Below are 115343 nucleotides of genomic sequence, written 5' to 3'. Positions count from 1 at the left end.
TAAACTGCTTTATAATCCCAAAGGTATATTCCTTTGGGATTCTTTTATAATTCTTGAGAGCTTCCGCTTGTATCGGAAATCAGCGGTAATAATTAGATTTTATTTACTGTGTCTAATAGTTTTATTCAAAAAAAAAAACCGCCCTTTCGTCTAAAGTGACTAGTGAGGCCGTTCATTTTTATGATTCGCTTGAGATGAAATTTCCTAAAGCTTCTACTGCTTCCTCCGCATCGGAACCATCCGCACTTAAACTTACAGTTGTTCCTCTGCCTATTGCCAAGCTCATAATTCCCATAATGCTCTTTGCATTTACTTTTTTAGTATCTTTTTCTAAATAGACGTCTGCAATATAACGATTTGCTTCTTGTACAAAAAGTGCAGCCTGTCTTGCTTGAAGTCCCGAAGATAATTTTACTTCCACCTGCTGTTCTGCCATTGTCTACTCCCCATTTCTTTAAATTGTCTCTCCATTGCGAAGCGCATCTGCTATTTCATCTATTTTTCGTAATCGGTGATTAACACCTGATTTACTCACATTGCCTGTAGAAACCATTTCGCCTAGTTCTTTTAGTGTAACATCTTGATACTCTACTCGTAACCTAGCTATTTCACGAAGTTTTTCTGGTAACTGGTCTAAGCCGATAGAATTCTCGATAAACCGAATATTATCCACTTGACGAATGGCTGCACTGATTGTTTTATTCAGGTTGGCCGTTTCACAATTGACAAGGCGGTTTACGCTATTTCGCATATCTCGTATGATTCGAACATCTTCAAATTTCAGTAAAGCTCTATGTGCTCCTGCAATACTTAAAAAGTCGGAAATCTTTTCTGCTTCTTTCAAATATGCCACAAACCCTTTTTTTCGTTCAATTGTTTTCGCATTTAGTTCATATTCATTCATCAAGTCTACTAGTGCATCACTATGTGTTTTATAAGAAGAATAGATTTCTAAGTGATAAGACGAGGTTTCCGGATTATTAACCGATCCTCCTGCTAAAAAGGCTCCTCTTAAATAAGCACGTTTACAGCAACTTTTTTGAACAAGCTCTTTGGAAATGGAATATTCAAATTGAAAGCCATCCTTTAAAATTTGAAGATCCTCTAACAGGTTTTTTGCCCCTTCTCGAATACGACAAATATAAATATTATTCTTTTTCAATCTCATTTTCTTTCGAACAAGTAATTCAACTTGATATGGATATAATGATTTTATCAACGTATATAGTCTTCTAGCAATAGCCGCATTCTCTGTTTGAACGTCTAAGCTTAACATTTTGTTGCTAAATGAAAGTGAACCATTCATGCGTATAAGTGCAGAAAGCTCTGCACGGGCACAACAAGGTTCCGACTCTTCCTGAGTCATCTCTTTTTTTGTTTCAGAAGCAAACGACATATTCCGTTTCCCCCTTTCTCCTCGACGGTTAAACTTTTAACCCGTCTGCGTATTCTACAAGCCATTTCGCTACTTCTGTGGCATCATGACGAACAGCACCGTCATGAACGACTGAAATGTCTTTTTTTACTATGTCGATATTCAATTTTTCTAATTGGTCAATATCTATTTTAACAGGGGATGCCTGCTCTTGTTTATATAAATATCTCACATTTTCAGGAATTTCTTCCTTACTTATTAACACGGCATCCAAGAAGTTCTCTCCAACATGATCGATTAATGCATTTACATGATCATATGCAGAATAATTCCCTGTCTCACCGGCCTGTGTCATTAAATTACAAATATATACTTTCTTCGCTTTGGATTGTCTAATTGCTTTTTGTATATCTTGCACTAATAGATTTGGCAAAATACTCGTATATAAACTTCCTGGACCAATAACGATAACATCAGCCTGTCGAATGACATTAATAGCTTCTGGCAACGGTTTTACGTCTGGAGGAGTAATAAACACTTTTTCGATTTTTTTGCCATAGCACGGGATTTTAGATTCTCCCTTAATGGTTGTTTGATCTTCAAATATTGCGTGTAATGTTACTATTTGATTGGCTGCAGGTAACACTTTCCCCCGAATATTCAATACTCGACTCATTTCAGTTATAGCATGCGCAAAATCACCTGTTATGGATGTTAATGCGGCTAACATCAAATTACCTAATGAATGCCCTTCCAATTCAGCTGATTGAGAAAATCTATACTGAAACATTTCCTCCACTAAGGGCTCTACTTCTGAAAGGGCCGCTAGCACATTTCGCACATCTCCTGGAGGTGGTATGTCATATTCGTCACGTAGTCTTCCTGAGCTTCCTCCGTCATCTGCGACTGTTACGATTGCCGTAATATCTAGTGGAAACTTCTTTAAGCCACGAAGTAACGTAGACAGACCCGTACCTCCACCGAGTATAACTAGTTTTTTACGGTGTTTTGTAGGTTCCATTCCTTCATTCCTTTCTAATGACAACATCGCGATGCGTAATAATGGTTTTGTCGTCTGCTTTCAATGACTTCCCAAAGTATTCTGCTAACGTAACAGAGCGATGCTGCCCTCCGGTACATCCAAATGCAATTACTAGTTGGGTTTTGCCTTCTCTTTTATATTGAGGAATCATGAAATGGAACAAATCCGTTAGCTTCTCGATTAATGTTTTAGTGTCTCCCCATTTTAAAACATAGCTGGATACCTCTTCGTTTAGCCCTGATTTCAAACGTAGCTCTTCTATATAATATGGATTAGGAAGAAAGCGCACATCAAATACTAAATCAGCATCTATCGGTATACCATGTTTAAATCCGAAGGACATGACGTTTACAGTAAATACTTGACTGCCTTTAGAAGAAAACTCTTCTTGTATTTTCTCTCTTAGCTCTCGAGGTTTCATCTTAGAAGTATTATAAATATATTGTGCTCTCCCCTTTAAATCAGAAAGCATTTGTCTTTCTTTTTTTATACCTTCGAGAGGCAAACCAGAGTTAGCGAGTGGATGGGAACGACGTGTTTCCTTGTACCGTCTTACTAATACCTCGTCGCCAGCATCCAAAAATAGTAATTTTGGCGTAACAGTAGTTGCCGCTTCTAAGTCATTAACTGAATCCGCTAAGCAGTTGAACATTTCCCCACCGCGTAAATCCATCACAACCGCAATATTTCGAGGTTGTTTATTCGAATCTATCATTAGTTTGATGAACGTACTGAGTAGCTCTGGCGGTAGATTATCAATGCAATAATAGCCAAGGTCCTCAAAACTTTGGATAGCCACAGTCTTTCCAGCACCCGACATTCCTGTAATAATTACAACTTCCGTTTCGTGCTTTTGAAGACTATCCATTGCTCATTCTCCCTCCGTTGATTGTTGAATCGTTTCCTTTATAAGTGAAAAATCAGGTGTATATACAAATGTTCCATATTGCATTCCTTTTTCTTGAACTGCAAATAACAGATTTGTTCGGTCACCTTCTGCCATAGGGAGATGATGTAAGGCCTCAACTGAATGCCATTCTAATATACCTTCCGTTGTTTCCTCGTAAGGTATTCCTTCTATGTCTTTAGCGACAAAGGTGAATAACATCCATTCATCTATACGCTCACCATCTTCCTCAATGACCATTGTATAGATCCCTTTTAAATGTGGTTGTATAGGAACTGAATTCGTTTCTTCTGTAAATTCTCTTACTGCAGAAACTAAAATAGATTCGCCTATCTCCATTTTACCGCCTGGTGCCACATACCAATTTCTTCTTGGCTTTTTTAATAGTAGTACTTTGTCGTCTTTACATACGAGTAGGTTTGCTATTCTTTGCACAAATCTTCACTCCACATCTATCATGTGTTAATAAACTATATTATACATTAATTTTCACAAAAAGAGGCTGCTCCACGATTAAAATCGCGAAACAGCCTGTCCAAATGTTTCTTATATAAAAAGGGGGTCAATTTATATTCTTTACTATACACTTTATTTATTTCAAGACTATTACAATCCGATTAAGATAAAATTAAATTAAGCGTTTGAAATTGTTTTGTCTTTCAAATTTTCAATATAGTGTTGCGCAGCTTGTGCAGCAATACTTCCGTCTCCTGTAGCTGTGACAATTTGACGAAGCATTTTCTCACGAACGTCACCTGCGCCGAATATCCCAGGTACAGTTGTTTCCATTTTCTCGTTTGTGACAATGTATCCATTGTCATTTAAAATCCCTAAATTCCCGAAAGGTTTTGTTAAAGGAAGCATCCCTACATATACAAATACACCGTCTGTTTCAAATTCTCTTTCGGTTCCGTCCACGGTAGACACTAAAGTAACACTTGCTACTTTACCATCCTTTCCATGAATCTCTTTTAATGTTGTACTCCAAATAAAATCAATTTTTTCATTTGCAAACGCACGATCTTGAAGAATTTTTTGTGCACGTAGCTCATCACGACGATGTACAATAGTTACTTTGTTTGCAAATTTAGTTAAGAACGCACCTTCTTCAACAGCAGAGTCTCCCCCACCTACAACTACAAGGTTTTTCTGTTTAAAGAATGCTCCATCACAGACTGCACAGTAACTAACTCCGCGTCCTCCAAGCTCTGTTTCGCCCGGAATACCCATTTTTTTATACTCTGCGCCAGAAGAAATAATAACAGCTAATGCTTTATATTCTTTCCCACTAACTTTAACTGTTTTGTAATCTTCACCATCTACAATTTCTGAAACATCGCCATATGCGTATTCAGCACCGAACTTTTTGGCATGCTCGAACATTTTAGTCGAAAGCTCTGGTCCTAAGATCATTTCAAATCCAGGATAGTTTTCCACTTCCTCCGTGTTCGCCATTTGCCCACCTGGAATTCCGCGTTCAATCATTAATGTGGATAGGTTTGCACGTGATGTATATACTGCAGCTGTCATGCCTGCAGGTCCAGCACCAATTATTATTACATCATAAATTTTATCTTCAGTCATTTTAAATTCCTCCTACGTTGCTACTATCCTCAATCTATAGGATTTTTTGAAACGCTTCAACTTTTTTGCCTAGGCATCGAAAAGAGGCAAAAATTGCATAAGTTCGTTTATATACTTAGTCAATGTATTCGTTGTAATGCCATATTGCTCAGCATAATATTTTTTTGTTACATTTTTAGAACGGGACGATTCATACATATACTCCGTTGCTGCTGCTAAGGCACGTGGATTTTTGAAACCATAGGCTTTCTCTAATGCGCGTTCCACTAATACAAACCACATTTGAAATAGAAACGTATCTTCATGCTCTAACGGCTTATACTTATCATATAATAGATCTGTCGCTGCAATTGCACGTAAAAAAGCTTTCTCAGCGGGAGATTTCTCATCAAAATCATGACCTAAAGAATTAGCTAGGAATAATTTCTCCATCGTTGTTAAATCGTCCACTACTATCCATTTTGGATGTGAGATTATTTCTTGACGATGCTTAGATTTTCCTAACAAATAAAACCCATAAATACGTTCACTCACATGCTTATGCTCTAGCTTTTCCAAAATATATTCCTTTTGAATTTTAGATGCGGCATCATCATTTTCGCTTTTTACAGGTAACCAAGGTTCAAATCCAGCTTTTTCAGGATCCAGTTTCAATAATGCCTTCCAAGCATTTTTGGCAACCTCTTCATGTCCAGAAAAATAAGCTGAATGTGACAGCCAGAAATAAAATCCTGGATCTCCTTCAAAACCTTTTCGCTGTAAACTTCTTAGCCACTTAAATGCTTGTTCATATTTGCCTATTAACGCAAATGTCGCACCTAACTTATAGCGATGTTCTACAAAGTAAGGGTTTATCTTAGCTAGTAATTCTACGATTTCTTCCAGCTCTTCTTCATTTTTTTCATAATAATGAATCACAGCTAAATTACATAGCGCGTGGATATTACCTCTATTTTCATTGAGTACATCATGTAGTAACGCCTTTGCTTGTTCCTCTTCGCCAATATAAAAATAAGCAAGCGCCAGATTATTAAATGCTGCCCAAAAATCTGGATGATCCACCACGATGGATTCTAATAACTCTACTGCCTCTGCAAACTTACCTTGCTCCATCAAACGTCTCGATTTTTCTTGTAAAAAGAGCGCTTCACCAGATGGCGTATCTACCTGAAGTGACACTACATCCTCTTGCTCCGTGAAGTCTACAATCTCCATTGCCTCTTCCGTGTATTCCCCTTGAATATCCATTTCCAAATACATCTGAGCGAATTTATTGGCCTCTACAAAGTTACCAAGATGGGCATTTACCTCCGCCAAAAAGAAAACAATTTCTGATTCGTTTTGGTCAATTGCATGGGCACTTCTCAAAAGCTCATGGGCTAGTTCAAAATTATCTATCTCCATTTGTAATATCGCATATTGTAGTAATATCATGGGATCATTGGGACTTAGTTCTGCTGCTCGTTTTAAATATTTATGTGCTTTTTCATATTGATCTTTTTGTAGTTCATCTAATGCTTTTTTATAGTAGTATTCACCCGTAGGTAAAAACGAAATGATATTTTCTCTTAGAACTTTTTTACTTTTTTTATTCAACATAATCCTCCGAAAAATAATAAGGAACGTTAAATAAACGTCCCTTATTAGTATATCCTTCAGTATATCACATATATTTAATTTTTATCTGCTTTGGCTTCATGTCTTTTCTGTAATACTTGTAGTAAGTCATAGAAACTAACCTGTTGGTTTTGCAGAAGAACTAACAAATGATATAGAAGATCTGCTGCTTCCCATTTCAGCTCTTCCCCATCATTGTTTTTGGAAGCGATAATAACTTCGGATGCTTCTTCTCCTACTTTTTTACAAATTTTATCGACACCTTTTTCAAATAAATACGTCGTATACGCACCTTCAGGCATAGATTGTTGTCTTTCTTCAATAACATTGATAAGAGAGGTAATCGTATTGTAGCCTACCGTATCATCCATTTTTTCTAATGTATTATGGAAGCATGTATCTTCTCCCGTGTGGCATGCCGGTCCATTTGGTAGTACTTCTACTACTAATGCATCCGAATCGCAGTCTGCCTTAATAGAAACTACTTTTTGAGTATTCCCTGAAGTTTCTCCCTTATGCCAAAGTTCCTGTCTGCTACGACTAAAAAACCAAGTTTCTTCTGTTTCTACTGTTTTTGCATAAGCTTCCTCGTTCATGTATGCAAGTGTTAACACTTCTCTTGTAATTGCATGTTGTACGATTACAGGTATTAAGCCTTTTTCATCATATGTTAAATTAGACATGATAGTTCCACTCCTTTTTCATTCTATATAACCGAATGTTTGTTTACTTATTTTGCCGCTTCTTGTAGCGCTTCAGTTAGTGTAAACCGTTCATTGTACAATGCTTTACCTGTAATAACGCCAGCAACTGACGTAGTTTGTGCTAATTTTGCTACTGCTGCAATATCTTCTAGGGAACTAATTCCACCTGATACAATAATCGATAGTCCAGTTTTTTCTGCAAGTTCTTTATTTGCCACTAAATTTGGTCCTTGAAGCGTTCCATCTGTTGCAATATCCGTAAAGATAATGTGCTTAGCGCCTTTAGAAGCAAAATATTGTCCTACTTCAACAGCAGATTGCGTGGAGGTTTCTATCCAGCCATGTGTAGCCACCATTCCATCCTTTGCATCTAGTCCGATGACAATTCTATCACCGCCGAATTCTTCCAATAACTCTACTACTAAGTCAGGTTGTGAAATAGCAAGACTTCCTATAATTACACGATTTACACCGTTATTTAGATAATATTGAACGTCATCCTTTGTTCGAATTCCCCCACCAATTTGCACACTAACCGGAAGCTCTTTTGAAATTCGTATAACTTCATCTGCATGAATTTTCTCGCCATCTTTTGCCCCATCTAAATCTACTAGATGAATCCAGTTCGCGCCTTCATCTGCAAATTTTTTTGCCATAGCGAAGGGAGAATCCCCATAAACGGTTTCTTGCTCATAATCCCCTTGATATAGGCGTACACATTTCCCGCTTTTCATATCAATTGCAGGGTAAACTTGAATCGAAGTCATATTATTCTCTCCTTGTTATGTAAGTAGACCTTTTGTAGAAGGAACACCCTTCACGCGATCGTCTTTTGTAATAGCATCATCAATTGCACGAGCTAGCGCTTTGAAAATCGCTTCAATCATATGATGTGTATTTGCGCCATAATGAACGATTACGTGGACATTCATACGTGCCTCCAATGCGAATTTCCATAGAAACTCATGTACAAGCTCTGTATCAAAATTACCGACTTTTTGGGTCGGAAACTGTGCACGAAATTCTAAATGCGGACGATTGGAAATATCAATGACTACTTGTGCTAATGCATCATCCATTGGAACAAATGCATTTCCGTAGCGCTTAATACCTTTCTTGTCTCCCAATGCTTCTTTCACAGCCTGCCCAAGGACGATACCGATATCCTCTGTCGTATGATGATCATCGATATATGTATCTCCTTTAGCTTTAATAGAAGCATCAAATAAACCATGCTTTGTAAATAGATCGAGCATATGATCCATAAATGGGACACCTGTATCTATTTCCGCTTTTCCTTCTCCATCTAAATCAATTTCAACCCATACCTTTGTTTCGTTCGTCATTCTTTCTATTTTCGCCACTCTTTTACTTATCATTTTGAATCCTCCTTATTCCAGCTTCTTGACTCCACAGATCTAGCATGTCCTTCTAATTTCTCTAATCTAGCTAAGCGGGCAATTTTAGGATATTGCTCCTCCCACATTTCTTCTGAATAGAATACAACGCTTGTTTTCTTCACGAAATCGTCAATACATAATCCACTTGAGAATCTTGCTGTACTATTTGTCGGCAGCACATGATTCGTACCAGCAAAATAATCGCCTATTGGTTCACTACTGAATCTCCCTAAGAAAATAGCTCCTGCATGCTTTATCTTTTTACTCAACTCATCTGGCTGCTCCGTAATAATTTCCAAATGTTCCGGTGCTAGCTCATTCACTGCTGCTACTGCTTGTTCCATAGATTCAGCTATGTAAATACATCCAAAGTTCTCAATAGAAGCGCGAGCAATTTCTTCTCTAGGAAGAAGCTTTAATTGTTTTTCTACTTCTATTGACACTTGTTCGGCAAGGGATGTGCTTGTTGTGATTAACACAGAACTTGCAAATCGGTCATGCTCTGCTTGAGCTAAAAGATCTGCTGCTACTTCATCAGCATAGGCAGTATCATCTGCAATAATTGCTATTTCACTAGGACCAGCAATCATATCGATAGCGACCTTACCAAACACCTCTCTTTTAGCTAGTGCTACAAAACTATTCCCCGGACCAGTAATCTTATCTACCGCCTTGATCGTTTCAGTACCGTAAGCAAGAGCCGCTATAGCTTGAGCTCCACCAACCTTATATATTTCCGTAACACCGGCTATTCGTGCTGCTACTAATACAGAATCAGGTAGCTTTCCATCCACAGATGGAGGTGATACGATGACCACTCTCTCTACTCCAGCTACTATTGCAGGTATTGCATTCATTAACACCGAAGAAGGATAAGCTGCAGTTCCACCTGGAACGTATAAGCCTACTGCATCTAAGGGTGAAATTTTATATTGAATATAAGAGTTTTTAGCTAATGGAAAGTCGATTTGACCGCGAACTTGCGCCGTATGAAACGCTCGAATATTAGCTGCCGCCTCTTCCAAGTCATCTACCAATTGTCTATCAAAATTAGCGTATGCTTCATCCATTTCTTCTTTGGATACTTTGAGTGAAGCAAGTTTTGCACCATCCCATTTTTCTGTATAACGAAAAATGGCTTGATCGCCGTTCTGCCGTACATCATCTATTACCTCACGTACAGTCGTTAAATAATCTGCATTTGCTTGTTCAACTGAACGCATTAATGAAATTGTATCTGTAAGCTTTTCTATTCTCATAGGATTCCCTACCTTTTGTTCAATTCATTTTTTAATTGGGCAACAAAAACATTGATCCGTTCACTTTTCACTCGATAGCTTACAGGATTGACGATCAATCGAGAGGAGATAGAAACGATTTTTTCAAATTCAACTAAGCCATTTTCCTTAAGCGTCTGTCCAGTGGAAACAATATCGACAATGCGATCAGCAAGACCAATCATTGGTGCTAGCTCAATTGAACCATTCAACTCAATGATTTCTACTTGCTCTCCTTTTTCCTTATAGAAGTTTGTTGCAATTCTCGGATACTTTGTTGCGACACGGGGAGCAATCTCATTCATCGTCGTGTTCGGAAGACCGGCAGTTGCTATATAACAATTACTAATATGTAAATCCAATAGCTCATGGACATCTCGCTGCTGCTCCAATAAAACATCCTTCCCCGCAATACCGATGTCTGCTACGCCATGTTCAACATATACAGGTACATCCATCGGTTTCGCCAATATGAATTGTATGCGTTCATCAGGAGCTTCGACGATTAACTTTCTCGAATCACTAATCTCTTTAGGCAAGTTAAATCCTGCTTCTACAAATAGTTTATATGCTTCTTCAAATATCCGCCCTTTTGGCATTGCAATTGTTAACTCATTCACGGAAAAAACCACCTTCGGACACGATAATCACTTCATCGAAAATTTGTTTAAACGCTTCAATATCATTTACACTCTCCGCGTATTGTAGCGTCACATATTCGGATGCATTTCTTCTAGCTTCCGCTAATACATTTGCTTTAGAAAAAGACCCTTTATCAAATAAAAGAAGTGTATGCTTCTCTTTCATTATTCGCTTCGGTAAAACCTCCAGCAGGCGATCTACACGGATACCAAATCCTGTAGCTCCAACCTTTTCATCGAACTGTTTGAACAACTCATCATATCGGCCACCATTTCCAATGGAGAAACCACTTCCAGCGGCGTGAATTTCAAATAGCATGCCTGTGTAATAGCTCATATGACTCGCTAAAGAAAAATCAAACGATACAATTGAAAAGTCATTCAATTGGAATTCTAGTAATTCTTGAAGTTCCTCAACCTGATCGATCAAATATTGCTGATCGTCATTAAGAAACTGACGGAAATCCGTAAATACATTGGAGTCTATTGTATAATCTATTATTTTCATAAGATTTTCTTTTTGTTCTTTGAGTAAATTCATGCTTTCTAACTTTTGTGAGAAACCTACTAAATTTTTCTCTACTAATAGTTGTCTCAGCATTTCAACTTGATCTGTGCTATTTGTGTAGTTTCCTAAAAAAGCAGTTAAGATTTCGGCATGTCCTATAGTAATTCGGAAGTTTTCTACCCCTAAAGCCTTCAGTAGTTCTATCGCAGTATAGATTATTTCACTGTCTGCATATGGACTAAAATCTCCAACAAGTTCCAGTCCTAGCTGCTCAAACTCTGCTGGTCTTCCTCCCTCTCGCTGTTGTGCACGAAATACATCTGCATAGTACGCTAAACGTAATGGATTTTTTTCCTTTAATAGCTTGGAAGCTGCTATTCTAGCAATCGGTGTCGTCATATCAGGACGTAAAACAAGCATTTCACCTTGATTGTCTACTAGTTTAAACAACGAAGACTCATCAATAGCAGAAGCCTTTCCGATTGTTTCAAAATACTCCACGGAAGGTGTTTTTATAAAGTCGTACCCTTTTCTTCGTATAAAGTCTCTTGCTGTCGATCGTATATATTCTTTTTGTTCGTTTACTTCTGGAAAAGAGTCTCTCATTCCTAGAGGCTTTTCGAACATCTGAATTTTGCTCATTTGAACACCCCTCACATTACTTTAACACACTAGAGAACTAATAAGATGAATTAATAGAATTTTATACTATTTTATCCTTTTCGTCAACTTATCTTTCAGTTCCTATAAGATTTTTCCGAATCGCAAGTTAGTCGCCCCAAATCGCAAGGTCAACTTCACTAATCGCAATATAAATCGTGTAAATCGCAAGGTCACTACTGGGATTTGCTGAATCGCAAGATAGTCTCCCCGAATCGCAAGGTCGATGCCTCAAATGCAAGATAAATCGTGTAAATCGCAAGATCACTACCGAATTTTTACGAATCGCAAGTTAGTCGCCCCAAATCACAAGTTCAGCTTTACTAATCGCAATATGAATTGTGCTATCGCAAGGTCGACTATTGATCGCGTTTCAGTTGGACGATTTCTATAATCATTAATTCATCAAAAAAGCTATCCTTCTTAGTTCAACACTAAGTAGAATAGCTTTTCATTAGTTTTTATTTCGTTCTAGCATTTGTTCCTTCGTATAAATAATGCGCATTGGGTTTCCGCCAACGAAGCATCCTTCGGGAACGTCTGCATTGACGAGTGTTGCCGCAGAAACAATGGCGTCATCACCAATCGTAATACCTGGCAAGATAGTCGTATTTGCTCCGATCAATACTCGATTGCCAATAATCACATCACCAATTCTATATTCATCGATCAAATATTCATGCGCAAGAATCGTCGTGTTGTATCCAATAATGGAATTATCGCCAACTTTAATGCGCTCTGGGAACATAACATCAACCATTACCATTAAGGCAAAAGACGTTTCTTTTCCAACTTCCATTTTCAGAAAGACACGATAGAAAAAGTTCTTCCAGCTTAAAAAAGGGGAATATCTAGCGGCTTGAATAAAGATAAAGTTCTTCATAACTTTCCAAAATGGAACAGTATCATACACATGCCAAAGCGAGTTTGCCCCTTTTACAGGATATCGTTCTGTTCTCCTCATACACGCTGCTCTTTTGCTATATCAAGTAAGTCACTCATTTGATGTAGCATATAAGTAGGATTATAAGTCGCTAAAAATGCTTCTCCTTTGATGGACCACGCTACAGCAGCTGTATCAACTCCAGCTCTTTGCCCACCTACGATATCATGAAAATTGTCGCCAATCATAAGCGCCTCTTCCTTATTAGCCCCAATTCTTTGTAATGCTATTTGAATAGGCTCAGGATTAGGCTTTGTATATGTAACATCGTCAAAACCAACAATTGTATCAAATAACGTTTCACATTCCATTATTTGTAGACCTCTATCGATCATTTCCCGCCTTTTAGTAGAAACAATCGCCAGTTTATAGCCTTCTTTTTTTAGTTGTCGTAATGTTTCTACGACTCCATCAAATGGAGCTACCATTTGGTCATGTCGTTCCAGATTCCATTTATGATAGGTAGCAATTAAAGTCTCTGTTAAAGTTGGGTCTATCGCATCAAATGTTTCAAATAATGGTGGTCCTAAAAACGGTAAGACAGTCTCCCGACTATATTTCCCCGGAAATGTTTCGCCTAACACATGTAAAAAAGATTCAATAATTAGTTCGTTCGTATCTAATAATGTTCCATCTAGATCAAAGAGTAATGCTTTATAGTTTTTCACGGGATTACCACTTCCTTATGTTTACTTTGCTCTGCTTTCCTCCAAACATAAGCAACTACTATCGTTAATACGAAAGCAGTTAGCAATCGGATTAATAATAATGGCCAGATTGGGATTCCTAATGGTATAAAGATTAATGTATCTTCGACTACTGCATGACATGCCACTAAGAATATAAAGGCTAGCGTCGCATCCTTTTTACTTACTCCATCCTCTTGCACCGCTTGAATCATTACCCCTGCTCCATATGCAAGTCCAATCACAAGCCCAGCCACAAGAGTTAGGGAAGCATTTGGTTGTATTCCAATAACTCTCGTAAAGGGAGCTAGCTTTTCTGAAAACTTTTGTAAATAATTCCGATCCTTTAAAAACTGGATAATAACCATCAATGGTATGACGATTAGCGCTAATTGTCCAACGCCAAACGTCGCCTTTTGTAAGCCAAACAATATAATTTCTCCCCATCCATCTGGGACTTGTTGACTTACTTGTAGTGCACCATATTTCGCTATCTCTCCGCCGCCTTGCCACACTAGGTTAATAACGACCGCGGACAGAATAGCCAAACCAAAGCGAACAACCAATACAATCCACAATTTCACACCAACTCGAAGGGCCACTCCAGTTTCAATGAAAATATTATGTGAAAAGGATAGCATCGTCGCTAATATAAAGACTTCCTTCACAGTCAATTCCAAAGATAGTATTCCTGCTATCCCTGCATATAAATTTAATGCATTTCCCAACACTAAAGGAATTGCCGCCTCCCCGCGAAGACCTAATAGCCCCATAAACGGTGATATGAGGTCAATAATCCAAGGCAAAACAGGCGTATGCTGCAAAATTACTACGATTAATGTAATTGGGAAAATTACTTTACTTAATGTCCATGTTGTTTTAAGACCAGCAAGCAGCCCATTTTTCAACGTTCCCATCTTATCCCAGCTTTCTTACTTATCCTGATAGTGAACGACAGGTTTTACTGTCTTTCTTCTATATACAAATAAAATAATTGCAACTATAACTGTCACAATCGATACGACTTGTGCAGTTCTCAATTCACCTATTAAATAGAGGCTGTCTGTACGCATTCCTTCGATGAAAAATCGTCCAATAGAATACCATGCCGCGTAAAATAACACCATTTCCCCTCGACGTAAATTCACTTTGCGAAGGAGTATTAATATAACAACTCCCATTAGGTTCCAAACAGATTCATATAAAAATGTTGGGTGATAATACTTTCCATCTATATACATTTGTTCGATAATCCAATTTGGAAGCATCAAATTTTCTAAGAAAGATCTAGCTACTTCTCCACCATGCGCTTCTTGGTTGATGAAATTTCCCCATCGCCCAATAGTCTGTCCTATTAAAATACTCGGTGCTACTATATCAGCAACTTTCCAGAAAGAGGAGCCACGTTTTTTAGTGAAAATATAAGCCGTTATAAACGACCCAATCAATGCCCCATGAATTGCTATTCCGCCATTCCAAATTTCAATAATTTTGCCTGGGTTTTGACTATAAAAATCCCATTTAAAAATAACATAGTAAATACGAGCACTAATAATAGCGATCGGAACTGCCCAAATAAGTAAATCCGTCAAATAATCTGGATGAAATCCTCGCTTCACCATTTCTTTTTGCGCAACGAAAAATGCTAATACTATTCCGAGGGCAATTATTACTCCATACCAACGTACCTCTAACGGTCCTAGAGAAAATGCTACCGGATCAATAATTTGTAATAAACTCATATGTAACTCCCTTCAGACATCTATTAATAATCTACTTCTGTATTTTGTTCTATAACATCATTTAAACGTTTAGCGAAATCTTCCGCAGCATTTACACCCATTTTTTTTAATCGATGATTCATTGCAGCCACTTCAATAATTACCGCTATATTTCGACCTGGTCGAACCGGAACAGTCAGTTTCGTAATTGCTGTATTAATAATTTCCATTTTCTCTTCTTCGAGACCTAGACGGTCATAAGTCTTTTTCTCATCCCAAATCTCTAATTCGATTACAAGCGTTATACGTTTATAGCTTCGAATGGCACTTGCCCCAAACAGTGTCATTATATCGATAATACCTAACCCACGAATTTCTAAGAGATGCTCGATTAGCTGTGGCGCACTACCTACCAACGTATCCTCGCCCTCTTGCCTAATTTCTACACAATCATCCGCTACTAAACGATGACCTCGTTTCACTAGCTCTAATGCAGTCTCACTTTTCCCGACTCCGCTTTTCCCAGTGATCAGCACACCAACCCCATAAATATCTACAAGTACGCCATGTACAGCAGTAGAGGGTGCTAGCCTACTTTCTAAAAAGTTTGTAAGCATACTTGAAAATCTGGTAGTAGGCAAGCTAGTCGTTAATACAGGAACTGAGTTTTCATTGGAGGCAGTGATTAATTCTTTCGGTACTTCCATTCCGTGTGAAACAATTATGACAGGTGTATCCTGTGCACAAAGCTTTCTCATACGTTCACTTTTTTCTTTCGGCTGTAATAAATCAAAAAAAGAAATTTCCGTCTTACCTAAAAGCTGTATCCGGTTTGAAGGATAATGTGTAAAATATCCTGCGATTTCAATTCCTGGTCTAGAAATATCACTCACGGAAATATGACGCCCAATGCCTTCTTCCCCACTTACTAGTGTAAGATTCAAATGTTCTTTTATGTCCTTCGTCGTGACATGTGACATACCCCTAAACTCCCTTCGTCCTACATTTGTAAACCTAGTACTTATATTATCATGATTGTCTACTTAAATTGTATCCATTTATCTTTTCTTCTTCTATTTAAAAGAAGAAAGGAGGTTTTTCCGATGAAAATTATGCTTGATGCAGGCCATGGACCTAATACTAGTGGTAAAAGAACACCAGATGGGAAAATGAAAGAATTTGAATTTAATGAGGCGGTCGCGCAATTTGTAAAAAAGGAACTGACTGCTTTTGGAGTAATCGTTATGAATAGTCATGACAGAGAGAGGGATGTTCCTCTTAAAGAAAGAACAACTTTAGCTAACAAAATGGGAGTTGACGCACTTATCTCTATCCATGCCAATGCTTTTGGTACAACGTGGAATAGTGCTAGCGGAATCGAAACTTTTACTTATACAAAACCTTCCGATCTATCAATTATTCTCGCAACACTTATCCAAAACTCTCTATGCTCTATTACAGGAAGATCGAGTCGAGGAGTGAAGAAAGCTGATTTTGCAGTTGTTAGAGACACTAGGATGCCAGCTGTGCTAGTGGAATGTGGATTTATGACGAACAAATATGAAGCAATTTTATTGCAATCAACAGAGTACAGAATGCGCTGCGCAAAAGCCATCGCCTTTGCAATTCTATGTTGGATAGACCAGAAGCGTTAAACTTGCTAAGAAAACCCGGAAAAAGATGTCTAGTCCTTTTAAGACCCAAACCTATTTCTATCGTTTTCGAAGGGCTTTGGACAAACGTTTTGCCATAAGATTACCAATACTCACTTTTTTCGGTAATCTTATGGCATTTATCTGTCCGTCGCCCTCCTACTACTATTAGAAACAGGTTAGTGCATTTTTTGGATAACTAGAGAAAAGATAATATCCTATTCAATGAGCAAGCTCTCGAAGATACAATTTCGTTCGCTATTTCGCTTCTTTATTTGGTAAACACTACTATTTCTCTATACTTCCACTAGTATAAAAGAAAATCTACTTCCTTCATCCTTATTTACAGAATAGTGCCCATATTTAACAGACCGTTTTATAACTATATTAACTTTGACAACTTTTATCATCTAAGCGATAGGCTATGCTATATCTTATAGTTGAATGCTACACATTATATTGATTGGAGTGAACGGTGGCGACTCCAGTGGAAATAGCACGTGCTGAAAGCCCCGCAGGAAAGACATTGGCCAAACTTTGTTTGACCGATGTCTTTGCGACGAGTAACCGCAGGAGCATATGTTTTCGTAGTGACGAGGAGATTGAAGTCGTGCCCGCGGAACGCGTCCACCTGAAACGGAAATCAGTAGTATCGATTTTTTATATAACTTATTCTTCAAAATAAAAAAATGGAGGGGAATAATATCCCGCTCCATTCTTTATTTATTCTCCTTCTACTGTATAACGGACAACAACAGATCCTGTTTTTGCATCACCGTGTACACGTAAAGGTGCAGCTTCTGAATCCACTATTTTCGTGAACCCTACTTTTTTGTTTAGCAGTTGCTCAGATTGGTTTAGGTGAGTAACATCAGCCAATTGAACATCTATTTTACCAATTTGGGAAGTAGCCTCCCCTTTTATCGATACATCCTTTGGAATATACAGTTCAACCGTTCCAGCCACCGCTGTGCCTTCTATTTTACGAGCGTTTTTATCTTTTGTTGTTAAAATAACATGTCCACTCACCGATGAACCTTCTATTTCTTTGAGCTTACCATCTACATAAATACGACCATTCATCGTTTCTACTTCAATCGTTTCTCCTTCAACACGCTGAACTTGAACCGATCCATTAACCGTTTCTATATCAGCTCTTTCAAACTTCAATTCATCTAATTCTACTTTTCCATTAGTTGTTTTGATTTTAAATGAGTTTGCCTCTACATTTTTAGCTGAGAACTCACCATTGAACAAACGTGCAGAAATATTATTATATTCTTTGTTTGGTACATATAACGTTACTTGAACAGAAGTAGTTTTCATATCGCTATACACACGTAATTTGTTTCCTTCTGTTGTGAAAATAAACTCTTCATGGAAACGTTTCTTCGCTTCCTCTTCTGTTGAATTTTTAAAGGATTTCACTTTAACAGTAGCACGTGCATGCTGTTCTTCCGTGGGTTGAATTTCAACTTTACCATTCGCAATATTAATAGAGATATCTGTAAAATTTGCATCCTCTTTGACGAATTGTTCTTCAAAAACAACTGGATCTCCAAATGGCATATCGAAATCCTTCATTTTGTCCACAGTTCCTTGCATAAACTGCATAAATCGTTCACCCATTACGGTGAAATCGCGCTTCAAATCTTCCACAAAATCGGTATTTTTGTTTTGTGACTTTGTATATTCTTTCTCCTCAGGGATAAACGGTGTGGCAGGTGTTGTTTGTTTTCCAAGTTCTTCAAGTAATGCCAATGCTTCTTGTGCAGTAATCGTGCCATTTTCAACCATATCTAAAATACGTTTTCGTTCCTCTTGCATAGTGAAAGGCCTCCTCATGAATTTAGAATATAAATCATTTTACTTACACTACTTTATACGAATGAAAAATCAAAAAGTTTCATGACGAAGTCGATACAGGACTTTTTTTCTTTTTAGACGCTTTCGTTACAACTTCATCCATGCGTTGTCGATCTCTTTCTAAAATATTTTTCAAGTACTTCCCTGTATACGAGTCTTTCGATGCAGCAATTTTCTCAGGTGTACCTACCGCAAGAATTGTTCCACCTTTGTCTCCACCTTCTAGCCCCAGATCAATCATGTAATCCGCTGTTTTAATGACATCTAAATTATGCTCAATTACTAATACGCTATCTCCGTTATCTACTAAACGCTGAAGGACTACTAGCAATCTTGCGATATCGTCTACATGTAGACCTGTAGTCGGTTCATCCAAAATATAAAATGACTTCCCATTAGAACGCTTGTGTAATTCAGAAGCCAGCTTTACACGCTGTGCTTCCCCACCAGAGAGGGTAGTTGCTGGTTGTCCTAATTCCATATATCCAAGTCCTACATCTACAATTGTTTGTAGTTTACGGCTGATTTTCGGATGATTTTCGAAAAAGGCAAGCCCATCCTCTGCAGTCATTTTAAGTATATCAGCAATATTTTTACCTTTGTATTGCACTTCTAACGTTTCACGGTTGTAACGTTTGCCATGACAGATTTCACATGGAACATATACATCTGGAAGGAAATGCATTTCAATTTTTATAATGCCATCTCCACGACAAGCCTCACAACGACCGCCTTTAACATTAAAGCTAAATCTTCCTTTTTTATATCCTCTTACCTTCGCTTCATTCGTTGATGCAAAAAGATCACGCATATCATCAAAAACTCCCGTATAAGTAGCTGGGTTGGACCTTGGCGTACGGCCAATTGGAGACTGGTCTATATCAATGACTTTTTCCAGCATGTCGATACCTTCCATGCTTTTATGTGCCCCGGGCTTCACTTTGGAACGATTTAGTTTTTGTGCTAGAGATTTATATAGTATTTCATTTACTAATGTACTTTTACCAGATCCCGAAACTCCTGTAACAGCTGTAAATACTCCTAACGGAACATCTACATTTACATTTTTCAAGTTGTTTTCTGAAGCTCCCTTTATTTTGATAAAGCGTCCATCTGGCTTTCTTCTTTCTACTGGAAGAGGAATAAACTTCTGACCACTTAAATATTGACCAGTTAAAGACTTTTTGTTTTTCATCACTTGCTCAGGAGTTCCTGCAGCGATTATCTCTCCGCCATGCACCCCTGCACCAGGACCCACGTCTATTAAATAATCCGCTGCCATCATTGTGTCCTCATCATGCTCTACAACTATTAAGGTGTTTCCAATATCTCGCATGTTTTTTAATGTTTCGATTAGTCGATCATTATCTCGCTGATGTAAACCGATAGACGGTTCATCCAAAATGTATAACACACCTGTCAATCTTGATCCAATTTGGGTTGCCAAGCGAATACGTTGCGCTTCCCCACCTGATAACGTTCCTGACGCACGGTTTAATGTTAAATAATCTAAACCAACATTCTCCAGAAACCCTAGACGTTCATTGATCTCTCTCAGTACAAGCCGGGCTATTTGCATATCTTTTTCAGATAAGGTCAATTCGTTGAAAAACTTATATGCTTCTTCAATGGAATACTTTGTAATTTCCCCAATATGAAGGGAGTTTATCTTCACTGCAAGTGTTTCTTCTTTTAGACGATAGCCATTACATGTAGGACAATCATGCTGCTCCATATACTTTTCCATTTGCTCACGAATATAATCAGAGGAAGTATCTTTATATCTACGCTCAATATTAGCAAGAACACCTTCAAATGAAATTAGGCTATCTCGAACTTGTCCAAATTCATTTTCATAGCGGAAACGAAGTTTATCATTTCCTGAGCCATACATAATTTTGTTCCACTGATCAATCGGTAATTTCTCAACTGGAACATTCATTTTTATTTTGTAATGCTTACATACTGCCTCTAAAAGCTTTGGATAATACTGGGAGCTTGTTGGTTGCCATGCGACAATAGCTCCGTCTGCGAGTGTGACACTTTTGTCGGGAACAACTAAGTCGGGATCGACCTCTAACTTCGTGCCAAGTCCATCACAATCTGTACAAGCACCAAATGGACTATTGAAAGAAAACATTCGTGGCTCTAATTCTCCGATTGAAAATCCACATATTGGACATGCATGATGCTCACTAAATAGAACTTCTTCATGTTCCATCACATCTATTAAAACTCTACCATCTGCAAGTCTTAGAGCAGACTCTATAGAATCACTAAGCCTTGCAGCAACTCCTTCTTTCATTATAATTCGGTCGATTACAACCTCAATATTATGTTTTTTATTTTTATCTAGATTGATATCATCATCTAAGTCTATTAACTCTCCATCGATGCGCACACGAACGAAGCCCTCTTTTTTCATCTCTTCTAAAAGCTTTACATGGGTTCCTTTACGTCCTGAAACAATAGGTGCTAGCACTTGCATCTTTGTTTTTTCTGGGTATTCACTTAAGCGATCTACCATTTGTTCAATTGTTTGAGATGAAATTTCAATACCATGGTTTGGACAGATCGGTTTTCCGACTCTCGCATACAAAAGTCGCATATAGTCATAAATTTCGGTCACAGTCGCTACTGTAGATCGTGGGTTTTTACTAGTCGTTTTTTGATCAATGGAAATAGCTGGTGATAGTCCCTCAATGACATCGACATCTGGCTTATCCATTTGCCCTAAAAATTGTCGTGCATAGGCTGATAATGACTCTACATATCTTCGTTGTCCTTCAGCGTAAATTGTGTCAAAGGCTAAAGAAGACTTACCTGATCCAGAAAGTCCAGTCATGACCACTAGCTTATCTCTTGGTATTTTCAAGCTTACATTTTTTAAATTATGTGCACGTGCACCTTGAATCACGATTTCTTGATTTTTCAACACCTATCACCCTTCCAGCTTCAGTTCCAAAATTGCGTCGCGTAATTCTGCAGCTCGTTCAAAATTAAGCGCTTTGGCTGCATCTTTCATTTCTTTTTCTAAATTTTCTAGAAGTGTTGCTTTTTCTTGTTTCGTTAATGGTTTTCCACTTATTAAACGTTGTGCATACGTTTCTTCCTCTTCCGCAACCTGTGAAGCACGTATAACTTCTCTTATTTTCTTTTGAATTGTTTTTGGTGTTATACCATGTTTCTCGTTGTATTCCATTTGAATTGACCGACGACGCTTCGTTTCATCTATAGCTTTTCTCATGGAGTCTGTCATCTTATCCGCATACATAATAACTTCTCCATTAGAGTTACGAGCAGCACGACCAATAGTCTGAATCAAAGAACGCTCAGAACGTAAAAATCCTTCTTTATCAGCATCTAAAATAGCTACTAGAGAAACCTCTGGTATATCTATACCCTCTCGTAATAAGTTAATTCCTATTAATACATCGTAGGTACCTAAACGGAGCTCACGAATAATTTCAGTACGTTCCAAGGTTTTTACTTCTGAATGTAAATACTGTACCTTTATACCGATTTCTTTTAAGTAATCCGTTAAATCCTCCGACATTTTTTTCGTTAGTGTCGTAATTAAAACCCGTTCATTTTTGAAAGATCTTTCATGTATTTCATTGATCAAATCATCTATTTGTCCTTCAATTGGTTTCACTGTAATGACTGGATCCAATAGACCAGTTGGACGAATAATTTGCTCCACCATTTCAGGTGTATGCTCTAGCTCATAAGGACCAGGTGTTGCTGAAACAAATATAGCTTGGTTTATATGTTTTTCATACTCATTGAATGTTAGAGGGCGATTATCTAGTGCTGAGGGCAATCGGAAACCATAATTTACAAGCACTGATTTTCTAGCTTGGTCACCATTATACATCCCTCTTACTTGAGGTAATGAAACGTGACTTTCATCCACTACGAGTAAAAAGTCCTCCGGAAAATAATCCAGTAATGTATAAGGGACTGCTCCAGCTTCTCTTAATGTTAAATGACGAGAGTAGTTTTCGATCCCTGAACAAAAGCCCATCTCTTCCATCATTTCTAAATCATATCTCGTACGTTGCTCCAAACGTTGAGCTTCTAATAATTTATCCTCACTTCTTAAATAGGCAAGCTGCTCTTCTAATTCTTTTTCAATATTTGCTAAGGCTATTTTCAACTTTTCCTCACGAGTAACGAAGTGGGAAGCTGGAAATATAGCGACATGATCACGTTCACCTAAAATTTCTCCAGTAAGTGCATTAACCTCACGAATACGATCAATTTCATCTCCGAAAAATTCTACTCGCAGACATTTTTCATCACGTGAAGCAGGAAAAATTTCTACTACATCACCACGAACACGGAACTTTCCACGTACGAAGTTCAAATCGTTTCGTTCATATTGAATGTCAACGAGTTTTCTTAATAGCTGATTCCGTTCAATTTCCATTCCCGTTCTTAGTGATACGACCATCTCTTTGTATTCTTCTGGATTCCCTAACCCATAGATACAGGATACTGAAGCGATAATAATGACGTCTTTTCTTTCGAATAAAGAGGATGTAGCAGAATGTCGTAACTTGTCTATTTCCTCGTTGATACTTGAATCCTTTTCTATAAATGTATCGGTTTGTGGAACGTATGCTTCCGGTTGAAAATAATCATAATAACTAACGAAATACTCCACAGCATTATTTGGGAAGAATTCTTTAAACTCGCTATATAATTGTCCAGCAAGTGTTTTGTTATGTGCCATTACTAGCGTCGGTTTGTTTGTTTGCTGAATCACGTTTGAAATCGTATATGTTTTACCTGTACCTGTTGCACCAAGTAAGGTTTGATATCTTTTTCCTTCATTAACGCCTTCTACTAGTTCTTTTATTGCTTCTATTTGATCTCCCGCTGGCTCATACGGAGCTTGTAAATCAAAAATTTGTTCCATACAAAAGCCTCCCATTTTTTGAATAATTTCAGTTTAACACACTCTTTTTTTGATTCCTACTAAAACGAACATACGTTTTTTATATAGTACAAAAAGCCACTGATACCAGTGACTTTGAATTATCCACATAAAAAAATCACTCCATTTAGAAGTGATTTTTTTAATCATTGGTTGGTTATTTTGGACAGTTTAGTTGATGAAGTGCATTTGTATACTCCATAAATGCCGCCATATCTTTCTGATCTAGTGCCTCGTCTATCAATACTAAGAGACGTTTACTACTTTGTTCCCGGTGGATAATGTTCAAAAACATATCAAGATATATTTCGTTTAACAAATTTTCGGCAGAACTTTCTTTCCCCGTTTGACCCATTGCTTTCAAGAAATCTGCATATGAATATTGTTTGTCCATCTCCATCACCCCGATGTCTTTTTTCTATTATATAAAAGCAAAGAGATACTTGCAATCATTTTAAGAAAATTACAACTACATAGTAAAATGTGAATATTTTAAAGATTCATTATATATACTTGATTTTTTTCCAAAATTAACTATAATTGAGGTGCATAATACAAAGGAGTGGATTTTTATGTCGAATAAAGTAGAAGAACAATCTTTTTTTATTTCATTTGAAACCGCTGTACTTCAACCTATTGTAGTGAATAATACGATATTTACAAAAGTGACTAACTTTTCAGGTGAGTCAAATATAATAGGTAAAAAGCCTTTTGATATTGTTCGTCACTCTTGTTCTTTCTATGGCTCTTCTTTCCAGCACACTGTTCGATTATCGAGGGATGCGATTGGAAATTATTTGAAGCTACCGATTCTTATAGCTCATGACTTCGGAAATCCGTGTATATTGATACCAATACTCTCTCCTAAATCAGATTTGAATGTGTGGTTCTCTTTTAGGGCAATAGAATCATTTTATCCTTCCGAAGATGGTTGTGTGGTCGTTTTAACAAATGGTCAAAAAATAACCGTGCCTTCATCTCCTCAGACAATAAGTCGACAGGTTGGATTTGCTAATATCCTAAATATGCATTTGCTAAAACGGATGAGTTATCTGATGAATACTGGTTACATTACTAGAATTCCACAATTTCAAAAAGATTCACAGTACTAATGAAGTTTTTCTATTACCGCCAAATATATAGAGAGTAGTTCTTCAACTCTATTGCGGAGACGAACGTTTAGATAACGACGATGTTCTTCATAACCTCCATGAAAAAATACATACTCTGTGAACATATCATCTCCTTCTCCACGAAGAACTTTCATACTGTGACGCTTCATATACATATGCGTCTGTTTTAATTCTTTCTGAACTTGCTTTCCTGCTTCTTCCACTAAAACGATATACGGACGCTTCAGTTTAAATGGAGCCTTTTCAAAAATAGTTCGATCTTTTTCTAAAATAGTCAAGACCATTGGAAGATAGATCATGTTTTCAAAATATGGGATTGCCTCTTCCGGTATTAATGGCATAACTACTCCTCCTTTTATAGAACGCCTGTTCTATTTTTATTGTACTACTTTTATCGGGAAATGCAATAATCGAGGCTTTGGAAAATAGAGGAATTGACTAGACTGACAAAAGTAAGCTTTGTTGAAGTATGAAATACCAGCTTTTAGTCTTAAGAAACCAGGAAAAACAGATGCCCATTCCTTTAAATTCAAACCTGTTTCTACCATTTTCAGAAGGCTTTGGACAGGCTTTGGACAGGCTTTGGACAGACTTATTACCGATTGATTAAAGAGGAAGCGCCAGAAGATATTTACTTAATGATGGAAGTGTAGGGCGGCGAGTGAAATGAATGACGCAGATAAGTCGTCACAGCTAACGCGTGAGCTTTCGGTGATGGCTCATCTCACCCGCTCAAAAGCATCCATCTGAAACGGCTTCAAGTTATCTGGTTCACTGAGTTCAAGCACAAAATTTTATACTTTCTTAAAAAAAAGAACAACTGCCATTCTAAAAAAATGGCAGTCGTTCTTAACTTACTATATCCATAGCCCAACTACGGGCTTCTAAATAACATTTATTTAACGTAGCGTGATCGATACCAATAGCCTCTGCCCCCGCAATTATGTCATCCCACCTCACTTCATCACAAGCTACGGAAAGGTCTAGATAAGGAGTCATATCGGTACGTTTCCCCGAAAGCGTGTCTACTATTTCATCCGAAAGTGGAAGTTCTTGAAGTAAATGATTCATCTTCTGATGCAGCAATGTGTCGATTAAAGAAAACATTCCTACTAAAAAATATTCAGAGGAGTTACGCAAAAATCGTTTTTTAGCCAATAACTCACAAAGCTTTGCCCGGAATAAGGATGCTTCAATAAGAGCCATTCCATCTCCATTAGAATTTGTTTTCGACTCTCTTAACATTAATACATATAACCAATGTTTCAATTCTTCTAATCCCAACATCACTACCGCTTGTTTAATGGAACGAATTTTAGATTTTTTTCTAGCGGCTGGTGAGTTAATAATTTTCAAAACTTTGAAGGAGAGTGACACATCGCGCTCGATTTCCTCAGCTATTTGTTCAATAGAAGAAAATCGGTTACTCAGCAAGCTAATAATTCGAAAATATTGTGCCATATTAGCAGGGATGTCAGTCCCTTTAATAATTTCAGGTTTGGCAAAAAAGTATCCCTGAAATAATCCGTATCCAGCCTCTTTTGCATCATAAAATTCTTCTCGAGTCTCTACTTTTTCAGCTAAAAGTACAATATGAGGATAATTTTTCTTCACAATTTTTTCAATAACTTGTCTCTCAGAAGGTTTGCTCAAAATAAAATCAACCTTGATAAAATTAACTAAACTAAATAACTCATCATACAACTTTATATTTTTATGTAAAATAAAATCATCTAAAGCAAGTAAAAAACCTAACTTTTTAATATATTTAAGCTTCTGAATTAAAGATGGTGTTATTGGAATATCCTCTAAAACTTCCACAACTATGCGTTTAGGAGGAATCTTATCAAATACTGTATTGTCTAATAAATTTTCAGTAAAATTAATAAAACACAATTTTTCTCCCACGAGGTTATTTATGCCTATAGTCAAAAATGAATGAGTTAATACCTCTAAAGTCGCTAAATCCCCATCTACAACCGGAAATGCATTAGTGTCACTATCACGATATAATAATTCGAAGGCAAAAATATGCTCATTTTTTGTAAAGATAGGCTGTCTCGCCACGAAAATATCCATCCAAACTCCTCAAATCCATAAATATTCAATAGATCTATTGTAGCAAATCTTTCCAAGAATATCGATATATTTTCTATTAATTTCCTATGGATGACAGATAACTTAGAACATGATATGTTTGATAATGGGGAGAGAATAGTTGAAAGGGGAGAAATATTAATGGAATCCATCCGTTATATACAACAGGGTAATTTAGCATATGTCACTCTAAATAGACCAGAAGCATTAAATGCATTTAACTATGAGATGCTTCGTAAACTTGGAGATATTGTAGAATCTATCCGCATTAATCCAGATATCCGTGTAGTTATTTTCACAGGCGCAGGAGAAAAATCATTTAGTGTTGGCGCAGACTTAAAGGAACGAAAAACATTAACTGATCAACAAGTGAAACGTAATATATATAAAATTGGTGAAGTATTTACTGCAATTGAAAACCTTCCACAACCAACAATAGCTATGCTAAATGGCTATGCTTTTGGGGGCGGAACAGAATTAGCACTTGCCTGTGATTTTAGAATTGCCTCAGATGATATTCAACTTGGTTTAACTGAGACAAGTTTGGCAATAATTCCAGGTGCCGGTGGAACACAACGTCTCCCAAGACTTATCGGAGAATCGAAAGCATTAGAACTAATTTTAACTGCTAAAAGACTAAAAGCCGAAGAAGCAATATCCTATGGACTAGTAACAAAGGTAACAACAAGGGAAACGCTGTTGGAAGAAACAGAAGCATTTGCAGCACTGATGCTTGCAAATGGACCGATTGCATTACAACAAGCTAAGTTTGCGGTGAAGCACGGGATGAATGTAGATCTACAAACTGGTCTAAGTATTGAAAGAAAAGCCTATGAAGTCACTATACCTACAGAGGATCGATTAGAAGCACTACAGGCCTTTGGAGAAAAAAGAAAGCCTGTTTTTAAAGGAAATTAAATTTATCCAAGAATAATTAGCAGCAACACACTACTAAAGAAATCAATTTTATCAGTTAGTACTTTGAAGTATTATGAACACTGAGATTCATGGTCAGAGAACCAGATAAGTTGGTGTCAATAATTTGCAAAGGTAGGTTAAGATTTTTTTGATTTCTTTGATACTCGGACTAAAACTTGGTATACTGAAGGCATAAAATAGATACAATATAAAAACCGCTTAGATGTGCAACCATCTAAGCGGCAAAATAGAATGATTCCCTGCAAGGGGAATGGCACGACAGACAAAAGTAATCCAACCGAGCGCTAACTCATAGGTGGATTACTTTTTCCGTGTCATTGAAAAGCTAAGCGTAATAAGAGCTACTAGTAGCGAAGAAAAACTAATCATTATTACAAGCGATTCGAAAACAGTCAAAAGCAACACCCCCTTTCTGTCTATAATTCAGTGACAGAAAGAATAAAACAAGTGCCAACCACCCATGAGTTTATCAATCTATTTCCTCTATTATACCACACACACGTTCTATAACATCAGAATTAACAGACATATTAGTAATTAAAATCCACCATTATCAGCTAGCTTATCCTTTAAATACATTCTTATAAAAAAGGATAGATAAACTGCAACAAATTCGCAGTTATCCATCCTTTTTTAGTTATTTTTTCAGCTCATTCTCTTTCGAAGTGACTTCGTTTATATCTTTGAAATCAGGTTCTTCACCGAATTCAGTTCCATATTGAAGATTTCGAGAACTTTGCCTGCTGGTGCCAAACTCTTCTTCACCCTCAGTTCTAAATAAAAGCGGAATGCAGATTAAGCCACTTATGCCAACCAATGCATAGATCACTTTAGAAAAAAGTGCAGTCTGCCCGCCGAAAATAGAAGCAACTAAATCGAATTCGAAAAAGCCGATCAATCCCCAGTTAATTGCACCAATTATAACGAGGGCTAAAGCAAGCCGATGTATAAATCCCATTGATTAACTCCTCCTTCATTAGTTGTATGAATGATAGCGACGATATGGGATAACATATCGTAAACAACTAAGATTCGCTCTTATCTTTTACCATAAGTAACGAATCATACATGAAGAGAAATTCCATTATTATTTTGTCCTAGAAGAACTGCAAAATTAGGCGACTGTTTTCATTTTATCCTTTTTCATAAATTCCATTTTCGTTTCAGAAATAAGAATAGCTAAAAGGATAAGCAATGCACCGATAACCATTCTGCTCGTCATGATCTCACTCAGGATGATAACGGAAAAAACCATTCCCCAAAAAGATTCAGTAGCTAAAATAATTGCCGCCTTTGTTTCAGTTATGTATTTTTGAGCCACTGTTTGCATTAGAAAAGCAATGGTTGTGGAGAAAATTCCTAAGTACAACAGATTCATCATACCCTCAGTTTCCATAGAAAAGCTTGTCTCTCCTCTAAATAACACGACTATACAACCAATTACTGCCGCCGTAACCATTTGTACAATAGTTAGCACAACAGGATCTTCCGTCTTAACAAACTTAGCAGTATAAAAAATATGAAAAGCAAAACCTACCGCACAGCCTAAGGTCAATAAATCCCCAACATTCACGTTAGATGATAATTTTAACGATAGTACAGCAATACCAACAATAGCGAGAATTGCACCAGTTAGTTCGTACATATCAATTTTTCTTTTATATAGAAGAAATCCTATAAAAGGGACGATAACCACGTTCACAGCCGTTAAAAATGCATTTTTTGATGGTGTTGTGAATTGCAAACCCACTGTTTGAAGAGCAAAAGCTATATATAAAAATATCCCTAACACTGCTCCTTTAATCAGCGTGCTTTTCTTTAGTTTATTTAGCTTCTTGAAAAATATAAGACTTAATATAACCGCTCCGATTAAAAACCTACCTGCTAAAATCTGATACGGCGTATAGTGTTCCAAAGCCACCGCACTGGCCACAAACCCACTACCCCAAATAATCGCCGTAAGAACTAGCAATATTTCTCCGATGTATTTAAACATTATTTCCACCAACCTTTTTTCACTAAAACTAGTATATCGCAAAAATTCAAAAAAAAGCGCCTTCTTCTACAAAATTTCTATTGTAGTGGAAGTCGCTTAGTTAATTAGGAAATACTTTCTTGTAAACTTTGTTTTACACTTTGCAATGTCTCTTTCTTTTGAATTAACCGTACAAAAATATTATTAGCAAGAAGGGACAGTATGATAAATCCTACTCCTATAATTTCAAAGGCAGATATATGGTTTCCTTGAATACTCGAAATAACAAGCGTCGTTACAGGAACAAAATTAATAAACAACAAAGCATTTAAAGGTGATAGAATACTAACTCCAACATTCCAACCTACTAAGGCAATAACTCCTGGAAAGATAATCATGAATAGTAGATGAGGAGTAACTGCTTGAACCGTATCAACTGTCGGTATGGAGACGTATCCTATCATTGTCGCAATTCCTACAATGATTACTGCAGAAAGCGTACCTAGCAAACAGCTTAATGTCGAGTAACGAAGGACAGACCAACCTCTAAATTTGTCTCCACCCATCGTATACACAACCCATCCTACTACTGCGATTAATATAAATAAGGATGGAATAATATTATTAGTTGCAGTAAGAAAGGAACCTATATTTCCTTTCGTAATAACAAGTATCGCTCCAACGAAAGAAACCACAACACATAATAATGTAAATGAATAAGGACGGCGTCTATAAAATAACCAAACGATAATAATAGAAATCATCGGCATCAATGATTCCATAATAGACGCAACCATTACACCTGGCTCTCCTAGTAAATCCTCACCCCAGAAAATAAGTAAATTATAAACGGTAAATGCCATTGTGCCGAAAAACCATAATAGCGTCCCTTTCCCCTCCATTCGAAACGCCTTTGGTCCTTCCTTCCATAATAAAAGAACGACTAAAATAATGGAAACTGCTCCATACCGGAAAATAGTAAAGTAAAACGGATCAATATATGTAAAAGCATGATGTGCAACTGGAAACATTGCTCCCCACGATACACTTGCGATAAAACATAGAAAAGCTCCTAAAAAAATATTGTTTTTCATAAATAAGTAATCTCCTTCTCGTATTCCCTTACCTATTAAACGTCAAAAGTACCTATCATGTAAAATGATTATTTTTGATGTTATATATCACTTTTAGTGATACCATAAAATATACAAAGGAGGAGTTACAAGATGGAGCTAAGAGACTTAGAAATATTTCAACTTGTTGCTCAAAAAGGAACCGTCACAGAGGTTGCGAAAGAACTTAGTTATGTTCAGTCAAATATTACTGCCCGTATAAAAAAACTTGAAACAGAGTTAAACACACCATTATTTAATCGACATAATAGAGGAATGAGCTTAACTCCTGAAGGAAAGAAGCTATTAGTATATTGCGAACAAATCTTATCGCTAACCAAAGAAATGAAAAAAGTGGTACAAAATAAAGACCAACCGTCTGGTAAGTTAGAAATTGGGACAATCGAAACTGTCATAAAACTGCCAACCATTTTATCTACCTTTACTAAAAAGTATAAGGAAGTAGATCTCTCTCTTTTCTCAGGTGTCACAGAGAAGCTACAGGAGAAAGTATTAAATCATCGATTAGACGGAGCTTTTGTCACAGAAACCACTCCACACCCTGAGCTTGTCTCCCATAATGTCTTTCAAGAGGAGCTTGTTTTAATATCCAATAAGAATACAACATCCTTGGAACAACTGAAAAATGAACCCTTTTTATGTTTTAACAAAGGATGTGGATATAGAGCAAGATTAGAAGCTTGGTATAAGGATGAAAATATAGTTCCTAAAAAAGTAATGGAGTTCGGAACATTAGAAACGATTTTAAGCAGCGTTGTCGCAGGTTTGGGCATCACCCTAATCCCCAAATCAGCAGTTTCACACTTAGAAGCGCGTGGACTTATTCAATGTCATTTAATACCGACCAAATATAGTGAAATTAAAACAGTATTTATTAGACGGTCAAACACTTATTTAACAACGACGGTCGAAAAATTTATCGAAACTATTGAATTGAGTAAAGGAGAAACCTCTGAACTATTATCATTTTAGAATAATGAGAGGATGACAAACGAAAAGCCCAAACTAAAATTAAGCGTCATCTACTAAAATCTAGAGATGACGCTTTTGCTTATATAGCAAAATCAGAGCCTGCTATGATTTCATCGGAGGATTTAAGGAGCAATTCTTTCATAACAAAAGGACCACGATTTTTGTTGTACGTATGCACAATTTGATATCCAATATGATACCCAATCCATTTCGGAAACGGTGTGTTAGTTTGACCAAATAGGAAGAGCTGATGATTTTTAATCCCCTTTATCTGTAAGGCGTGAACAAAATGCCTTTTCCATATTTTACTTACCTCTTCTAAATCATACATACTTGCCCATGGTGCTAACCACTTTTTTCCGTACAATTGCTTAACCGCAAACTCTCCAAGCCCTTCGACAATAATCGATTCATTTAGAGAAATAGCTGCTGGTGGAAAATCTATAAATTTTAATCTACATACGTGGTTATACTCATGTGCTACTAATGCTTTAACCTCTTCTTTTGTTAAATCTGGGGATACGAAAAGAAAAAGCACTTTTTTATAAGCGATACCATTTTTACGTGGGAAGTCCTTGCTTCTCTGCTTGCTCTCTTTTTTTATCGGGAAAATATAAATGGAAACCTTTGGACCATCCCATAATTCTCGCAAATATTTATATTCTTGTTTCACGATATCCCAAATATTTTTGACTTCTAATTCTCGCAGGATTTTCTTTATAGATTTCCATTCAGTTGGTTCAAATAAACCGTTTTTTAAAAGTTCATATTGTATGACCTCTGAATTTATATCTGGGAAAAACTTCATAACTGGATCGCATATAATCTCTCGTTGTAAAGTCTCCACCCCTCTGCCATCTTGTTCTTCGCATCTTTCCACAAATGTAAATAGCATATTTCTCGTTTCTTTGACCGACATAGATCCTCTCCTTTTTCGTCTTATAGCATATGTTTCTATTTTTTTTTAGCCACAGAGGCATAGACAACTGTCTCTAGCAAGTCCTCATTGCAAACATAAACTAATAGAACATACCTGTATGTAGTTTTATAGAGAGGAGGACTAAAGATGAATCAAAATGAATTATATAATCTCTGTTGTAGATATCATGGAAAAAGGGTAAGAATTACAGATAGAGAAGGTCGAGTACATCTTGGCGAAGTTACAAGAGTAAATAGAAATATGGTCTGGATTCGACCTGATGAGGAGCTTGGTGGTTATGGGCTAGGATTTTTCGGCTTTGGAGGATTTGGCTTTGGCTTCGGTATTGCACTTGGTGCAATTACCGGTATCGCACTAGCTTCCGCATTTTTCTGGTAAATAAGAATAAACGGACAAAAGACATGCCCGTTCTTTAAGGTCAAAACCTGTTTCTATCGTTTTCGAAGAACTTTGGACAGACATGTTTGCTATAAGATTACCGAATGATTTTTTTAGGATGCTAGTTTGGTTGTGTCGTTTGTCACAACCAAACTAGCATCCTTTTTTTCGGTAATCTTATGGCGTTTGTTTATCCCTCGTCCTCCTACAACTCTTAGAAACAGGTAAGTACTTTTTGGATAACTAGAGAAAAAATACTTACCTATTCAAAGAGATGATGACAGTCTAAGTGCGCGACATCGAGGTGCTCCTGCGCAAAGCTAGAAATATTTCGCAACGACTGCCTGACCCGCATCGTGCGGGTCCCGAAGATGCAATTTCGTTCGCTATTTCGCTTCTTTATAGGCAAACACTTACTACTCCTCGTGGCGCTCTTAGCCTTTGTTCTCCACCTGAAACGGAAATCAACTGTATTAATCATTCTTTTAAGTCTAATGAATCCAGTATACATGGTACATTTTATATACTTCTTATCTTTAGTAAAGATAGGTTGCAGCCTCTCTACGTTTAAAATTATGCTAGTGCTTGCGTTAAATCCTCTAATAAGTCTTCTACATCTTCAATTCCTACTGAAATTCGGACAAGCCCGTCTGTAATACCAAGCTCTGCACGGCGCTCGCTTGGGATAGATGCGTGTGTCATTCGAGCTGGAACAGAGATTAAACTCTCCACTGCGCCTAGACTCTCTGCAAGTGTAAAGTAATGCAGCTTCGCTAAAAGCTCATCTGCTTTCTCAGCACTTCCAACATCGAAGGATATCATCCCACCGAAGCCTGTCGTCTGTTTCTTCATCAACTCATGTCCAGGATGAGTAGCTAATCCCGGATAAAAAACGTTAGAAACAGCTTCATGGCTATTCAAAAACTCTGCAATTCGTTGTGCATTTGTATTATGCTCTTCCATCCGAATACCAAGTGTTTTAATACCACGCATTAGTAGCCAAGAATCCTGAGGTCCGAGAACCGCTCCAACTGAATTTTGTACAAAATGTAAATCGGTAGCTAGCTGTTCAGAGTTTACAACGACAAGACCGGCTACTACATCACTATGACCACCCAAATACTTTGTCGCACTATGTACGACAATGTCAGCGCCAAGTGCAATTGGTTGTTGAAAATATGGCGTCATAAACGTATTATCCACAATTGTTAATAATCCTTTTTCTTTCGCAAACTTAGCAATCGCTTCAATATCTGTAATTTTTAATAATGGATTTGTAGGTGTTTCCAAGAAAATAGCTTTTGTATTTTCGGTTATGGCCGCTTCTACATTCGATATATCTCCAGTATCCACGAAAGTCGCTTCAATTCCAAAGCGATTCAACACTTTAGAAATAACACGGAAAGTCCCACCATATACATCATCTGTTAATATAACATGATCGCCTTTGCCAAAAAGCATCATAACGGAGCTTGTTGCAGCCATTCCAGATGCAAAAGCAAACCCGGCCACTCCACCTTCCAGCTCACTGATTAATACTTCTAAAGCATGACGAGTAGGATTTCCAGTACGTGAATATTCATAGCCTTTGAATTTACCTACTGCTTCTTGTTTATACGTACTTACTTGATAAATAGGTGTCGATACCGCTCCAGTTGCCTCGTCTCCAACAATTCCCGCATGTATTAATTTCGTTTTAGCGCGCATTTTTATGCCTCCCTGAATAATTCATAGACCTTCTGACTTAAATATCGTTCGCTCGAATCCGGAAAAATCGTAACAATATGACTTCCCTCAACAGCTACCTCTGCTTCCTTCAACGCACCATGAAAAGCAGCTCCAGACGAACTTCCGACTAGTAAACCTTCATTTTTTGATAGCGCTCTTAATTGTTTAAATGCATCCTCATCACTTACGGTATGGATTGCATTAAAATAGGCAGTATCCATGAAGTCCGGTAGAAACTCCATACCAATTCCTTCTGTCACATGAGATCCAGATTCTCCACCATTTAAAATGGATCCAACCGGCTCTACAATAACTGTTTTAATCGATTCATTTTGCTTTTTTAAATATGTTGAGGTACCCATAAATGTTCCACCTGATCCAGCACCAGCTACAAAGACGTCAATTTTACCATCTAAATCTCTCCATAATTCAGGTCCTATCGACTTCGAATACGTATCCGGATTTGCAGGATTAGAAAATTGAGAAGGAGAGAAAGCATTTGCCGTTTCAGCCACTAGGTCTGCCGCTTTTTTTATCGCTCCCTGCATGCCTAATGCTGTATCTGTATTGACGATCTCAGCTCCTAATGCACGCATCAATGTTTGCTTTTCCACACTAAATTTCTGTGGAACAACAAAAATAACTTTATATCCTTTTCCAATAGCAGCCAAAGCAATACCAATACCAGTATTACCTGCTGTTGGTTCTATAATGGTACCCCCTGGTATAAGCTTCCCTGACTTTTCTCCATCTTCAATTAAAGATAAGCCCAGTCTATCTTTCACACTGCCGCCTGGGTTGAGATATTCAAGCTTGGCGAATATACGGCAATTATTTGGAATTGGGATATGCTTTATTTCAACTACAGGTGTATTGCCTATTAAATCTTGTACACTACTAAATATATTCATTATGCTTCCTCGATGTATATTTGACGCCATTCATCTTTTTTAGCTAGCATTTCAGAAGCGATTTCTTGTGCACCTTCTAAGCTGTGGCTTGCTGCCCAACCACATTGCACTTCATTGCAGGCTGGAACCTCAGTTGCATTTAGAACATCCTGTAATGTTTTTTCAAGAATTTCAAGAATTTCATCAAAGTTATCGTGATTGATGACAGATAAATAAAAACCAGTTTGGCAGCCCATTGGACTAATATCCACTACCTGATCTGTATGATTCCGAATATTTTCTGCCATTAGATGCTCTAAAGAGTGTAGACCAGGCATTTCCATATGTTCTTTATTTGGCTGTTTAAAACGGATATCGTATTTTAATATTTCATCGCCATTGTTTCCTACTTTCGTTCCTGCAAGGCGTACGAATGGTGCTGCTACTTTTGTGTGATCTAAGTTAAAGCTTTCTACATTCATTTTTTTCATGATTAATCGCTCCTTATTTTTTCGTTGCATCCATTAACCAAACATAATCATTCATTTTCACGAAACCTACTTGAAATCCTGCTTCCGTGAATAATTCTTCTAATATAGGTATAGTCGTATAGTATTCTCTTTCTAGGTCTTCTACTACATTTAAAAAGCCACGTTTTTTTTCCTTAGAAATCTGTGCTTGTTTGGCTTCCTTAGTAAGAAAAACAGTATCTGCAAAAACGAGCTTTCCATTCTCCGGAAGTAGGCTAGCATATTTTTTTAGTGCTATCCCCTTTTCTTCATCTGTCAAATGATGGAACACATACGTGCTTACAATTGCATCTATATGGTCATTTTCTACATTAAATTCGAGTAAATCCCCATCAATTAATTTAATAGAAGGAAAACGTTCAGCGGTTACTTCCAGCATCTTAGTATTAGGTTCTATACCGATAACGGTATTACCTGCTTCTAATAGCTTTGCCGTTAAATTTCCAGTGCCTGTTCCAAATTCAATAATAATACCAGAAACACGTTTAGCTACCTCATTTAAAATAGTTTCATAGCCTTCAAATACATCTCTATACTCTGGATCTTTTCCAGAAACGGACGCATCGTAAGAGTCTGCCCAACCATCAAAAATATCGACAAATTCTCTTCCCATTTTAAAACCCCTTTTTGAAACATATTATTCCTACTTGTATACTTTGTTTTAGGCTTAATATTAATAGTTATAACATATTCCAACAAAATGTCAAATAAAAAAAGCTTCTCTAATATAGAGAAACTCTTATTATTACACTGGGATAAAAATAGGAATTGCAATCATCATGGTAATGACTATAATTACTTGCCAAGGAGTCCTTGTCCAACTGCAAGTCATTTTGAAGGGATATTCCCACTGAGCTTGCAGTGGGAGTAAAGTTTGTTCAGTGATTAAAAATCTATGGATTGCACATAAGACCAATAGGGAAAATTTCTTTTACATGAACCACTTATTCTAGTTTGGTTAAAGAGGGTTTTTAAAATGATCCTGAAACAATATTCCCATTGAAAAGAACAACTCGTTTTTTCGACCTTCTAGCGACAGCTTCTGCTGAACAGCTGGCATCAACAAATACAACGCTTGCCTTATCGCCGACTTGTGGCCAAACTTGATTTCCTTCCTTATCTAAAGGAGTTATACCTCCCGTGATATAGCCTAACGATTGAGAAAGAGATAATTCGTCAACATGGTGGTAAAGTTCAGCTAAACGTCCAGCCTTCTCTAAATTATCCCCATTGCCAAATGGAGACCAGTGATCTGTGAGGCTATCTGTTCCTAGTTCAACTTTCACACATTTTTCTCGAAGCATTGGAATTGGCATAATAAGATTACCTATAGGTACTGATGAGGTAATTGATATACCTAGCTTAGCAAAGCGTTCAGCAAGTTCTGCAGAACCATCACTTGACTGTCCAGCAAATCCAAAGGCATGACTTACGGTTACTTTTCCATGCCATTTCGCCTCTTCTGTGAGATCTGCAAGACGGTTCATAGCTAACATTCCTAACGTGTCCCTGTCATGGAGGTGGATATCTATACCTGCATTTGCTTCTACTGCAATATCCATGATTATTTGTAATGATTTTTCGATATTATCATCAACACTACCTGGATCAACACCACCAACTATTGTTGCACCTTGCTTTAAAGCTTGTCTAACTTTGGCAACAGAATTAGAACGTAAAAGTCCATGTTGGGGAAAAGCCACAATTTCATGGGAAAGCTTTCCTGAAAAATTCTCTAGTGCTTGCATTGTTGCTTCTAGATTTGACAATCCAATAACCGGGTCTATGTTACAGTGAGTACGTACATGTGTCGAACCGAAACTAAGTAAAGTCTCCAATATTTTTTCCGCTCTGTACTGGGCAGTTGGTAAAAGTTTTGGCAGTAGGTCTTTTTCTTCATCGAATTTATCAAAAATACTTGTTGCTGGTTGTATTGCCTTCCATGGACCACCGTAATAAGTTTTATCGATATGTATGTGCATTTCCTTAAAAGTTGGTAACATTAGCATTTGGTTTGAATCATATTTTATTAGATCGTCATTTATAATCGTGTCGAAAGGAACTATATTCGTAATCTTGCCATCTTCCACTCGAATATGACAGATCTCTGTTAAAGTGCATGAAATTACACCATCTTCATATTTATAACCTTTTTCTAGTCGAACGTTTTTTATCCAATATTTTTCCATATTCTTCTCCTATCTATTAAGCATTTGTAATAAAAGTACCCAAAAATTGTAACAACTTCTCCGGAGCAGCCTGCTTCTACAAAAACCATATTTGAAACAGTTAAAGACCTATTTAATATAAAAAGGTGCTAAAACTCCATCACTCCGCTCCAGCATGAAGAAGTATTTTTTCGATTTCTTCAAAACCTCTATCTTTCGCATGTTGAAGCGGAGTGACTCCTTTTGAGTCGGATATGTTCACATCTGCTCCATGTTCAATTAATAATTTAATTGTTTCCTGGTGTATTTTGCCCCCTTCGCTTAGAACAATCGCTTCCATCATTGCAGTCCAACCTAAATTATTAACATGATTCACATCGATATCGGTGTTCTCTAGAAGTTCCTTTACTACTTCCACATAGCCATGTTCTGAAGCAGGAATAAGTGCTGTGCCACCGTATCTATTTAAAAGGTTTGGATTAGCACCCGCGTCAATTGTCATCCTTAAAATTTCTAAAAAGCCCTCTGCTCCTGCATATAAAAAAGGATTGTTTTTCATATCATCTTGAATGTCTAAATCTGCACCATAATCGATTAAGACCTTTACTGTTTCTGGATCGTTGGCATAAGTAGCAATCATGACTGCAGTTCTACCCTTATTGTCTATAATATTTATATCTAACCCTGACTCCGATAGACTCTTAATCTTAGATATATTTCCATGTTCTACTGCTTGAAAAAATTGTTCATTCATTTTGTCCCCATTTACCTCTGGAGTATTGTCAATTTCATTCGATTCTTTCGTGTTTTGACACCCTATTAAAAACAATGGAATTATGAATAGAAATAATACTTTTTTTAAAATCACCTTTTCTCCTCTTCCTACAAGGTATTTTTTCATATTTATACAGAAAATCGATAACCTGCACCCCATACAGTTTCAATAAACTGAGGATTTGCAGGGTCAATTTCAATTTTTCCTCGTATTTTTCGGATATGGACAGTCACAGTCGTAGTATCTCCCGTTAATTCAAGTCCCCATATTAACTCAAAAAGTTCTTCCTTACTAAAAACACGATTTGGACGCTTCGCAAGAAATGCTAGTAGATCAAATTCTTTACCGGTTAAATTGACTTCACTATTATTTACATAAACTCTACGTGATGTCTCATCAATTCTTAATCCTCTGATACATATTTCTTTTTTATCTTGTTGCTTATTACCACTTAAACGGTCATAGCGGGCCAAGTGTGCCTTTACTCTAGCAACAAGCTCACTTGGACTGAACGGTTTAATCACATAATCATCTGCCCCAAGACCGAGACCTCTAATTTTATCGATATCTTCTTTTTTAGCTGAAACGATTAAAATCGGTATATCCTTTACTTCCCGTACTTGTCTACAAATTTCAAAACCATCTACATGGGGTAACATAAGATCAATAATTATCAAATCATATTCAACGGTAAGCGCTTGTTCGAGACCAACCTTTCCTGAGTCAACTAGGTTAACCTCATAATCATTAATGACAAGATAATCTCTTTGTAATTCTCCAATGCTAGGGTCATCCTCAATAATTAAAATTTTTTTCAATCCGTTCACCTCTTTTTCTGACATATTTAAGTGTGAAGTAAATGTCCGTTCCTTTACCTAATTCACTCGTTGCCCAAATTTCTCCACCGTGCTCACAAATAATTTGTTTTGCAATGGCTAAACCAAGACCACTTCCACCTGTTGTAACATTTCGCGCACTATCCTCGCGATAAAATCGATCAAAAATATACGGAAGAGCTGTAGGTTCAATCCCATTGCCGTTGTCACTAATTTTAATCTCCATATTTTCACCTTTATGGGTTACAGAAATTCGTAAAATTCTTTCTTCATTTTTCATATGTTTTATGGAATTTTGAATAATATTGGCTAATACACGCCTTAATTTTTCCCTATCAGCTATCACTAACTCTTGAAAATTATCCATATGAACATTAAATTGTACTTGGATACCTTGTTCTTCAAGATCCCAGCTTAGTTCTTCAATAAAGTGCTCGATATAACGAACAATATTAATTTCTTCAAAGTTAAATTGGATCTTTCTTAGATCGAGCTTTGAAAAAAGAAATAAATCATCAATTAGGGAATCCATATCAGACGCCCTTCTGTAAATTGTTGAAAGATATTTGTCCATTTTTTGGGGAGTATCAGCAACTCCATCTTTAATCCCCTCTACATATCCTTTTATGGCCGTAATTGGAGTTCTCAAATCATGAGAAATATTTGAAATAAGTTCCTTACGGTTTTCTTCGTATTTTAACTGCAAGTCTACTGATTCTTTTAATTTTTGACGCATTTCTTCAAAAGCCATACTAAGCTGTCCAATTTCATCCTTTGTAATTGCAGTCATTTTAAAGTTTAAATTTCCTTCACTTATTTCTTCTGTCGCAAATTTCAATGAATCCAAAGGTTTTACAATACTTCTAGTAACCAAGTAATTAAGTATTCCGTTAGTTACAATTAATAAAAGGAGTAAAACACCAGCTAATATAGGAAATAGATTCTTTGATAACGCGGCATATGGGCTAACTTTCTTTATGACAAATATGCTACCTTCTTCTTTATCCTGATAATAAAAGTCAAATTTAACATAAGAAAAATAATATTTTCCTAAACTAATCGTATCTCTAACATTTATATTGGAAGGCTCAAAGGAAGGAAGGTCATTTGCACTTGTTATCGAGATTAGCCTATCTGTCTTATAAATCATTTCATCACCTTTAAGGATTATAAGACCAGCTGGTACATCTTTTAACATCTCATCATATAACTTTAAAGGACCTTCATTTAATAATTGATTTGGTTGTTTTTTCGCTAGATATTTTAAGTCCAAAAACACATTTTCTTCTTGTGCTGTTATCGGCTTATGCGTGTAATGATTTGCAAATAAGTGTTTTACACTACCTATATCCCCTGTAATCGCTAAAATCATCAACAATCCACTAATTATAAAAAGCCCCATTGTTACAACTAACATGGCTGTATAGGATAATAACATTCTCATACGGATTGACATGCAATCCCTCCTAAAGAGTAAAAATATTCGTATTATTATTCAAGTTTTGTGACAACTATCCGAGCCAACCTAAAAAGGGAACGGAAATCACCGTTCCACTTTAACTATATAGTAAATGTTGGTTTAAGTTCACCTTTATAAGATTCATGCTCAACGAATACAGTTATATCCTTGCCATCTTTGTCTTTACCAATTCTTTTATACGTAAACTTATTATTATTTAGTTCGGTAATTTCGAGAGTGGCACCATACTTATTATCTCCAACTGAAACATGGGCTCTAACTTTATTTTCGTGTACAATATCGAAGTAGCCATAATCTCCACGACTTTTGCCTGTTTCAATGTTGAAAAACTCATATTTATTTGTTTTGTCATCAAATTTTCCCAGACTTATAAACATCAAATTATATTCTGTTACATCATTGCCCTCTTCATCTAATACCTTTGTTCCATTCCAAAGTGTACTACCTAAAACTTTATCACCATCAACGTCTTTAACAATATCACCAGTAGTAGTGTTCAACTGCTTGTCAGGATCAGTAAAAGAAAGTTCTTTCTCTTTATAAGGAACATGTTCAACGAATATCTCTACGTCACTGCCGTTAGCATCTTTTCCCATTCTTTTATAAGTAAAAACATCTTCATTTAACTCTGTTATATCAACAACTGCCTGGTAATTCATCGACTCTGATATTAATATTCTCTTCGTCCCATCATTAGTGATAAAGAAAGTCCCATTATCACCACGACTTTCACTTGTCATAGCATCAAAAAATTCATATCTTCCTGTTTTTACATCGTATTTAGCAAGACCGATGAAGTTTGCGTTTTCTTTTGTTAAGTCATTATTATTTTTATCATACACTTTTGTTCCTTGCCAATTTGTGTCACTAAGAATACTAGCCATTTCTTGCCCATTTGTTACCTTATTTTCAGACTTGTTCTCCTCTTCTGCAGTTTTGATTTCATTACTTTGCGTTTCTCCCTCTTTTATAGCATTTTCATTTTCGTTTGTTTTTGATTGACAGGCTCCAAGTAGGCCTATACTTGCAATAAGTAATATTAGTAGCTTTTTCATCTTAATTCCTCCTGTTATCAATTTACATTTATTATTCGTCGACGTAATTATAGTGTATCCTTTAATACTTAACTCCCTGAAAACAAAGTCTTAAGAAAGTATTAAATGTTAATTAAGAAACAATATAATTTACAGGATGTGTTTTTCTTGAAAATAAAAAAAAGGAATTGCCGCAGCAACTCCTTACATTATTGAATAACAAACTTCCAGCATGTGTAGTCAGTTTGATGAATATTGTACCTAATGTTATACACAAATACTCAAGATGTCTTTATTGATTAAAAAGAGCCTCTCTTAAAGAGAAACTCCTTTCGAATTAGAATTACAATGGGAAAAAAATTGGAATTGCAATCATCATAATGATGAACATAACTATTTGTAAGGGAATTCCCGCCTTGATAAAATCAAAGAATTTATACCCACCTGCGGTCATTACTAACGCATTGGTTGGAGATGCTACAGGAGTTGCAAATGCCATGCTCGATGAAACAGCAATTGCGATTAAAAACGTATACGGATTTGCATCTAGACTAATGGCAGCGGTCATCGCTATAGGTGCAAATAAAACTGCTGTCGCCGTGTTGCTAATGAATTGACCGAATACCATCGTAACGAAGTAAATACCAGCCAACACACCCATTGCTCCAAACCCACCAAGGAGACTAACAATTCCCTCGGATAAGATAACCATACCACCCGTTTTTTCAAGGGCAGTTGCCATTGGAAGCATGGCAGCGATTAAAATAATACTCTCCCAGTTCATCTTGCCATATGCATCATCCATATTACGAAGACAACCAGTCATCACCATTAAAGTAGCGGCTAATAGAACAGAAATGACTGCTGGGAACACTTCAAAAACCATTAACCCAATCATAAATAACATAATAGCTCCAGCAACTGGTGCTTTTCCACTGGCAGCAGCCATACTGGCATGCTCTTTTGGCTGCCCTATAATCACAACATCTTTTACTGCCCTGGATAAAAGCTCAATCTCTTCCCAGGCACCTTGGACCAACAGTGCATCTCCAAATCTCAATCGTACATCAGCCATTTCAGTTAATACGTATTCTCCTTTGCGATTAATACCTAGTATATTTAAATTATATTTTTCTCGGAAACTAATGCTCCCAACCGTTTCATTTATCAGATTGGAATGCGGAGTTAATAATACTTCTGCAATACCTAATTGTTTTGAAACAAGCTCCTCTGCATTCGATTCCCCATCATCTACCTCTAAGTGAAAATCTTTCACAAACTGCAAGGTATTCTCAAGTGGACCTTGCACATATAGAAGATCCTTCGCCTCAATCATACTCGTCGGACCAGCCATTTCCTGATATCGAATAGGTAGAATATTCATCCCTTCCATCGATTTACGGTCAATTTTTAAAATTGCTAAATGATATTTTGCAGGGAGCTTTAACTCTGCAAGCTGTTTTCCAATAATTGAGGATTCTTCTACTACACGAATGCGATGCAAGTTACCACCTAACTCATAATCTGCTGCCAGTTGTTTCGGGGATAACTTATGCCCTTCACCAGCATTGTTTTTTCTTTTATCATCTGGCAGTACATATTTTCTAACAAATAGAAAATATAAAATACCTGTAGTTATTCCAATGATTCCAAGTGGAGTAATTTCAAAAAAACTAAGTTTCTCAAAACCATTATCTACAAGGACCTGGCTAACAATAAGATTGGCCGGAGTTGCAATTAGCGTCATCAGACCCGATAAGCTACTAATATAAGATAGGGGTATCAAATATTTAGACGGGCTACTATTAATACTGATGGCAATGCTAATCACAATTGGTAGCATTAAAGCAACTACCCCTGTATTACTCATAAATGAGCCAACACTACCTGTAATGATAAGTAACAAAACAAATAATTTTTTCTCGCTTTTCCCTGACCATTTTAACAATAAATTCCCTGCAGACTGTGCAAGACCTGTTCGAACAATCCCCGCACCTACAACAAATAGTCCTGCAATCATAATGACGACCGAATTAGAAAAACCAACGAGTGCCTCTGTCGGCTCTAACACACCTGAAATAACAAAAGCCAGTAACGCAAGTATCGCTACAAGATCCGCACGCACCCGGTTACTAATAAATAAAACAATACTTATCCCCAAAACGACAAATGTTATAGTTAATTGCATAATAGAGTAAATCCTTTCTTACATAATTCTCCCCTCATTATATAAGAAGTATGTGCAAAGTTCCCAACCGCAAGCACGACTAAAAAAATCAACATGAAGATATAAAAAGAGTCATAGATAAAAAGAAACCAGGTAATCATTAGTTAGAAAGCTCTAAGATTTTATCGTAAGCATTTAAAAACAGGTTTGGATCTGGATCTACTCCTAACTTTTTAGGAACATTAAAGTCGGACAGCAAAAAATGATGACTTGGCTGAACATCATGTCTAGCAAGAGAATGCTTGCAACAAGCTAGTGGACAGCCATCTATAGCAATAATTTCTCTTCCTGATTTTGCAGTCCGAACAAGCGGTTTAACATCTCCACCAACACCAGCAATACAAGACATTTCTGCGATATTCTCGCGATCCATCTTTAGAGCGATTAAGTTAGCTGTCTGAGCTGCTGAGGAACATCCAGAACAAGAATAAACAATAGGTAAATTCGATTTTTTCATCTGCACACTTCTCCTCACCTAGTCGAGAATAGTCCAATCTTACTCGACTAAATTTTATACTCCTTAGTTTAATACAAGTATTTTTTATCAGCAGTGATAAGCATCACTTTATTCTTTGGTTTATCGACAGAATTGAACTAACCTATACTTATTCTTGATAATCTGGATGGTTATGTCGCTTACATCCAAATAGATAACATGCTCCAGTAATTTCAGGCTCAAACTCTATTAAGGGGATATGTCCAGAAGAAATTCGGTCAACCATATACTCATATTCGTTCTTTTCTTCAAGTAATTGATTAATATGTTCTTCTTTATCGCTTTCTGTCCAATTTTCATCACATTCTTCTTCATGAGCAGATTTGATCTCTTCATCTTTTTGTAGAATAGATTCTTCTATTACTTCATTGATGCGGGTAATATCTTCTGTTTGAAATAGAGCGTAGACAAATCTGCTAATCCAATCAGGGGTTTTCCAGTATTCTTTCCACCCTTTTTCAAACCATTGAATCGCTTCGTTAAAGCAACCCAATTCAACATACAGATCAGCAACCGCAACCTCTCCTATGAAGTCATCTGCTTCTTCATAAAAAGCATCTAGTTTTTCTTTTGCTTCCGATTTCTTTTCAAGCTCAATTAAACATTTAACATGATAGAACATAACAACATCCGAATTTCCTGCAGCACGCAAGAAATTAACAGATGCCTCCTCTAATTCTTCTAAATAATATTTTGCGACTGCTAAATTTTGATAAGCTTCCTTGGATGGTTGAATGGAAATAGACTTTGAAAGTGCATCCGATGAAAGTTTCCACTTTTTTTGTCTAAGGTAAATTTCCCCTAATAAGCTATACGGAAAATAAGACAAAGGTTGCATTTGTATTACTTCTTTAACTAGTACAAGAGCTTTGTTATCATCTTCTACCTCGTAACTATACATCCAAGCTAGATTATTTAATGATTGAATATTTCTTGATTCCTTTGCTGCATGTCGAAAAAGTTCTAATGCCTTTTCATATTCATTTTGTTCAAATAGTTCAAGAGCCTTTTGATTAGTATTCAATTATTTTCCTCCATCCTGCAAAGGCCTTGGAAACGGCGAACATAGTTTTTACCGAAAGTTAAAAAGTGTGGTACTTCTGTATGGAACCCTAAAAACCAACGATATGCCACATTCGTCTCAATTTCCTTTATGGTTTGACGCATTGAACGAATTCCTAATACGTACTGAACAAAAGTCATTTTAAATAGAACAACCGGGTCAATACTTGGTCTACCGAAGGTAGAATACAGAGGTTCGACTAATGGATATATGAATGAAAAATCTATGGTAGCTTCAAGCTTTCGTACAAGATGATCTTGTGGTACAAGTTCATCAATCGTAATCATCTCTATTTGATCGCGTTCAACGTTTTGATTTTTAGTCATCATATCCATTCACCTCAATGTTTATTTAGAAAGTAGTTGGTTGTAGTGTAGGCGGCGACTCCTGCGGGAACAGCCCGAGTCTCGAGACCCCGCAGGAGCTTGCGACGAGGAGGCTTGAGCCGGGCCCGCGGAAAGCGTCCGCCGAAACGAAAATCAACTAACCCTAATTCGAAAAATACTAATTCTATTTTAAAAGAAAAAAGACTGTAGATAAACTCTAAATTTCTCGAGTTTGTCTACAGTCTGAAGCAAAACGAAAAATCGTTTTGCTTTTAATATACGCTTTTTAAAACTCGCTTAAATTCGAACTCTTCTTCTAAGAATGGATAATGATTACTTTGTTCAAAAATATGTAGTGATGCATCCGAAATTAACTCATTCATTTCTATTGAAAAATCCACAGGACATTGAGCATCATGCCTGCCGCATAGAATGATAGTTCTTGTTTTAACCGATGATAGTTGGCGAGTAACATCAAAAATTAGTTGCTCCCTACTAAAAAAATTTAGTCTATTGGCAGACACTTTTTTCATAATATTATCTGAAAAATATAAGTCATAATTTTCAGGTTTGAATAAAGATAATTGAGTTCTTTCTTTAGCCAACCTATTCCGCTCATCTTCTTCTAGGCTTGGAAGTTTTAAAAGTTCCAGCAATTCTTGCATCCTTTTAAAATTCGGATGTCCCTCATTATATATACACTTACTTGATGATGAGCTATATTCTCTTGCAGAAGAACCAACAAGAAAAAGAGATTTTAAAAAGGATGAAAAATGAATACCATATAGCACCCCAATCATTCCACCTGTAGAATGTCCTGCAAATGTCCATGATGGAAAACCCTTCACTTTTCGGATTTCTTCAAGGTCAAGCACTGCGTCAATCATACTTAATTCATAGCCATGCTCTGCTTTATCTGAACTTCCCGAATCCTTTAAGTTAACTAAAAAAACTTTACCAATGTCTGTAAATGTTTCGGCAAAGTAGTCCCCAGACTCATTAAACTCCGAATAGTGATGAGTTATACAAATAGGTTCACCCTCCCCTTTTACAAAAACCTCAAAGCGTCCACGAGAAGTCTCAATCATCTCTCTGTTCCATTTTGACATAGTAACTTCCTCCTTTGTAAACCTAACTATTTCTTATTCAACTATCCACTTACATCTTCTGTAGAAAACCCAAACTTAATTTGAATAATTTTTCCTATGGAATAAATTATTCCATATTGTCAGTCACTTCTATTTTCCTTTGAAGTCACCTTAAGCTTTGTTCTAGAGCACATTATTCTGTTCATACAATAAGGCATAGCCAAAGGAGTGTGTATTTAATGGAAGATTTCCAGAATCTTTCTACTCAATATGTACTTTTTAGTATTGGAGGTAATCTGAATGACAAATAATGAAAACAACAATGATCAAAAAGATCAAGATTCCAATGGAATAAGTACGCTAGAGCTTGCTGTATGGGGTGCATTATTAGCTACGCTGGGAGATGCAATATCTGCTATCGCAGCAGTTCAATCTTTGAAAGAAGAAAAACAAGAACAAAATAATAATAAAAATATGCAAAAACAGATTGATTATTTAACCAATGAAGTGAAATTACTAAAAAAACAAATAAATAATGGGAGGTCTTGGCATTCCTAGTGTTCTGATTGGTCATGATTTATCTTGCGAAACTGTTGCTCAGTTGGATCTCCAATCCTTCAATTGTAGATCCTTCGTAAATAGTTTTTTATAACAAAGTACACTAAGCATCATACTCGTAATGGCAGAGGAGCTAGTAAATACAAAAATGATTAATATTTGATAGCGAACCGCTTCTACTGGATCTGCTCCAGCAATAATCATTCCTGTCATCATACCCGGTAGTTGGACAAGTCCTACTGTTTTCATCGCATCAATTGTCGGAATCATACTGAATTTGACAGAACGTTTTAACACATCCTGAATTGCTTGACGACTCGTTGCACCGAGTGAAAGTAAGGTTTCAATTTCCCCTTTAGAGCTTTCCGTTTCTCGCTTTAATTGGGTTAAAAATAACCCGCACGCAACCATTGCGTTTCCGATTGTCATTCCACTAAGCGGGATAATGTACTGTGGCGTTGCTTCAATGATTTGCAAGCTTAGTAATAATCCCATCATGAGAATTTCCATCATAGCAATGGAGAGAATAATTCTCCATACAACTCCCGCCATGCCTTTTGCCCGTTTTGCTGCATTAAATGCTGCAACAATAATCATGACGCAAACAATTAGGATAATAAATAAAACATTTTCGGACTGAAATATAAATTGTAAAACATATCCGACAGCAAGTAACTGAATCGCTGCTCTAACCGTACCAATTGCAATATCCTTCTCTAAGTCAAGCTTTCGCCAGACTGATACAAGCATCGTAATAATGACAAATAGTAAAGTGAAACTTAATGCTAGTAAACTCATAGTATCACCTGTGTCGGGAAGCTAGCCTGGTCGCCAAAAAACTCAGAAGTCTTTAAATCACTAGCAAGTTTACCATCTTCCATATACCAAATACGCTCACTAATATTTTTTGCCTGCTCCGTATCATGCGTTACCCATATAAAAGCGATTTCCTCTTTTTGGTGAAGCTTGATTAATAGCTGTTCTACTACCTCCTTGCTCTGTTGGTCAAGAGAAGCTGTAATCTCGTCAAGAAGTAATATTTTCGGTTGTAACAATAAAGAGCGAACCAAAGCGATGCGCTGTTTTTCCCCACCAGATAGATCCCCTGCTTGTTTCTCCCAGTCTAATTCATCTAATCCTACTTCTTTTATCAACTGTCTTGCGAAGTCTTCCTCAAAAGGTCGATTATGTATTTTACTGCTAGTCATTAAATTATCTTTTATAGTTCCAGGAAGCATTATAGCTTGTTGTGCTACATAACATATATTCATACGCCATGTTCTACTATCTACGTCATTCATTAATTGACCGTTAAAGTATACCTCTCCGCTATCAACAGAATCTAATTTAGCTAGAATACGTAAGAGCGTACTTTTGCCTTGACCAGATTTACCAAGTAAAGCAATACGCTCTGGTCGATCGATAGTGGTATTTATATCAGAAAATAATTCTCTTTTTACCTGTGCATCCCAATGTTTTTTCGTCAGCTGCTTTACTTCAAATAATGGAATCATATATGTTCTTCCCATTCTTCTCTTAATATACCCATTCGAATAGAATCATAATAAATTCCATTATAGAATCGACATTTTCGTAGTCTTGCTTCCATCGTCATTCCTAATTTTTCACCGACTTTAATCATGCGTTCATTCCCAGACCAGGTTGTATAGCCAACACGCACAAGTGGCAATTCTTTAAATAGATGAGTAATCCACATTCGAAGAGCCTCTGTACCTATTCCACCGCTCCAGAAATGCGCTTCATAAATGACGATACCTATTTCTAACCAGAGTGACTCCTCATGCTCCCAGTAGTAACAGAGCGAACCAACTAATTTTCCATTTACATAAATACCCCACATATCTTCTTGATGGATCAATTGATCTTTCTTTTCTAAAAAATGTTCTAAAGTTGTAGGTATATGGGGATAATAGGGTGCGTCCCATTTTTTCCATTCTGGTGCATCTTCTTTTGCACTTAATTCCCAAAGTCGAACAAGCTCCTCTTCGATAATAGGACGAATCGTTACATCTTTCATCATTTAACTCCAATCTATCATGCTTTGTATTCATAATTTTACCACAATATCAGTATGATAGACTGTTCCCAATATACATATTCTTGTGATAAAGTTTAATCCAGTAAAGCATTAAATTATTAAGGAGTGACATAAGATGGGTGGAAATCAGCAACTACAGCGAGGTTTAGAACAGCGACATATCACCTTGATGTCATTAGGAGCAGCAATCGGAGTCGGTCTATTTTTAGGGTCAGCAACCGCAATACAACTTGCGGGACCAGCTATACTGATTTCCTATATTGTCGGAGGAATGGCCATTTTTATCATTATGCGAGCACTTGGTGAAATGGCGGTACATAATCCAGTTTCGGGTTCATTTAGTCGGTATGCAAAGGATTACTTAGGTCCGCTTGCAGGATACATAACAGGATGGAATTATTGGTTTTTATGGGTAGTTACGTGTATGGCAGAGATTACTGCTGTAGGTGTATACATGCAAATGTGGTATCCGGACACAGCCCCTTGGATATGGGCATTAGCAGCATTAGTTATCATGACACTCGTTAACTTAATAGCCGTAAAAGCATATGGGGAGTTTGAATTTTGGTTTGCACTTATTAAAATACTTGCTATCTTAGCAATGATTTTTGTAGGGCTAGGTGTTATTCTTTTTGGTCTTGGCAATGATGGGATTGCAGTCGGCATAAGTAATTTATGGTCGAACGGCGGATTTGCACCAAATGGCGTTACTGGCATATTCATGTCCCTACAAATGGTCATGTTTGCTTATTTGGGTGTTGAGATGATTGGAGTAACTGCAGGAGAAGCGAAAAATCCTAAAACGGTAATACCACGAGCGATAGATACTGTATTTTGGCGTATTTTACTGTTCTATGTTGGGGCTTTGTTCGTTATAATGTCCATTTATCCATGGAACGAGATTGGAGCTAATGGAAGTCCATTCGTTTTAATGTTTGAGAAAATTGGGATTGGTCCAGCTGCAGGTATTATTAACTTTGTTGTCCTTACAGCTGCATTATCTAGTTGTAATAGTGGTATTTTTAGTACAGGGCGTATGTTATTTAATCTGGCACAGCAGAAACAGGCTCCTAACTCATTCGCTAGAATAAGCAGATCGGGAGTACCTTCCAAAGCAATTATTTTTTCTGCCTTTTTACTTTTAGTTGGTGTTGTATTAAATTACTTAGTACCTGAAAAAGTATTCATCTGGGTAACAAGTATTTCGACATTCGGAGCCGTTTGGACATGGGGAATTATATTATTATCTCAATTAAAATTCCGTAAAACACTAACAAAAGGAGAAGTATCAAGGCTTTCCTATAAAGCTTTGTTCTATCCAGTAGGATCCTATTTAGCACTAGCTTTTTTAGTATTAGTACTTGGCCTCATGGCTTATTTCCCCGATACTCGTATAGCGCTAATAGTTGGACCCATATGGATAATCGGATTAGTGTTTGTATATTATAAAAAAGGATTTCATAAAAGATAATAATATTTGTTAGATTCGACCGATTCAACAAAACCCCTTTCATTTCACAATCGAAATGAAAGGGGTTTTCTCTGTCTTAAAGATATTTTGCGAACCAGCTAGTAATTTGTTCTAATCTTGTTTGTCTTAAATTTGGTAATCCAACTCGAGATAAATTGTGGTCAGATTGCGGGAAGCGGACGAAGCTTGCCTCTTTCCCCATAGCTTTTAATGTAATGTAAAGCTGTTGTCCTTGTTCAATTGGACAGCGATAGTCATTTTCGCTATGCAATATTAATAAAGGAGTTTCTACATTAGCTGCATATTTGAGCGGAGATGCATCCCATAGTTTATCGATATCTGTCATATCGGTACCAATTTGCCATGGTGTGAAGTAATATCCAATATCAGAAACTCCATAAAAGCTAATCCAGTTGGAGATTGAACGTTGCGTAACCGCTGCTTTAAAGCGATTCGTATGGCCGACAATCCAGTTAGTCATGAACCCACCATAACTCCCACCGGTAACCCCTAAACGATTCTCATCAATCCAGCTATTTTCCTTCAATACATAATCTACTCCAGCCATAATATCTTCATAGTCGCCACCACCGTAGTCATTACGAACAGCGTCGACAAATTGTTGACTATATGAATGACTTCCTCGTGGATTTACATATAATACTCCGTACCCCTTAGCCGCTAATAGTTGGAGCTCATGGAAAAAGGTATTTGCATACATCGTATGAGGTCCACCATGAATCTCTACAATAAGTGGATACTTTTCTCCATCTTGATAGCCTGCTGGTTTTATCAGCCAACCATGTACATCCCAATCGTTAAGACCTTTATACACAATGGCTTCTGGTTCGACAAGCTCCACTTCATTTAACAACACTTCGTTAAATTTAGTGAGGGCAATTCTTTCACCAGTCGCCAAATTTAGTTTAAATAATTCCCCGGGAAATATTGCATTACTTATTGTCGCAAGAGCATAGGTTCCGTTGCTAGCAATATCGTATCCATATACATGCTCGTTTTCTGGAGTTGCTGGGTAAATTTCCCCTTCAAGAGATGCAAAATACAAACGAACGTCTCCCATTGTGGATAACTGAAAATAGAGATGATTATGGTCTGTCCAAACAACATCCGGTGCATTTGCTCCTTGTTGGATATCTGCTCCTGCATAATCCCCGACTGGAGCGTCAATGCCTTCAGTCAGAATTTGAAGTTTTCCAGTACTCACTTCATATACATACACCTCTGCATGCGTGGCATTTTTAAATGTGTGGAGCATTCCACCAAAAGCGATGTATTGATCATCATTTGAGAATGTTGCTCCTCCAAAATATCCGTTTTCTTCCATAATTATCGATTCTTTTTTTGTCTCCACATCGATTAACAACATAGGTTCACGGAATGAAAAGTCTTGATTTTCATCTCTATTCACACCGATCACTAGTTTTTTTCCATCATGAGAAATAGCTTGAAGACTATGATTAAATGCACCTTCAGTAAAGGCTGTAATTTCATCAGTTGCTATGTTAATAGATCCAATTTGTCGATATGTATCTTTTGGTAATAACCCAACACCATCACCGTGATACTTCATTTTTTCTACAACATATGCTTCAGGTAGTTTCTTATCTTCTTTTTCCGCTTCGTCTGTCCAGCTTTTTTCTTCCGTTAGTGAAGCGGAGAACCAAATCTTTTTACCACAAGGAGACCAGATAAAGCTAGAAACACCTTTTTCTAATTTTGTCAGTTGTTTTGCTTCTCCACCTTTTGCCGACATTATATAGATTTGGTTTTTATCGTCACGATTCGATAAAAATGCTAATTGTTTCCCATCCGCCGCCCATTTAGGCGATGAGACTTTTTCTTTCGAATGAGTCCATTGAGTGATTTCATTCGTTTTGATATCTACATGATATAAATAAGCATAGTATTTATTATCCTCCTTATGCATCTCCGTTCGGATGAAAACTGCCTCATTTCCGTTTGGTGAAATCACAGGATTTGTGATCGATTGTATTGCAAATAAATCAGTTGCTTCTAGTTTTCTTTTAGTCATTTAAAAGTCCCCTTCTGTTTAAATCTTCTCTCCCTATTTATTTCGACATCCGAAATCTTTTTCCTTCTATTTGCAAACTATTTTTATTTGATAATCGTCTAATCATTGTAAAGGAGGGAAATGTGTGAATGATGTATCACTACCTATAGAATCTATACATATCCCAATCGATGACATGATGCTCTATGGTCAAGACTTATTGCAGCTTGTGTATACATACGTAAAGGACAAGGCACTCGCACAGGATTTAACGCAGGAGATCTTTGTGAAATGTTACGAGGCATATCCAACATATAAAGGGAAATCCACATTAAAAACATGGATGTGGCGAATTGCTATTAATCACTGTAAAGATTACTTAAAGAGCTGGTATAACCAGAATATTCAAGTGGCTGTGAATGCTGGAGTCGACGTGCAGGCGAGCAGTAATGTGGAACAACAGGTTATTCAGCAAGACGAGCAGGAAAGGCTTGCAAAAACGGTGATGCAACTGCCCATCAAGTACCGGGAAGTAATTTATTTATTTTACTTTGAAGACTATACGAGTAAGGAAATAGCAGTTATGTTATCGATTAATGAAAATACGGTCAAAACAAGACTCCGTAAAGCAAAGCAATTTTTAAAAGAGCAGTTGGAGGTGAACGAGTGGATTTAAAGACTTTAAAGCAGGCGATGCAAAAGCATACATTCCAAGATATGCAATTTGATGAAAGTAAACAGAAAGCTGTGCATACAAAAATTCAACAACACATTTCTATCGAGGAATTAAAATATGCATTACTTGGACTCACGCAAACCGAAAAGTCCGGCTTCGAGCTAACAGAATTAATGCATATGCGCGGCGAGCAAGCCATTTATCAAAATGAAGGGTTGCTATACCAATGCTTACATGAATTAGAAGCGGCCGAACTTATAACTGGCTTATGGAAGAATGGCGAGAAAGTATATTTTCTTTCGAAAAAGGGACATAAGCAGCTAGCATTGACGCAAAGACCAATCGGAGGTGTTAAATGGAAAGCTTTATACAGCAAGTAACACAGCTTATTCGATCCAAAGAAGCTAAAGCCACTGTAGCGGAGGAATTAAAGAAACATTTAGTATTAGCGCAAACAAAACATATGGAACGCGGGCTATCTAAAGAGGAAGCGATGACAAAAGCGATTCAAGACATGGGAAGTCCTGCGGCTCTTGGAAAATCAATGAATAAAATCCATAAGCCTAAAATTGATTGGCTACTCATTGCTACATTTAGTGCATTATTATTATGTGGTTTCCTACCAATTGAAGCACCAGTATATTCAAAAAAGATAATTACCATTTTCCTTGGCGTAGGATTAGTTGTTGTTCTATACCGATATGACTACCGAAAACTCATAAAGCAGGAGAAGTGGTTTTTTGTAGCTACTATCGTGGTGTTGCTATTACTTATGTATTTCCCAACGTATCATATAAACGGCAAGCCAGAACTGAAAATAGGCCCTTTCCGTATAGATAGTTTATGGACGTTACCGATTCTAGTCATCGGCTGGGCTGGCCACTTTGCGAAAAAACGTTCATTATTCGGTGGATTCGCGTTATTTGCCTTCATTACTATGTTATTTATGTTGCAACCACATTTAATCGCATTCATATTACATACGATAATGTTCGTGGTCATTTTCCTATGTAGTAAACACACTATCAAAACAAAAGTGTTCACTATAGTGACAAGTACTGCAGCTAGTGCTTCATCTATTGTATTTTTCTTAGCGAATGCTATGCCTTATCAGGTAGCGAGGATTTTTGCGTTTATCAATCCAGACAAGGATGCAGAGGGTTTTGGCTATCTCTATATACGTCTACAACAATTATTCAGTGAAGCGAGATGGTTTGGTGCTATACCGTTTGAAGGGATCCCAGAATTGCACACAGATTTTGTTTTTGCTGGGATTATTCGTTCCTACGGGTTTGGGCCTGCTTTATTCATCGCTGTTTTATTAGTTATCTGTATCATTCGCTTACTCTTGATAATTCAAAAGGTTCGTGATCCATTTGGTCGCTATTTACTAACTGGTAGTTTGACCCTATTTGCCACACAAGTTGTCGTGAATATTGGCATGATTTTTGGTTTTTTACCGATTATGGCGATGTCATTACCCTTTATTAGTTATGGTTTAATGCCAACGATTATTGCAGCAGTGATGATTGGTTTCGGACTAAGTGTGTGGCGCCGCAAATCATATGTGATATAAAACAATTCTATGGCTGAGTAGTGTGAAAGCTATTCATACAACTTTAATAACCTCCTACTAATGGATTTAGTAGGAGGTTACTGAATTCTTGAAGAAACAATTAAATAACTTTATTATCACTATTGAGGCAAAGTTTGCTGAATCAGGTTAAACTGTTTGTACCTTTAAAGAGCGACGCAAAATTTTACCCGTTGTATTCTTAGGAAGTTCCTCTATGAATTCGAACTTCTTAGGCACTTTATATTTTGCTAGTTTTTCTGCACAATAGTCGTGTAACTGCTGTTCGGTTAATGTAGGATCTTTTTTCACAACGAACGCAAGAACCTCTTCTCCAAAGTTCGGATCCGGAATGCCGACAACCGCTGCTTCTACTATATCGGGATGTGCAAATAGGACTTCTTCTACCTCACGAGGATATACGTTAAATCCACCGACAATTATCATATCTTTTTTGCGATCGACTATATAGAAATAGCCTTCTTCATCTTGTTTTGCAAGATCACCAGTATATAACCATCCATCACGAATTGCACTTTCCGTTTCTTCTGGCATCTTGTAGTAACCCTTCATGACATTAGGACCGCGAACGATCAGTTCTCCTACTTCGCCAACTAGAACTTCTTCTCCAAGCTCATTAACGATTTTATTTTCAACATTTACGATATTCGTCCCGATTGAACCAGGCTTACGATCACGATCAATTGGGTTAAAGCATGTTACAGGTGATGCCTCCGACAAACCATATCCTTCTGATACTCGAACCTTGAACTTGTTTTCAAAGTTATGTAACAGTGCTACTGGCAATGAAGATCCCCCTGAAATCGCTAAGCGAATACTGGAGAAGTCATCTACATTTGCATCAGGGTATTGATACAGGAAATTATACATCGTCGGAACACCTGCAAACACAGTCGCTTGATGCTCTTTCGTCATTTTGAATACTTCTTGTGGACTAAATTTCGGTATTAATAATAGTGTTGCACCCATTAATAATGGTGCATTCACAACAACTGTTAGCGCAAAAACATGAAATACAGGTAAAGTTGTGATAACACGATCCTCTGTATTAATCTGCAAGTATTCTGCAACATCACGAGCGTTTGAATAAATATTATTGTAAGTTAGCATTGCCCCTTTTGGCTGACCAGTTGTCCCGGATGTATATAAGATTACTGCAATATCATCTGGATCTGTTTCCACTGCGGAAGTACCCAAGCTAGGTGTAGAAATCAGCAGTGAAAACGGTTTCACTTTTGTCTTCAAGCTTTCAGGTAATGCAGCTAGTTTTTGAACAGTATCTGGTTGTGTTTCACAAATTATATAATTTTCAACAGAAGTGAAAAACCCTGCTGCTTTCTCAACTAAAGGCAATAGTGCATCAAGAGCAATGATTACTTTCGCATCACTGTTTTTAACAATATAACTAATTTCATCTGGTGAATAAATTGGATTAATCGGAACCGCTGTAGCACCAATCCGCATAGTAGCATACAAAGAAATTAAAAAATGTGGTGTGTTCCCCAATAAAAAACCTATATTATCCCCTTTTTCCACACCAATTGACTTTAATGCCCCTGCAAATAGTTCCACTGACTGGTCGAATTCTGCGTATGTAGTATCTTTCCCCATAAAATGATAGGCAACCTTCTTTGGATGCTCCGTGACAATCTGTTGAACACGTGAAACTAAACTCATATTCTCGTCTCCCATCTTTTTAAATGAATAACCATTCATTTTCCCCATATTCATTATATAAGAAAAGTTTTGACAATTCAAGAAAAACTGGTCTCCGGGTTCTTTTCCTGGTGTATTGGACTTATGCGGTAATCTATTATCACGTTCTGTTAATTTTAAGTCATCCGCATTAAATTCGGTAAGCCTTCCTGATTCATCTGTTTTATGGTCGTTAAGTAAAATACGTAATTCTTATGAAAAAAGTTAATTTCAAAATCTTTATACTCAAAAAAAGAAGGCTACTTTCATAACCTTCTTTTCATTATTGAATATGAGCAATGTATCTCCAGCGGATCAAAAAGAAATAAGAAACTTGAATAATCGTAAATGCTATCAACACAAGTAACATTTCCATCGCTATGGAAACTGCTGCTAGATCTACCCAAAATGCTTGTAAAAACATAAATGAAAACGTACTATGCACCATAGCTAATCCCCAAGGCAAGAAAAACTGAGGAATTAACTGACGATTTACGATTTTCACTAGCTCTCTATCCGTTACTCCCATTCTACGAAGTACATCATATTGTTTTTTATCACGTTCTAGGTCTGTATAAAGCTTAAAGTAAACAAAGCTTCCGGCTGCAAGCAACAATACAGCTGCCACAAGTAGACCAGTAAATAACAATAAGGAAAACGTAGCTCGGATAATCGAATAATTTAAGCCAGGATTGGCGAAATAGAAGGTGTTAGGATTTATATCTGAAGTTCCCATAGACTGTGTCATAATTCGGTCTAAGTCAGTTCCTACATCCTTCGTGCGAAGCCACTCGGAAACATGAAAAGCATAAAATGTGATGTTAGATTCCCTTAAGCCATACCCGTATAAAGGCTCGGTAATAAGTTCGTAATCCTCGTCACTAATGATTAACGATCTATTTTTAATAGCAAAAGAAGGGAATATCAGGCGATCATAGACTCCTTTAATCTGAATAGGTATACTGCTTTCCTCTAACACCGTTTGCTCGTCCTCTATCCTTAAACCAGCATAGTCTTCACGTGTATTCGGTATGATCATTGCTTCCCCATTTTGCAGGTCGATCAAAGGAATTTTCAATGCAACCGCTAAACTATTCACTTCCGATTCTTTTATAAGATTTACTTGGTTACGTAAATTGGAGGAAGTTTGCTTTTTTACAGTGAACTTAACCAATTCATAAGACAAACCTTCCCTTTGAAGCTCCTGAGATAATTTCATTACATGCTCTTCCTCAAAGGGGTTATCCCAGTTACTAGAGTAGAAAATACTAACTGGATTCATTTCCCGATATTGCGCTGTAAAAGAAGTAAACGAAGTTACGACACCTACCGATAGAAAGGCAATGGTCGAAACAACCGTTACTATAAAGAACATTCGAGCATTTTCTCTTATCTTAATAGAACCTTCTGCAAAAGCTATCAATCGAAATGAATGCCAGTACAAATTCTTACGCTTTCGAATAATCCCTAACAAATACAAAACACTATCCGTATAAAACAGATAAGTACCAACCAGTGCCAGTATTATAATGATAAAGCTCATATATACTTTGATTTGAAAAAGAGATAGTATAACTAAACTATAAGCAGCTAAAAGCAAAAATAATCCTAACATTGCTTTTCCCTTACTGTAAGCCTCTTGCTCATTTTGTTTACCAAATCCCTTTAGCAGCTGAATAATATTCTTCTTACGAATAAATACCGAACTACTAAACGAAATAATGATAAACAAAGATAAAAACACAAATATAGTTAATGCAAAGGGTTTCCATGACAGATATAGAGGTAGGCTATCCAGTAAAAACAATTCCCGAATTACCATAAAGAAAAACTTAGAAAAAGTAAATCCAAAAAAGATACCTACCGTCGTTGATATAAACCCTAAAATCATCGTCTCTAGAAAAATCATCCGATTAAGCTGACGCTTGTCCATCCCTAAATTGAGAAGCACTCCAAACTCTTGTGAACGTGCCTGTAAAAAAGCGCTCATCGAATAAAACAAAAAAAACAATGTAAATATAATAAGAATGACCTGTGCTATGAACATTCCACCAAATGCGATATTTTGTAAAAATTGATCTTCAATATTGGGATGAAACATTAACATTGAATAGACAAAAAACACTAAAACAGAAAAAATACTCGCCAATAAAAATGCTGCATATACGCGAGCATTTCGAATGACATTATGATAAGCGAATTGTCGAAAGGTCATTTACATTTCCACCTAATAAAGATAAGACATTTAAAATACGTTGAAAGAACGTTTGTCTTCGGTCATCTTTATAAATTTCATTAAAATACTCGCCATCTTTTATAAACAGAACTCGATCACAATAACTTGCAGCAATCGGATCATGTGTCACCATAATGATGGTCGTATTACTTCTTTTGTTTACATTAGAAAGTAGTTCTAATACGTCTTTTGCAGCTTTTGAATCCAAATTTCCTGTGGGCTCATCTGCTAGTATAATGCTAGGTTCATGGATTAACGCTCGTCCAATAGCAGTTCTTTGCGCTTGTCCCCCGGAAATTTCGAATGGCCTTTTTTCTAAAATAGAGGTAATATCAAGCTGTTCCGCAATCCTATTAACTTTTTGTTTCATCGTATTTACGGGCTGTTCATCTAATGTTAATGGCAATACCATATTTTCTTCCACTGTTAATGCCGGAAGTAGATTAAAATCTTGAAATACAAAGCCAAGCTGTCTTCTGCGGAATAACGATAAATCATTGCTTTTCAATTTCATTGGATCTAAGCCATTAATCGTTATATCTCCCGAAGTTGGTCGATCTATCGTTGATATCAAATTCAGTAATGTTGTTTTACCACTCCCAGAAGGACCCATTACTGCAAGAAACTCGCCTTTTTCCACTTCGAAGCTCAGTTGATTAATCGCTAGATGTGCTACTTTTCCCTCATAAACCTTCGTTATTTCTTCCAACATCAATATCGACATCGAGCTCACCTCGTTCTGTAGTTTCTTGTTGTTCAAATATAATCGATACAGTCGTTCCTTCTCCAACGTTTGAGGTTATTTTCATCTCATGCCCTAATCTATGACAAATTTCCTGCGCCAAATATAATCCCATCCCAGTAGATTCACCAGTTTTCCTGCCATTTTCTCCAGTGAAAAAAGCTTTCGTAACTCTTTTCATATCAGAGGCAGGAATACCAATTCCTTCATCTCTTACGGATAAAATGACATGATTATGTTCAAAGGTAGTTTCAAAGTATACCTTTTTGTTTTCCTCAAAAGTATATTTAATCGCATTCGTTAAAAATTGAGCTATTACAAACCGTAACCACTTCGAATCTGAAGTAACCGTACAATCTTCTTCAATAGATATAACCGGAAATACATGACTTCCTATAAATAATCGCTTATTACTAGATACCACTTCCATAACAAGCTGTTTTATATCAATTTGCTCAATTTGCATATCTTCTTCAAATGTATCTAATCGTGCATTCATCAGAACTGCATCCAGCCCACGCTTCAATCGATCCATTTCCTCAGAAACACCAGCAGCATCTACTTGATCATTCCCTTGGGTCATCAGCTCTATAACCGAAATAGGAGTTTTCATCTGATGCACCCAGCTATTCATAAATTGTAAATGTCTATTTTGCCTAGCATATAGAAGCTGTACTTCCTTTTGATATAAACGGTAAATATGCTGCAAATACATCTCAACTTGTTTTATTTCTGGGGACTTGGCCTCCCGTTGCAATACACCTTCTATTTCAGTAGGTTCGGAAAGAATCTTTTTATAAAATGTATACTTTTTTACAAATAACGTTCCTAAAAAGGTAAGTGTCAATATACTAGTAATAACAATGGAATACACCGCGGTATCTACATTTCGGAAGCCATCCAGCCAATATAATAGCATTACAAATAATACTAATAACACCTGAAATACTAAAAAGACTAAATGCTCCTTTATAAACAATCGAATCATATTATGACTCCTCCGAGCTTAGGATTAGTCGATACCCTGCTCCTCTTACAGTCTCAATCGTTGACAAAACTTGATAGTCACTTAGCTTTTTTCGAACTCTTGTCATATTTACATTTAACGTATTTTCATCAACAAATGACTGATCATCCCAAAGTTCCTCTAATAGCTGCTCTCTAGTTACTAGCTTCGGATAATTTCGTAATAATAATTCCAATATCGTACACTCTTTCTTTTGGAGTGGAATTTCACCATGTATAGTATGTAACTCCATACGTTCCATATAAAGCTGTAGTCTCCCAACCTTGACAACTCTTTCTTCTTGCTTTGCGGCATATTCACCATACGTTCTTCTCAAATGGCTTCTTATTTTAGCTAGGACGATTTCATAGTGAAAAGGCTTCGTGATAAAATCATCTCCACCATTCTCTAGCGCAAATATTTGATCCATTTCACCAGATCTCGCAGAAACGAATATAATCGGGCAAGTAGTTATTTGGCGCAATTGCCGACACCAATAATATCCATCATAAGATGGTAAATTTACATCGAGTAAAACAATATGTGGATCAAACGCAGTAAACTCCTCTACAATTTGATCAAAATCCTCTATGGTGTGCACCTCGTAATGGTATTTCCTTAAAGTATCTGCAAGCAGAGATGCAATTTTTCGATCATCCTCTACAACTAACACACGATGCGTCGTCACAATAATCCTCCTCCACAAAAACGGTTCTTACTTTATCATATCAAAAAAGAGTCCAACATACGTCAGACTCCCTTCCATTTATCAATAAATTAATAGAACAAGCTCTTCTTTTGTAATACCACCGAAGTATTTAAATACTTCTACGTTTTCTAAGAGAGTCTAACCTTTTACTAACTCGGTTATTTTTTTGCCTTTTTTCTATTTATAACATATTAAATACTTAAATAAGTGTTATACCGTCAATAATTCTAAAATAGCCTTTGCCACTGGTCTAGATATTTTTGAAAATATATCTTCCTTAAATGCTTTTTCTAAATGAGCATTATCAATTAATTTAAGAATACCAATACATCTTTAGCTGTTCTTCTTTTCTCTCTTTCATTTATAAATTCAAATAACTCTATCATCAATTGAAAAAAGAACTTTGAATAAGAAAAACATAGGGAGATTTTAGTCTTTCTATGTTTTCATTCTTATTATTTATCTGTTTGTTTTTGCTTTTTTTTCAAATACTCCGCACGTATTTTTTCAAGTTGCTGCTTTTTATCAAATTTAGCAGGCTTGTTGTTTTCATGATATTTTGTCACAGCTACCTGACCTTTTGTATCCAATTGATATTTCCCCACTTTGTTCACCTACTTTTCTTGTCTTTAAAGAGAATCTATTCAACAAATATAATATACCTTATTTTACTGAAGTAAACCTTATTAGTGTACTGCTAACCTTGCATATATAAGTAAAAGCATTAAAAACTCAGTAACTAAGTTTATAGAGCATTCATCTTAGTTTCAAAAAAGAGCCCAACATATGTCAGACTCCCTTCCATTTATCCAGGTTTAACAGTCTGTAATACCCCCACCTCATCATTTGGGGAAAATCGAGAAAAATAGGTGGGGATAAACAGCCTGTAAATCCCCGATTGGTTCGGACCAACAGGATGTTGGTCACTCAGGCATTGGCGCACGACGCGGCGTTAAATGACTGGGTTCCATTTTCAATCAGTGGGCGATGAAGGAATCAACACAGACAGATTTTTCACTTTATTAATAAATTAGTTGAACAAGCTCTTCTTTTGTAATACCACCGAAGTATTTTGGTACGTCTACGTTTGTTAAGGCTGCTTCAATACCTTCTTTGCTATATGGCTTACCAGTTAATAGCTGTTCTACTTCCGCCATATCACCTACACCGAAGAAATCTCCGAAGATTTTCACTTCTTCAATCATCCCTTTGTTCACATCTAAACGAACATCAACACCGCCAACTGGGAAACGATGCGAATGCTTCATATTGAATTTAGGTGATTTACCGTAGTTCCAATCCCATTGTTGGTAACGTTCTTCCGAAAGCTTGTGGATATTTTCCCAGTCCTGATCTGTAAGCTCCCAGTATTGAATATTCTCTTCTCCTTCAAAAATAGAAGCAAGAAGTTCTAAACGGAATTGCTCAACTGTTATCGGATTTTCTAGTAGGTCGATTATATTAGTGACACGACTACGGATGGATTTAATACCTTTAGATTCAATTTTTTCCTTACTTACCTTTAAGGCAGATACAACAGCATCTATTTCTGTATCAAACATCAAAGTTCCATGGCTAAACATACGTCCCCGAGTAGAGTATTGTGCATTGCCAGAGATCTTTTTCCCTTCAGCCAAAATATCATTTCTTCCGGACAGTTCTGCATTTACACCCATTTTTGCAAGTGCATCTATAACAGGCTGTGTGAATTTTTTAAAGTTACGGAAGCTTTCACCATCGTCCTTTGTTAAAAAGCTATAATTCAGGTTTCCTAAATCATGGTACACAGCACCACCACCAGAAAGTCTACGAACCGGGATAATCCCATTTGTTTCTACAAAATCAGTATTTATTTCTTCAATCGTATTTTGGTTTCTCCCAATAATAATGGAAGGCTGATTTATGTAAAACAGAAGAAAAGAATCCTTTTCAACGTCCATTGTGTTTAATGCATACTCCTCAATCGCTAAGTTGATACGTGGATCTGTAATTCCTTTATTATCAATAAAATACATGTTCATCTCTCCTTTAAGATTATTTTATCAAAAGTTCAGCTAAGATGTTGACAAATTGAACTGTGTTATAATACAATGATAATAATAAAGTTAGTTATATAACAGATGGAGGTGGAACAACTATGTTAGAAAACGTAATTGAATTTTTCCGTAACCTGCCCGCTAAGAAATGTGCAACATGTGGTGAAGCAATTGAAGAACAACATGAATGCTACGGGAACCACTGTGATAAATGTACGACACTTTAATAATTGAAAGAACTACCCACTAGATACTCCCCTTTCTAGTGGGATTTTTGATCTTATAAAAAAATAAACATAAGCAAACACCCCAAGAATGAAATCCTTGGGGTGTTTGCTACTTATTATAAAATTTATGCTTTTACAGGTTCTCCGTTGAATACTTTAAGGTCCATCGGTGCGGCCATGAAAGCTTGAGCTTTTTGAATGAAAGCAGTGAAATGTTCACTCGTATTATGGACTTTAGTAGCCTCTACATCTTCCCAAAGCTCTACCATTGTATAATGGTGATCTTGATCAGTAGATTTCATCAAATCATAGCTAATGTTGCCTTTTTCAGCTCTTGTTGCTGCAAGAAGTGTTTTGGCTTCTTCCAAGAATGCTTGTTCTTGATCCATTTTTACCTGGAGATGTGCATGAATTATAATCATTGTTATCATCCTTTATGTTAGATTATTTAAACTTAAGACTTACAATTGATAAGATCCGATTCAATTGAAGTTGAAAATTCTAGTATTCACTTATGTTATTTTGCATACGATTAAGCATGTCAGATAGGGATTCCAATTCTTCTTGGTTAAAATCATGAAGCATTTGGTTTACGAAATTAACCTTTTCTTTTTTGTAACCAACAATTTGTTTGCGCCCTTCCTCTGTAAGACGAACAAATATCACTCTATTATCGTTAGGATTTCTTCGTCTAGCGACCATTCCGTTTGCCTCAAGTTGTTTTAGATGACGAGTAATAGCAGCACTATCTATATTAACAGCTTTTTGCAAGGTCGACTGATTGATTTCATCTGTTTCATAAAGCTGATGTAGCAATTCATAGCGTGAAGAGCTAATGCCTGTGCACCGTTCAAATTTAGGGCTAATTTGATTATTAAGCCCTTTAAGCAGATGTAAGATTTGTTCATGATTAGATAGTGAACAACGCATCATTTGACCTCCTAAATAGTTTTATGCGGTCAACATATACGAGTGTCTACTACTTTATTGAAACCTCAATTATTGACCTGTCAATAAAATATAATACAAAATTTTTTAAAGTACAACTCGAAATGGTAACTTATCCACCAATTTATATTCAAAAGGTTCTATCTTATTTCCAGATCGTAGTTGTATCGACAGGCAGACGATACGATTGATAACCTTCATTAACGGCTTTACCAATGGAAATTAACATAATCGGTATATAACGTTCTTTGTCCAGACCATAAGCTTCAGCAATCTTATCTTTCTCATAACCACCGATAGGATTCGTATCATACCCGTATGAACGAGCTACTAGCATAAGTTGCATGGAAACAAGACCTGCATCTAGCATAACTATATCTTTCATTTGCTCATCGGACATATTTTCATAAAACGGTTTAAAATAATTTAATTGAGCTTCTTTAACTTCTTGAGGCATATATCCAAGTTGAACCGCTTTGCTAAATATCTCTTCGGCATAATCAAAATTATTTCGGTCACCAAAGACAGCAATCACCGCAGATGAACTTAATACTTTATCCTTGTTGAATTTGGCAAGTGTTGCAAGCTTTGCTTTTCCTTCTTCGCTGTCAATGACTACAAATCGCCAAGGCTGAAAATTAATAGAAGATGGGGCTTTTGAAGCTTGAGCTATAATTTCGCTCATTTCTTCACGGCTGATTTTAACCGCAGGGTCATATACCTTAATGGAACGACGGCCGTATACGATTTCATTGAAATCATTTGTTTTTTGATATTTATGCATGTGTATATACTCCTTTTTCATAATATATTAATTGACCTATCAATTATTGATGCATCAACTAATATAATATAAATTTGAGAAATTTGCAATACAAAAGCTCAATTACCTAAATTTAATAATCAAAAGGTGCTGTCTAGTAGTAACGTTTCAAAAGAATCTTGTTATACGCCAATTTGCCAATCTTTTATCAAGAGTAATTTTCTCATAGAAAAACTGCATCGCAATTGTTAGATTGTGTCTAACAATTCGATGCAGTTAAAGTTTATAGAAGTTTACTGAATATGTTTTAACGAAGTGTATCCAATACATTTCCAATTGGTTTAGCGTAGTATTCTTTTTTCCTTCGCTTCTTTTAACCACATTGGAAATTCGTCTAATAATTGATTGTATAACTCTTCATCTGACACTTTCTTTAAGTCATCTAAATGGAAAAAATTAGCATTATCTACAATTCTTCCTTCCATCGTATCTAATTTTCTTAAAACGTCAAAGTTGGAGTCACCTATGCCGACAAATTGCCAAAAGATAGGTTGGTTAGATGATTCTACGATGAATTTTTTTATACCTGGCTTACATCCACCATCATTGATAAATACTAAGAAAACGGGGTCATTACTAGGCTCTTCTATTATATACTTCCTTATAACATCTTCCATCACTTTCGGTTCATCATTTCTTCCGAATTTATGAATATTTTCGTTCATTAGAATCTGCTTTTCTACGTAACTTGTAAAATCTTTTTCAGTAACTGATGGCAACCGTGAAAATTCGTTGTCATATACCCAAACATCTAGCGAACCATCATCGTCAAATTGACTAGCTACCGCTAATACACGTTCCACAGCATCTTGAACAATACCTTCTCTATATAACTTCCGCATAGAACCTGAAATATCCAGTACGATTCCGACTTTAGCCACGACATCTGTTAATTTCTTCTTTTCCAATACAATGCTAGCTGCACTCTTTTTTAATGAAATTGTACTCATATTTTCCCCCCTAAGTGTTTTCTAATTCAAGTATACAGAATTTTTAGTATTTTACGAGTATATACTTAATTTTCTAATTTACTTTTTAATTATGGAAATCAGTAAGCTGTGAAATGAGTCAATTTCATAATTATTTGTTTTAATTATGAAATTGAATATTTCCATTAAATCACGCCTGTTTATTCGTTTATTAAATCCAATTCCATCGATTGCAGTGAAAGGCGGCGACTCCAGCAGGATGAGGGAGACAGATGAGACACCCCAACGGACGCGTAGCGGCGGGGATGGCTCATCGCTCCCCCTGCGGAACGCGTCCGCCTGAAACGGAAATCCAGTACCTATTAAGAGATCTACTTTTTAAAGTATCTGGATTTCAAGTATATAAATTTATACTTTCTTTTAGTTGCTATACCCATACCACGTGATCTTTATAGAGGTTGTACTAAACTTAGGTACTACTCACATCGCTGGTTGCAGTGAAAGGCGGCGACTCCAGCAGGATGAGGGAGACAGATGAGACATCCCAACGGACGCGTAGCGGCGGGGATGGCTCATCGCTCCCCCTGCGGAACGCGGCCGCCTGAAACGGAAATCAGCGATAGCTTTAAATAGATCTACGCACCAAATTACTAGTATCTTAGGGTTCATAAGTCTCAAAAATTTTATTCTTCAAAACAAAAACCCATCTCTTTTACGAGATGGGTTCAAAAGCTTAAGCTTCAACTGTTTCTTTAGAGTGACGTTTTTTGAATAATAGCATGAAATAACCCAAAGTTAAGGCAAGACATACTATCATGAATCCTAATAACACACTGTTAGTTGACCAGAAATTGCTTATGCTTCCCGTAGAAATGGAAGCTTTAAAGCTTTGGACTGAATAAGTCATAGGTAAAAATTTATTAAAAATTTGTAAAGGCTGCGGTATTAGCTCTAATGGGAACGTACCTGCACTAGTTGTCAATTGAAGTATCAAGATGACAATTGCTACAAAGCGACCTGGATCACCTAATACCGTTACAAGTAATTGGACAATAGCCAAGTAAGTAAAACTTGTAATGATTGTCGATAATATAAACAATCCTACACTTTGTGTTTCCAATTTTAAAGCGAACAATGCGATAGCTACAACTACTAGAGATTGAATAATCCCAACTATCCCTAATACCGATACCTTACTTATAAACCAAGATGAACCACCTGTAGGTTTAATCGCCGACTGGACAAAAGGAAATACAATAGATATAAGTAATGCACCTACAAATAATCCAAGAGATAAGAAGTAGGGTGTAAATCCTGTACCATAGTTCGGTACTTCGTTCACTCCTTCGACTTCCACGTCAACTGGTGACGCTACCATGTCGTAGGTTGAATCATTTGCTGAAACCTCTTTCGATTGTTCACTAGCATCCTTTAAGCTCGATTGTAAAGTCTCTGTTCCTGCTGCTAATTGTTCTGTTCCCTCTGTTAGTTTCGTTGAGCCATCTGCTAGCTCTCCAGATTTCTCTGCTAATGTTCCTGTACCTGTTTCTAACTGACTTGAGCCAGATGCTAATTCATTTAAACCGGCTACTAAACTATTGGAACCTTCATATGCTTGTTGCATACCTGTTGTTAAATCACTCATTTTCGATGCAAGTGTACTAGTTCCTGTTGCTAAGCTTGCGGAACCTTCCAATAATGCACCTGAAGAGTCATTTAATTGTGAAATCCCTTGTTGTGCCTGTGTATAACCTGCACTCAGCTGATTTGCGGCACTGCTAACTTGAGTTGTACCTGTTGATAGAGCCGCTGTACCATTAGCTAGCTTTTCTAAACCTGCCGATACTGTAGAACTGCCAGTCTCTAACTGTTTCACTGTTTCAGTTAATGCTGCTGCCTGTTCAGCTGGTAATGATTCTGATAGCTGATTTAACTGTTTCGATAACGCTTGAATACCAGCAGTAACCTGTGTAGAACCTTCAGATAACTGATTTGCGCTATTATTAATAGCTGCACTGCTTGATTGTAATGTAGCTAATGATTTTAGTAATTCTTTTTCTTTTTCACTTAATAATTGATAGCTTTCGTTTAGTTTAGCTACTCCACTTGTATACGTTTGAATTCCACTGTTTAATTGGTCTGCACCTGTAGCAGTTTGATTGACTCCAGCTGCTAATTGCTTTGATCCATCTGTAAGTGAGGTTAATCCACTATTTAAATCGGTTGAACCTGTTGCAGCTTTCTGTATCCCATCCACAACTGTACTAGTGCCATCTCGAAGTTCGATTGTACTGCTAGCCAATTGTTCTAAATAGCCTTTCAAATCGGATGCGCCTGTATTAATTTCTACTGCACCATCTTTTAATGCACCTGCTCCATCCGATGCTTCAGCAAATCCGTCTCCCAATTTCGTAATAGAATCAAATAATTGTTCCGCATAGGTTGCAGATACTTGCTTATTTACTTCTGCACGAATTCGGTCCATTGCGGTTTCACCAATTTGAGAGGAAAGGAAGTTATATCCTTCATTTGCTTTGTACGTAATGACCATTTTTTGTGGTTCTTCATCTAATAATGTTGTTGCATGTTGAGAAAAGTTTTCTGGAATCTCAATTAATAAATAATAATCCTCATTTACTAACCCTTTATCTGCTTCTTCCTTTGAAACTGAAACAAACTTAAACTGTCCACTATCTTTTAACTTCTCTGATAGGTCATCCCCTAAAGTTAAACTAGTATCGTTATACTCAGCACCCTCATCTGCATTTACTACTGCTACCGGAAGATCACTTAAATTTGCATAGGGATCCCAAAATGCCCATAGGAACATTCCCGCATACATTACAGGTATAAACAATACTGCAATTATGGGAATGAGTAGCTTCCTATTTGTGAAAATACTTTTCCATTCTGATTTAATCATTAATATTCCTCCTAATACTGTGTGACCAATTTGTTCAATTAGTCATTTCACTCCAAAAAATTAGTCTCAAATAATGAGACTATGGAAAATAGTGTCTTGAAAAAAGTCTGTAATTTCCTGTTCTGTTAAAGGTTTTTCATGAGTTAAATTCCAGTCGTTAACAAACGCCAAATACCCTTTTAATAGTAAATATGCAACTAGTTCACTATTTACCTGGCGAACTTCTCCTAGATTCATATACTTATCAATCTTCTGTTTGATAAAAGAAACAATGGCTTGCTCTATTTGCGCCTTCACCTGCTTTACCGCTGGCGTTCTCCATTCCTGTTCTTCCGCAATAATTTTAGCAAACAATTGATGAGTATCCCGGAATTCTAGCATTTTCATCAAGGCTGCATACGCATTTTCTTGGAAAGAAGCATCTTCTTTAATCACTTTTGTCGCTTCTTGTTTCATCTCAGCAATAATGCGAAGGACAATTTCCTGAAAAAGGACTTCTTTATTTTCAAAAAAAGTGTAGATTGTCCCTTTCCCAACATTCGCTATTTTAGCTATTTGCTCCATCGTAGTAGCTTTATAGCCAAAAAGAGAAAAAGATTTTGTCGCAGCCTCTAATATTTCCTGCCTACGATCCATTCTTATTCAACTCCTATAAAAAAATGACTAGAAAACCATTTCGGTCATCTAGTCATTATAATACACTCATCTTAATTCTTTGGCAAGCCTTTTATTCATGATTCATATGACTCATTGAATCATCACTTTCATCCGGGATCACTTTACTCATATCCGGTTCTCCAACAATCAGTTCCTGCTTCGGCATAACATGAAGTCCCCTTGCATTTGTATGGGCAAACATATAATAGACTCCATCATGATCAAATGAATAATTCGCTTCATACACGCCATCCTCGGTTAAATTTCCCTCTACCATATGACCTTCCTCACGCAAGCCTGATTCCCACACTTCAAATTCAACGGTTGCATCATCTACAGCTTCATCCGATTGTGTTACTTTTGCAGATAATACAACATCATCTACGGATAGTGTTTCTGCCGTTTGGATGTCTACTACCACTTCTTCTAGTGTACCTTCATTATGATGTGTTGCGTTACTCTCTGTTGCATCTTTATCCCCACACCCTGCTAGTGTCATTGTTGCTATTGCAAGTACTGCTAATGTTTTTTTCATAAAAATGAATCCTCCCAAATTGGTAATATTATATAAACGGCAGTTCCTTTTTCTACTTCACTTGTGAATACTAGTCTACCTTTTTGCATTTCGATAAGTTGAGAAGCAATAGATAACCCAAGACCAGTTCCCCCGTCTGCACGACTTCTCGCTTTATTGACACGATAAAATCTTTCAGTAATATGCGCTAAATGCTCTGGTGCAATTCCACAGCCTTCATCTTTAATATGAATAGTTGTTTCGTTTTTAGCTATTTCATTTTCTATAGTTATAGTGGATGAAATAGGCGAGTAGTGAATAGCATTTTCTAAAATATTGATCAATATTTGTTTGGTCATCTGCTCATCCGCTTTTAGAATTGTTTCCTCGTCTATTGTAACAGTAAACCGAATTTGCTTCTTGTCTGCCAATGATTTTACTAACTGCAATACCTCGCGAACAACCTCCGATAATACTAATGGAGACATATCAATATCGTGATTCTGTTCAGAACGTGCTACTGTGAGCAAATCATTTGTCAGTTTCTGCATACGATTAGCCTCTTGTACAATAAGTGCATAAACCTCTTTTTTCTTTTCCTCTGGAACGAGCTCCTGTTCAAATGCTTCACCATATCCTTTTATATAACTTATTGGCGTACGTAGCTCATGAGAGACAATAGATAAGAAATCTCTTTTCTTCTCGTCCTCCTGTTGAATAGACGTTGCCATTTGGTTAAAGGTTTTTGCAAGCTCTCCTATTTCATCAGAGGATTTTACTTCTACTCGCGTTTCATATTTCCCAGATGCCATTTCATTGGCAGCTACTTTAAGTTTATCTAACGGAACAAGAACTTTTTGCAATGTCTTCAAACTGATCCACGCCATTATTAGGAGTAGAAGTGATACAGTTATCAATAGAAAAATTACATCCTTCGAAGCCATTTCCGTCATTTTCGTTAAAGGTACATATACATAAATAATGCCTTCCAGCCTATTTTCATCAACTAACGGATAAATAACGGATACAACTTCCCGATTAAACCTTCTCTCATAACCACGTTTAATAACCGCTTCACCACTAATAAGCTCAGCGCGTTCTTCAGGTCCTATCAATGTCTCATAGTCTATATCAAATGGCAGGCAAGCACTGAGTTCCCGAGGGTTTCGAACAGTAAAAACTTCTACGTCTGAAAAACGATTGAAGTCTTCTGTTTGTTTGATGAACTCATTTGTAACTGCTCCACCCTTGTACGTACTTTGTAAATTTTCTGCAACCTTCGTCATGGAGATTTCTGTATCCTCTACATACAGTTCCTCATATAGAAAATTAGTGAATATTACTAAGAACACAACAGTAATAGCTATGAATAAAAGAAGCAGCATCCAAATTTTTACGGATAGCTTTTTCATTCGACAACCTCAAAGCGATATCCAATACCCCACACTGTCTCAATATATTTCCCTGCCTGTTCTCCGAGCTTCAGACGAAGTGTTTTAATATGCGTATCAACAGTACGAGTTCCACCTTCATATTCTATTCCCCAAATTCGTTCTAATAACTGCTCCCTGGAAAAAGCTTTCCCTTCGTATTTCATAAATATATGAAGCAGTTCATATTCCTTTAACGTCAGTTGGATTTTTTCCTGATTAACTGAAATTTGTCTACCTATTAGATCATGTTCAATAACTCCTGCTTTTTGTTGCTCATTTGTTGTATAAATACCAGCTCTGCGGAATATGGCATTTATACGTGCCATTAATTCAATTGCAGTGAAAGGTTTAATGACATAATCATCCCCGCCAAGCTTTAAGCCTTTAACTAAATCCGTCTTAGCATCTAACGCTGTTAGAAATATAATCGGTACGGAAGAAAACGTTCGAATCTCCTTACAAACTTCAAACCCACTCATGTCAGGCATCATCACATCTAGGAGTATTAAATCTACCTTGGAGGTTTGTACTAGTTCAATTGCGGATTCTCCATTTTCCGCATGAAGTACATGATGACCCGCCTGATGTAAATGCAGTTCAACTAACTTGCGCATTTCTCGTTCATCATCTACGACTAATATAGTAGTCATCATTCAACCTCCCTGACGATTAGTTGGAATGGACCTTTTCCTACCTGCAGTTTTTTTGTAATTTCATCGGATTGGATAAAATATATTTGATGGTCATCATAGCCGGCAAGTACCATATTTTTCCCAAAAGAGCTTATCCAAAACGGGTTTGCTCCTGCTTTCATAGAGTTTAAAACTTCTCCAGTTTCTGATAATTCATAAACTGTACTACTTCCATGACTTACTGTAAAAATATGTCCATTTGCTGCTCTTGCCATATTTATAGGCATTAATGGAGCCTCAATTTCTCCTATAAGTTCGCCTGTTTTTATATTAATTCTTTTAATGGAGCGATTTGGACTGCTACCTGCACCATGCCCACCAAGCCAAAGTTCATTGTTTTGTATAAAAAGACCATGAGATGATGTCGGAATCATCCACTCATCCACTTGTGCCAAATTCATAGACAGTACAGAAAGGACTTCATCCTTAAAGTTAACTACAAAAATATGGTTTCCATCAGAAATCATGGCCATTGGATAATTACCAGTAGAATTGGTCTGTAGTTTTTTCCCCTCAATGTTATAGAGAGAAATTGTATTATCCTGCCCATTCGCTATATAGATTTTTTCTTCATATACATACGCATTCGTAGTACCCTCACCTACATCAATCGAAGCTATCTGTTTACCCGTGGACAATTCTATTAGCTTTGCCTTCTCAACGGTATATCCATAAACCAGAAGTAAATCATCCGTCACTAAAGCAAAACCAGTATAGGCCTCTTCTAGCTCCCACGATTCGAGTATCTCAGCCTCTTCAGAGATAAAATCAATACTTCCCCCTAAAATGTTCAAGCTAGCAACAAAATCAGTATCTGAGGGGATGGCTGGAAAACTTGCCTCTGAACACCCTCCAATAAAGCAAAGTAACAAAAGTATATATAACTTTTTCACCAATCCACCCCCATTTCTTCCATTATAACGAGAACATGTGAAAAAAGTTTGAAATAAACTCTAACTTTTTTGAGTTTCTCCAAACTGAGTTAGAGTTTCACAAAGCGAGTATAGCTCCACAAGAAAAAGCGTGAGTGCCTTTTAAGATCAAAACCGTTTTCTATCGTTTTTGGTGGGCTTTTTGACAGATTTGATATTTTACTATTACCTACTATTTTTTTAGAAAGACTGATCGTGACTGATGTCACGTTCAGTTTTTCTTTTTTAAGTAATCTTGCTGCAAAACAACGATTATAGTTTGATATTATCCCAACATTAACTTTGAAAAATCCATTCGTTTAAGCGATAGGCTATGCCAAATCTTATTATTGAGTACTACCCTTTTGTTGATTGAAGTGAAAGGTGACGACTCCTGCGGGAAAAGCGTTAAGCGAAGACCCTGCAGCCAAGCGAGGAGGCTGAGGCAACGCCCGCGGAAAGCGTCCACCTGTTTCTGCATCGCTGCGCTTGCTTCGAAACATGAAAGTGCGTTGGAACGGAAATCAGCAGCAATAATTTATAATTGTACTCTTTAAAATAACAGGCACACTGTTAAGGCACACAAATTTTATACATTCTTTAAAAAAATGCCCTAAACATCTAGAGGATGTTTAAGACATTTTACCTAACTATTATTTCAAATGTTTTAAAACGACATCAGCCATTGCGTCGACAAATTGGGCCTGTGCATTTGGCATTTCAGGGCGTACATATGTCGCTCCGATATCATCACATACTACTTTACATTCGTAGTCATTGTCATAAAGAACTTCTAAATGTTCTGCTACGAATCCTACTGGAGTGTAAACAAATGTAGTATATCCCTTTTGTTCGTGTAATTCACGTGTTAAATCTTGAACGTCCGGACCAATCCAAGGCTCAGGAGTCTGTCCAGCACTTTGCCAGCCGACTGCGTAGTTTTTCACGCCTGCTTCTCCGGCAATTAAGTCTGCTGTTTCTTGCAATTGGTCTGGATATGGATCGCCTAGTTCTTTAATTTTTTCTGGTAGTGAGTGAGCAGATACGATTAAGCATGCCTTTTCGCGTTGCTCCTCAGTCATTTCTGCAAATGCTGCACTTACTTTATCGCTCCAGTACTGGATGAATTTTGGTTCATCATACCAGCTTTCAATTGAAGTAATTTTTAAGTTGCCAAGCTTTTCTGCTTCCTCTTTAATACGACCATTATAGGACTTAATAGAGAATGTTGAGAAATGAGGTGCTAATACCATTGATACTGCTTCTGTGATGCCATCTTTGTGCATTTCTGCTACTGCATCTTCTAAGTAAGGTTCAATATGCTTTAAGCCAATATATAGCTTGAATTCAATTTCATCTTGTAATTCATTTAAACGGTCGCACAATCCTCTTGCTTGGCTTTCTGTGATTTTAGCAAGCGGTGAGATCCCGCCTATTGCTTCATAACGACCAGTTAAATCAGCTAGTTGCTCATCACTTGGTTTACGACCATGTCTGATATGTGTATAATATCGTTCAATATCCGCTTCTGAGTATGGGGTTCCGTACGCCATTACTAATAATCCCATTGTTTTTTTCATCATATTCACCTCATAAAAATTTAGTTTGATTTTGCTGCGATTAGTTCTTTACTATAATCATGAACAAAGGAAGTTAAACGTTTAAGTGTGTCTGGATCTACTTCAGGGAACACCCCATGTCCTAGGTTAAAGATATGTCCTGGCTGTGCCACACCTTGCTCTACAATAATTTTCGCACGCTTTTCAATCTCTTCCCAGCCACCAATTAGATAAGATGGATCTAAATTCCCCATCAATGGCTTCGTAAGTCCTTTTGCACGGGCTTCTTCTATAGATAAACGCCAATCTATCCCAACCACATCTACAGGAAGGTCATGCCATTCCATTGCTAAGTGGCTAGCACCGACACCGAATGTAATAAGCGGCACGCCTGTTTCACGAAGCTCCGTGAAAATACGTGTCATCACCGGTTTGATGAAAATACGGTAATCCGCTACATTTAAAGCTCCAACCCACGAATCAAATATTTGAATAGCCTTCGCCCCAGCTTTAACCTGTGCTTTAATGTATACAATAATCATATCAGCAAGCTTGTCCATTAGCGCAAACCAAGCTTGTGGCTCTGATACCATAAATGCTTTCGTTTTGTTATAGCTTTTAGAAGGTCCCCCTTCAATCATATAACTAGCAAGAGTGAATGGAGCCCCTGCAAATCCGATTAATGGAACATTGAGCTGTTCAGTCGTTAATAGTTTTATCGTATCCAATACAAATGGCACATCATCTTCAGGAGATAAATCCCCTAAGTTCTCTACATCTTGAACTGTACGGATTGGATTTGAAATTACAGGCCCAACTCCATTTTTAATCTTTACATCTACGCCTATTCCAACAAGCGGTGTTACAATATCTTTATACAAAATTGCTGCATCAACGTTATAATTTTCTACTGGTAAACGTGTAACATAAGCACATAATTCAGGCTCATGCGTAATTTGTTCTAAAGAGTATTTTTCTTTTATTTTTCGATATTCAGGTTGTGATCTTCCAGCTTGCCTCATAAACCAAACTGGCGTGTGATCTACTTGCTCTCCTCGTGCCGCGCGAAGGAGTGTATCGTTAAATTTAGTCATTAAAGGAACCTGCCTCTCATTATATAAACGTACTATTTTCTATACGTTTCAACTATAGACGTTCTTATTTCTAAAGTATAGCCATATAGTGTATTTGTCATAAAATTGTCCTGTTTCAGTGTAGTTAGGTAGGTAATATGTTTCTTAAAGAGCTATTATGGGAATGATAAAGTAAAAAGAAAAGGGGAGGTATCCAAATGAATTTATATATGACATCCGGTACACCGGAGTTTATGCAATCCATAAAAAAGAAATACCAGAAAGAAGAGCTCTTCTTATTACACGGGACTGGTAACTCTGTCCTTATCCACGAAACATCTAACAAGACCGTTTTTCAAGTGCCAAGAAAATACGAAATTTTAGAGTCTGCTGGACAGTTCTCTCATAAAGGTTACTTCGTCCTTCACAATATACCCCTTTCAGATGAAGGGAAATCCATATTTGAATATAAATATACAAATTTAAGTCCAACCGCTCAAAATGAACCTGGATTTATCGCTCTTAGAGTTCTTAAACCTATCAAATCCGATACATATATCATTATGTCGGAATGGTCTGGTCCAAGCAGCTACGAAGTATGGGAAAAATCAGTCGATCTAGACTTTAGTATAGTTGCGGATAAACAAAATCTATTCACAAGCGCACCGTACATCTCAACTTATCAATCCACACAAGAAGAGGAAGCTATTTAAAGCTCCCTCTTTTTTCTTGCTATAACTTACTAACTCGTAAAGTCAATTCAGAAACAATTATCATCATAATCGGAATAAGGATTAAATCCATTATAAACCCAGCTTTTACTAGGATTACGACCAGTACAAGGATTGCCTGAATCAATTGGATAATTCGGATTAAGCGGTTATTTGCTTTTTTTCGCGTTCCTTCATCAATAGGAAACAGCAGATCCATTCGGAATTCATATCCCGACGATAAGGACTGGCGCAGTTGAATTACCGTAGCAAATGACAGTGCACTAGTAAAAATAATCGCAACGATCGGAAACGGGATGAAAATAGATCCAACAATCGCAAGTGCTGTAAGGCGAACCCACAAATAAAAGTAATCATTCGTACGGACAAACGTACGTAAAACTAAATAGAATTGTGTATTTTTTTGTTCATAAGGTGCAAATTTGTACAGAATATCAAGCCATTTTCTTCGCTTTGTCATACCCTGAATATGCGGAACATCCGTAAAATAATTAGCAAAACGATAAAATCGCATCATCCGTGCCTGCTCCACATCAATGAAATGATCAAAAGGAAATGGTACTTCTGCTTTTTTCTTCTTCCAAGCTATTAAATACAGTACTTGAATAATAACGACTGCAAGTAAAAATAAATAGCTACCGCTCAGTAAAAAGTATAAACCTGCGAACAATAATATCATTCTCATAAAGTAATCTACCCAAACATTTTTACCATTGGATGCCCATCGATATTGGAACTCCGTTTGTATACTCCAATACTTCCATATAAGGATTGCACCGAAGAAATACAAAATTTCCCCTGATGTGGATCCTGCTATTCTTGTTAATAATGGTATCGAAACGACTAACGCCGCTAATGGTACAACGATGGACGAAAAGAATGTCCATGTAAGGGCGAGTTTTAAATATTCGCCTAATTTAGTTTCTAATGGAAGAAAGTAAACACTATCCGCTTTTTTCATCAACGTAACTGGCGTACTTAACGCTATTAAAATACTGACTATGAAGGAAACAACTAAAAAGGCGGGAAAATCCCTTGGAGCTGTATTTAACCATTCACTATACGTATACCCTGCAGCACCTATTACGAATACAATAACAATTGCAATATGCCCAGAAATAATATACTTCAAGTATTTTTGCAGTTCATTAATATAAAATACAAACCGTTTACTCCATACTTCACGCAAATTGTTCATTTTGCTGTTCCTTCGTCATTTCGATATAAAGATCATCCAGTGTTGCATCGGGCATTTGAAATGCCGCTCGTAGATCATCCATTGTCCCTTGCGCTCGAATTTTCCCATTATGCAATAGAAGGATACGATCACAGTATTTTTCTGCTGTAGTCAATATATGTGTAGACATTAATACGGATGCTCCATCTTCTTTTCTTGATTTCATCTGATCTAATAATGATTGAATACCTAAAGGATCAAGCCCTACAAACGGTTCATCGATAATGAATAATGCTGGATTCACTAGAAACGCACACATAATCATTACCTTTTGTCTCATTCCTTTAGAGAAGTGTGCCGGAAACCAATTCAACCTTTTTTCCATCCGGAACTCTTTTAAAAGGGCCTCTTTTCTTGCTTCAAAAACAGATTCATCTAAATTATAGGCCATAGCAGTTAGCTGTAGATGTTCCTTTAAAGTTAACTCTTCATAGAGTACAGGCGTTTCAGGTATATAGGAAAAAGATGAACGATATAGTGCCGGATCCTCTTTCAACGTTTTACCATTAAGTCGAATCTCACCCTTTAATGCATTCATTGTTCCAATAATATGTTTGATGGTTGTACTTTTCCCCGCACCATTTAACCCGATTAATCCTACTAGCTCTCCCTTTTCAATTGAAAAGTTTAAATCATGTAAAACAGGCTTTCTAGTATAACCACCTGTTACGTCTTTGACTTCTAATACAGTCATCTTTCGCACCTCACTTCTTATTTATAAGTTTACCAAAATAATTTCAAAAAATCCTCTATCATCCCACAGCCTGTCCTATTATATGTTAAACTTTTCTTAACGATGAATATGGAGGGTATATTATGAGTGAATGTATTTTTTGTAAAATAATCGATGGTTCTATCCCAAGTGCGAAAATCTATGAAGACGAACATGTTTATGCTTTTATGGATATAATGCCACTAACAAAAGGTCATACGCTAATTATTCCAAAAAATCACAAAGAGAACGTCTATGATTTATCCGAAGAAGAAGCTAGTAACTTGTTTAAGGTTGTCCCAAAAATAGCAAGTGTACTAAAAGAGAGCTTCGGTCCAGTAGGCATGAACCTATTAAATAATAATGGTGCACCTGCAGGGCAAAGCGTGTTCCATTTCCATTTACACTTTATCCCACGCTACGATCAAACTGATGGATTCCGTCCAACTTGGATTACGAAAGAGAAAACATTTACTCCTGAGATCATTCAAAATTTAGCAGTAGAATTATATGAAAAATTGAAGAAGTAATTCTTGCTTTTTTGACGTAGAGCACGTACAATCGATATAAGTTTCTTGCTAACGATCATGAGGATACGTTAGAGGAAAACAACAAACAGAGCTTAGAATAGTTGAGGAGAGATGAGAAAATGAATACGAAGAATTTAGTTTTAATGGCCCTATTAGTAGGTGTTGGAGCAGTTCTTTACATTATTATCCCAGGTATTAATGGTGGGATGAAACCAGATTTTATGCTTACGATGATGTTTATAGGAATACTTTTATTCCCTAATGTGAAGAGTACTTTTTTGTTAGGTATTTCAACAGGAGTTATATCAGGGTTGTTTTCTACCTTCCCAGGAGGATTCGTTCCAAATATCATTGATAAAGCAGTAACAGCCTTTGTTTTTTTAGGACTTGTTTTATTATTAAGCAAGTTGGCAAATAAAGTTGCAGTTGGCGTAGTTCTGACAGCAATCGGAACTCTAATATCAGGTACAGTTTTCCTATCATCTGCAATTTTTGTATTCGGTGCAGGTGCAATTTTCCAAGAATTATTCGTGATTGTAGTACTTCCAGCAATTGCTATCAATGCAATAGCATTCTTTATCATCTATCCGATTATCGTAAATTTGATCAAACGTACTAATTTTGACACTGCACTTACAGCTTAAAATATAAACTATCTGCTTTCCTTTTCGAAGGAAAGCTTTTTTTGTCTAAAATAATATGTTTTAATTATCATAAGGTAAGGAATAATACATATAAGCAAAGGAGTGAATTATTATGAAACTAGCACCATTATTTTGCGGCCTTGCAACTGGTCTACTAGTTGGGGCATCTGCAGTACTTATGACCACTCCAAAATCAGGTATGGAAGTTCGATCTTCCTTTAAGGCTTCCTCCAATGATTTTCGAGACAAGCTTTCCGACATAAAGCTTCAACTAGCAAATGTGAAAAATTCGATAAACAACTTAACGAATTCTTCAAAAGAAGTAGTTCCTAGTACAATTGAAGACATTAAATCTAGTATTGCCCAATGGAAAAATGAAACTGCCCCTCTACAAGCCCAGCTTCAGGCAGAAATTTCATCTATTCAAGAAGCAATGACAGAGCTAGAAAAGAAATTACCAAAAAAACAAGAAGAAACAGTTTAATACGAAATTCGCAAGCAGTCTGAAGGTCTAAACCTATTTCTATCGTTTTCAGTGGGCTTTAGACAGACTTGTTGCTATTTGATTACCGAGTGAATTTTTAGGGATGCTGGTTGGTTGTGACGTCCGTCACAACCAACCAGCATCCCTTTTTTTCAGTAACTCTTATGGCGTTTGTCCCGCATTAACGGGCAGTAGAAAACTGCCCGTAAAAGCCCGAATGGTTCGGGCCAACAGGGTCACTCAGGCATTGCCGCACGACGCGGCGTTATTTGCCTGAGTTCAATTTTTCAATCAGTGGGGTTAAAGCCCCCCACTGATTGAAGTTTCACTTTTTCTGTCCGTCACCCTTCTTCAACTTTTAGAAACAGTTTAATACGTTTTTGGATAACTAGAGAAAAGATACCTTCTTATACGAAGATGCAATTTCGTTCGCTATTTCGCTTCTTTATTTTGTGAACACTTACTATTTCGCTATATTTCCACTAGTATAAAAGAAAATCACCTTTTTCATCTTTCATTTTAGAATAGGCCCCCTAATTCAACAGACGTTTTATCACTATATTAACTTTGACTACTATTATCATCTAAGCGATAAGCTATGCTAAACCTTATTATTGAGTACTACTCACTTAATTGATTAGAGTGGAAGGTGGCGACTACAGCGGGATGAGTGAGACAGATAAGACATCACAAACGACGGAAATCAGCGGTATCATTGTATAGATTCTATTCTTCAATACAAGTAGATAACTAGGTTTATGGAAAGCGAAATTTTAAATAAGGATATATTTCAAATAGTGGTATGTCCTCTTTTTTCTTGATAGAGAAATTTTGAACTACTTTCAATGTGACTAGCAGTACTTATTATTATAAATATAATAATATTTTTTAAATTTGTATTCAGGTACATACTTTCTTGCTATAATGTTTGAAAGAAAATAAATATAGAAAGCAGGGTTTACATGGCAGATCAATTTTATACGATGAAAGAGGCAATGCTCTATAGTCAGCGGATAGCGCAACTATCTAAAGCACTTTGGAAAGCAGTAGAAAAAGATTGGCAAGCATGGATAAAACCTTATGACTTAAATATTAATGAACATCATATTTTATGGATATCATATCACCTACAAGGTGCAACTATTTCTGATATAGCAAAGTTTGGAGTAATGCATGTCTCGACAGCATTTAATTTTTCTAAAAAACTAGAAGAACGTGGGCTACTTTCTTTTTCTAAAAGAGAGACAGATAAGCGTAATACGTATGTAGATGTAACAAAAAAAGGGAAAGTACTTTTAGAAGAAATGTATGAAAATTACCATACTACTCCACACGCAGTACTGGAGGGGTCTCTTCCTATTAAAGAGCTTTATGGGAAATTTCCAGATTTCATGGATGTAACGGCAGTCATTCGCAATGTTTATGGAGATGATTTCATGGATATTTTCGAAAAATCTTTAAAAAATATAGAGGATACATTCAGTTCCAAAGGTGAATAATATGCAGTTTGAAAGCGGTTAATAATTTTTTACAAATAAAGAGGTTGCTTTTTGTTATAAAAAGGATTATCTTATGTATCTAAATCAAATTAATATATAGGAGTTGCATACCTTGCACTGCTGGAAAACAATCAATGTGAAAAAACAATATGGATTAGAGAGATTGTTTATACTATCCTCTTTAGTAGTTATAATGGTTTTTTCATTTGCATACGTCTTATTAGGAATTATTAATAACTCTCATAAATCGGACGATTACTTTTGGATATTCGTGATAGCATTTTTGGGTGTTTATCCACTCCATAAATTATTTCACTTTATCCCAATGTTTGGTCATAGAGATAAAATAAAATTCATCGTCATTAACCAATTTAAATGTGTCCCAACCTTACATTTGCGTATAGTTGAGCCAGTTCGTAAGAGTCGATTTCTTTTCATCTTATTAGCTCCTTTTATATTCGTTAATGTATTATTTATTATCGGAGCTTTAGCAATACCTATTTTTGCCCACTACTTCACTATTTTATTTGCTTATCATTGTGGAATTTGCTTAATTGATCTAATTTATGCAAAAAACTTAAGTAAATCACCAAAGTACGCTTTAATTGAAGAAACGGATGCAGGGTACGAGATTTTAATAGCGGAACCAAACTATTAACAAAATGTAACACTTGTATATCCCCCTAATTGTTTGTTATGCTTAATTAGGATATGAAGGGAGTCTAGACATGATTATATTCACGTTAGTTCTATTCTCAGCGTTTTATTTGATACAAATTAACCGAATGACATATGCTTTAGTAATGTCAAAAGAAATTCCGGAAGAGAAGCATCCGAAGATTTTTCGCACGATCAATATTTTGATCACGATTCTTCTTGTTTCCTTTTATGTTGAGCTAGTTTATACAGTTTAAGAGAAAAAAAGTGGACCCAAATCATGTATATGATTTAGGGTCATTTCTTTTTCTCATACTACCAATTGAGGGGAAACCAAGATCGATTTTTAGGCGATCTTAGTTTCTCCTGTTAAATTAGTAGATAAACGCTGCACCTACAATGATCAATAAAATAAATAGAACTACGATCAAAGCAAATCCAGAGCCACCGTTATATCCGCCACCGTTATATTGTCCGCTCATTTAAAACACCTCCTTTTCCATGTATCCTATGCGGTATTTTAAATATTCGGTAGGCAAATGAACGGGAACTATTTTTGTTTTTATTTCGTTTATGTTATAGTAACAACTGGCAACACAAAGAAGTTAGGAGAGAAAATTTCATGAAAAAAACAGTATTAACATTAACGCTTGCAGCATCTGTTCTTGCTTTAGGGGCTTGTAGCGAGGATTCAGCAGACAGCAGTGAAGTAATTGCAACATCTAAAATCGGGGATATTACACAGAATGATTTGTATGAAGAGATGAAATCATCAATTGGCGATCAAGCATTCCAATTGCTAGCTATTGAAAAAGTACTTTCCAATAAGTACGAAGTGACTAAAGAGGAAGTAACCACTCAATTAGAAGCTGATAAAAAGCAATATGGTGAGAGCTTTGAAGCTATAATCGCTCAACAGGGCTATACTGAAGAATCATACAAAAAATTCTTAGAACTAAACCTATTGCAAGAAAAAGCTTTAATCGAAGATGTTAAAGTATCTGAAGACGAAAGTAAAGCCCAATTTGAAAAAATCAAAGATGAAATTAATGTTCGTCACGTTGTAGTTGAAGATGAAGAAACAGCTAAAAAAGTTAAATCTGAGTTAGATTCTGGTAAAGACTTTGCAGAAGTAGCAAAAGAATACTCAATTGAAGAGCCAGCTCAAACAACTGGTGGAGATCTTGGGTGGATTACAAAAGCTTCTCCGATGGATGAGGATTTCCTAAATGGAGCATTTGCTTTAGAGAAAAATGTTATCAGTAATCCTATTAAGTCAAGCTTTGGTTACCACATTATTGAAGTAACGGATAAGCGTACAATCGAAGAATCATATGAAGATAAAAAAGCAGAGATTGAAAAACAATTGAAGCTAGAAAAAGCAGACCAATCTACATTGTTACCAAAAGTAGCTAAAATGATGAAAGATGCGGATATTGACATCAAAGATGAAGATTTAAAAACATCATTAGATCAATTTCTAGCAGCTGCAGAATCACAAGCACCGGCTGAAGATGCTGAAGCAACTACCGAAGAAGATGCGGAAAAAGATGCGGAAGCAACTGAAAGTACAAAATAATCAGGACAAGTATAATAGAGAGTTGGTCGTGACATTCTGTCATGATCAACTTTTTTTGTTGGCTAAACTAGACAAAAAGGTGCGCTTTCCTTTAAAGTTCAAAACTTGTTTCTACCGCAAAGGTATTTTATTTATTTAATAAAAGACATTACTTCTTCAAAAAGTGATTTCTTATCTTTTCCTAGCGTCATTAAATGTGTGGAGTTTGGAAAAGGCACTATTTCCTTTTCAATCACTTCAGATGTTTTTTCTACTAGCTGCTTATATGCCTTTGCATAATCAGCTAGTCGCTGTTTTTAACCGTTTCTGCGGTACGATCTTTTAGGACGGACATGACAATAAGTCGTTCAATCTGCTCATCCTGTGCTAATTTTAACGATAAAATCCCACCTACTGTTAATCCAATAAGAGAAATCTTTTTATACCCGCGTTGTTCTAGAAAATAGTACGCTTCTTTTATATTTTTCGACCAATCATTTATAGTAGCATTTAAGAGAGCTTCTGGCTTTACTCCATGTCTCTTATATAGCGAGACATAACACGTACAACCAATTTCCCTCAAACTTTTTCACTTCCTCTTTCTATACGATAAATAGTCTAAAAATTTCTTGGCAGCTAGTGAAAGTGACTTTTGCTCTCTCATAGCGATACCTATATCTCGAAAAGCAGGAACTTCAAGCTCTTTCGTTATTATTTTGTAGGGACTACGCTGTAAAATCAATTCTGGTAATATACTAATTCCTAGTCCGTTTTCCACCATAGACATAATGGCATAGTCATCCCATGTCGTAAAATCAACTTGCGGTACGATTTGGTGCTGCACAAAAATTTCGGAGATTTCAGCTTTTGCACCCTTCTCCAATAGCATAAATGGACTGTTCGATAACTCTTTTATTGGAAACTTGTCGCAATTTGCAAGAGGATGATCTTCAGGAATTACTACCAACAAACGGTCTTGCTCCACAAAGATGGTTTCCATTTCACTTTTTATCGGTAGTCGTAAAAAACCAAAGTCGACCCGCCCTTCGATAATCCAGCTTTCGATTTCTGTATAATCCCCTAATAGTAATTCAAAATCAATATCAGGATAATCTTTCTTAAAACTTTTAATTATATTCGGTAGCCAATGTGTCGCAACGCTTGAAAAGGTTCCAATACGAATAATACCAGACTGTATATCGTGTAATTCCTCGATCTGTATCATTAACATCTCATGTTCGTTACAGATTCGTTTTAACTGAGGCAATAATCTTAAGCCATCAGATGTTAAGGTGATACCTGCACGTCCTCTTTCAAATAGTAAAATTCCCCATTCCGATTCTAAATCGTTAATCATACGGCTAATACCAGACTGCGTATATTTTAAATCTTGAGCAGCTTTTGTAAAGCTTCCATATTCAACTGCTTTGACAAAGGCCATATATTTTTGGATATTCATATATTCTCTCCCAGACATCTGATTTTGTCATGTTAAACATGATAAACATTCAATTTAGTAATACATATTAATATGCTATGCTACTACTACTGGAAAATCAAGTTAGAAAGCGATAGGAGCATAGAGATGATTTATGTGAGTGATATTATGGTGAAATAACCCAATTTTATAAAACCCCTCTGCAAATAAAGGTCTATAAAATATTAGAAAGTTAGAGATTGTTTGAACGTGTGGAAACGGATGAGGTCATTTCAATGGATGTATAAAGATAAATAAAAAGTAAAAATGCAAATGGTCAAAACGCTTTTTCTCAATAATAGTAAAAAGACCAAGTTTTATTTATTTGTAACTACTGCAGAAAAGCTCTATAAATCTAAAGATTTCAGCAATGTATTTTAGTAGAAGAATGGATATTAAAGCAGAAAGTACAGTTTTAGAAAAACAAATCATACTTTTGTATTTAGCGATTTTCAGCGTGGTGATGGATGCAAGCTGGATATTTTGTTTGAGGTATACGCACAAATTAGTTTAAGTACTGCTACTCACAAAATTAAATTAATAACAGATTAAGAATCTGCGAAATATAAGATGTTTCGCAAATTCGAAGGAGTATACAATGAAATCTAAAATTCAGTTTATATTATCAATGATCATTTTCGGTACAATTGGTTTAGTTGTTCGGTATATTGATCTTTCTTCGAGCGAAAGAGCTTTACTTAGCAGTTTAATAGGTTGCTTATTTTTAACATTAATATTCATTATCATGAAGAAAAAAATATCATGGAATTTAGTGAAATCGAATGCTTTAATTTTGTTTCTTTCTGGTATCGCATTAGGTGGAAATTGGGTTTTTCTGTACCAATCCTATGACTATACGACAATTGCTAACGCTACACTTGGATATTACTTTGCCCCAGTGTTTGTGATGCTTCTTTCACCATTTATACTTAAAGAACAATTATCATTTAAAAAGATTATCTGTATAATTATCGCGATAATGGGGCTGGTATTGATTGTAGGTGAAGGTGTCAGTGCATCTAATACAAATGATATCCTTGGTCTTTCTTACGGATTAATAGCAGCTGCATTTTACGCTGCATTATTGCTGTTAAATAAATTTATAAAAGGTATGGGGAAACTTGAGTTGACGATAATTCAGCTTGGAATAACCTCTTTACTCCTTATGCCTTATGTTTTCTCAACTTCTGGCTTCGGTATATTTGAAGTATCTAGTTCATCTATACCTTTTATAGTAATTTTAGGAGTCGTCAACACTGGGATTGGATTTTGGTTATTCTTTTCTGGTATGGAGAGATTAAAAGGACAAAGTATTGCAATGCTAAGCTATGTAGATCCTTTCGTAGCAATACTGATTTCGGCAATTATTCTGCAGGAGCAAATGACAGCAATTCAAATGCTTGGTGGTGCATTACTTTTAGCCTCAACATTTGTTAGTGAAATTAAAATCACTCAGATATACAAAACAAGAATTAACAACACCAACTAAATAACGTAATATACACTGGGAAGCATTCGTCTCCCAGTGGTTTTATTTTTAGGTGGTTATTGATTTGATTCGATTCAAATATCAATAGAATTAGCTATCTGAACTAAAATTTCAGGAGTAATCATTTCTGATATTCTTTTATCTGCACTAAACCTGTATTGCAAATTATCTATTTCAAAAACCAGTATGTTTGCACCTCCTATACTCAACAAGTATGCATCGCTTCCACCATTAAGCCTATATTCCTTTATCACTTCTTTATCGTTCAACAAGAAAAAAGCTTTACCCCTTCTTGAAGTAAAGCACCCGTTACTTGAAGAAAAAATAAATCATTTTTGATATTCAATCAACCAACAGTCCTGATATACTCCTTCATGTAACTCATTCTTAGGAAGTATTTTAACTTTTATAAAACCACATTTTTCATAGCATTTTATAGCCCTTGTATTTCTTATTTGAGGGTCCATAACTACTCGGTCTGCTTTTTTATGTTCGATTAAAAATTTAACCATTGATGTAACAAGTAATGTTCCAATCCCTCTATTCCAATACTCTACCTCACCTATAAATTGGTCTGTACCATAAATATTCCCATCATAATACCCATATTCTTTTTTCGTTTCATCATCCAATAGATAGAATTGAATATATCCTATTTCGTTACCATCAAATTCTACAATGCATTTAAATTCATCATCTTCAGAATCATAAAAGACTTTATTAACTTTGTCTAAATCAAAAGGATTATCTCTTCCTTCATAGAATTCAAGAACTGACGGGTTCGAAAGCCAACTTGCTAACAAATAATTATCCTTTTCTTCTAATTTACGAACTTTTAAATACCCATTTTGAAACAACAAAATAATCCCCACTTTCAATTTTAAAAACCTACTAAAGCACCCGTTACTTTAAGTGAAAATTTTCACATTGTTATAATTCAATGGTCACCTTGTTCTTGAAATTTCTTAAGCTCACGAAGACTGCAACTGCTATACTAATAAGTCCACATACTAAAGCAATCCAAAATAAAATCCTTCCGCCAATGGTTGGTGAATTAAAAATAAAACCACTAAATAATATCATAATACAACTTAATAATGCCCAAAATCCTATAGTCCATTTAGACTTATTTTTTATTAAAAGATAACCAACTACACTCAAAATATACAATGTACTAACTATCATAATAGCTGGGAATAGTGGATGAAATTTAGCTGCATAAACAAAATAATCAAGTTGACTAATATCACGACCATTCGTAATCTCAATGTTAAATAACTTGGTAAATGGTGTTGAATACCCCCATTCCAAAGAATTATTGGTTATTGTACTTCCTTCATACCAAGCTATAAATGTTGATACAACTAAAGTTAAGATTCCAACGATAAATTGCAACATATACCTATACAATTTTTGTCCTCCTAGTAAATTCTATTTGTTACCAAGACGGCTTAAATTACTTTCTGTTCCAGTATCTTTCTACTTAATTTCTAATAACGTAAATCAAATATAAAACAATTACACTGACCCACTGTACAGATGCGAACAAAAAAATAGTCTCTATCGCATAATTAGGATCACTTAAAAGCATAACCATAACTACTGGTACCATTACGATAGATATAAAACCTGCTGCAATAAAACACCTATTTAATATACTCAACTGGTATTCATCGTAGTTTGTAGTTCTCTTTATAGTCATACACAGTAGAATAATGACAGTTAAACCTATTATGAAATATCCAATAAATTTCATATTTCCCGCTTTTATAAAATCTGACCATTCGTTCCAAAATGGAGAATTTAGTGTTTGGGTGTGTGAGAGTAAACCTAAGAATTCAATATGATCAGAAGTGAAAATAAAAATGAAAGAATAGACTACGGACATAAAAATTATAAAAATGATATTAGTAAAAGGATTTTTAAATAATGTCATTTTCTTTTACTCCCTTCAAAATCAAATATTTCTTCAATTGATTTATTAAAAAGTTTTGCTAAATCGTATGCTAACCAAATTGATGGATCAAATTTATTCTTCTCAATTGCATTGATAGCTTGACGCGAGACATTTACTTTTTCTCCCAATTGCCCCTGAGTTAGTCCGTAGAATTCCCGTAATTCCTTTACTTTATTTATCATTGATATTCCTCGCTTCATGTAAGGTTAACCTTACACCCACTTTATAAATAAAAGGTTCACTTGGCAAGTAAACCTTACACCTCTTTGTTAAACTAAACTGCTGCGTTACAAGAAAAAGCTACCATTATAGGCAGCCACTTGTTTAACTAAAGCACCCGTTGATTTAAGTACATTGATTCACAAGCTCTCCACTATATTTACCCACTATTTTTCAATAACAATCGATAATTTATAGTTTGCATGTTCGTTTAAAGCATTCAAAAAATCATTCATTACTTCATTAGGAGGATTTGATAGCCATTACTCCATCAAATTTTAATGCTCGGATCCATAAAAACACAGTATATATTATCATTAGTAATATAATTATATATGTATAAATTGATGAATCGTTATCTTTTCCCATTATAATAAGTGAATTATTAAGACCATGAAATACAATAGCAACAATAATAGATTGTTGATTAACAATCAATAAAGAAAGAACCATCCCAATAAAGAATGCATACGTAATTTGTAAAATAGTAGTTTCAAGAGATTGCCCACCAAGAAGTTGTAAGGAGTGAGTTAGAGCAAAGAGCAAACTTGAAGTTAGAACTGCCGACCTAATTCCCTTGGATATAAGTATATTAAGCATAAATCCTCGAAAGATAATCTCTTCTATGAAAGCAACGATCATTATTTGTGTACCCAATATCATAAGTAATTTGTTAAACGAGGAAATATCTATCCCACTGTTCCCAATAAACAAAAGGGCTAAAACTAATAATAACGGGGAACAGAGTAAGACTGTAGTCTTTAAGGGAATTAGTTTGTCCCTAGTAAAATAAGCTCTCCATTTTTTTGTTTTTAGAAGGTAAAAGTAAACTCCACCCGCTAAAGGCACGAGCCCAACATACTGCAAGAGAACATTTGAAGGACTAGTAAGTGTTGAAAAAGCTCCATTTACTGTGAAGAAGAAAATTATTAATAATTCTAAACCTATAATTTTTAGAAAAATTTTAATTTATACCACCATCCTTTTCTTTCCTTTTCTATTTCTATATTTATATTCAATAATCCTACCTAATAGTTGAATAAGGGCTATTTATTATTCCTTAATATTGCAACTCCTTAAATAACACCAAAAATCGCATTAGAAATAATCACTTCTACATCCTTATTAAACTAACCTGCCCTTTAATAAAAATACACCCTATGTCTATAATTCTATTAAATTGGCAAGAATCCTTTTAACATTACTATTTTAGGGTGAATGGAATTGTTACTGTCAAAAGCATGGTCTTCGTTTGAAGCGGAGAAGCGAACAGAGACATATCATTTTTAAGCTTTCTTCTTTAGCCATGTTCCTTCAGCTATTTTTTCATCGATAAAATCCAAAACAGTCTGTAATTGAGTCATTTGACTTTTTACTTTTTCCTTATGTTGGAGCATGCTTGTGATCATTTCAGGAGTCATATTACTTGTTTCAGCAATATCAAGATATAATTTCACTTCTTCTAAACTAAGACTTGCCTTTTTCATACAGAGGATCAGTTGCAACCGTTCAATATCGGATGGTAAAAAGACCCGATGTCCATTCGGAAGCCGTTTAATATTTGGAAGCAATCCAGCTTTTTCATAATATCTTATTGTATCAATGCTCAACCTGGTAAGAGTGCTAGCCTGTTTGATGCTATACATACGTCTGCCTCCTTCTTATAGATAAATTATAAAACATGAAGTCAACTCCAGGTCAAGCAGATTCTTTACTATTGACCTAAAGTTAGCTCCATGTTTTATACTACAGTCATTCACTAATAGGAGGTAAATATAATGTTAATGTCAGAAAAAAAAACAGCACTTGTTACAGGAGCGAACAGCGGAATAGGACTGGAACTTACGAAAAAATTAATCGAGAACGGGTGGGAAGTTGCTGCTTTAATCCGCTCTGAATTTCCAAAGGAAGAGCTAAAGCTCCAACAAAAAATCAGTCAAGGAGATACCCGTATTTATAATGCCGATTTATCTGATTTTACGCAACTTAAATCTACTTTGATGCAAATAAAGGAGAAAGAAACGAAGTTGGATGCTCTCTTCAATAATGCTGGAGGCAGTTTCTCGAAACTCCGCTTTTCACCACAAGGACGTGAACTGCATTATGAAATTCAGACAGTGGTTCCCTTTATCATCACAATGGAACTGCTTGATCTTTTAAAAAGGGGAAAACCGGCTATCGTTATCCAAACTAGTTCAGATGCGTTTAATTTTAAAAAATCTTTCGTGCCGGAAGAATTGTCAAACCCGCCTAAATTTCAGAAACTGATTGGCCCCTATGCATCGACGAAGTTGGCAATCACTTTGTGGACACATGCATTGGCACCAGAACTAAAGCGAGAGGGTGTGACAATTATCAGCATTGATCCAGGCAATAACAATACAATGCGAAAGGGTAGAAATGGAGGTTTGCCATTGATCATGCAGCCGTTCATACGTTTGTTTGGTCCGCATCCTAGTGTAGGGGCAAGCAGGTTGTTTGCTGGGTTAGAGAGGTCCCCGAATGAAGCTGGATTGTATGTCTCAAAAGGAATGCCTGCTGTGTTCAAATTTAAACAGCATGCACCCAAAGTTTTATTACAAGTACAATCTGTCTATGAAAAAGAATTTTTGCCACTATAATTAAGACAAGCAGGCTGTCGAAACTTTCTCGACAGCCTTTTTATTATAGTTCATTTCTTTATAGATTAGAGAAAGCTAACCTAAGGTAGCCACATGGCGAGGGGCGTCCCTAGCGACGTAGCGAATTCAATGGGATTCTTAATCCCGCATTAACTGGCAGTAATACCACCACTGATTAAAGGTTCACTTTATGTCAACTTATCGTTACCAATTCTGAAAGTTATTTTAATTTTACGAGTGTAAAATAACTCAAGACTCTTTTCAAAAAAGATTTTTGGATTTTCTTTTTTCTAGTTAGGTAGTTATGTCCTAATTTATATTGTCTTGCTTCCTTTTCCAAGTCAGCCATCCGTTGCTTTGTATATTCTATATCGTTAATCGAAAACATTATTTTTCTCCTTAAGGAGAAGTCCAATTATATTGTTAAGGTGTGGCTAGCACCATTCCTGTTAGCCACTTTTCACCTAAGTAATGTGTTGGCAACTCCAATTTATTTTTACCTACAAATTTATTAATCTGCTTACCACTATTTTTTGGTATCATCATTTTTTTTCCTCCTTCATTTATTATTTTACCGATTAAACTAATAGCATCATTTTAGTCAACCGGGGTTTTTCTTTCCCCAACCGGTGCTATCCACTTTCGAGATATTCCTTTTTTAATAACTTTCTTCGCTGTTTCATGATCATCATCACCAGCACTCCTTTTCTTGTTATTTTGTTTATATATGCAACACGCAATGCGTGAAAACACCAAAGTTTCTAAAAATGCACACAAAAAAGCACACGCTTCTTTACATAAGCGTGTGCTCATAGAAAAAGAACGGCATAACATGCCGTCCGTATTAATTATTTACAAAAAAATAATTAGCGGTTGGGCACGAAATCACTATACGATTATTTTTTAAAGTTCTAAATGTAGTCATTTTCCGTACCTCCATTTCTAATTTGAATATCTAACTACTATAGGATATCATCACTTATTTCTGAATGTCAACATATTTCTGAATATTTTTATTATTTTTAGAGTATCAGCGTCCAAAGCTAAGTAACTTTCGCAATGGGAAAAACCTATAGATTCTTTGAATGATATGTTAGTACGTCGATTATTATTACTTTGTTCTAAACCAAAGTTTTAAGAAGAAATCGGATTAAAGTCGATTAGTCATTCGACAATTGGACGGCGATTATCAGAGCTGAATACTTTAATTTTCTGGCATTAGTATCTCCCAAACTTTCACTATTTCTTCGACTATCTTGAGCTGTTATTTGAAGAAGAAAAATGCATTACTTCTATTGTAGTAAACCTATTTTAATATAAATATCCAATAAAAAATCACCTCTCAGAAAAACTAGAGAGGTGATTTTAACACTTTTTTATATGAATTCAATAAAATCTCTTATAAATATCAGCAACCTACTTTAATGGAAAGTTATTATCTATAATATTTAACCGGAAATCAACTGTCCATGAACATTATAGTTGGTAACCTATCCAATTGTACTTTAAGGCTTTTACATTATAGTTAGTAATCCAATGTCTTTCTTAATGTGAACTACACCACAATACCAAATAAGGCAATTACAATACCAATTAAAATGACACCGTTGAAGCTTTTACTTAGCCGCAACGAGATCGCAGCAGGTAATACAATAATCGCCGAGACGAGTAGAGCTCCTACAATCGGCATGATTACTGCGATCGTGACACCTGTTAGCACATTAAACAAAATTGACATTGTTTTGGTAGGCAGACCTGCTGTAAAGGCCGTATCCTCATCGAAAGTAAGTACATACATAGGCTTTCGAAATAGGAGATACATGAAAGCAATAATAACAGTCAGTCCCAGCAACACCCATACTTGTAGAACACTAATGGTAACAATAGAACCAAATAAAAACTGATTTATGCTCAAGGTAGCACCGTTATCATTAAATTCCATCAAGACCAATGCTAATGCCATTCCGACAGACATTAAAATCGCAATAGAAATTTCTGAATAAGTTCGATAGATTTGCCGCAAGTATTCTAACAGGCCGGCCACTAGCACTACTACTAAAATATTAGTCAAAGTTGGATTTATGCCAATTAGTAATCCTAATGCTACTCCTGCTAGAGAGATATGAGATAAGGTATCTGCCATCAAAGACTGTCTGCGTAAAATTAGAAACAAACCCAACACTGGTGCGATTATTGAGATAAGGAAGGTGGCTTGGAAAGCTCTTTGCATGAATCCATGGAAAAACATCTCCACGGGGAATCCTCCTTTCGCACCAGCTCAATATGTTTATCTGCGTAATGACGAATTTCTTCATGATCATGTGTAACCATTAAAATTCCCTTAGCATGCTTCTCGCTATTGTGCTTTAATAATTGATAGAACTCCTCCCGGGAACGTGTGTCCATCCCAGTCGTCGGCTCATCCAATATGAAAAGATCAGGATCTGTTGCGAACACTCTAGCAATCGAAATACGTTGCTTTTGTCCACCCGACAGTTCTCCTATCTTTTTATGCCGCATCTCCCACATCCCGACAGATTCTAGTGAACGATGCACATGTTCCTTGTCTGTCTGATCAAGCCTTTTAAACCATTTCCCTCTTTGGTAACGGCCGGATTGTACAAGTTCCAAAACAGTGCTTGGAAATCCTGCATTAAAAGCTGAAACATGCTGTGAGACGTATCCGACGATCAACTTCTCTCCACGAAAGTTTTTAGGTGAGAGCTGGGCACTTCCTTTCGAAGGTTTTAATAAGCCAAGTATATTTCGGAGTAGCGTCGTCTTCGCCGCTCCATTTTCTCCTGTCAGCATAACAAAATCTCCTGCATTCACTTCAAATGAAATATTTTCAAGCAATGGTTCCTCTTCGTATCGGAAGACCAAATTTTTTACGTCAATATAGTGCATAAGTAAGCGACCTTTCTCTTTATTGAATACTTAATTGTAATGCTTCCAAGTTTTCACGCATCGCATCTACATAACCGAGATCTTGAGATTGCAATTCCTCAGATAATACTTCTAAGTCATATAAGACTGCCGTTTCTGTCCCAGTTTCCTTAGCAACGGTTTCCGCAATTGCTGAGTTGGCTCCTTGCTGATAGTAAATTACTGGTACATTATACTGTTCAACTAGATCTCCAATTTCTGCAATGCGAGAAGGGCTCGGTTCGACTTCTGTAGATAAGCCACCAATGGCAATCTGTTCCAGATCATAGCGCTTAGCGATGTATCCGAACGCCTGATGCTGTACTACAAAAATACGATTTTCTGCCCCTTCAAGAGCCGTTTCATATTCTTTGTGCAAAGCCTGAATTTCTTCATTGAAGGCTTTGGCGTTTTCTTCATAGACGCTCTGTCCTTCAGGATCTGCTTCAATAAGTGCATCGCGAATTATATTCACTTGCTCTTGCACTAAAACCAAATCCAACCAAATATGGGGATCTTCATTTTCGTGATCATCAATTATCACTGACACACTTTCTGATTCAGCGTAAGTGCCATGCTCGTCATCTAGCAATACAGCCTTCACTTCAAGACTTCCATTTTCAGCTTTATATTCAAAGAGATTCGTTTCTTGATTGGCCACCGTTTGCCATTCGTCTCCTACGCTTTCACGTGTATACCAGTGCCAATGATTATATTCTGTTTCTTCTTGCGCCTCGGCACTGAGTGTGACAGTATCCCCTGTATGGTAATGGTCTGCCAGTCCACTGATTGTCAGCACCCCAGCTGCGTCATCACTTTTCTGTTCATGCTTGTGTCCAGCTTCTTCTGTATGATTATCAATAATGATTTCCACCGATTCCGACTGGGCATACTCCCTGTGGTCATCGTCAAAGAGCACAGCACGCACTTCAAAACTTTCTCCTGCCGCTTCAAATTCGAAGGTGGACCCACCTTGCCCGGATACAGCTTCCCATTCTTCAGCAGAACTTCCCCTTGTATACCAATGCCAGTGTTCCAAATCCACTGCTTTATCTAACTCTGCATTCAATTCGATGGTATCGCCTGTGTGATAATGTCCTGCAACTCCTTTGATCGTTAAACTCTGAAGAGTATTTGATGTATATCCCTCTTCATCATTAGAATTGTGATCATGAGAGTCAGTTGAATCCTTACCATCTGCGGTACGTGCGATGATTAAGTCTTTGTTTTCAACAGTATTCAATAAACTACTCACCCAATGCTCCATTTCTTCACTGCTATAGACAAAAACATCCGCTTTATTTACTTTAGCAACATCTTGTGCGCTTGGTTCATAATGGTGGGCATCCTGGCCAGATGAGACCATTAATGAAACATCCGCCCGATCTCCTGCTACATGTTTTGTAAACTCATACATTGGGTAAAACGATGTGACGACAGAAAGCTGCTCAGTAGAATCGCTTTCTCCGTCTGCTTGACTACACCCGGCAAGAACAGCAACAGAAATTAAACCAAGTGATAATGTAGTTAGCCAGGGGTTCTTCATGAATTTTTTCTCCTTTTTTCAATGCTCTAAATCTATTTATTTAGCATTGTTTTTAGATTATTATCTAAAGGCACTATTGGTATTAATGTGCCAGCATATCGCGTACTAAGCCGTCAGCATTTAAATCCGCAGGGTAATATGTTGGCCAGTGAGTTACTTCTTTCAACAATTCCTCTCGGTCATCCCCCCAATATAAATGGAAATGGTGAGAATTAATCGGAAAGATGTTATGGTCACTGAACTGTATGTACTGAGGTGCCTGTTCCGATCCACTCGTCCGTTCAAATATGAAACGTACTCCTCGATTTCCTCTTTCATAGGTAAGAATTTCATAGCCATCAGAAGCATACTCTCCTGAGTACTCTTCCTTCCCATCAAAAAAAGTAACGGTGCCTTCTTCAATAAGGACACGATCCACGTCGGTTACATATCCTTCTGTGTAGTATTCTTTGTATTCTTCTTCTGTCATATCGCCGGTTTCAGCTTTATGCGCAAATACTTCATCTAACTCCCCTGATACTAAATACGGATAAACAGACTGCCAGTCGCCATCCCAATCTGATAATTCACGTTCTTTAACTTGGCTATCTTCAAAATAGCCATTATAGATTTGTTTAGTTTCTTCATCGTGGCCGTGATGATCATCAATAACTACCTTAACAGGAGCCGACTGAACTGCCGGTTCATGGTCATCACCAAATAACACAGCCTTTATTTCTGTTCCGTCACTTGTTGCTTCCCCAGTAAAGTTAGCTGTTTCTTGCCCTGAAACGATTTCCCACTCTTCGCTACTGCTCTCTCTACTATACCAGTGCCAATGGTCACTCTCAGCACCCTTTTCTAGGACTGCGGTTAGCTCTAATGCATCTCCAGTATGATAATGATCAGCAATTCCTTCAATTATTACTTCTTCCGGAACTTCACCATTATTATTTTCAGCACTTTCTGAATGATCATGTTCCCGGTCTGTATCTGTTTCTTCAATCTTCTGTTCAACTGCACTACTACTTTGTATTTCTTCTGACTGACATGCTACTAGAGCAAGGATCAATAACAATAAACCTAATCCGGTTATTATCTGATTCTTCATTTTCTATTCCTCCCTTTTTATAAATAGTAATGATTACGATTTAAAACTTAACATTAGTTCTTATCTTCTGTCAAGAAAAATTTAAGTACACATTCTGCTTTTCTAGGATAATTCTCATTTGGTGAAATCAACCATAGATAGAGACAATCTAAAGTACTCTTGCTTTACCTCCCTCAATCTCATTAACAGTTCACTGTAGTTTCGAAATAGAATTTATTATATAAAAGACCCAATCCTTATGGGATTGGGTCTTAGCTTGACGACAGAAGTATTTTTATAAACTGCTATGAGTAATAATAAATATCTTTAATGAGGTTGCTTTATCTAAATAAAAGTATATATAGTGGAAACCTTTAAGGTGTTGTTTATAAGGCAAGGACCACCACGAAGACTCCTGTGGGAACAGCTTGAGCAGAAGACCCCGCAGGAACGCAGTGACGAGGAGGCTGAAGCCAAGCCCACGGAAAGCGAAGTGGTGGTCCTTGCCGATTTTAGTATACAACTCTATGCACCAAAAATTGAGTATGTCTACAGTCTGAGACCCAATCCTTATGGGATTGGGTCTTACCTGTTCATCATTACATAATTGCTGATTGACACTTTTTAAGTTAGTTCACGACTTTTTTGTCTTCAACAACATATAGCTTAGGAATAAATGTTGTTCAAAAAGAACTCATGAACCCATAACTTATGGCAAATAGAAAGAACCCGTTTTGAAAAAAGATTGATCAAAACGAGTTGATTTATATGACTGTACAAACTTCGTAAAAAGTTTTGATCCTTTTCTGTTTAAATTATTCCATTGAAGTTACCGATTGCATCGAAATAATGGCATGTTTAACTAAAGCAACGGTTAGTGAAAAATCATAATTCAGACTTACTATTTTTTTCAGTGGCATTCCTTAAAATCTTGAAGAAATCATTACAAAAAAAATATGCAGACTATTAAAGAAAAAATTCCAGTCCCCAAAGAAATAGTTCCAGTTACAACGTTATACTTATCCTTCTTTCTCAGCTTAAACATTAAAAGTAATCCCGTGATTGTTGACATAAGAAAAGTTATAAAAAAACCGATAGGCACAATATACATTTATTTTTCCCAATTTAATGGCTTTTTGTTAAACTAACATGCAAATTGATTGAAATGGAGGGGAGACTCCTACGGGAATAGCGTGACGCCTGAGACTACAGGCTCAGTCCACGCCCGTGGAAAGCGTCCCTGGAATGGAAATCAATTTTGTGCACAGCAAAAAAAACAGCATTTTTCTCACAGAGAAAAATGCTGTTTTGGGGTTCTTGCCCAGCCGCACCCGTTGTGCAATAAGTATTATTTTCGGTAGCAAGTTTCATATTCGTCTTTCATTAACAAACTTTTACAAGCCAAACCATTTTCGTGATAAATCTCTTTACCGATTTCTAATTCGATACTTCTATTTGAATTTGGATAATCAGGTTCGTCATTTAGAATATACAACGTATTTTCATCCATCCATTTCATAGAAAAATTGCTTTTTGCATCACTATAATAAACAGTTTGAACACTATTTTCCTCATTATTATTTATGATTTCAACCCATACATTTACACCACCTGCTGCGCCACCATAAGGTTCGTAATAAGCATTTGCTGTATATTCTTCAGCGGGTGATTTTATAGGTCCAGGTCCCATTTGGGTGAATTCTCTATCAATTTCACTAAATGTAAAAAAGTACATTTCATATATATAGATTGAAGACACCAGTACAACCCCAGACAACGATGCAATTAGTAATTTTTTAGGAAATGGTTTCTTTTTAATGAAAGAAATTATTATCTTTGCACATAAAAACAAAAATAATATAACGGTAATGAAAGAAATCAAGAAACCAAATAAAATTAAAATCATAATCCCCCCATTCTTGAGTTCAACGGAAATTTATAGCAAATACTTATAATTTTACAATATTTTTCCTCAAGTAAACTACCTAGTTCAATTAGGAAAAAGTGTTGTCTAACTAGAAAAAATTGCTTTTACAGAGTTTAAAAATTTAAAGATTCATAGGGAACATCCGATTTGGACGTTCCCAATCTTATTTCATTAAAGTGCCCTATAATGGATAACTGTAAAGCCAAGGAAGTTTTTTTAAATGCTGCGTTTCCCTTGCCAAGCTCCTTGCATTTTACTTAGGAATACAATTTGCCCAATATGATATGCGTCGTGTAATGCTAAACTCTTTAGTTCAAGCACTAATGAATTATCTTCTCCTGGAATCTGTCTATACAAATCTTCATGTTCTGATTTTGCTAGTATTTTTCCAAGTTCACGATGAATATAAAAGTATTCTTGTTTTGTTTCCTTCCAATTTTCTAACGTCTCAGTTGGTAACCGAAATGTAGATTTATTATTTTCTGCCTGTGGTTCATTCGCTGTTTCACCAAGAAATCGCATCAGAAATCTCTTTTCATAGAAAAGTAAATGACAAACTAATTCCCAAATAGAATTCATTGCCGAATCATCAGCTGGTTTCCAAATTGCTTGTTCAAAAGTAATATCCTCTAGCACTTTTTCAAGTGGTGGAAACCAGTCTTCTTCATCTAAGCAACTTGCCCATTGGTGCAACAAAAGTGTCTTTACATCCATTTTATTCCCCCCCTATTTAATATCTCCTTTTATATATACTAATTCGATTTACTTATCTAAACTCCTTCTTGTTCAACTAAACTGTACCGTTATTTCAATAAGATACAAGTCTTCTTAGTAGCTCAATAATCTTCAAGTAAAGCATCCGTTGGTTAATTATTCAATTTTTCCTTCTCCAGTCAATTGTGTTCCATCAACTAAACCTAATTGACCAAAAGTATATATATATTCTGATTGATTCCTCTTTTTTACACCTTGAATATTTACAAAGTATTCATTACCTTCCTCTAACAGATTATATATTCTTGAGTCCTTAATCATTATTTTATATCTCTCTTTATTAGGACTGCTATCATTAGCATTAAATCCTACAACCCACATTTTCATATATTTTCCTGGTTCAATATGATGTTCTTTCTTTTCAATTTCAAAAATCATTGCACTATTTTTATAAGATTTTCCTTCCTCAAAATATAAATAAAATAAAAAACCTACTATTAAGAAAAATATAACCAACCAAACTACCCATTTGTTACGAGAATAATTGAACATAAATCCACCTCCTAATAAAATTGCTTAATTTTTTGTTCATGGGAGTTCAATAACACTATTTGTGAGTTAAAGGTTTTTCTGTTCGGTTAGAGCAATATTTACAATTAGGGTCTATTATATCTTTGTTATATACTTCTTTTATTTTCATAAAAAACCTTTATAAAGTTAATTAAACTATCAAGAAAAAAACTTGTTTGTTCTGCTAAAAAATGGTGGTTTATAATAATTTCCTCAAAAAACAAAAAATGAGTAAAACCAGTGAAACGAATGCGCTTATTGTAAAAGTTATAATTTGAGTAAGTTTCATTTTTATGTTCTTCTTTCAATTTAGACAAAGTATTGAACATTATTTTTTGAGTAATTATAGTTTTTTAGTTAATGGAAATAAAACACAATCTTTAATTGTATCGCTATCCGTAAGTACCATTAACAATCGTTCAATCCCAAATCCCCAACCAGAAATCGGAGGCAAACCATATTCCATAGCTAATATGTAGTCTTCATCCATTTCCATTGCTTCTGAATCGCCACCACTTTTCAGAATGGCTTGTGCCTCTAAACGTTTTCTTTGTTCAATGGGATCAACTAATTCTGAATAAGCATTGATAATCTCAGCACCATTCACTACTAATTGAAATCGATCTGTAATTGCTGAATTGTCATCATTTGCTCTTGCCAATGGTGATAAATCAATAGGGTGTTTGATTAAAAATGTTGGTTTTATTAATTGTGGACGACACATTTTTTTATATAGAAGATCAATAAAATTCCCTCTACCTAAAGTCTCTACATTCTCATGCTCTAAATAAATGTTTTTTTGCTTTGTTTCATAATATAAGTCTTTTACATCTGGATACAAATCAATATCAATACCCGTATCTTTTAGAATTAAATCCCTAAATGAAACAACGTTCCACTCTAATGAAAAATCAATCATTTGTCCTTTTATACTAATAATTGTTGTATTAAATGTTTGTTGAAGCACATATAAAATCATTTCACGCATGAGTTCCATTGTATCCTCATAGTTCCAATAAGCTGCATAGCCTTCAACCATTGTAAATTCTTGAAGGTGTTGAGGACTAATTCCTTCATTTCTAAAGCATTTAGCAAATTCAAATACTTTTGTAAAACCACCTACAATTAGTCTTTTTAAGTAGGTCTCTGGTGCAATTCGTAAATTTAATTCCGTATCTAACGAGTTATGATAAGTTCTAAATGGGCTTGCTAAAGCACCAGAGGAAGTATGTTGTAACACAGGTGTTTCTACTTCTAAGAAGTTTTTTTCTTCTAAAAATCTACGAACTGCCCGCACTAATTTTGTTCGTATTAACATGCGATTTTGCGTTTCCTTTGTCATCATTAAATCTAAATAACGTTGTCTATAACGGGTGTCAATATTGCTTAATCCATGCCATTTATCTGGTAGTGTGTGTAAAGCTTTTCCAAGCAAAACATAATTTTCGATACGGAGCGTTTTTTCGTTCGTGTTCGTAGAATACATATTTCCTTCAACACCAATAAAATCACCTATATCAAAAAAGTCGATGAAATCATTAAAAGCTTGGTCCCCAATCTCTTCTTTTTTCAGAAGAAGTTGTAAATTACCTTGAATGTCTGAAATTGTGATGAAACTAAATTTACTAAACTGACGAATCCCCATGATTCTTCCTGCAACTCGAACCCCTAATGTTCCATCCTCAAGTGAAGATGCTTTGTAAAGTTCGTAGTTTGTCGAAAATCTTTCAGGATATACTGGTACCCCCTGCGATCTTAAAGTCTCTAATTTTTCTATTCTAAGGGTTGTTTGTTCATTACTCACTCTATTGCACTCCATTCCTATAGTTTGTATTTTAAATTTTTATAATTCGGATTCATATTTCTAAACAACAAAAAAACTCCCACCCCCAAGATTATTCATCTTGAGGACGAGAGTTTATAGCTCCGTGTTACCACCTCAGTTTATTGATATGTCGCCATATCAACCTCTTCGGGTACGGCAATTTAATAGTAATTGATTATACCCTATCTCTTTAACGGGAGATCCCGTCGCAGTATCACTAAGCAATCAATCTTAGATCCGTGCGAAGCTCTGAGCCTTTTTTCATAAAGATCATTATTACTCCTTCCCACCTACAGGAGCTCTCTGGAAATAAAGAATCAAAATTACTCTTCTCATCATAGCCGAATATTCTATTAATTATAAATACATTAGCCTAAAGAAATGATTAAGTCAATGTCAATACGTATATTATAGGGTTAATTTTCTTGTTCAACTAAACCGCAGTGTTATTTGAAGTACATTCCTTCACTTTGAGTTGGAACTAATTTAATCAGAGGCAGGTTAGTTGTCATATTTCCATTTTGCGATAGATCATCTTTTCCTTAAACATAGCCTAACTAAAAAAGCGTAAAGGCTTTATACCTTTTACGCTTTTCTTTTACTCAAATGTAGGCTTATAAAATGAACGATTTTCAAGTGGGAATAATCGCTCGGTGAATTCACCTGGGTTTGTTTTATCTAGTGCACGATTGAGCATATTCATTTTTGCATCAATATTATCGATATAATGCAGCATCTCAGCTTCACGGAGTGCAGGACGTTTTGGGCTACCCCATTCTTCTTTACCATGATGAGAGAGCACCATATGCTGCAGAAGCATTACTTCTTCGCCTTCGATTTCTAGCTCTTCTGCTGCTTTAGAAATTTCATTGACCATGATTGTAATATGTCCAAGTAAATTCCCTTCGATTGTGTATGTCGTTGCCACAGGACCTGAGAGCTCTATAACCTTTCCTATATCATGTAAAATGATTCCTGCGTATAAAAGATCTTTGTTTAAGGTTGGATACAAATCACATAATGCTTTTCCTAGCTTTAACATAGACACAACATGGTCGATTAATCCAGAAGCATAATCATGATGGTTTTTAGTTGCTGCTGGAAACGTCATAAATGATGTCTGGTGTTTTTTCATCAAGTGTCTCGTAATGCGTTGAATTAATGGATTTTTCATTTCAAAGAAGTATTGTAAAAGCTCCTCCATCAATTCTTCTTTCGGCTTTTCAGAAGAAGGTACTAAATCATTTATCGCAATTGGCTCTTCTGACTTTACTGGTCGAATACTTTTTACACGTAATTGGAACTTACCGCGATAATCTTGAATTTCTCCACCTACGCGAACAATTTGACTAGCGCCATAAAGTTTCTCATGTTCTTCATTTGTATCCCAAAGTTTTGCTTCGATATCTCCACTCTTATCTTGTAATATTAGTGACATAAATGGTTTTCCAACGGTTGTTACACCCTTTGTCGATTGTTTTATAAGTAAGTAATGATCAACTGGATCGCCTACTCGTAATTGTGTAATGCCTTTCATCTCACAATCCCCACCTCTCTGGATAATAACGTAGCTACTTGTACTACGGATGCGTCTTGCCATACATATCTCATTTGTTCATGACATGTAAAATATAATAGTTGGTGTTCTTTTTGTAACTCTGCCATTAATTGTACCACTTGTTGAAGTCTGACACGATCGAAATGTACAAATGGATCATCCATTATGATCGGAAAAGGCGCTTTGCTTTGTAATGACACTGCTAGCGCAATACGCAAGGAAATATATGCTTGCTCTTTAGTCGCTTGACTTAGCTCTGCTATTTTAAAACGCTGTCCAGATGATTTAACTGCCTCAAAGCAACCTTCTGGGGATAGGATCAATTGTTCATATGATTTGTTTGTAAGCAGTTGAAAATAATGCTGTGCATTTTCCAATACTTCTGGAAGTCGCTCCTCTTTTAACTGTCTCATTATCTGTTTAATCGATTCTACGACTACTTTTTGAGCAGCCCATTTTTTCACAAGTTCATGTAATTCTGCTTTTTTCTGTTCATATTGTTGCAATTGTTCACTCTGCTCTTCGTCTTCCAATAACTTCTTTGTTTGATAGGACAAAGTTGCTTTTTCATCATTGTATATATGTCTCTGTTGCTGTAAGTGAAGTAATTTCTCTTTACACTTGTCCTCAAATACATCATTATAATCATCCAGATTTATTTGTTTTCCCGCTAATTGCATGTGAATATGGTGTAATTCTTTTTCAAGTTCTACCTTTTGTTCATAGATAGAATGAGCCGTATAATAATCGCTCTCCATATCTACATTTGCCTCACGATACAAAATTTCAATTTGTTCGGTAAAGGATTGTTGAAGTAATGATAGCTCCTGAAGCTTCTTTTTGTGCTCAGAAATCTTTGACTCTTTATAGTGTTGATCTTCTGATTTTTTCTTTTCTTCTAGATAGAATTCTCTAAGTTGGTGAAATAGCATATCTTCAATTAGTACTACATGGACTTTTTCCTGCGCTTGTTTGTTTAGGTCCTGTAATTGCATACGTATTTCATAGAGCTTTGTTTCCATTTGGTCTAGTTGTATTTGTTGATCCTGAATCCTGCGCAGACACTTAAATAGTTCTGGCAATAGACTTGGTGATAGTTGTTCATTAATATGATAGCTAGTTAAAAACTGGTTTACCTGTTTAGATATATCTGTCTTTTTGTTTTCTAACTCACTAATTACTTGCTTCAACATAAAAATGGCTTGTTGTAATGACTCCTGTTCCTTCTTCAATAAATCAGCATATGCTTGAACATCATTCGATTGTTTCCAAGTATTCGTCATTAGAGTAAAGCCTGCATATACAATTCCACTAATGATAATAGCTATAAGGGCAACCATCCAATTCGATTGGGTAACTCCTACGATTACTCCAATTAGGACACTCGCTGCAATAATGCCAAACATTATTCTATTCGATTTGTTATTGGAAGTGTTTTTATTTACTCGTTTAGATTCTGTCGCTCTTTGCTGATGCCCTAGGAGGTCCTGTTCCTTCATTTGTAATAATCGTTTTTCCTGTTGCAGCTCAAGTTCTAAATTCTTTTCTGTTTGAAGAATAGAAACTAGTTTATCTTCTTGCTGAATAGAGACATCGGCTTGAACTATATGAGATAGACTCTTTTCCCAGTCAATCCCGACTAAAGCTAGCTGCTGCATTTGGAGTTGTAGTGTTTTACTTTGGTCTTCTTCTATTTGTATTCGCTTGGAACGAAGCTGATGCCATTTAGCTTCTTGATTTAGAAAGGACTGTAACTCTTCCATTTGCTGAGCTGTTAAGCTAGTTGCGTGGATTGTTAAAGAATCCAACTCTTTTTTCAACTGCTCCATTTCTATGTGATTACGATTCAATTTGTCTTTTATTAACTCAAATCTACGGATACCATCTGCGGGAAAGAGCTGGTGCTTTACTATATCTAGCTCCTGATTCAATTTAATTTCCTTTTCTTTCAATGGTTTCAGTTGTTTCCATTCCAAATATAGTTGTAACTGCTTAGAAATCTCTCTCTCTTGTTGATCTAGTTCCTCAACAATTGTTTCAAGCTCGTTAAGACGTTTAATAGAAGGTTCATATTTCTCAACTTCCTCTAGCTGATGCTTGTAAGTAGTTTCCAACTCTCGTAGCTCTTCAATTTTTTGATTGATAAGTGGCTTTCTTCCAGTTGGCTTAAATAGTTCGCCCATTTCTTTTATAAACTTATTTTCTACAGCTGCTATTGTATCGATTCCTGTAGTTCCAGAAGATAATAGTGTTCTCGTTAGCTCCTCTTCTGTCATCTTTTCGAATCCCTGTAACTGGAGTAAGGAAAAAGAGAAAATAGCTTCAAAATCTGCGCGGGAATACGAGTACAGAATACTAGCCAGCTCCCTCTCTCCTCCGCGGCTACCGTCCGGATAATATAGTGTAACTTCTCCACTTGCCTTCCCTTTTACTCGCTCAATAGTTACGGGTTGACCTTCCTCATCTATTATTTGAATTTTACCTCCATAGGTCGTGCTGCTTTTTGGCTCATAGCGAAGTAACTGTGAGTTCCTTTGTGGAAATCCAAACAAAATATGCAAGATGAATTGTTGAATAGTAGTCTTTCCTGCTTCGTTCTCACCGAAAAACACATTTATGCCATTGTTCAGATCTATTTCTATATTCTCATGCTTTCCAAAGCCATATATATGAAGTTTAAGAAGTTTCAATCATTACTCCTCCTTGTTATAGCATTTGAAACTACTAAATCCGCTTCTTTTAGAACATCCTCGATAAAGTTACGATCGATTGGTTGTAAATATCGGCTCCCTTTAGAATGCTGATAGAGTTCCTTTAAAGCGAGCTTCCATTCCGAAGTATCCCAATCACTCAAAGCTGATAGAAGCATAGTAGATTCTGCGCTCCGCTCAATTGGAAATCGAATATGTAATTCTTTTACTATTAAAAAGGTGCTTGTCAGCTCTAGACTCTCTTGGATCAATGACAGCCATTCATCCTTACTAGTAGACTGTAATAGTTCAATTGTTTCCTCCGTTATTCCGTTTATCGTAAGCTCAAGAATCGCTTTTCCATTTAATTTACTATAACTTATCAATTCATTTTCAATATATGATATTAATTCATTTGCGTGGATCATCCCTTCACACTCTAGTGAAAGCTCATCATATATAAAAGCAGCTGACGGAACAAATTGAAGCTCTGCTTGATTGTTAAATAACGAAACTTCGTAAAATCCTTTTACGCCACTTTCGTTTCGATGCCTGCTTTGGGTATTTCCCGGATAAACAATTGGTGGGTCCGGATGGATAATTTGGCGCTTATGTATATGGCCAAGTGCCCAATACTGATAGCCTTTTTCTAGCAAATCAATTTTTCTAAATGGTGCATAAACATCATGCTCATTATTGCCTTCCACACTACCATGAAGCATCCCAATATGAATCTCATCGTGTTTTGCAGTAGGATAGTAGCTATGCATAGATTCTTTTATATGACGCTCTTTATAACTAAATCCTGTAATATGTATTGCTTCCTCATTTAACTGTAGAGTTCTTGTTTCAACTTTCTCCCCGAACACATGTACATTTGACGGCAATTGAAAACGAGTCCAATTACCACTTAAATGATCATGATTTCCATGACAAATAAAAACGGGAATATCTTCTACACGTAATGCTTCCATTCCTTTTTGAAATAGATGCTGCGCACGAAGACTACGATTTTCCCCATCATAAATATCACCGACTATTAAAACGAAGTCCGGTTTACTTTCAATCGCATAATTAATGATGTTCTGAAAGGCTTGAAAAGTACTCTCTCGTATATCTTTCCATTTACTTTTAGGAATAGAGGAAATACCTTTAAAAGGGCTATCCAAATGTAAATCTGCCACATGTAGAAAACGTATTCTTGCCATCAAGTACACCTCATTCCAAAATAGAATATTTGTTCTTATTTTACCATAAAGAAAAGACTGTATACAACTAAATGTGTACAGTCTCTTACTATATTATTTATACATTTTTACGTTCTATTTTTATTTGTCGAAGAGTTAACAATAGTCCAGTTAATCCCGCAGCAAGAGAAGGAGGAATACTAAATAGAAGGTACTTCCATTGACCAGTAAACAACGAAACAACCAAAAACAATCCGGGAACTACAATTAGAGCGCATAATGAAACAATTAATGCCATTTTCGTATTTTGCATTTTACTCTCTCCCTTATTTAGTTATCTTGATTCCCAACAAATGCTCCGATTGTATAGGAAACCATATGAACTATCCAAAGTCCAGTTAATAAGAAAAAGGTCAGCCCAGGTCCCTCCATTACTATGACAATCATCCATACAACTAAGATTGCAATAGTCGTCGCTATCCATGAATAGGATCGGGCTTTTTCATGTATTCTATTGTATCGTTCATCAAACCATCTCTTTTTCTTGCCGATTTTTCGATTGATCAAGAAAACTATACCTATTATTACAATTGCTAATGGCAAACCAATTAAAAATGTAAATAAATCAAATTTTTCATACATCCTTCTCATCTCCTTCATAAATGAATAAATCCTCAATCGTACATTTGAAAAGTCTGGATAGTTTAAACGCCAAATTAATAGATGGATTGTATTTTCCTTTTTCTAACGATATGATGGTTTGTCTCGATACGTCGAGTCTCTCTGAAAGTTCGTCCTGTGTCATCCCAAATGCCATTCTTTTATCTCGAACGTAGTTTTTCAACTTCATCCTCCTTTTGTAAAGCTAACTTTACGTAAAGTATACTTTACTTTTCTTCCAATTGTCAAGCTAACTTTACATTTTATTTTCATAATTTTTTGTGTATAATGTATAGTAGTATAATAAAGGGGTGTTTGATTGATGAAATCATACAAATTTACTGCATTTGAACCAACAGGGGAACTAATTTTAGAGGAAACTTGGGAGTATGAAAATGATGATGTAGCGAAGCAAAAAGGGGAAGCAATTATTGAAGAAAAAGGCTTTGCCGATAAAACGCATCGCTTAGTAAATAGCTCTGGTAAACTAGTGTTATTTCACGTATAAAAGCAAAAGGGACTTTAACCTTTCGATGGTTAAATCCCTCTTTGTTGTTCTACCTAAGCATTCATTATTCCGTTAAGCTGTTATCTATATCATATTCTGCATACCTTTCAGTTAGCCATGACGAGTATTCTTCCTGAATGCGCATCTCTAGTAAATTATCATATACATCTTCTTTCACATCTTCAAACACTGCTTCTTTTGCATCCTGTTTACCTGTTACTTTTATGATATGGAAACCATATTCAGATTCAACTGGATCACTAATGTCATCTATTTCCATTTCAAAAGCTACTTTTTCAAATTCTTCTACCATTTCACCAGCTCCAAAATACCCTAAACTCCCTCCATCGGTACTTGATGAAGTATCTGTTGAATATTCACTGGCTAGTTCTGCAAAATCACTACCCTCATTTAATTTATTGATCACTTCTTTCGCTGTAGCCTCATCGGCAACTAATATATGACTCGCTTCCACTTGCTCTGTTTGTTCATAGGTTGTCTTGTTTTCTTCGAAGTAAGTGGCTAATTCTTCATCTGTAATATTAATTACTTTTTCCAATACTTTTGTCTGTAATAGATGAGTAGTAATATCTTCTAGCAAAGCTTCTTCTTCTATATTATTTGCATCTAGAACAGCCTCGTACTCCTCTTGACCACCATATGTTTCTATTAGCTTAGTGAGCTCTGCTTGAATCTCTTTCTCTGCAACGCTTAGTCCTTCACTTTCAGCTTCCATTTCGAAAATTTTGTTCGTAATTAATGTGTCTAAAGCCGCTACGCCATATTGTGTCATCAATGTTTCTGTTAGTTCTTCTTGAGAAATTTTTTCCCCATTTACAGTCGCTACAGTTTCTTTATTAGTTTTGGCCTCCGCAGAACAACCAGCTAGGACTACTGTCAAAGCAATCGGTAACGCAAATACTTTTAAAGATTTATAAAAAAATGAATTCATCTGTATCTTCCTCTCAATATATACTTTTTCCTTTAGTTACACTTTAAAGGGTCAATGTGTCAGTGAGATGTCAACGTTTATTGTTTTTGAGGAAAGCAAGTATGCTACCACAGAGCACGGGTCCATTAGAAGTGTACGCGTAAGAAAACAGGGCAAAACCTGCTTCTAGCGTTTTCGAAGTGCTTTGGACAGACTTGTCGCTATATTATTACCGCGTGAATTTTTTGAGATGCTGGTAATCTTATGGCGTTTGTCTATCCGTCTCCTTCCTACACCGCTTAGAAACAGGTAAGTGCGTTTTTGGATAATTAGAGAATACATACCTCCCTATTTACATAAAAAAAAGAAAGCAACGGAATATCGTTAGCCTTCTTTTCTTAATAGCAATTCAAAGCACGTACCTTTTTCTGTACTCTCAACTAAATATAAATTACCTTTAATCGATTGTGCCATCATTTTACTCAGAGGTAACCCTAAACCAAGCCCTCGAATACCGTACTTTTTATTTTCTCCTCTAAAGAACCGCTCGAAGATTAAAGCTTGCTCTTCAATTGGTATTCCTGAGCCTGAATCTTTAACGAATACAGACACATACTCTCCTTTTTCAGAAAGCGAGATTGTAATTTCACCTATCCCCGAAATTGCTTGTTCTGCGTTTGTTAGTAAATTGGTCATGATTTGTTGTAAACGAACTAAATCAGCTGAAATCATTACTTTTTTATGGAGTAATTGTAGTTTCACCACTATATCTGTTTTCTCCTGTATCGCTTTCCACTGAGTAGTTAAATCTTTCATAAAGTTATCAATATCTAGCCGAGAAATTTCCACAGGTACCGCATCTACTGCAAAGGAGTTGAATGCTAGTAAATCACCGACCATTGTTTTCATCTTGGTCGTTTCAACAAGCGCCATTCGAATAAACTCTTCCGCTTCTTGTCCAGTAACAACATCATCATTTACTGCTTGCAATAATCCACTAATCGACGTTACTGGTGTTTTCAGTTCATGGGTCACACCTGCTAGTAATTCAGTTCTTGTTTTTTCTAATTGCTCTAGCCGACCTGCCATCTGTTTAAACGAAGAAACAAGCTCGTAAACTTCTTTTTCCTTAATATGATCCGATAAATTGATTTCATAGTTACCACTTTGTACTTGCTTAGCTGCTTCTGCTACTTGTTTTATCGGATGCGCTAATCTTCTCGACAGAAAATATATAGCCCACCAACCCAGTAATGCAAGTCCTACTATTAATATAGCTAGCTGACCATACTCTTGTTTGACCATAGTTAATTTATCTTTTGACTCAACCATCAATACCCAGCCAATAAGTTCATCATCTATCTCAATTTTCTTTTTTACTGCATAATATTTTTGGTTATTTTCGGAAAAAGTAAATGGTTCAATTTCATCTTTTCCATCTATTAATTGACTAAATGTCCTTTGCTCTCTTTGTTCCAATGGTAAATTACTTGATATTACTTTTCCATCCGTATTGACTATGTACATGGATGGGTTAATATCTCTTATTCTGAACCGATCTTCAGCAAAATCTGGCACTCTTTCACTTGGAGGGATTCCTGGAATACTTACATCAGTAATCCGATTCACCATCTCTTCTGCCATAAACTCCATCATTTCTAAACGATTTTCGAGTGTCGTATGTCTTATCCATAATGCTGAAATGAAAGAGATTATTAACAGTCCTATTATTAATGTTAATAAATATCGACTTGTCCAATACGACAACAGAGTCACTCTCTTATTTTTGATGAACATTGAATTGATACCCCAATCCTCGTAATGTCCTAATTTCACCTTCATCTCCTGACCAATCAGCGAGCGCTTTTCTCAGACGCTTTATAGATAAATCAACTGCTCGATCACTTCCGTCGTAATCCCATCCCCAAATATGTTCAATTAACTGATCTCTAGTAAATGTTTGGTTCGGTTGCTTAGCCAAAAAAAGTAATACTGACAAATCTCTTGGTGTGAGAAATATTTCTTTCCCATCTAGTCTTACAGAATGACCAATAAAATCTATATGAAGCTTACCAAAGTTGATGGTTGATGGTTCTTCACCAGATACTCTTCGCATTACAGCCTTCACTCTTGCGACAACTTCATCAGCAATAAATGGTTTTATAATATAATCATCTGCACCTTCGCCAAAACCTTCTAGCCGATAGTTAACATCTCCCAATGCAGTTAACATGATAACTGGGCAACTACCCAAAGAGCGAATTTCTTTTAAAATAACCCAGCCGTTTTTTCCAGGAAGCATTATATCTAAAAGTACTAGATCAGGAACTTCCTTTTCGAATACCTCGATTGCTTCTCCGCCAGCGTAGCACTGCACTACTTCATAATTTTGCTTCGTTAAATACGCTTTCAGCACTTGGCTAATGGCAAATTCATCTTCTACTATTAATATTTTTTTCATCTGGCCATCACACCCTTTAACTGACAATATCTTAATTTCTTACATTATACCACCTATTTATGTCAGATAAATGTCGGCTGGAATCTTACCGAATCAAATTATTTTAATATATAGAATTCCGCAAGTTGGCAACTTAAATGCTAAAGCCCCCTAAATCGATATTTTCGACTCTGGAGGCTGTTTTCTCATGAAATCACTAGTATACTTCATTAAATTTACATAAATGAAACTACATTGAACTATTCATTTGTAGCGTCTTCAGTTGTTTCTGGTTGTTGCCACTCTTGGCCTCTGCCAAAAGCCCCTCCACCTTGCATATTACCTTTCATTCCACCACCCATCATAGATGAGCTTTCTTCTGTCACTCCATTACTATTTAAATAAGTCATGACAGCTGTGGGTGAATAGGTCACACTGCCTGTTGGATCTGTTGTCGTTGCATTCGTATAGATCCCATCAACAGCTTCACTTGTTAGGGTACCTCCATGACTTAAAGTTGCCTCTGCATTTAGTTCTAAATCTGGTGAACTAATTACTATCATTTGATACATTTTTTCAGGTGCAACTGTGATAATTTGTTCACCATCAGCATTTGTCATTGTAACAGGTGTATTAGCTTCAAGTGTCTCATCAAATGTCATCATAATCGTGTTTTGTGTCGATTCGTCAGATACACCTAACGGCATTCCAGCACTACCAGAAGCTATTAATGTTCCGCCTTGCATTAAAAATGTTCCATCATAATCTAGCGTACCATTCATACTCTCCGTTGGACCATAAACGATAGCAGTACCACCCGTCATCGTAATATTCGTATTAGAGTCTAATCCATCACCATCTGCATCTACGTATAGATATCCTCCAGATATCGTAAGCTGGCCATCCTCGATTGTATTGCCAGCTTCTTCTAGTTCCTCTGTCTCTGTTGTAGCTGAGGTTTGTTCGAAAGCCCCAAACATTTCATTCATATCACTGCCACCATTTACATTGACACCATCATCTGCTGATTTAAGATGAATGGAGCCATCTGAAATCTCAATATTAGTACCTTCTATACCCTCTAGGCTTTTTAAAATCTTAATATCACCACCAGCAATAAATACATTACCATCCGCATGAATTCCATCATCACCGGTTGAAAGAGTTTCTTCTCCACCGTGAATGGTTAAATCTCCATTACTATGCAGTGCATCCTCAACTGCATCAACTGTGATTGTACTACCTACGATATTTAAATTTGTTCCTGCTTTTATTCCCTTTTGACTTGCAGTCTCAACAGTTGAAGTATTGGCGTTATTATCTTCTTCTGTATTTCTTTCTACTGGAGCTTTTGTTTTTGAATCTTGCTGTTCTTCTGACGGAGGCAATTGACCATCTTCAGGTAATTCTCGATTCTCCGGCATTCCACGGTCCATTGCACCACCACCGCCTTGTCGCATCCTAGATTCTAGAGCTGTTGTTAAATACTCTCGAATTTCATCTGTTGTCATGCCTTCAATTTCAGTTGTAATATCAATTTGGAAATTCATATGTTCCATATTTTCCACAAATGCTTCTACTTCGGCATCTGTCATTGAACTGAAATCCATGCCCATCCCTGCACCCATTTCTGGTATCGTTCCTATACCTTGTCCTCCGCCCATTCCCATTCCTGATTCAGGTGAAGACACAACTTCTGGACTTCCATTACCTGTTTTAATGGAATACTCCCCATCGATTAC

Annotated in this window: 120 protein-coding genes, 1 pseudogene and 1 other annotated feature (1 of these 122 only partly in view); of the genes and pseudogenes, 22 read left to right on the top strand and 99 right to left on the bottom strand. The window is 36.3% G+C overall.

Translation table 11 applies throughout. The annotated features are described in order from the left end of the window. Positions 1 to 178 precede the first annotated feature (178 nt). From MKY37_RS16370 to hprK, 18 genes are all read right to left on the bottom strand, one after another. On the bottom strand, positions 179 to 436 hold the full coding sequence (locus MKY37_RS16370) for an HPr family phosphocarrier protein (RefSeq protein WP_340778735.1): 258 nt from the start codon (positions 434 to 436) through the stop codon (positions 179 to 181). 18 nt (positions 437 to 454) lie between these two features. Next, complete coding sequence (gene whiA / locus MKY37_RS16365; RefSeq protein WP_211895160.1) at positions 455 to 1396, bottom strand: DNA-binding protein WhiA; 942 nt, start codon at positions 1394 to 1396, stop codon at positions 455 to 457. 28 nt (positions 1397 to 1424) lie between these two features. Then, positions 1425 to 2396 carry a gluconeogenesis factor YvcK family protein gene (locus MKY37_RS16360; protein WP_340778734.1) on the bottom strand — a complete coding sequence of 324 codons (972 nt, stop codon included), beginning with the start codon at positions 2394 to 2396 and terminating at the stop codon, positions 1425 to 1427. A 4-nt stretch (positions 2397 to 2400) separates the two neighbouring features. Then, positions 2401 to 3285, bottom strand: a complete 885-nt coding sequence (gene rapZ, locus MKY37_RS16355) for an RNase adapter RapZ (RefSeq protein WP_340778733.1) — start codon at positions 3283 to 3285, stop codon at positions 2401 to 2403. Positions 3286 to 3288: 3 nt separating this feature from the next. Then, complete coding sequence (locus MKY37_RS16350) at positions 3289 to 3759, bottom strand: NUDIX hydrolase (RefSeq protein WP_340778732.1); 471 nt, start codon at positions 3757 to 3759, stop codon at positions 3289 to 3291. A gap of 198 nt (positions 3760 to 3957) precedes the next feature. Next, on the bottom strand, positions 3958 to 4908 hold the full coding sequence (trxB, locus tag MKY37_RS16345; protein WP_340778730.1) for a thioredoxin-disulfide reductase: 951 nt from the start codon (positions 4906 to 4908) through the stop codon (positions 3958 to 3960). Between the two features lie 69 nt (positions 4909 to 4977). Continuing rightward, positions 4978 to 6507 (bottom strand): tetratricopeptide repeat protein, encoded by a 1530-nt coding sequence (locus tag MKY37_RS16340; protein WP_340778729.1) that lies wholly within the window; start codon positions 6505 to 6507, stop codon positions 4978 to 4980. Between the two features lie 74 nt (positions 6508 to 6581). Then, the gene (gene hisIE, locus MKY37_RS16335) at positions 6582 to 7208 is read right to left on the bottom strand and encodes a bifunctional phosphoribosyl-AMP cyclohydrolase/phosphoribosyl-ATP diphosphatase HisIE (protein WP_340778728.1); all 627 of its coding nucleotides are present in this window, start codon (positions 7206 to 7208) and stop codon (positions 6582 to 6584) included. A gap of 47 nt (positions 7209 to 7255) precedes the next feature. Next, entirely contained in the window at positions 7256 to 7996 is a 741-nt protein-coding gene (gene hisA / locus MKY37_RS16330; RefSeq protein WP_340778727.1) for a 1-(5-phosphoribosyl)-5-[(5-phosphoribosylamino)methylideneamino]imidazole-4-carboxamide isomerase, read from the bottom strand. Between the two features lie 15 nt (positions 7997 to 8011). After that, positions 8012 to 8608 carry an imidazoleglycerol-phosphate dehydratase HisB gene (hisB, locus tag MKY37_RS16325; protein ID WP_340778726.1) on the bottom strand — a complete coding sequence of 199 codons (597 nt, stop codon included), beginning with the start codon at positions 8606 to 8608 and terminating at the stop codon, positions 8012 to 8014. Further along, positions 8605 to 9888, bottom strand: a complete 1284-nt coding sequence (gene hisD, locus MKY37_RS16320; RefSeq protein WP_340778725.1) for a histidinol dehydrogenase — start codon at positions 9886 to 9888, stop codon at positions 8605 to 8607. The genes hisB and hisD overlap by 4 nt, the downstream gene beginning before the upstream one ends. An 8-nt stretch (positions 9889 to 9896) precedes the next feature. Beyond that, a complete protein-coding gene (gene hisG / locus MKY37_RS16315; protein ID WP_340778724.1) occupies positions 9897 to 10526 on the bottom strand; it encodes an ATP phosphoribosyltransferase in 630 nt (209 codons plus the stop codon). Then, a complete protein-coding gene (locus tag MKY37_RS16310) occupies positions 10519 to 11697 on the bottom strand; it encodes an ATP phosphoribosyltransferase regulatory subunit (RefSeq protein WP_340778722.1) in 1179 nt (392 codons plus the stop codon). Before MKY37_RS16310 ends, hisG begins: the two co-directional genes overlap by 8 nt. Before the next feature lie 472 nt (positions 11698 to 12169). Continuing rightward, positions 12170 to 12679, bottom strand: a complete 510-nt coding sequence (locus MKY37_RS16305) for an acyltransferase (protein ID WP_340778721.1) — start codon at positions 12677 to 12679, stop codon at positions 12170 to 12172. Then, a complete protein-coding gene (gene ppaX / locus MKY37_RS16300) occupies positions 12676 to 13326 on the bottom strand; it encodes a pyrophosphatase PpaX (RefSeq protein WP_340778720.1) in 651 nt (216 codons plus the stop codon). The genes MKY37_RS16305 and ppaX overlap by 4 nt, the downstream gene beginning before the upstream one ends. After that, the gene (locus MKY37_RS16295) at positions 13323 to 14261 is read right to left on the bottom strand and encodes a nucleoside recognition domain-containing protein (protein WP_340778719.1); all 939 of its coding nucleotides are present in this window, start codon (positions 14259 to 14261) and stop codon (positions 13323 to 13325) included. Before MKY37_RS16295 ends, ppaX begins: the two co-directional genes overlap by 4 nt. Positions 14262 to 14276: 15 nt before the next feature. Continuing rightward, the gene (lgt, locus tag MKY37_RS16290; protein ID WP_340778718.1) at positions 14277 to 15086 is read right to left on the bottom strand and encodes a prolipoprotein diacylglyceryl transferase; all 810 of its coding nucleotides are present in this window, start codon (positions 15084 to 15086) and stop codon (positions 14277 to 14279) included. 23 nt (positions 15087 to 15109) lie between these two features. Continuing rightward, positions 15110 to 16045 (bottom strand): HPr(Ser) kinase/phosphatase, encoded by a 936-nt coding sequence (gene hprK, locus MKY37_RS16285; protein WP_340778716.1) that lies wholly within the window; start codon positions 16043 to 16045, stop codon positions 15110 to 15112. Between the two features lie 123 nt (positions 16046 to 16168). Between hprK and MKY37_RS16280 the strand changes: the two genes are divergently transcribed. Then, the gene (locus tag MKY37_RS16280) at positions 16169 to 16720 is read left to right on the top strand and encodes an N-acetylmuramoyl-L-alanine amidase family protein (protein ID WP_340778715.1); all 552 of its coding nucleotides are present in this window, start codon (positions 16169 to 16171) and stop codon (positions 16718 to 16720) included. Between the two features lie 720 nt (positions 16721 to 17440). On the opposite strand, the gene MKY37_RS16275 is transcribed toward MKY37_RS16280, so the two are convergent. From MKY37_RS16275 to MKY37_RS16260, 4 genes are all read right to left on the bottom strand, one after another. Next, a complete protein-coding gene (locus MKY37_RS16275; RefSeq protein WP_340778714.1) occupies positions 17441 to 18544 on the bottom strand; it encodes a DUF4097 family beta strand repeat-containing protein in 1104 nt (367 codons plus the stop codon). A gap of 79 nt (positions 18545 to 18623) precedes the next feature. Continuing rightward, entirely contained in the window at positions 18624 to 21518 is a 2895-nt protein-coding gene (gene uvrA / locus MKY37_RS16270) for an excinuclease ABC subunit UvrA (protein ID WP_340778712.1), read from the bottom strand. 6 nt (positions 21519 to 21524) lie between these two features. Continuing rightward, positions 21525 to 23507, bottom strand: a complete 1983-nt coding sequence (gene uvrB, locus MKY37_RS16265) for an excinuclease ABC subunit UvrB (RefSeq protein ID WP_340778711.1) — start codon at positions 23505 to 23507, stop codon at positions 21525 to 21527. Between the two features lie 175 nt (positions 23508 to 23682). Next, complete coding sequence (locus MKY37_RS16260) at positions 23683 to 23919, bottom strand: IDEAL domain-containing protein (protein WP_340778710.1); 237 nt, start codon at positions 23917 to 23919, stop codon at positions 23683 to 23685. 178 nt (positions 23920 to 24097) lie between these two features. Between MKY37_RS16260 and MKY37_RS16255 the strand changes: the two genes are divergently transcribed. Beyond that, positions 24098 to 24637, top strand: coding sequence for a competence protein ComK (locus MKY37_RS16255; protein WP_340778709.1), 540 nt, complete (start codon positions 24098 to 24100; stop codon positions 24635 to 24637). On the opposite strand, the gene MKY37_RS16250 is transcribed toward MKY37_RS16255, so the two are convergent. The 3 genes from MKY37_RS16250 to MKY37_RS16240 form a co-directional block, all read right to left on the bottom strand. Beyond that, positions 24634 to 24999, bottom strand: coding sequence for a hypothetical protein (locus MKY37_RS16250; RefSeq protein WP_340778708.1), 366 nt, complete (start codon positions 24997 to 24999; stop codon positions 24634 to 24636). The two genes, MKY37_RS16255 and MKY37_RS16250, sit on opposite strands and share 4 nt — an antisense overlap. A gap of 36 nt (positions 25000 to 25035) precedes the next feature. Beyond that, positions 25036 to 25206 (bottom strand): hypothetical protein, encoded by a 171-nt coding sequence (locus tag MKY37_RS16245; RefSeq protein ID WP_340778707.1) that lies wholly within the window; start codon positions 25204 to 25206, stop codon positions 25036 to 25038. 301 nt (positions 25207 to 25507) lie between these two features. Beyond that, on the bottom strand, positions 25508 to 26737 hold the full coding sequence (locus MKY37_RS16240) for an EAL and HDOD domain-containing protein (RefSeq protein ID WP_340778706.1): 1230 nt from the start codon (positions 26735 to 26737) through the stop codon (positions 25508 to 25510). A 159-nt stretch (positions 26738 to 26896) separates the two neighbouring features. Between MKY37_RS16240 and MKY37_RS16235 the strand changes: the two genes are divergently transcribed. Next, positions 26897 to 27673 carry an enoyl-CoA hydratase-related protein gene (locus MKY37_RS16235; RefSeq protein ID WP_340779961.1) on the top strand — a complete coding sequence of 259 codons (777 nt, stop codon included), beginning with the start codon at positions 26897 to 26899 and terminating at the stop codon, positions 27671 to 27673. A 321-nt stretch (positions 27674 to 27994) separates the two neighbouring features. Here the strand turns inward: MKY37_RS16235 and MKY37_RS22415 are convergent, their stop codons facing one another. The 4 genes from MKY37_RS22415 to MKY37_RS16220 all read right to left on the bottom strand — a co-directional run bounded on the left by MKY37_RS22415 (position 27995) and on the right by MKY37_RS16220 (position 30763). Then, positions 27995 to 28099 (bottom strand): putative holin-like toxin, encoded by a 105-nt coding sequence (locus MKY37_RS22415; RefSeq protein WP_370627182.1) that lies wholly within the window; start codon positions 28097 to 28099, stop codon positions 27995 to 27997. Between the two features lie 232 nt (positions 28100 to 28331). Beyond that, entirely contained in the window at positions 28332 to 28652 is a 321-nt protein-coding gene (locus MKY37_RS16230; protein WP_340778705.1) for a DUF378 domain-containing protein, read from the bottom strand. A 156-nt stretch (positions 28653 to 28808) separates the two neighbouring features. Next, a complete protein-coding gene (locus tag MKY37_RS16225; RefSeq protein WP_340778704.1) occupies positions 28809 to 29690 on the bottom strand; it encodes a DMT family transporter in 882 nt (293 codons plus the stop codon). A 104-nt stretch (positions 29691 to 29794) separates the two neighbouring features. Further along, complete coding sequence (locus MKY37_RS16220) at positions 29795 to 30763, bottom strand: DMT family transporter (protein WP_340778703.1); 969 nt, start codon at positions 30761 to 30763, stop codon at positions 29795 to 29797. A gap of 132 nt (positions 30764 to 30895) precedes the next feature. Here MKY37_RS16220 and MKY37_RS16215 point away from each other — a divergent pair, with 132 nt between their 5' ends. Beyond that, positions 30896 to 31774, top strand: coding sequence for a LysR family transcriptional regulator (locus MKY37_RS16215; RefSeq protein WP_340778702.1), 879 nt, complete (start codon positions 30896 to 30898; stop codon positions 31772 to 31774). Between the two features lie 79 nt (positions 31775 to 31853). On the opposite strand, the gene MKY37_RS16210 is transcribed toward MKY37_RS16215, so the two are convergent. Beyond that, positions 31854 to 32693 carry a DUF2268 domain-containing protein gene (locus MKY37_RS16210; RefSeq protein ID WP_340778701.1) on the bottom strand — a complete coding sequence of 280 codons (840 nt, stop codon included), beginning with the start codon at positions 32691 to 32693 and terminating at the stop codon, positions 31854 to 31856. A gap of 147 nt (positions 32694 to 32840) precedes the next feature. Here MKY37_RS16210 and MKY37_RS16205 point away from each other — a divergent pair, with 147 nt between their 5' ends. Further along, the gene (locus tag MKY37_RS16205; protein WP_340778700.1) at positions 32841 to 33092 is read left to right on the top strand and encodes a hypothetical protein; all 252 of its coding nucleotides are present in this window, start codon (positions 32841 to 32843) and stop codon (positions 33090 to 33092) included. 573 nt (positions 33093 to 33665) lie between these two features. On the opposite strand, the gene MKY37_RS16200 is transcribed toward MKY37_RS16205, so the two are convergent. From MKY37_RS16200 to MKY37_RS16135, 14 genes and pseudogenes are all read right to left on the bottom strand, one after another. After that, on the bottom strand, positions 33666 to 34799 hold the full coding sequence (locus tag MKY37_RS16200; RefSeq protein WP_340778699.1) for a bifunctional cystathionine gamma-lyase/homocysteine desulfhydrase: 1134 nt from the start codon (positions 34797 to 34799) through the stop codon (positions 33666 to 33668). Between the two features lie 2 nt (positions 34800 to 34801). Continuing rightward, on the bottom strand, positions 34802 to 35731 hold the full coding sequence (locus tag MKY37_RS16195; protein ID WP_340778698.1) for a PLP-dependent cysteine synthase family protein: 930 nt from the start codon (positions 35729 to 35731) through the stop codon (positions 34802 to 34804). Beyond that, a complete protein-coding gene (locus MKY37_RS16190) occupies positions 35731 to 36201 on the bottom strand; it encodes an S-ribosylhomocysteine lyase (protein ID WP_340778697.1) in 471 nt (156 codons plus the stop codon). The genes MKY37_RS16195 and MKY37_RS16190 overlap by 1 nt, the downstream gene beginning before the upstream one ends. A gap of 13 nt (positions 36202 to 36214) precedes the next feature. After that, positions 36215 to 36853, bottom strand: a complete 639-nt coding sequence (locus tag MKY37_RS16185; RefSeq protein ID WP_340778696.1) for a class I SAM-dependent DNA methyltransferase — start codon at positions 36851 to 36853, stop codon at positions 36215 to 36217. A gap of 358 nt (positions 36854 to 37211) precedes the next feature. Continuing rightward, entirely contained in the window at positions 37212 to 38429 is a 1218-nt protein-coding gene (locus tag MKY37_RS16180; protein ID WP_340778695.1) for an amidohydrolase family protein, read from the bottom strand. A gap of 139 nt (positions 38430 to 38568) precedes the next feature. Then, entirely contained in the window at positions 38569 to 39273 is a 705-nt protein-coding gene (locus MKY37_RS16175) for an ankyrin repeat domain-containing protein (RefSeq protein ID WP_445323071.1), read from the bottom strand. Positions 39274 to 39311: 38 nt separating this feature from the next. Next, a complete protein-coding gene (locus MKY37_RS16170) occupies positions 39312 to 40001 on the bottom strand; it encodes a response regulator transcription factor (protein WP_340778694.1) in 690 nt (229 codons plus the stop codon). Beyond that, complete coding sequence (locus tag MKY37_RS16165) at positions 39979 to 41475, bottom strand: sensor histidine kinase (RefSeq protein WP_340778693.1); 1497 nt, start codon at positions 41473 to 41475, stop codon at positions 39979 to 39981. Before MKY37_RS16165 ends, MKY37_RS16170 begins: the two co-directional genes overlap by 23 nt. 104 nt (positions 41476 to 41579) lie before the next feature. Then, complete coding sequence (locus MKY37_RS16160; RefSeq protein ID WP_445323052.1) at positions 41580 to 42554, bottom strand: DUF4822 domain-containing protein; 975 nt, start codon at positions 42552 to 42554, stop codon at positions 41580 to 41582. Between the two features lie 322 nt (positions 42555 to 42876). After that, positions 42877 to 44721, bottom strand: coding sequence for an SLC13 family permease (locus tag MKY37_RS16155; protein WP_340778691.1), 1845 nt, complete (start codon positions 44719 to 44721; stop codon positions 42877 to 42879). A gap of 139 nt (positions 44722 to 44860) precedes the next feature. After that, positions 44861 to 45217: a putative zinc-binding protein gene (locus MKY37_RS16150; protein WP_340778690.1), complete on the bottom strand. Its 357-nt coding sequence runs from the start codon at positions 45215 to 45217 to the stop codon at positions 44861 to 44863. A gap of 148 nt (positions 45218 to 45365) precedes the next feature. Next, positions 45366 to 46280: a tetratricopeptide repeat protein gene (locus MKY37_RS16145; protein ID WP_340778689.1), complete on the bottom strand. Its 915-nt coding sequence runs from the start codon at positions 46278 to 46280 to the stop codon at positions 45366 to 45368. Between the two features lie 26 nt (positions 46281 to 46306). Next, positions 46307 to 46648: pseudogene (locus tag MKY37_RS16140) on the bottom strand (transposase); the annotation flags it as partial. 269 nt (positions 46649 to 46917) lie between these two features. After that, entirely contained in the window at positions 46918 to 47754 is an 837-nt protein-coding gene (locus tag MKY37_RS16135; protein ID WP_340778688.1) for an alpha/beta fold hydrolase, read from the bottom strand. A 279-nt stretch (positions 47755 to 48033) separates the two neighbouring features. Here MKY37_RS16135 and MKY37_RS16130 point away from each other — a divergent pair, with 279 nt between their 5' ends. Beyond that, entirely contained in the window at positions 48034 to 48291 is a 258-nt protein-coding gene (locus tag MKY37_RS16130; protein WP_340778687.1) for a translation initiation factor 2, read from the top strand. A gap of 39 nt (positions 48292 to 48330) precedes the next feature. Here MKY37_RS16130 and MKY37_RS16125 read toward each other — a convergent pair whose 3' ends face one another. Genes MKY37_RS16125 through MKY37_RS16115 form a run of 3 tightly spaced genes read right to left on the bottom strand, consistent with a single transcriptional unit; the run spans position 48331 to position 50329 of the window. Continuing rightward, the gene (locus tag MKY37_RS16125; protein ID WP_340778685.1) at positions 48331 to 49089 is read right to left on the bottom strand and encodes an ABC transporter permease; all 759 of its coding nucleotides are present in this window, start codon (positions 49087 to 49089) and stop codon (positions 48331 to 48333) included. After that, positions 49086 to 49805, bottom strand: coding sequence for an ABC transporter ATP-binding protein (locus MKY37_RS16120; protein WP_340778684.1), 720 nt, complete (start codon positions 49803 to 49805; stop codon positions 49086 to 49088). Before MKY37_RS16120 ends, MKY37_RS16125 begins: the two co-directional genes overlap by 4 nt. Beyond that, positions 49802 to 50329 (bottom strand): GNAT family N-acetyltransferase, encoded by a 528-nt coding sequence (locus MKY37_RS16115; RefSeq protein ID WP_340778683.1) that lies wholly within the window; start codon positions 50327 to 50329, stop codon positions 49802 to 49804. Before MKY37_RS16115 ends, MKY37_RS16120 begins: the two co-directional genes overlap by 4 nt. A gap of 136 nt (positions 50330 to 50465) precedes the next feature. On the opposite strand from MKY37_RS16115, the gene MKY37_RS16110 reads away from it, so the two are divergent. Continuing rightward, positions 50466 to 51821 (top strand): amino acid permease, encoded by a 1356-nt coding sequence (locus MKY37_RS16110; RefSeq protein ID WP_340778682.1) that lies wholly within the window; start codon positions 50466 to 50468, stop codon positions 51819 to 51821. 76 nt (positions 51822 to 51897) lie between these two features. Here MKY37_RS16110 and MKY37_RS16105 read toward each other — a convergent pair whose 3' ends face one another. Beyond that, complete coding sequence (locus tag MKY37_RS16105; protein ID WP_340778680.1) at positions 51898 to 53874, bottom strand: S9 family peptidase; 1977 nt, start codon at positions 53872 to 53874, stop codon at positions 51898 to 51900. A gap of 175 nt (positions 53875 to 54049) precedes the next feature. Here MKY37_RS16105 and MKY37_RS16100 point away from each other — a divergent pair, with 175 nt between their 5' ends. Genes MKY37_RS16100 through MKY37_RS16090 form a run of 3 tightly spaced genes read left to right on the top strand, consistent with a single transcriptional unit; the run spans position 54050 to position 56105 of the window. Further along, positions 54050 to 54529, top strand: coding sequence for a sigma-70 family RNA polymerase sigma factor (locus tag MKY37_RS16100; protein ID WP_340779959.1), 480 nt, complete (start codon positions 54050 to 54052; stop codon positions 54527 to 54529). Continuing rightward, positions 54520 to 54909 carry a helix-turn-helix transcriptional regulator gene (locus tag MKY37_RS16095; protein WP_340778679.1) on the top strand — a complete coding sequence of 130 codons (390 nt, stop codon included), beginning with the start codon at positions 54520 to 54522 and terminating at the stop codon, positions 54907 to 54909. Before MKY37_RS16100 ends, MKY37_RS16095 begins: the two co-directional genes overlap by 10 nt. Beyond that, on the top strand, positions 54885 to 56105 hold the full coding sequence (locus MKY37_RS16090) for an FtsW/RodA/SpoVE family cell cycle protein (RefSeq protein WP_340778678.1): 1221 nt from the start codon (positions 54885 to 54887) through the stop codon (positions 56103 to 56105). The genes MKY37_RS16095 and MKY37_RS16090 overlap by 25 nt, the downstream gene beginning before the upstream one ends. 147 nt (positions 56106 to 56252) lie before the next feature. Here the strand turns inward: MKY37_RS16090 and MKY37_RS16085 are convergent, their stop codons facing one another. From MKY37_RS16085 to MKY37_RS16055, 7 genes are all read right to left on the bottom strand, one after another. Continuing rightward, on the bottom strand, positions 56253 to 57800 hold the full coding sequence (locus tag MKY37_RS16085; RefSeq protein WP_445323070.1) for a fatty acid--CoA ligase family protein: 1548 nt from the start codon (positions 57798 to 57800) through the stop codon (positions 56253 to 56255). Positions 57801 to 58101: 301 nt separating this feature from the next. Continuing rightward, entirely contained in the window at positions 58102 to 60033 is a 1932-nt protein-coding gene (locus tag MKY37_RS16080; protein WP_340778676.1) for an ABC transporter permease, read from the bottom strand. Then, a complete protein-coding gene (locus MKY37_RS16075; protein ID WP_340778675.1) occupies positions 60005 to 60778 on the bottom strand; it encodes an ABC transporter ATP-binding protein in 774 nt (257 codons plus the stop codon). Before MKY37_RS16075 ends, MKY37_RS16080 begins: the two co-directional genes overlap by 29 nt. Beyond that, complete coding sequence (locus MKY37_RS16070) at positions 60738 to 61784, bottom strand: sensor histidine kinase (RefSeq protein WP_340778674.1); 1047 nt, start codon at positions 61782 to 61784, stop codon at positions 60738 to 60740. The genes MKY37_RS16075 and MKY37_RS16070 overlap by 41 nt, the downstream gene beginning before the upstream one ends. A 1-nt stretch (position 61785) precedes the next feature. After that, positions 61786 to 62490 (bottom strand): response regulator transcription factor, encoded by a 705-nt coding sequence (locus MKY37_RS16065; RefSeq protein ID WP_340778673.1) that lies wholly within the window; start codon positions 62488 to 62490, stop codon positions 61786 to 61788. Positions 62491 to 62966: 476 nt separating this feature from the next. Then, entirely contained in the window at positions 62967 to 63116 is a 150-nt protein-coding gene (locus MKY37_RS16060) for a hypothetical protein (RefSeq protein ID WP_340778672.1), read from the bottom strand. A 417-nt stretch (positions 63117 to 63533) separates the two neighbouring features. Beyond that, positions 63534 to 64526 (bottom strand): lipoate--protein ligase, encoded by a 993-nt coding sequence (locus MKY37_RS16055; protein ID WP_340778670.1) that lies wholly within the window; start codon positions 64524 to 64526, stop codon positions 63534 to 63536. Between the two features lie 122 nt (positions 64527 to 64648). On the opposite strand from MKY37_RS16055, the gene yhfH reads away from it, so the two are divergent. Next, entirely contained in the window at positions 64649 to 64774 is a 126-nt protein-coding gene (yhfH, locus tag MKY37_RS16050; RefSeq protein WP_211895213.1) for a protein YhfH, read from the top strand. A 125-nt stretch (positions 64775 to 64899) separates the two neighbouring features. On the opposite strand, the gene MKY37_RS16045 is transcribed toward yhfH, so the two are convergent. The 12 genes from MKY37_RS16045 to hemE all read right to left on the bottom strand — a co-directional run bounded on the left by MKY37_RS16045 (position 64900) and on the right by hemE (position 77257). Beyond that, complete coding sequence (locus tag MKY37_RS16045; protein ID WP_340778668.1) at positions 64900 to 65196, bottom strand: putative quinol monooxygenase; 297 nt, start codon at positions 65194 to 65196, stop codon at positions 64900 to 64902. Between the two features lie 79 nt (positions 65197 to 65275). Then, complete coding sequence (locus tag MKY37_RS16040; protein WP_269921829.1) at positions 65276 to 65704, bottom strand: MarR family winged helix-turn-helix transcriptional regulator; 429 nt, start codon at positions 65702 to 65704, stop codon at positions 65276 to 65278. Positions 65705 to 65867: 163 nt separating this feature from the next. Then, positions 65868 to 66506, bottom strand: coding sequence for a nitroreductase family protein (locus MKY37_RS16035; protein WP_340778667.1), 639 nt, complete (start codon positions 66504 to 66506; stop codon positions 65868 to 65870). 320 nt (positions 66507 to 66826) lie between these two features. Continuing rightward, positions 66827 to 67495: a vWA domain-containing protein gene (locus tag MKY37_RS16030; protein WP_340778666.1), complete on the bottom strand. Its 669-nt coding sequence runs from the start codon at positions 67493 to 67495 to the stop codon at positions 66827 to 66829. Positions 67496 to 68207: 712 nt separating this feature from the next. Further along, positions 68208 to 70397 (bottom strand): YhgE/Pip domain-containing protein, encoded by a 2190-nt coding sequence (locus MKY37_RS16025; protein WP_340778665.1) that lies wholly within the window; start codon positions 70395 to 70397, stop codon positions 68208 to 68210. A gap of 66 nt (positions 70398 to 70463) precedes the next feature. Beyond that, a complete protein-coding gene (locus MKY37_RS16020; protein ID WP_090570117.1) occupies positions 70464 to 71033 on the bottom strand; it encodes a TetR/AcrR family transcriptional regulator in 570 nt (189 codons plus the stop codon). 91 nt (positions 71034 to 71124) lie between these two features. Then, complete coding sequence (locus MKY37_RS16015; RefSeq protein ID WP_340778663.1) at positions 71125 to 71589, bottom strand: FixH family protein; 465 nt, start codon at positions 71587 to 71589, stop codon at positions 71125 to 71127. Beyond that, complete coding sequence (locus MKY37_RS16010; RefSeq protein ID WP_340778661.1) at positions 71586 to 72980, bottom strand: sensor histidine kinase; 1395 nt, start codon at positions 72978 to 72980, stop codon at positions 71586 to 71588. The genes MKY37_RS16015 and MKY37_RS16010 overlap by 4 nt, the downstream gene beginning before the upstream one ends. Further along, entirely contained in the window at positions 72977 to 73651 is a 675-nt protein-coding gene (locus tag MKY37_RS16005; protein WP_340778660.1) for a response regulator transcription factor, read from the bottom strand. The genes MKY37_RS16010 and MKY37_RS16005 overlap by 4 nt, the downstream gene beginning before the upstream one ends. After that, positions 73651 to 74586, bottom strand: a complete 936-nt coding sequence (locus MKY37_RS16000; protein ID WP_340778659.1) for a hypothetical protein — start codon at positions 74584 to 74586, stop codon at positions 73651 to 73653. Before MKY37_RS16000 ends, MKY37_RS16005 begins: the two co-directional genes overlap by 1 nt. Positions 74587 to 75257: 671 nt before the next feature. After that, positions 75258 to 76187 (bottom strand): ferrochelatase, encoded by a 930-nt coding sequence (gene hemH, locus MKY37_RS15995; protein ID WP_340778658.1) that lies wholly within the window; start codon positions 76185 to 76187, stop codon positions 75258 to 75260. 17 nt (positions 76188 to 76204) lie between these two features. Continuing rightward, the gene (hemE, locus tag MKY37_RS15990) at positions 76205 to 77257 is read right to left on the bottom strand and encodes a uroporphyrinogen decarboxylase (RefSeq protein ID WP_340778657.1); all 1053 of its coding nucleotides are present in this window, start codon (positions 77255 to 77257) and stop codon (positions 76205 to 76207) included. A gap of 197 nt (positions 77258 to 77454) precedes the next feature. Between hemE and MKY37_RS15985 the strand changes: the two genes are divergently transcribed. Then, positions 77455 to 77949, top strand: coding sequence for an antibiotic biosynthesis monooxygenase family protein (locus MKY37_RS15985; protein ID WP_340778655.1), 495 nt, complete (start codon positions 77455 to 77457; stop codon positions 77947 to 77949). 19 nt (positions 77950 to 77968) lie between these two features. Here MKY37_RS15985 and MKY37_RS15980 read toward each other — a convergent pair whose 3' ends face one another. Together MKY37_RS15980 and MKY37_RS15975 are read right to left on the bottom strand one after the other, a co-directional pair. Further along, positions 77969 to 79165 carry an ABC transporter permease gene (locus tag MKY37_RS15980; RefSeq protein ID WP_340778654.1) on the bottom strand — a complete coding sequence of 399 codons (1197 nt, stop codon included), beginning with the start codon at positions 79163 to 79165 and terminating at the stop codon, positions 77969 to 77971. Further along, positions 79149 to 79898, bottom strand: a complete 750-nt coding sequence (locus tag MKY37_RS15975) for an ABC transporter ATP-binding protein (RefSeq protein WP_340778653.1) — start codon at positions 79896 to 79898, stop codon at positions 79149 to 79151. Before MKY37_RS15975 ends, MKY37_RS15980 begins: the two co-directional genes overlap by 17 nt. 122 nt (positions 79899 to 80020) lie before the next feature. Here MKY37_RS15975 and MKY37_RS15970 point away from each other — a divergent pair, with 122 nt between their 5' ends. The 6 genes from MKY37_RS15970 to MKY37_RS15945 all read left to right on the top strand — a co-directional run bounded on the left by MKY37_RS15970 (position 80021) and on the right by MKY37_RS15945 (position 83987). Then, positions 80021 to 80446, top strand: a complete 426-nt coding sequence (locus MKY37_RS15970) for an HIT family protein (protein ID WP_340778652.1) — start codon at positions 80021 to 80023, stop codon at positions 80444 to 80446. A 119-nt stretch (positions 80447 to 80565) separates the two neighbouring features. Then, positions 80566 to 81090, top strand: a complete 525-nt coding sequence (locus MKY37_RS15965; protein WP_340778651.1) for a tryptophan transporter — start codon at positions 80566 to 80568, stop codon at positions 81088 to 81090. A gap of 112 nt (positions 81091 to 81202) precedes the next feature. Next, the gene (locus MKY37_RS15960) at positions 81203 to 81574 is read left to right on the top strand and encodes a YtxH domain-containing protein (RefSeq protein ID WP_340778650.1); all 372 of its coding nucleotides are present in this window, start codon (positions 81203 to 81205) and stop codon (positions 81572 to 81574) included. A gap of 962 nt (positions 81575 to 82536) precedes the next feature. Continuing rightward, positions 82537 to 83073: an HTH-type transcriptional regulator Hpr gene (locus tag MKY37_RS15955; RefSeq protein WP_340778649.1), complete on the top strand. Its 537-nt coding sequence runs from the start codon at positions 82537 to 82539 to the stop codon at positions 83071 to 83073. 112 nt (positions 83074 to 83185) lie between these two features. Further along, entirely contained in the window at positions 83186 to 83731 is a 546-nt protein-coding gene (locus MKY37_RS15950) for a DUF3267 domain-containing protein (RefSeq protein WP_340778647.1), read from the top strand. A gap of 70 nt (positions 83732 to 83801) precedes the next feature. Beyond that, a complete protein-coding gene (locus MKY37_RS15945) occupies positions 83802 to 83987 on the top strand; it encodes a hypothetical protein (protein WP_340778646.1) in 186 nt (61 codons plus the stop codon). A gap of 117 nt (positions 83988 to 84104) precedes the next feature. Here the strand turns inward: MKY37_RS15945 and MKY37_RS15940 are convergent, their stop codons facing one another. Then, on the bottom strand, positions 84105 to 84212 hold the full coding sequence (locus MKY37_RS15940) for a YjcZ family sporulation protein (protein ID WP_340778645.1): 108 nt from the start codon (positions 84210 to 84212) through the stop codon (positions 84105 to 84107). Between the two features lie 140 nt (positions 84213 to 84352). Between MKY37_RS15940 and MKY37_RS15935 the strand changes: the two genes are divergently transcribed. Next, positions 84353 to 85309, top strand: coding sequence for a peptidylprolyl isomerase (locus MKY37_RS15935; RefSeq protein WP_340778643.1), 957 nt, complete (start codon positions 84353 to 84355; stop codon positions 85307 to 85309). Between the two features lie 283 nt (positions 85310 to 85592). On the opposite strand, the gene MKY37_RS15930 is transcribed toward MKY37_RS15935, so the two are convergent. Both MKY37_RS15930 and MKY37_RS15925 read right to left on the bottom strand, forming a co-directional pair. Beyond that, positions 85593 to 85871, bottom strand: a complete 279-nt coding sequence (locus MKY37_RS15930) for an alpha/beta hydrolase (RefSeq protein ID WP_340778641.1) — start codon at positions 85869 to 85871, stop codon at positions 85593 to 85595. 6 nt (positions 85872 to 85877) lie between these two features. Continuing rightward, the gene (locus tag MKY37_RS15925) at positions 85878 to 86747 is read right to left on the bottom strand and encodes a LysR family transcriptional regulator (protein WP_340778640.1); all 870 of its coding nucleotides are present in this window, start codon (positions 86745 to 86747) and stop codon (positions 85878 to 85880) included. Positions 86748 to 87363: 616 nt separating this feature from the next. Between MKY37_RS15925 and MKY37_RS15920 the strand changes: the two genes are divergently transcribed. Further along, on the top strand, positions 87364 to 88254 hold the full coding sequence (locus MKY37_RS15920) for a DMT family transporter (protein WP_340778639.1): 891 nt from the start codon (positions 87364 to 87366) through the stop codon (positions 88252 to 88254). Between the two features lie 74 nt (positions 88255 to 88328). Here MKY37_RS15920 and MKY37_RS15915 read toward each other — a convergent pair whose 3' ends face one another. From MKY37_RS15915 to MKY37_RS15885, 7 genes are all read right to left on the bottom strand, one after another. Continuing rightward, positions 88329 to 88523 carry a hypothetical protein gene (locus tag MKY37_RS15915; RefSeq protein WP_340778638.1) on the bottom strand — a complete coding sequence of 65 codons (195 nt, stop codon included), beginning with the start codon at positions 88521 to 88523 and terminating at the stop codon, positions 88329 to 88331. 60 nt (positions 88524 to 88583) lie between these two features. After that, entirely contained in the window at positions 88584 to 89114 is a 531-nt protein-coding gene (locus tag MKY37_RS15910) for a GNAT family N-acetyltransferase (RefSeq protein WP_340779958.1), read from the bottom strand. Positions 89115 to 89184: 70 nt separating this feature from the next. Next, on the bottom strand, positions 89185 to 89664 hold the full coding sequence (locus MKY37_RS15905; protein ID WP_340778637.1) for a YjdJ family protein: 480 nt from the start codon (positions 89662 to 89664) through the stop codon (positions 89185 to 89187). A gap of 73 nt (positions 89665 to 89737) precedes the next feature. Then, on the bottom strand, positions 89738 to 90142 hold the full coding sequence (locus tag MKY37_RS15900; RefSeq protein ID WP_340778636.1) for a hypothetical protein: 405 nt from the start codon (positions 90140 to 90142) through the stop codon (positions 89738 to 89740). A 44-nt stretch (positions 90143 to 90186) separates the two neighbouring features. Beyond that, a complete protein-coding gene (locus MKY37_RS15895) occupies positions 90187 to 90393 on the bottom strand; it encodes a helix-turn-helix transcriptional regulator (protein WP_340778635.1) in 207 nt (68 codons plus the stop codon). A gap of 280 nt (positions 90394 to 90673) precedes the next feature. Then, a complete protein-coding gene (locus MKY37_RS15890; protein WP_340778634.1) occupies positions 90674 to 91087 on the bottom strand; it encodes a CPBP family intramembrane glutamic endopeptidase in 414 nt (137 codons plus the stop codon). Positions 91088 to 91716: 629 nt separating this feature from the next. Then, a complete protein-coding gene (locus tag MKY37_RS15885) occupies positions 91717 to 92076 on the bottom strand; it encodes a MerR family transcriptional regulator (protein ID WP_340778633.1) in 360 nt (119 codons plus the stop codon). Between the two features lie 132 nt (positions 92077 to 92208). On the opposite strand from MKY37_RS15885, the gene MKY37_RS15880 reads away from it, so the two are divergent. Further along, positions 92209 to 93051, top strand: coding sequence for an SDR family NAD(P)-dependent oxidoreductase (locus tag MKY37_RS15880; RefSeq protein WP_340778632.1), 843 nt, complete (start codon positions 92209 to 92211; stop codon positions 93049 to 93051). 423 nt (positions 93052 to 93474) lie between these two features. Here the strand turns inward: MKY37_RS15880 and MKY37_RS15875 are convergent, their stop codons facing one another. The 16 genes from MKY37_RS15875 to MKY37_RS15800 form a co-directional block, all read right to left on the bottom strand. Beyond that, positions 93475 to 93597 carry a hypothetical protein gene (locus MKY37_RS15875; RefSeq protein WP_340778631.1) on the bottom strand — a complete coding sequence of 41 codons (123 nt, stop codon included), beginning with the start codon at positions 93595 to 93597 and terminating at the stop codon, positions 93475 to 93477. Between the two features lie 51 nt (positions 93598 to 93648). After that, positions 93649 to 93864: a hypothetical protein gene (locus tag MKY37_RS15870; RefSeq protein WP_340778630.1), complete on the bottom strand. Its 216-nt coding sequence runs from the start codon at positions 93862 to 93864 to the stop codon at positions 93649 to 93651. Positions 93865 to 94606: 742 nt separating this feature from the next. Then, positions 94607 to 95281 carry a metal ABC transporter permease gene (locus MKY37_RS15865; RefSeq protein ID WP_340779957.1) on the bottom strand — a complete coding sequence of 225 codons (675 nt, stop codon included), beginning with the start codon at positions 95279 to 95281 and terminating at the stop codon, positions 94607 to 94609. Beyond that, on the bottom strand, positions 95242 to 95958 hold the full coding sequence (locus MKY37_RS15860; RefSeq protein ID WP_340778629.1) for a metal ABC transporter ATP-binding protein: 717 nt from the start codon (positions 95956 to 95958) through the stop codon (positions 95242 to 95244). Before MKY37_RS15860 ends, MKY37_RS15865 begins: the two co-directional genes overlap by 40 nt. 19 nt (positions 95959 to 95977) lie before the next feature. Beyond that, entirely contained in the window at positions 95978 to 97522 is a 1545-nt protein-coding gene (locus MKY37_RS15855) for a metal ABC transporter solute-binding protein, Zn/Mn family (RefSeq protein ID WP_340778627.1), read from the bottom strand. An 82-nt stretch (positions 97523 to 97604) separates the two neighbouring features. After that, positions 97605 to 98612 carry a ZinT family metal-binding protein gene (locus tag MKY37_RS15850; RefSeq protein ID WP_340778626.1) on the bottom strand — a complete coding sequence of 336 codons (1008 nt, stop codon included), beginning with the start codon at positions 98610 to 98612 and terminating at the stop codon, positions 97605 to 97607. Between the two features lie 1327 nt (positions 98613 to 99939). Next, the gene (locus MKY37_RS15845) at positions 99940 to 100497 is read right to left on the bottom strand and encodes a DUF5412 family protein (protein ID WP_340778625.1); all 558 of its coding nucleotides are present in this window, start codon (positions 100495 to 100497) and stop codon (positions 99940 to 99942) included. A gap of 237 nt (positions 100498 to 100734) precedes the next feature. Next, on the bottom strand, positions 100735 to 101232 hold the full coding sequence (locus tag MKY37_RS15840) for a DinB family protein (protein WP_340778623.1): 498 nt from the start codon (positions 101230 to 101232) through the stop codon (positions 100735 to 100737). Positions 101233 to 101388: 156 nt separating this feature from the next. After that, positions 101389 to 101784 (bottom strand): hypothetical protein, encoded by a 396-nt coding sequence (locus tag MKY37_RS15835; protein ID WP_340778622.1) that lies wholly within the window; start codon positions 101782 to 101784, stop codon positions 101389 to 101391. Positions 101785 to 102145: 361 nt separating this feature from the next. Further along, positions 102146 to 103606 carry a lysine--tRNA ligase gene (lysS, locus tag MKY37_RS15830; protein ID WP_340778620.1) on the bottom strand — a complete coding sequence of 487 codons (1461 nt, stop codon included), beginning with the start codon at positions 103604 to 103606 and terminating at the stop codon, positions 102146 to 102148. Between the two features lie 99 nt (positions 103607 to 103705). Continuing rightward, positions 103706 to 103975: a binding site (T-box leader), on the bottom strand. 250 nt (positions 103976 to 104225) lie between these two features. Continuing rightward, complete coding sequence (gene yhaM / locus MKY37_RS15825) at positions 104226 to 105164, bottom strand: 3'-5' exoribonuclease YhaM (RefSeq protein ID WP_340778618.1); 939 nt, start codon at positions 105162 to 105164, stop codon at positions 104226 to 104228. After that, complete coding sequence (locus MKY37_RS15820) at positions 105161 to 107875, bottom strand: ATP-binding protein (protein WP_340778617.1); 2715 nt, start codon at positions 107873 to 107875, stop codon at positions 105161 to 105163. Before MKY37_RS15820 ends, yhaM begins: the two co-directional genes overlap by 4 nt. After that, complete coding sequence (locus MKY37_RS15815; RefSeq protein ID WP_340778616.1) at positions 107872 to 109083, bottom strand: metallophosphoesterase family protein; 1212 nt, start codon at positions 109081 to 109083, stop codon at positions 107872 to 107874. Before MKY37_RS15815 ends, MKY37_RS15820 begins: the two co-directional genes overlap by 4 nt. A 97-nt stretch (positions 109084 to 109180) precedes the next feature. Continuing rightward, positions 109181 to 109375 (bottom strand): hypothetical protein, encoded by a 195-nt coding sequence (locus MKY37_RS15810; protein WP_340778615.1) that lies wholly within the window; start codon positions 109373 to 109375, stop codon positions 109181 to 109183. 17 nt (positions 109376 to 109392) lie between these two features. Continuing rightward, a complete protein-coding gene (locus MKY37_RS15805; RefSeq protein WP_340778614.1) occupies positions 109393 to 109704 on the bottom strand; it encodes a hypothetical protein in 312 nt (103 codons plus the stop codon). After that, complete coding sequence (locus MKY37_RS15800; RefSeq protein ID WP_445323051.1) at positions 109697 to 109912, bottom strand: helix-turn-helix transcriptional regulator; 216 nt, start codon at positions 109910 to 109912, stop codon at positions 109697 to 109699. The genes MKY37_RS15805 and MKY37_RS15800 overlap by 8 nt, the downstream gene beginning before the upstream one ends. A gap of 132 nt (positions 109913 to 110044) precedes the next feature. On the opposite strand from MKY37_RS15800, the gene MKY37_RS15795 reads away from it, so the two are divergent. Continuing rightward, positions 110045 to 110230 carry a YhzD family protein gene (locus MKY37_RS15795; RefSeq protein ID WP_340778612.1) on the top strand — a complete coding sequence of 62 codons (186 nt, stop codon included), beginning with the start codon at positions 110045 to 110047 and terminating at the stop codon, positions 110228 to 110230. A gap of 64 nt (positions 110231 to 110294) precedes the next feature. On the opposite strand, the gene MKY37_RS15790 is transcribed toward MKY37_RS15795, so the two are convergent. The 4 genes from MKY37_RS15790 to MKY37_RS15775 all read right to left on the bottom strand — a co-directional run. Beyond that, complete coding sequence (locus MKY37_RS15790) at positions 110295 to 111182, bottom strand: peptidylprolyl isomerase (protein ID WP_340778611.1); 888 nt, start codon at positions 111180 to 111182, stop codon at positions 110295 to 110297. Between the two features lie 363 nt (positions 111183 to 111545). Further along, positions 111546 to 112997 carry a HAMP domain-containing sensor histidine kinase gene (locus tag MKY37_RS15785; RefSeq protein ID WP_340778610.1) on the bottom strand — a complete coding sequence of 484 codons (1452 nt, stop codon included), beginning with the start codon at positions 112995 to 112997 and terminating at the stop codon, positions 111546 to 111548. Then, positions 112942 to 113622 (bottom strand): response regulator transcription factor, encoded by a 681-nt coding sequence (locus MKY37_RS15780; RefSeq protein ID WP_340778609.1) that lies wholly within the window; start codon positions 113620 to 113622, stop codon positions 112942 to 112944. The genes MKY37_RS15785 and MKY37_RS15780 overlap by 56 nt, the downstream gene beginning before the upstream one ends. 239 nt (positions 113623 to 113861) lie before the next feature. Beyond that, a protein-coding gene (locus tag MKY37_RS15775) for a carbohydrate-binding domain-containing protein (RefSeq protein WP_340778607.1) crosses the window boundary here: on the bottom strand, positions 113862 to 115343 show its 3' portion. Its footprint extends 816 nt past the window's final position; only the last 1482 of its 2298 coding nucleotides appear in the window; the start codon falls outside the window, past its right edge; the stop codon is at positions 113862 to 113864.

This window comes from Psychrobacillus sp. FSL K6-2836, assembly GCF_038003085.1.
Lineage (GTDB): Bacteria > Bacillota > Bacilli > Bacillales_A > Planococcaceae > Psychrobacillus.
Note: the sequence above shows the minus strand (reverse complement) of the source record. Positions and strands in the feature narration are given on the sequence as shown.

Coding starts and splice junctions, on each gene's coding strand:
- MKY37_RS16370 (WP_340778735.1), bottom strand. CDS start 436: ATGGCAGAACAGCAGGTGGAAGTAAAATTATCTTCGGGACTTCAAGCA.
- whiA (WP_211895160.1), bottom strand. CDS start 1,396: ATGTCGTTTGCTTCTGAAACAAAAAAAGAGATGACTCAGGAAGAGTCG.
- MKY37_RS16360 (WP_340778734.1), bottom strand. CDS start 2,396: ATGGAACCTACAAAACACCGTAAAAAACTAGTTATACTCGGTGGAGGT.
- rapZ (WP_340778733.1), bottom strand. CDS start 3,285: ATGGATAGTCTTCAAAAGCACGAAACGGAAGTTGTAATTATTACAGGA.
- trxB (WP_340778730.1), bottom strand. CDS start 4,908: ATGACTGAAGATAAAATTTATGATGTAATAATAATTGGTGCTGGACCT.
- MKY37_RS16340 (WP_340778729.1), bottom strand. CDS start 6,507: ATGTTGAATAAAAAAAGTAAAAAAGTTCTAAGAGAAAATATCATTTCG.
- hisIE (WP_340778728.1), bottom strand. CDS start 7,208: ATGTCTAATTTAACATATGATGAAAAAGGCTTAATACCTGTAATCGTA.
- hisA (WP_340778727.1), bottom strand. CDS start 7,996: ATGACTTCGATTCAAGTTTACCCTGCAATTGATATGAAAAGCGGGAAA.
- hisB (WP_340778726.1), bottom strand. CDS start 8,608: ATGATAAGTAAAAGAGTGGCGAAAATAGAAAGAATGACGAACGAAACA.
- hisD (WP_340778725.1), bottom strand. CDS start 9,888: ATGAGAATAGAAAAGCTTACAGATACAATTTCATTAATGCGTTCAGTT.
- MKY37_RS16310 (WP_340778722.1), bottom strand. CDS start 11,697: ATGAGCAAAATTCAGATGTTCGAAAAGCCTCTAGGAATGAGAGACTCT.
- MKY37_RS16305 (WP_340778721.1), bottom strand. CDS start 12,679: ATGAGGAGAACAGAACGATATCCTGTAAAAGGGGCAAACTCGCTTTGG.
- MKY37_RS16295 (WP_340778719.1), bottom strand. CDS start 14,261: ATGGGAACGTTGAAAAATGGGCTGCTTGCTGGTCTTAAAACAACATGG.
- lgt (WP_340778718.1), bottom strand. CDS start 15,086: ATGAGTTTATTACAAATTATTGATCCGGTAGCATTTTCTCTAGGACCG.
- hprK (WP_340778716.1), bottom strand. CDS start 16,045: ATGTCACATGTCACGACGAAGGACATAAAAGAACATTTGAATCTTACA.
- MKY37_RS16280 (WP_340778715.1), top strand. CDS start 16,169: ATGAAAATTATGCTTGATGCAGGCCATGGACCTAATACTAGTGGTAAA.
- MKY37_RS16275 (WP_340778714.1), bottom strand. CDS start 18,544: ATGCAAGAGGAACGAAAACGTATTTTAGATATGGTTGAAAATGGCACG.
- uvrB (WP_340778711.1), bottom strand. CDS start 23,507: ATGGAACAAATTTTTGATTTACAAGCTCCGTATGAGCCAGCGGGAGAT.
- MKY37_RS16260 (WP_340778710.1), bottom strand. CDS start 23,919: ATGGACAAACAATATTCATATGCAGATTTCTTGAAAGCAATGGGTCAA.
- MKY37_RS16255 (WP_340778709.1), top strand. CDS start 24,098: ATGTCGAATAAAGTAGAAGAACAATCTTTTTTTATTTCATTTGAAACC.
- MKY37_RS16250 (WP_340778708.1), bottom strand. CDS start 24,999: ATGCCATTAATACCGGAAGAGGCAATCCCATATTTTGAAAACATGATC.
- MKY37_RS16245 (WP_340778707.1), bottom strand. CDS start 25,206: ATGGTAGAAACAGGTTTGAATTTAAAGGAATGGGCATCTGTTTTTCCT.
- MKY37_RS16240 (WP_340778706.1), bottom strand. CDS start 26,737: ATGGATATTTTCGTGGCGAGACAGCCTATCTTTACAAAAAATGAGCAT.
- MKY37_RS16235 (WP_340779961.1), top strand. CDS start 26,897: ATGGAATCCATCCGTTATATACAACAGGGTAATTTAGCATATGTCACT.
- MKY37_RS16230 (WP_340778705.1), bottom strand. CDS start 28,652: ATGGGATTTATACATCGGCTTGCTTTAGCCCTCGTTATAATTGGTGCA.
- MKY37_RS16225 (WP_340778704.1), bottom strand. CDS start 29,690: ATGTTTAAATACATCGGAGAAATATTGCTAGTTCTTACGGCGATTATT.
- MKY37_RS16220 (WP_340778703.1), bottom strand. CDS start 30,763: ATGAAAAACAATATTTTTTTAGGAGCTTTTCTATGTTTTATCGCAAGT.
- MKY37_RS16215 (WP_340778702.1), top strand. CDS start 30,896: ATGGAGCTAAGAGACTTAGAAATATTTCAACTTGTTGCTCAAAAAGGA.
- MKY37_RS16210 (WP_340778701.1), bottom strand. CDS start 32,693: ATGTCGGTCAAAGAAACGAGAAATATGCTATTTACATTTGTGGAAAGA.
- MKY37_RS16205 (WP_340778700.1), top strand. CDS start 32,841: ATGAATCAAAATGAATTATATAATCTCTGTTGTAGATATCATGGAAAA.
- MKY37_RS16200 (WP_340778699.1), bottom strand. CDS start 34,799: ATGCGCGCTAAAACGAAATTAATACATGCGGGAATTGTTGGAGACGAG.
- MKY37_RS16195 (WP_340778698.1), bottom strand. CDS start 35,731: ATGAATATATTTAGTAGTGTACAAGATTTAATAGGCAATACACCTGTA.
- MKY37_RS16190 (WP_340778697.1), bottom strand. CDS start 36,201: ATGAAAAAAATGAATGTAGAAAGCTTTAACTTAGATCACACAAAAGTA.
- MKY37_RS16185 (WP_340778696.1), bottom strand. CDS start 36,853: ATGGGAAGAGAATTTGTCGATATTTTTGATGGTTGGGCAGACTCTTAC.
- MKY37_RS16180 (WP_340778695.1), bottom strand. CDS start 38,429: ATGGAAAAATATTGGATAAAAAACGTTCGACTAGAAAAAGGTTATAAA.
- MKY37_RS16165 (WP_340778693.1), bottom strand. CDS start 41,475: ATGTCAATCCGTATGAGAATGTTATTATCCTATACAGCCATGTTAGTT.
- MKY37_RS16160 (WP_445323052.1), bottom strand. CDS start 42,554: ATGAAAAAGCTACTAATATTACTTATTGCAAGTATAGGCCTACTTGGA.
- MKY37_RS16155 (WP_340778691.1), bottom strand. CDS start 44,721: ATGCAATTAACTATAACATTTGTCGTTTTGGGGATAAGTATTGTTTTA.
- MKY37_RS16150 (WP_340778690.1), bottom strand. CDS start 45,217: ATGAAAAAATCGAATTTACCTATTGTTTATTCTTGTTCTGGATGTTCC.
- MKY37_RS16135 (WP_340778688.1), bottom strand. CDS start 47,754: ATGTCAAAATGGAACAGAGAGATGATTGAGACTTCTCGTGGACGCTTT.
- MKY37_RS16130 (WP_340778687.1), top strand. CDS start 48,034: ATGACAAATAATGAAAACAACAATGATCAAAAAGATCAAGATTCCAAT.
- MKY37_RS16125 (WP_340778685.1), bottom strand. CDS start 49,089: ATGAGTTTACTAGCATTAAGTTTCACTTTACTATTTGTCATTATTACG.
- MKY37_RS16120 (WP_340778684.1), bottom strand. CDS start 49,805: ATGATTCCATTATTTGAAGTAAAGCAGCTGACGAAAAAACATTGGGAT.
- MKY37_RS16115 (WP_340778683.1), bottom strand. CDS start 50,329: ATGAAAGATGTAACGATTCGTCCTATTATCGAAGAGGAGCTTGTTCGA.
- MKY37_RS16110 (WP_340778682.1), top strand. CDS start 50,466: ATGGGTGGAAATCAGCAACTACAGCGAGGTTTAGAACAGCGACATATC.
- MKY37_RS16105 (WP_340778680.1), bottom strand. CDS start 53,874: ATGACTAAAAGAAAACTAGAAGCAACTGATTTATTTGCAATACAATCG.
- MKY37_RS16100 (WP_340779959.1), top strand. CDS start 54,050: ATGATGCTCTATGGTCAAGACTTATTGCAGCTTGTGTATACATACGTA.
- MKY37_RS16090 (WP_340778678.1), top strand. CDS start 54,885: ATGGAAAGCTTTATACAGCAAGTAACACAGCTTATTCGATCCAAAGAA.
- MKY37_RS16085 (WP_445323070.1), bottom strand. CDS start 57,800: ATGAGTTTAGTTTCACGTGTTCAACAGATTGTCACGGAGCATCCAAAG.
- MKY37_RS16080 (WP_340778676.1), bottom strand. CDS start 60,033: ATGACCTTTCGACAATTCGCTTATCATAATGTCATTCGAAATGCTCGC.
- MKY37_RS16075 (WP_340778675.1), bottom strand. CDS start 60,778: ATGTCGATATTGATGTTGGAAGAAATAACGAAGGTTTATGAGGGAAAA.
- MKY37_RS16070 (WP_340778674.1), bottom strand. CDS start 61,784: ATGATTCGATTGTTTATAAAGGAGCATTTAGTCTTTTTAGTATTTCAG.
- MKY37_RS16055 (WP_340778670.1), bottom strand. CDS start 64,526: ATGTATTTTATTGATAATAAAGGAATTACAGATCCACGTATCAACTTA.
- yhfH (WP_211895213.1), top strand. CDS start 64,649: ATGTTAGAAAACGTAATTGAATTTTTCCGTAACCTGCCCGCTAAGAAA.
- MKY37_RS16045 (WP_340778668.1), bottom strand. CDS start 65,196: ATGATTATAATTCATGCACATCTCCAGGTAAAAATGGATCAAGAACAA.
- MKY37_RS16040 (WP_269921829.1), bottom strand. CDS start 65,704: ATGCGTTGTTCACTATCTAATCATGAACAAATCTTACATCTGCTTAAA.
- MKY37_RS16035 (WP_340778667.1), bottom strand. CDS start 66,506: ATGCATAAATATCAAAAAACAAATGATTTCAATGAAATCGTATACGGC.
- MKY37_RS16030 (WP_340778666.1), bottom strand. CDS start 67,495: ATGAGTACAATTTCATTAAAAAAGAGTGCAGCTAGCATTGTATTGGAA.
- MKY37_RS16025 (WP_340778665.1), bottom strand. CDS start 70,397: ATGATTAAATCAGAATGGAAAAGTATTTTCACAAATAGGAAGCTACTC.
- MKY37_RS16020 (WP_090570117.1), bottom strand. CDS start 71,033: ATGGATCGTAGGCAGGAAATATTAGAGGCTGCGACAAAATCTTTTTCT.
- MKY37_RS16015 (WP_340778663.1), bottom strand. CDS start 71,589: ATGAAAAAAACATTAGCAGTACTTGCAATAGCAACAATGACACTAGCA.
- MKY37_RS16010 (WP_340778661.1), bottom strand. CDS start 72,980: ATGAAAAAGCTATCCGTAAAAATTTGGATGCTGCTTCTTTTATTCATA.
- MKY37_RS16005 (WP_340778660.1), bottom strand. CDS start 73,651: ATGACTACTATATTAGTCGTAGATGATGAACGAGAAATGCGCAAGTTA.
- hemH (WP_340778658.1), bottom strand. CDS start 76,187: ATGATGAAAAAAACAATGGGATTATTAGTAATGGCGTACGGAACCCCA.
- hemE (WP_340778657.1), bottom strand. CDS start 77,257: ATGACTAAATTTAACGATACACTCCTTCGCGCGGCACGAGGAGAGCAA.
- MKY37_RS15985 (WP_340778655.1), top strand. CDS start 77,455: ATGAATTTATATATGACATCCGGTACACCGGAGTTTATGCAATCCATA.
- MKY37_RS15980 (WP_340778654.1), bottom strand. CDS start 79,165: ATGAACAATTTGCGTGAAGTATGGAGTAAACGGTTTGTATTTTATATT.
- MKY37_RS15975 (WP_340778653.1), bottom strand. CDS start 79,898: ATGACTGTATTAGAAGTCAAAGACGTAACAGGTGGTTATACTAGAAAG.
- MKY37_RS15970 (WP_340778652.1), top strand. CDS start 80,021: ATGAGTGAATGTATTTTTTGTAAAATAATCGATGGTTCTATCCCAAGT.
- MKY37_RS15965 (WP_340778651.1), top strand. CDS start 80,566: ATGAATACGAAGAATTTAGTTTTAATGGCCCTATTAGTAGGTGTTGGA.
- MKY37_RS15960 (WP_340778650.1), top strand. CDS start 81,203: ATGAAACTAGCACCATTATTTTGCGGCCTTGCAACTGGTCTACTAGTT.
- MKY37_RS15955 (WP_340778649.1), top strand. CDS start 82,537: ATGGCAGATCAATTTTATACGATGAAAGAGGCAATGCTCTATAGTCAG.
- MKY37_RS15945 (WP_340778646.1), top strand. CDS start 83,802: ATGATTATATTCACGTTAGTTCTATTCTCAGCGTTTTATTTGATACAA.
- MKY37_RS15940 (WP_340778645.1), bottom strand. CDS start 84,212: ATGAGCGGACAATATAACGGTGGCGGATATAACGGTGGCTCTGGATTT.
- MKY37_RS15935 (WP_340778643.1), top strand. CDS start 84,353: ATGAAAAAAACAGTATTAACATTAACGCTTGCAGCATCTGTTCTTGCT.
- MKY37_RS15925 (WP_340778640.1), bottom strand. CDS start 86,747: ATGAATATCCAAAAATATATGGCCTTTGTCAAAGCAGTTGAATATGGA.
- MKY37_RS15920 (WP_340778639.1), top strand. CDS start 87,364: ATGAAATCTAAAATTCAGTTTATATTATCAATGATCATTTTCGGTACA.
- MKY37_RS15900 (WP_340778636.1), bottom strand. CDS start 90,142: ATGTCCGTAGTCTATTCTTTCATTTTTATTTTCACTTCTGATCATATT.
- MKY37_RS15895 (WP_340778635.1), bottom strand. CDS start 90,393: ATGATAAATAAAGTAAAGGAATTACGGGAATTCTACGGACTAACTCAG.
- MKY37_RS15885 (WP_340778633.1), bottom strand. CDS start 92,076: ATGTATAGCATCAAACAGGCTAGCACTCTTACCAGGTTGAGCATTGAT.
- MKY37_RS15880 (WP_340778632.1), top strand. CDS start 92,209: ATGTTAATGTCAGAAAAAAAAACAGCACTTGTTACAGGAGCGAACAGC.
- MKY37_RS15875 (WP_340778631.1), bottom strand. CDS start 93,597: ATGATGATACCAAAAAATAGTGGTAAGCAGATTAATAAATTTGTAGGT.
- MKY37_RS15870 (WP_340778630.1), bottom strand. CDS start 93,864: ATGAGCACACGCTTATGTAAAGAAGCGTGTGCTTTTTTGTGTGCATTT.
- MKY37_RS15865 (WP_340779957.1), bottom strand. CDS start 95,281: ATGCAAAGAGCTTTCCAAGCCACCTTCCTTATCTCAATAATCGCACCA.
- MKY37_RS15860 (WP_340778629.1), bottom strand. CDS start 95,958: ATGCACTATATTGACGTAAAAAATTTGGTCTTCCGATACGAAGAGGAA.
- MKY37_RS15855 (WP_340778627.1), bottom strand. CDS start 97,522: ATGAAGAACCCCTGGCTAACTACATTATCACTTGGTTTAATTTCTGTT.
- MKY37_RS15850 (WP_340778626.1), bottom strand. CDS start 98,612: ATGAAGAATCAGATAATAACCGGATTAGGTTTATTGTTATTGATCCTT.
- MKY37_RS15845 (WP_340778625.1), bottom strand. CDS start 100,497: ATGATTTTAATTTTATTTGGTTTCTTGATTTCTTTCATTACCGTTATA.
- MKY37_RS15840 (WP_340778623.1), bottom strand. CDS start 101,232: ATGGATGTAAAGACACTTTTGTTGCACCAATGGGCAAGTTGCTTAGAT.
- MKY37_RS15835 (WP_340778622.1), bottom strand. CDS start 101,784: ATGTTCAATTATTCTCGTAACAAATGGGTAGTTTGGTTGGTTATATTT.
- yhaM (WP_340778618.1), bottom strand. CDS start 105,164: ATGAAAGGCATTACACAATTACGAGTAGGCGATCCAGTTGATCATTAC.
- MKY37_RS15815 (WP_340778616.1), bottom strand. CDS start 109,083: ATGGCAAGAATACGTTTTCTACATGTGGCAGATTTACATTTGGATAGC.
- MKY37_RS15810 (WP_340778615.1), bottom strand. CDS start 109,375: ATGCAAAATACGAAAATGGCATTAATTGTTTCATTATGCGCTCTAATT.
- MKY37_RS15805 (WP_340778614.1), bottom strand. CDS start 109,704: ATGTATGAAAAATTTGATTTATTTACATTTTTAATTGGTTTGCCATTA.
- MKY37_RS15800 (WP_445323051.1), bottom strand. CDS start 109,912: ATGAAGTTGAAAAACTACGTTCGAGATAAAAGAATGGCATTTGGGATG.
- MKY37_RS15795 (WP_340778612.1), top strand. CDS start 110,045: ATGAAATCATACAAATTTACTGCATTTGAACCAACAGGGGAACTAATT.
- MKY37_RS15790 (WP_340778611.1), bottom strand. CDS start 111,182: ATGAATTCATTTTTTTATAAATCTTTAAAAGTATTTGCGTTACCGATT.
- MKY37_RS15780 (WP_340778609.1), bottom strand. CDS start 113,622: ATGAAAAAAATATTAATAGTAGAAGATGAATTTGCCATTAGCCAAGTG.